Origin of the sequence: Amycolatopsis sp. NPDC101161, from assembly GCF_044768185.1 — a bacterium.
Classification (GTDB): domain Bacteria; phylum Actinomycetota; class Actinomycetes; order Mycobacteriales; family Pseudonocardiaceae; genus Amycolatopsis.
In genome coordinates, this window is the sequence record NZ_JBIWPI010000005.1 from 113,138 (window position 1) to 219,238 (window position 106,101).

A 106,101-nucleotide genomic window follows, 5' to 3' on the forward strand; every position below is an offset into this window, starting at 1 on the left:
CTCCCTGGCCTGGGACGCCTCGAAGGGCGCGCAGAGCTACGACGTCTTCGCCGGGACCAAGAAGGTCGCCACCATGAACGGCCCGAGCGCCACGGTCACCGGCCTCAAGCCGTCGACCGCGTACGACTTCACGGTGGTCGCCAACCAGCAGCGCGGCAAACCGTCCGCGCCGAGCACGAAGTACACCCTGACGACGCCGGCGGCCGACGGCCCGAAGACCTACGAAGCCGAGAACGGCAGCCCGCAGGGCGGCGCGACCGTCTACGACTGCGCGTGCAGCAACGGCAAGAAGGTCGGCTACCTCGGCGGCAGCGGCTATGTCGTCCTGCCGACGGTGACCGCGCCGAAGGCCGGCACGTACCTGCTGCAGTTGTCCTATGTGGACGGCGACTCCAGCCGGACCGGCATCGTCACGGTGAACGGGACGTCGTTCCCGCTGCCGGTCGCCGGGAGCAACGACAACGACTGGAACACGCCGCAGACCGTGACCGTTCCCGTGTACCTGCAGGCCGGGGCCAACACCATCCAGATCGGCAACCAGGCCGGGTACGTCTATGACGTCGACAAGATCACCGTCTAGGGGCCGGGACGCGCCGGTCGCGTGGCTGCTGATCGCTCCCGCGCTCGCCGGGTTCGCGGTGTTCTTCGCCTACCCGACCGTGCGCGGGCTCTACCTCAGCTTCACCGAGTTCCACGTCCTCACCGACCCGCGCTGGATCGGCCTGGGCAACTTCCACGAACTGGCCGGCGACGGCGAGTTCTGGCACTCCTTGCTCGTCACGGTCTACTTCGTCGCGCTGTCGGTCGTCCTCGGCGTGCTGGTTTCGCTGGTGACGGCGGTGATCCTGCACCGGCTCGCCGTGTCGGCCACGATCCGCGGACTGATGATCCTGCCGTTCCTCATCTCCGGCGTGGTCACCGCGCTCGTCTGGTCGTGGATGCTCGACCCGCAGCTCGGCATCGTCAACCTCCTGCTCACGAAGCTCACCGGCGAGCCGGTGCTGTTCTTCGGCTCGGGGGCCTGGGCGGTGCCGACGCTCGCGGGGCTGAACATCTGGAAGTCCATGGGCTACAACGCGGTGCTGATCTTCGCCGGCCTGCAGACCATCCCGGCCACGGTGTACGAAGCGGGCCGGATCGACGGCGCGAGCGAGCTGCAGATGTTCCGCCGGCTCACCGTGCCGCTGCTGCGGCCGATCCTGGTGATGGTCGTGGTGCTGACGGTGATCAGCTCGTTCCAGATCTTCGACATCGTGCAGGTGACCACCAAGGGCGGTCCGGCGGACGCGTCGAAGGTGCTGCAGATGTACATCTACGACAAGGCGTTCGGCCAGTTCGACTTCGGCTACGCCGCGACCATGTCGCTGGCCCTGTTCGTGCTGCTGGCCGCCGTCACCTTCGCCCAGCTGAAGCTGGCTCGCGCGGGCGAGTCCGACACCAACTAGGAGGGACCGTGCGCCGGATCTCCCCGGGCCGGGTCGTCGCCTGGGCGTACCTCGTGCTCGTCCTGGTCGTGACGATCTTCCCGTTCTACTGGATCGTGCGGACCGCGCTGTCGAACAACTACGCCCTGGCGACGGACCCGTCGTCGCCCGGCCCGGTGGGCTTCACGCTCGGCGCGTTCAAACGCGCGCTCGGCCTGGCGTCACCGGCCGAAGCCGCCGCGCAGGGCGGCTCGGCCGCGTCGATCGACCTGCTGCTCGCGCTGCGGAACTCGATCGTCTACGCCGTGCTGCTCACCGTCTGCACGGTGTTCTTCTCCGCGCTGGCCGCGTTCGCGTTCTCGCGGCTGCGGTGGACGGGCCGCAACGCCGTGTTCGCGGTGCTGCTGAGCGCGCTGATGGTGCCGCAGGTGCTGACGCTGCTGCCGAACTTCGTGCTGATCAAGGACCTGGGCCTGCTCAACAGCTTCGGCGGGATGATCCTGCCGACGGCGTTCTTCTCCGCGTTCAACATCTTCTTCCTGCGCCAGTTCATGCTCGGGCTCAGCACCGAGATCGAGGAGGCCGCGATCATCGACGGCGCCGGCCCGCTGCGCGTCTGCTTCCGGATCGTCCTGCCGATGAGCGCCGCGCCGATCGCGACCCTGGCGCTGCTGACGTTCATCACCACCTGGAACGACTACCTGTGGCCGCTGCTGGTCACGAACGACGACACCGTCCGACCGCTCACCCTGGCGCTCGCGGTGTTCAAGCAGTCCTCGCCGCAGGCGGCGCTGGACTGGGCCGGCCTGATGGCCGCCACGCTCGTCGCCGCGCTGCCGATGCTGCTGCTCTTCGTGGTGTTCGGCCGCCGGCTCGTCAATTCCATCGGCTTCACGGGGTTGAAATGACCGATCTCCTGCTCTCCTGGCCGGACCCGGCCGCGGAATGGACCGAGGCGATGCCGGTCGGCAACGGCCGGCTCGGCGCGATGGTCTTCGGCGGCGCCGGCCGCACGCGGATCCAGGTCAACGACGCCACGGTCTGGTCCGGTACCCCGGACGGCCCGGCCGCCGCGTTGGCCGGTGTCGACGCCGGACCGGCGCGGCTCGCCGAAGTGCGGGAAGCCGTGTTCGCGAAGGACTTCCGGCGGGCCGAAAGCCTGCTGATGGGCTTCGAAGGCCCGTACAGCCAGGAGTTCCTGCCGTACGTGGACCTCTGGCTGACGCTGCCCGAGGGCACCTCGCACGGCCGGACGCTGAACCTGGACAACGGCATCGCCACCGAACGGCTGACCATCGACGGCCACGACGTCGAGCGGACGACCTGGGTGAGCCGCCCGGCGCAGGTCCTCTGCGTCGCGCTGTCCGGTCCGATCGACGTGGGTGTCGACGTGTCGACACCGCTGCGGGAAGTCTCGCGTGACGGTCTCGACCTCGGCATCGAAATCCCGGTCGACGGCGCACCGCGGCACGAGCCGCAGGTCGCGGAGCCGCTGCGGTACGGGACCGCGGCCGGGTACGACCCGTTCGGTGCCGTCGCCGTTCGCGTGGCCCGGACCGACACGCAAGTCCTGATCGTCCTGGCCAGTTCGACCAGCGCGTACGACGCCTGGATCGGCGACCGCCAGCACACCCGCGACGAGCACCGGCGGCGGGCCGCCGTGCTCGCCGAGCAGGCCATCGAGACCGGCGCGGCGGAGTTGCGGCGCGCGCACGAAGCCGACCTGCGGCCGCTGCTCGCCGCGTCCTCGCTCAAGATCGGGGAACGGCGGGGCGGCACCCACGACGTCGCCGAGCTGCTGTCCGGCAAGGACGAGCAGCTCACCGCGACCGTCCTCTTCCAGTACGGCCGGTACCTCCTCGCGAGCGCGTCCCGGCCCGGCGCGCCGCCGGCCAACCTGCAGGGCATCTGGAACGACGACCTCCGGCCGGCCTGGTCGTCGAACTACACGATCAACATCAACACCCAGATGAACTACTGGGCCGCCGAGACGACCGGGCTCGGCGAGTGCCACCGCCCGCTGTTCGACCTGCTCGGCAAGCTCGCGGTCACCGGCGCCGACGTCGCCCGCGAGCTGTACGGCACCCGCGGCTGGGTCACCCACCACAACACCGACCCGTGGGGCTGGGCGCTGCCGCCCGGGATGGGCCACGGCAACCCGTCGTGGGCGCTCTGGCAGCTCGGTGGCGCCTGGCTCGTCCAGCACGCCTGGGAGCACTACGACTTCACGCGCGACCTCGGTTTCCTGGCGACGACCGCGTGGCCGCTGCTGCGCGGCTGCGCCGAGTTCTGCCTGGACTGGCTCGTCGAACGCGACGGCGTCCTCGAGACGTGCCCGTCGACGTCCCCGGAGAACCTGTTCCTCTCCGAAGCCGGGACGAAGGAGTCGCTGACGCACTCGGCGACCATGGACGTCGCCCTGATCCGCGCGGTGTTCGAGCGCAGCCTCGCCGCGATGGACGCGCTCGCCGCGCACGACCCGCTGTACGCCGAGATCGAGGCCGCGCTCCCGCGACTGCGGCCGTTGCCCGTCCTGCCCGACGGCCGGCTGGGGGAGTGGGCCGAAGACCTGCCCGAAGAGGACTCGACGCACCGGCACCTGTCCCACCTGGTCGCGCTCTACCCGCTCGGCCTGATCGACGCCGTCGCGACGCCGGACCTCGCCGAAGCCGCCCGCCGGGTCATGGACCGGCGCGGACCGGGCGCGATGGGCTGGTCGTGGGCGTGGAAGATCGCGCTGCGCGCGCGGCTCGGCGACGGCGAGACCGCGCGGAAGCTGCTGAGCGAGGCCACCCAGCCGTTCACCGGCGACCGCCACCGCGACGCACCCGTTGACGGCTCCGAGTGGGGTGGACTGCTGCCCAACCTGTTCAGCACGCACCCGCCGTTCCAGATCGACGGCAACTACGGCTTCCCCGCCGGGCTCGCCGAACTGGTGCTGCAGAGCCAAAACGACGTCGTCACGCTGCTGCCCGCCCTGCCGGCGCAGTGGCCTGCGGGTGAGGCGCGGGGACTGCGGTGCCGCGGCGGGCTCGCGGCCGACGTCGAGTGGCGCGACGGCGAACTGCGGTACGCCGTCCTGCGGCGGTTGTCGGGCGACCCGGCCGAGCCGGTGCGGGTCCGCTACCGCGGCCGCGAGACCGAGCTGCGGCTGCGGACCGGCGAATCGACCGTCCTGAAAGGACTGTGATGCTCACCGACCTCGGTCTCGACGCGCTGTGGGCGTACCGCAGCGAGTATGAAGCACCAGCGGACTTCGACGACTTCTGGGCGTCCACCTTGGACGACTCGCGCGAGTTCGACCTGGCGGTGCGGCTGACTCCGGTCGAGACGCCCCTCCAGACCCTCGATGTGTTCGACGTGACGTTCGCCGGCTTCGGCGGCCATCCGCAGCGGGCCTGGTTGCGAGTGCCCCGCGGCCAAGACGGGCCGTTGCCGGCCATCGTCCAGTTCCACGGCTACGGCGGCAGCCGGGGAAGCGCTCTCCAGGAGCTGCACTGGGCCTCGGCCGGGTACGCGCACCTGCAGGTCGACGTGCGCGGCCAGGGCGGGGTGACACCCGACCCGGTGGGCAGCGGGCCGTCCTACCCCGGCCACCTGACCCGCGGCATCGACAGCCGCGAAACCTATGTGTACCGGCGGATCTTCACCGACGCCGTCCGTGCGGTCGACGCGGCACGGGCGCTGGGGCAGGTCGACCCGGCGCGGGTGGCGGTGCTCGGCAACAGCCAGGGCGGCGGCATCGCGCTCGCCGCGGCGGGGCTCGTCCCGGACGTCGCCGCCCTGCACGCGCAAGCTCCGTTCCTCTGCGACTTCCGGCGCGCCAGCCTGGTCGGCGGAGAACGGCCCTACGTCGAGCTGTCCCGGTACCTGGCCGAGCACCGCGACGCGACCTCGCGGGTCTTCGAAGTGCTGTCCTACTTCGACGGTCTCGGGTTCGCCGCACGCGCGACGGCACCGGCCTGGTTCAGCGCCGGGCTGATGGACGGCATCGTGCCGCCGTCCACGGTCTTCGGCGCCTACCACGTCTACAAAGGACCGAAACAGGTCGGCACCTGGGAGTACAACGGCCACGAAGCCGGTGGCCCCGAAGACGTTCAGGCAGTGCTCGAAGGATTCCGGACCATCCTGCACCCACGGGAGTTGACATGAAGATGCGCGTAGCGGCCGCCGCCCTGGTGGCCACGCTCGGAGCGTTGACGGCGGCCTGCGGCGGCGGCTCGGCGAGCGGCAGCGGGACCACCGTCAACTGGTGGACCTGGGACGACAAGCAGGCCGCGGCCTACCAGACGTGCGCGTCGGCGTTCGAGAAGGCCAACCCCGGCACCACGGTGAAGATCACGCAGTACAACGTGGACGACTACTTCACCAAGCTGACCGCCGGGTTCGTCGGCGGCACCGCGCCGGACGCGTTCCAGAACAGCGTCCAGTACTTCCAGGCCTACGCGTCCCAGCACCAGCTGCTGCCGCTCGACGACCTGATCGGCCGCGACGAGTTCGACCTGAAGCGGTTCTCCGTCGGCGTCGACGCGTGGAAGTTCACCGACGGCAAGCAGTACGGCCTGCCGCTCGACTGGTCCGCGACCGGCCTGTACTACAACACCGACGCGATCACGAAGGCCGGCTACGCCCCCGCGGACCTGGCGAAACTGACCTGGAACCCCGACGACGGCGGCACGTTCGAGAAGGTCGCGGCGCACCTGTCCGTCGACAAGAACGGCGTCCGCGGCGACCAGCCCGGGTTCGACAAGGACCACGTCGCCACCTACGGCACCGGGCAGCTGGCGAGCCGCGACTTCATCGGCGAGTCCACGTGGAGCTCGTTCGCCATGACCACCGGCTGGCGGATGGCCGACAAGCAGTCGTGGCCGACGACGTTCACCTACGACGACCCGGTGTTCGCCAAGACCCTGAGCTGGGTGCGGTCGCTGGCCGACCGCGGGTTCGCGCCGAAGATCGGCACGTTCACCACCGGCGGCCAGGCGAGCATCAGCGACACCGACCTGCTCGGCTCGGGCAAGGTCGCGATGGAGACGGCGGGCTCGTGGACGGCGGGGACGTTCGCCAAGCTGCCCGGCGTGAAGGTCGGCATCGCGCCGACCGTGCTCGGGCCGACGGGCAAACGCGCGGTGCTGTCCAATTCGAACGGGAACAACGTCTGGGCCGGCACGAAGAACCCGGACCTGACGTGGAAGTGGGTGTCCTACATGGGGACGCCGGACTGCCAGTCGGCGGCGGGCGCGAGCGGCACGTTCTTCCCGTCGATCCCGGCGTCGATGGACGCCGCGGCCGCGGCCATGAAGGGCCATGGCGTCGACCTCTCGGTGTTCACGTCGATGCTCAAGGACGGCACGCTGGTGCCCGCGGTCGTCTACGGCAACGGCGCGGCGCTGCAGGACGCCGAGCGCCCGCTCTTCGAGGCGTACTTCGCCCACCAGCGCGACGGCGACGTGTTCGCGGAGATGGCGTCGAAGAGCCGATCGGTGCTGGGCAAGCAGTAGCCTGTAGGCACGACACGAGGGGAGCCAGCGTGGCCGCCGGACGAAGGCTCGAGGCCCTGCCGAGCAGGCAGGTGCTGGCCGACGGCGTCTACGAGCAGATCCGGGCGCTGATCATGAACGACGGCATCGAGCCCGGCGCGCGCGTCAACATCGACGAGATCGCGCGCGAGCTGGGCGTGTCGGGTACGCCGGTGCGCGAGGCGCTGGCGCGGCTGGAGTCCGAGGAACTGGTCAGCCGGCTGCCGCTGCGCGGGTACCGGGTGACGGAACTGCTCGACCGCAAGGAAGTCGACGACATGTACGCGCTGCGCCTGCTGCTGGAGCCGCCGTCGGCGGCCCTGGCGGCGGCCGCGATGTCGGACGCGAACGTGGCGCTGCTGGAGGCGGAGCTGGCGACGTGCCCGGCAGCGCCGGCGGAAGACGCGTACCGCGACTACAAGGCGTTGACCGCGCACGACCAGCGGCTGCACGAGCTGATCCTGCGCCTGGCCGGCAACGCGGCGGTGGAGCAGGCGTTCGCGCGGACCCACTGCCACCTGCACTTCTTCCGGCTGAACTACAACCAGCCGTTCGGCGAGCAGACGATCACCGAGCACCGGGTGATCGTGGACGCGCTGGTGGCGGGCAACGCGGCGGCGGCGCGCAAGGCGATGACCGACCACCTCGAGGTGGCGCGGGACCGCCTGCTGTCGCGCCTCTGACGCACGAAGGCCGCACCGGGCGTACCCGGTGCGGCCTGGTACTTCCGGGACATCGGGACGACGCGCATCCGAGGATGCGCCGTCCGGCTCAGCCGACGGGGTCCGCCAGCGGGATCTCACCCTCGGACAGCCACGAGCCGCGCCACGCCAGATCGTCCCTGACCAGCGGTTTTCCGCACGCGTCGCACTTCTCGCCCGGCCGGGTCAGCTCGCCGCAGGCGCAGTGGACCAGCTGCATCGGGCCGTACGCGCTCTCCGACGACGTGTGCGCGTCACCCCACGCCCCGAGCGCGTGCAGCACCGGCAGCGCGTCCGAGCCGGCCTTCGTGAGGCGGTACTCGTACCGCGTACGGCCGCCGTCGCGGTAGGGGAGCTTCGTCAGCAAGCCGCGCTCGACGAGCTTGGCCAGCCGGGTCGTCAGCACGTTGTCGGCGATGCCGAGCTGGGTGCGGAAGTCCTCGAACCGGGTGGTGCCCGCGGTGGCGTTGCGCAGGATCAGCAGCGTCCACGGCTCGGCGAGGACGTCGGCGGCGCGGGCGATCGGGCAGGAGTTGTCCTCGAAGGTGATGCGGCGGCTCATGAGTGTGATCCCTCCTACCTGGCTTGCTCCGAGCAAGTCTACGCCGTACAGTCGGCCGTAGCTAGCTTGCAACGAGCAAGCCAGGTGCGAGAGGAGCTCGTCATGGAGATCACGGGTGCGGTGGCGCTGGTCACCGGAGCCAACCGGGGGCTCGGCCGGCAGTTCGCCGCCGCTCTCCTGGCGCGCGGTGCGGCGAAGGTCTACGCCGCCGCGCGCAACCCCGAGTCCGTCGACCTGCCGGGCGTGGTGCCGCTTCGCCTCGACGTCACGGATCCCGAGTCGATCCGCGAGGCCGCCGCGCAGGCCGGCGACGTCACGCTGCTGGTCAACAACGCCGGCTCGTCCACCGGGTCGTCGCTGCTCGGCGGGTCGCTCGACGACATCAAGCTCGAGATGGACACGCACTACTTCGGCACCCTCGCCGTGACGCGCGAGTTCGCGCCGATCCTCGAGCGCAACGGCGGCGGCGCGGTCCTCAACGTGCTTTCGGTGCTGTCCTGGTTCACCTCGCCGCAGGTCGCCGCGTACTCGGCGGCGAAGGCTGCGGCCTGGTCGCTGACCAACGCGCTGCGCCTGGAGCTGGCGCCGCAGAAGACGCGGGTGACCGCGCTGCACGTCGGCTACATGGACACCGACATGGCCAAGCACGTCGACGGGCCGAAGGTCGACCCGGCGGTCGTGGCCGGGCTCGCCCTCGACGGCGTCGAGCAGGGCCGCTTCGAGGTGCTCGCCGACGACGTCAGCCGGAACGTCCGGGCCGGGCTGTCGGGCGACCTCGCGGGGCTGTACCCGGCGCTCGCGTCTTGAGTCCACTTCGGACGGTGTCGGCCGGCTGAACGGGTTCCCGCTCAACGAGAGCCCACCGGGCCGAGAGGTCCGTCTTGACCGGGCGGGTATGTCGACTTAGCGTTTTCCGTCAGTAAGGAAACTTTCCTAACTGTCGGAGGTCCTCATGCACAGACCCCGGGCGATCGCCATGGCGATCGCGGCCGTCGGCGCCCTCCTGGTGGCGCCGGCAGCCGCGAACGCCGCGACAGTCACCTACGAAGCCGAGAACGCCACTATCACCCAAGGCGCGGTCAACTCCGACCACGCCGGGTTCACCGGCACCGGGTTCGTCAACTACGACAACGTGACCGGCTCGGCCGTCCAGTGGTCGGTCTCGGTCGCCGCGGCCGGCAGCACGTCACTGGGCTTCCGGTTCGCCAACGGCACGACGACCGCCCGGCCGATGACGATCGCCGTCGACGGCGCGACCGTGGCGACGCCGTCGTTCGCCGGGACCGGCGCGTGGACGACGTGGGCGACCACATCGGTGACCGCCACGCTGACCGCGGGTACGCACACCGTCCGGGCCACGGCGACGACGGCGAACGGCGGCCCGAACGTCGACTCGCTGATCGTCGGCGACTCCGGGGGTGGCGGGGGCGCGCCGAGCGCGTCCGAGCTGCTCTCGAAGCTGACGGCGTGCAGCCAGATCTCCAACGGCAAGTACAAGACCGACTCGGAGACGAGCCGGACGATCCCGGTCTGCGGGCTCTCCGACGCCGTCTTCTGGAAGGCCGACATGGACGTCGACTGCGACGGCCAGCGGACGTCGCAGTGCAACGAGAACACCGACTGCTGCTTCCAGGCCGACACCGCGTTCCACCAGTCCGACGGGAAGCCGCTGAACGCCGCCGCGCTGCCGTACGTGGTCGTGCCGAGCCCGAGCAGCACCTGGGACTACCGGAAGTTCGGCATCGCGGGTGCCGGCGTGGTGGCGGTGATCTACAACAACCAGGTCACCTACGCCGTGGTCGGCGACACCGGGCCGACGGACATCATCGGCGAGGCGTCGTACGCGACGGCGAAGTCGCTGGGGATCAACCCCGACCCGTCGAACGGCGGAACCGATTCCGGCGTCACGTATCTGTTCTTCAAGAATTCCAAGGTGACGCCGATCGAGAGCCACGCCAACGCCGTGAGCACCGGGGAAGCGCTTGCGCGGCAGTTCGTGAACAACCACTGAGGTGGCGTTCCGGGGTCCTTTCGGGGACCCCGGAACACGGGCGTCCCCGGCCCCGGCGTATGAATGGCCGGGTGCCGGAGAGCGTCGAAGCCGGAAACGGCCGAACGAGGAACCGCTGGGGTGAGGGCGAACGGCTGCGCGGGGAAATCCTGGCGGCGGCCGCGCGGTTGCTGGCCGAGCTCGGCGGGGAAGACGGGCTGACGATCCGCGGCGTCGCGCGCGCGGTCGGCATCGCCCCGGCGAGCATCTACCAGCATTTTTCCGATCGCGCGGAATTGGTGCGCGGACTGCTCGACCACGAATACGCGAGGCTCGCGGAATCGATGCGCGCGGCCGAGGAGACGCTCGGCGAAACCGACGTGGTCGGCCGCGTCCGGGCGCAGATTCACGCGTACTGCACGTTCGCGATGGAGAACCCGGGGCATTACCGGCTGATGCTCGCGAACGGGGCGTCCCGGGCCGAGCCGGGCGGCCCGGCGGAAGGTCCGCTCCTGGACGTGATCGATCGGCTGGCGGCGGGGTTCGAGAGGTGCGTCGAGGCCGGTCACACGCTGCGGGTAACACCGGGACGGGCAGCGGCGGTGGTGTTCGTGGGCGCGCACGGGCGGGTGGCGTTGTTCCACAGCGTCCTGAACCGGACGGGGGCGGAGCTGGTGGAACCGTTCGTGGACGAGCTGGTGTCGCTGGTGTTCGCCTGATCAGCAGGGCGCCGCGGTCGGATGCGGGTCGTCCTCCGGTCCGCGGCCCAGGCTGTCGCGGGCACCACGGCCAGGGCGGCGCAGAAGCCGCCGAGCACGTCGGTCGGGTAGTGCGCTTCGAGTGCGACCTGGGCCCAGCCCATCAGGGCTCCGCCCGCCGCCGCGCATCCCAGCACGAGGCACATGGCAGGGCTCCGGACGAGGGCCAGGTGGTCGGCCAGGACGAGGCCGGCCAGCAGGCTCAGTGCGGTGGCGAACGCCGTGTGGCCACTCGGGTAGGACAGGAACTCGTCGTGGATGACACGGCCGGTCACCGGCTTCAGGACCGTCGTCGCCACCGCGGTCGCCAGGACTCCGGACGCGGTCAGCAGCGCCGTCCTGGGCCGCCGGACGCGGTACAGGCCGAAGGTGACCGCCGTGACCACGAGGGTTGAGGCCAGTGGGTCCCCGCCGACGTCGAGGATTTCGGCGAACTGCCGCCAGACCGGCGATGGGTCGGCGAGGCGAGGGGCGACGACCGCGTCGATCCCGGTGAGGCCCTTGGCGCGGAAGTTGAGGATGCCGACGGTGACCACCACCGCCGCGGCGAGGGCGCTCACCACCGACAACGGCCGGCGCCGCGAGAGCCGGGTGGTCGTCGCCTGATTGGACTGTGGCGGAAACCCCCGAAGATGCTTAGCATAGCTATGTAAATTTCCGGCAGCTTCGGGAGGTATCCGGTGGACGGCGTGCCCGCGTTTCCGATGACCCGGCGGTGTCCCTTCGATCCGCCCGCCGAGCTCGGCGAGCTGCCGCCGGTGTCGCGCGTGCGGCTGTGGAACGGCAGCACGCCGTGGCTGGTCACGCGCTACGACGATGTCCGCGCCGTGCTGCGCGACTCGCGGATCAGCGCCGACTCCGACCGGTCCGGCTACCCGCACCAGAGCGCGGCTTCGGCCGCGCGGCGGAAGCGCGCCAAGTCGTTCATCACCATGGACGGCGCCGAGCACGCGGCCCAGCGGCGCCTGCTGACCGGCGACTTCCTCGTCAAGAAGATGGAGGCGCTGCGCCCGGCGATCCAGCGCATCGTCGACGACCTCGTTGACGACCTGCTGGCCGGCCCGAAACCGGTCGACCTGGTGACGGCGTTCGCGCTGCCGGTGCCGTCGCTGGTGATCTGCGAGCTGCTCGGCGTGCCGTACGAGGACCGGGAGCTGTTCCAGGACATCACGAAGGTGATGGTGTCGACGAACGCGACACCGGCCGAGTCGGTGCAGGCGACCGAAGAACTGCTGGCGTACCTCGGCGGACTGGTGGAGCGGAAGGTCGCCGACCCGGGCGACGACGTCCTGAGCAAGCTGGCGGTGTCCCAGTACGCGACCGGGCGCATGAGCGCCGAAGAGGTCGCGTCGATGGGGCAGCTGCTGCTGGTGGCCGGCCACGAGACGACGGCGAACATGATCGCGCTCGGCACGGTGGCGCTGTTGGAGCACCCGGACCAGCTCGAACTGGTGCGCGCGGGCGACGCGGACCTGCTGCGCCGCGCGGTCGAGGAACTGTTGCGCTACTTGAACATCACGCACACCGGGCGCCGGCGGGTGGCGGTCGAGGACATCGAGCTCGGCGGCGAGGTGATCCGCGCGGGCGAGGGCGTGATCGCGGCGGGCGATGTCGCCAACCGCGACGGCGCGGTGTTCGCCGACCCGGACCGCCTGGACGTGACGCGCGAGGCCCGCCACCACGTGGCGTTCGGGTACGGGGTGCACCAGTGCCTCGGTCAGACGCTGGCGCGGGTGGAGCTGCAGGTGGTGTACGGAACCCTGTACCGGCGCATCCCGGGGCTGCGGCTCGCGGTGCCGGTGGAGGAGCTGGCCTTCAAGGACGACATGCTGGTCTACGGGGTGCACTGCCTGCCGGTCACCTGGTGATCACACCGCGCGCTGCAGGGCGTCGACGTGCCGGCCGAGGCGGGCCGACAGGAACCGGGCGCGGTCGGCGTCGTCGTCCTTGCGGGGCACCATCTCCACCAGCATGATCAGGTCGAGGTACACCCGGTACAGCCCCACCCGCGCCCACACCGGCATGCCGAACTTCACCGGCCCGCCCGCCGCTCGGTAGCCCTCGAGCAACCCCGGGTCGAGGTCGCGGAACAGTCCCAGTGAGACGAACTCCGCCGCCGGGTCGCCCCAGAACGCGCGCTCGGCGTCGATGATCCCCGACACGCGGCCGTCGTCGAGGAGGATGTTGCCGTCCCACAGGTCGAAGTGGACCAGCACCGGGGTCTCGACCAGCTCCAGCAGCGGCTCGTGCCGGCGCACCAGGTGCGCGATCTCCGCCGCCGGGCGCGGGAGGTGGACGCCGTAGCGGACGGCGTCGGCCAGGATCGCGTCCGCCATCGCCGTGAACGCCTGCGGCCACGTCGGGTGCAGGGGGTCCTGCGGGTAGCCGAAGCCGTCGCCGGTGACGGCGTGCAGCCCGGCCACGATCTCGCCCAGCTCCCGGTGCGGCCGCGGCCCGTCGGCGACCTGGGACCAGGGGACGCCCGGCAGCTCCGTCATCAGCAGGAAACCGGGCCCCGCCCCGACCACGGACGGCAGCGGGCCCGACGCCCGCCGGTAGTACTCCGCCTCCGTGGCCAGGAGGTCGTGTTCGTACGTGAGCCCGGGGCCGGACGGCGCGATCTTCAGCACCAGCCGCCGCCCGTCCGCGAGCTCCAGGCGGATCGCCGTGTTGTACGTTCCGCCGCCGATCTTCTCGGCCGTCACCACCGAAGCCGGGTCGATGCCCGATGCCGTCAGTTCCGCGCGCACCCGGCCGAGTCTGCCACTAGCCGGCCTGCTTTTCCCGCGCGTCGGCGAGGTCCTCCGCTGTCGGCGCGTCGTCCTGGGTCAGCTTGCGCCGCCAGTAGCCGGTGAACTCGATGTCCCGCTTGTCGAACCCCCGCTCGTTCACGAGGTGACGGCGCAGCGCCCGCACCATCCCCGCCTCGCCCGCGAGCCACGCGGCCGACCCCGGCGCCAGGGCAAGACCGCGCACGGCGTCGAGCAGCTTGGCCCCGTGGGGTGCGCCGTCGCGGTGCAGCCAGTGGACGGGCAGCGGTTGCTCCTCCGCCGCGTCCGCCACTTCGACGAACGCCACGGCGTTGTCCACTTCGGACAGGATGGTGGCGATGGCCGGCACCGCGGTCTCGTCCCCGGCCAGCAGCAGCGTGTCCGCTGTGGACAGTGGACGGCGGTACGCGGCGTCCGGGCCGTACCGGCCGAGGACGTCCCCGGGCGCCGCCGTGCGCGCCCAGGCCGTCGCCGGGCCGTCGGTGTGGCCGGAGTGCAGCACGAACTCGACGTCGATCGTGTCGCCGTCCCGCGAGCGCACCGTGTAGCTGCGCATCACCGGCCGCTCGGCTTCGGGGATCGCCAGGTACGCCTGGTACCAGCGCATGACGTCGTCGTCGTCCGTCGATGGCAGCCGCACCGGGCGGCCCGGCGGCGGGAACAGGAGCTTGAGCTGCTGGTCGGGCCACGCCGCCAGTTCGCGCAACCCGGCGCCGGTGAACGTGACGCGCACGGTGCGCGGCGTCGGGCGGCGCACCGCCCTCACTTCGAGCAGGCCCGTCGGGTTCACGGCTTCCCCAGGTATTCGCGCAGGTGGCGGGCCGTCAGCGTCGACGCGTGCTCGACGAGGGACGCCGGGGTCCCTTCGAAGACGATCCGGCCGCCGTCGTGGCCGGCGCCGGGGCCGAGGTCGATCAGCCAGTCGGCGTGCGCCATCACGGCCTGGTGGTGCTCGATCACGAGCACCGTGTTGCCCGCGTCGACGATCCGGTCGAGCAGCGCGAGGAGCTGGTCGACGTCGGCGAGGTGCAGCCCGGTCGTCGGCTCGTCGAGGATGTACGTCGAGCCCTTCTCGGCCATCCGGATCGCCAGCTTGAGCCGTTGCCGCTCGCCGCCGGAGAGCGTGGTCAGCGGCTGGCCGAGCGTCAGGTAGCCGAGGCCGACGTCGGCGAGGCGGTCGAGGACCGTCCGCGCGGTGCCCGTGGCGAAGAACTCGCGTGCTTCGGCGACGGACATCGCGAGGACTTCGCTGATGTTCTTGCCGCGCAGCTCGAACGTGAGCACCTTGGGCGTGAACCGCTTGCCCTCGCACTCTTCGCAGACCGACGCGACCCCGGCCATCATCGCCAGGTCCGTGTAGATGACGCCGAGCCCCTTGCAGTGCTGGCAGGCGCCTTCGGAGTTGGCGCTGAACAGGCTCGCCTTGACGCCGTTGGCCTTGGCGAACGCCGTGCGGATCGGGTCGAGCAGGCCGGTGTAGGTCGCCGGGTTGGACCGGCGAGAGCCGCGGATCGCCGACTGGTCGACCACGACGACGTCGTCGCGGTGCGCCAGGGAGCCGTGGATCAGCGACGACTTCCCGGACCCGGCCACGCCGGTGACGACGGTCAGGACGCCGAGCGGGACGTCCACGCTGACGTCCCGCAGGTTGTGCAGCTTGGCGCCGGTAATGGAGACGTGCCCGGTGGGCGTGCGGACTTCCTCCCGGAGCGTGACCCGGTGGTCGAGGTGGCGCCCGGTGAGCGTGCCGGACGCGCGCAGGCCGTCGACGCTGCCGGTGTAGCAGAGCCGGCCGCCGTCGGTGCCCGCGCCGGGGCCGAGGTCGACGACGTGGTCGGCGATCCGGATCGTCTCCGGCTTGTGCTCGACGACCAGGATCGTGTTCCCCTTGTCGCGCAAGCACAACAGCAGGTTGTTCATCCGCTCGATGTCGTGCGGGTGCAGCCCGACGGTCGGCTCGTCGAAGACGTAGGTGACGTCGGTGAGGCTCGATCCCAGGTGCCGCACCATCTTGACGCGCTGCGCCTCGCCGCCCGAGAGCGTCGCGGACTCGCGGTCCAGGGAGAGGTAGCCGAGGCCGATCTCGACCAGCGAGTCGAGGGTGTCGCGCAGGTTGCCCAGCAGCGGCCGGATCGACGGCGCGTCGAGGTTGCGGACGAACTCGGCGAGGTCGCTGATCTGCATCGCGGAGCAGTCGGCGATGTTCCTGCCGTCGATCTTGGCCGACAGCGCGGCCTGGTTCAGCCGGGCGCCGCCGCAGGCGTCGCAGGTCTTGAAGGTCGCGGCCTTCTCGATGAACGCACGCAGCTTCGGCTGCAGCGACTCGACGTCCTTGTGCAGGTAGAGCCGCCGGACCTTCACCGCCAGGCCCTCGTAGGTGACGTTGGTCTTGCCCACCTTCACCTTGCAGGAGTCCTTGTGCAGCAGGTCGTCGAGCTGCTGCGGCGTGAAGTCGCGGATCTTGGCGTCGGGGTCGTAGAAGCCGGAGGACAGGTAGGTCTGCACGTACCAGGTGTCCGGCGTGAAGCCCGGCACCTGGATCGCGCCCTCGTGGAGGGAAAGGTCGAAGTCGAGCAGGGCGTGGACGTCGAGGTCGGACACCCGGCCCAGGCCCTCGCACGCCGGGCACATGCCCTCGGGCAGGTTGAAGCTGAACGCGCCGGACGTGCCGACGTGCGGTTCGCCCAGGCGCGAGAAGGCGATCCGCAGCATGGCGTAGGCGTCGGTCGCGGTGCCGACGGTGGAGCGCGAGTTGGCGCCCATCCGCTCCTGGTCGACGACGATGGCCGCGCTGAGGTTCTCCAGCAGGTCGACGTCCGGGCGCGACAGGCTCGGCATGAACGACTGGAGGAAGGCGCTGTAGGTCTCGTTGATCAGCCGCTGGGACTCAGCCGCGATGGTGCCGAAGACCAGGGACGACTTGCCGGAGCCGGACACGCCCGTGAACACCGTGAGCCGGCGCTTCGGGATGTCCAGGTCGATGCCGGTCAGGTTGTTCTCCCGGGCCCCCCGGACCTCGATCACGTCGTGGGTGTCGGCGGCCCGCCTGGGTGAGGTCATACCGTCCTTCTTGATAGTTTAGGCTGTAAAGTGATTCTCGATCGTACAATACTTTAGGGTGTAAGGAGTCGGCAAGGTGGTCGTCTTCGCGGGTCAGGGCGACGCCCGGCGGTCCATGGAGCTGCTGTGGGGGCCGCGCGTGGTCGCGCCGCGCACGGGCCCGGGACCCAAGCCGGGCCTGTCCGTGGAAGCGATCGTCGCGGCGGCGATCGACATCGCCGACGCCGAGGGCATGGCGGCGCTGTCGATGCGTTCGGTGGGCGAGCGGCTCGGCCGGACGGCGATGGCGTTGTACACGTACGTGCCGGGCAAGACCGAGCTGGTCGACCTGATGTACGACCGGACGCTGGGGGAGCTGCCGTCGTCTTATCCGACGTCTTCGGGCTGGCGCGCGGCGGCTGTCGCCCTGGCCGGCGCCTTGTGGGACTTGCACTTGCGGCACCCGTGGCTGCTGCAGGTCTCCCCGGCGCGCCCGGTGCTCGGGCCGGGGGAGTTCCACGTCCAGGAGACGCTGCTGTCGGTGCTGGCGTCGACGGGGCTGCCGCTGACACGGGTCCGCTGGGTGGTGTCGGCGCTGTTCAACGTGGTCCGCGGCTCGGTCCAGGCGGCAGCGGAGTCCCGCCAGGCGGCGCACGAGACGGGACTGTCCGAAGAGGACTGGTGGGGCGCGCGGTCCGCGCTGCTGGGGGAGCTGGTCCCGGATTTGCCGGCGCGGTTCCCGACGGTGGCCCGGTTGGAGCCATCGGTCGAAGCCTCCGACGAGCCCTACTTGGAGCGAGAGGCGAGGCTGGCGTTCGAAGCGGGAGTGGAACTGCTGCTGGACGGCGTCGAAGCGGCGATCGTCAAGGCTTCCGGGCCTCGATGAGGAACCTCGTCGTGTGGGCGACGAACGGGCCGTCGCGCTCGATCAGCTCGTGCAGTTCCCTCAGCCGCGGCCGGTACTGCTCCACCGTGAACCCCGGGACCATCCAGATCACCTTGCGCAGGAAGTACACCACCGCGCCGATGTCGAAGAACTCGGTCCTCAGCGACTCCGAGCGCAGATCGACCACCTCCAAGCCCGCGTCGGCAGCGGCCGCCACGGCTCGGTCCGGGTGACGGCTGTTGCGGCCCTCGGATGGTTGCGGGCCCAGGAAGAACTCCACCAGCTCGAACACGCTCGCCGGGCCGACCTGCTGCGAGAAGTAGCTGCCGCCGGGGCGCAGGACGCGGGCGATCCCGGCCCAATCGGTCGTCACGGGGTGACGGCTGGAGACCAGGTCGAACACGTCGTCGCCGAAGGGGAGGCCCTCGGTGGCCACGACCACGACCCCGCGCGGACGGAGACGAGCCGAAGCGCGCGCCACGTTCGGCGGCCACGACTCGGTCGCCGCCATCAACCGTGGCAGAGCGGGACAGCCGTCGAGCACCTCGCCGCCGCCGGTCTCGATGTCCAGCGCCGCCTCGGCCTGGGCGAGCCGGGCACCCAGCAGGCGCTGGTAGCCCCAGGACGGGCGGGCTTCGGTGGCCCGGCCGTCGAGCCAGGAGAAGTCCCAGCCGTCGACCGACACCGCTTCGGCTTCGGCGACCAGCGTGTCGAACTTCGACTGCCGCACCGGCGGCGGGGGCACCGGCTTGGCCAGGGTGACGGCGTCGAACGCCACCACCACCGGGCCGCGCCGGGTCTCCACCGTGCACGTCGCCGAGTCGCGCGCCACCAGATCGCCGAGCGCGTCGGTGAACCCGCCCTCGATCCGGTAGCGGACCACGACCCGCGTGCCGAGCGGCAGGTCCCGCAGCAGCTTCACAGCCGCGCGCTCAGTTCGTCGTCGGACGGTTCGACCAGGAAGCTTCCGTCGTCCCAGACGATCGTCGGGATCCGGCGCGCGCCGTCCTGCAGTTCGCGGACCCGGGCTTCGGCCGCCGCGTCGGCCTCGACGTCCACATAGGAGTATTCGACGCCCTCGCGGTCGAGCAGCGCGCGGCTGCGCTTCACGTCCGGGCACCAGGACGCGCCGTACACCGTCAAACTCACGAAACAACCTCCGAAACAGCGTCGGGAACGGGTGACGGGTGACCCAGCTCGGTCAGCCATCCGCGGAACACCTGGTGCAGCGCTTCCGCGCCGACGACCTCGCCGAGCGGCGCCAGCTCCCGCGGGTGCACCACGAACCCCCGCTGCTGCGGCCCGCCGAGGCCGCCGTGCGAACCCACGTGCGTCTCGAACGGCGACGCCTGGTCCGAGTCCGGGTCGTAGCGGCTGTTGATCATCACGTCCGCGCAGTGCGGGAACGTGTCCACCCGCCGGATCAGGTCCGCCGCGTGCGGGCCGTACGGCAGCAGCGGGTCCTCGCCGATCACCACGCCCGTCGCCAGGCGGTGGAGGCCGTCGCGGCCCAGCACCACCGGGCCGAACTCGCGGCTGCGGACCAGCAGGAACCCGACCCCCGGGTGGTCGACCAGCGACGGCAGCAGGTCCGGGAACTCCCGCTCGATCGTCTCCAGCTCGACGCGCCCCTCGTGGTCGGTGAACGACACCATCGCGACGTGCCCGGACACGACCGCCACCACGCCCGGCGCCACGCGGGTCACCGCGCCGGGGGAGCCGGACGTCGTGCGCGGCCGGTCGTCGGCGCACTCCGCGTCCTCCACCCGGGCGCGCAGCCGGCGCGCGATCAGGCCGCCGCTCTTCGTCGCCTCCGCCAGCGCCGCGTTGATCTGCCAGCTTTCGGCCTGCCGCCTCTTACCGGCGGACGCGGATGGCGACCCGCCGCACAGCCGGCCGACGTACGCCTCGATCGTCTCGCCGAACCGCTGGGAGAACGCCTGGCCCTGCGTCTGGCCGTGGTCCGACAGCGCGACGACGTGGTAGCGGCGCGGGGCGAGCCGCGAAGCCCGGTGCAGCCGCGCGATCTGCTGGTCGATCGAGCGCAGCACCGACAGCGTGTCGAACCGCTCGATGCCGGAGTGGTGCGCGACCTCGTCGTAGCCGAGGAAGTCCGCGTACACGACCGGCCGTCCGGCCAGCATGTCGCCGAGGATGGCCGAGACGACGACGTCGCGCGCGATCACCGTCGTGCCCGGCCGGGCCAGCGGGTACCAGCCGCCGCGCGGGACCCGCGGCACCACGCCGGCCCGGCGCTGGCGCACCGACGCGTTGATCTCGCGGAAGACGTCGACGAGCGCGACGACGAACGTGCGCAGCGCGTTGACCGGGTTCGCGAAGTAGGCGTAGTAGCCCGCGCCGAGCCGGTCGCGGCGGCGGTGGCGCAGCTTCTTCGGCACCAGCACCGGGATCGAGCTCATGGTGAGGCTGACGTGACCGGCGTCGCCGGAGAAGAGGTTGCCGCGGCTGGCACCGTCGCCCGAGAGCAGGCCGCGCCCGTCGGAGTGCCGCCGTTCGATCTCGGCCGCGTCGGTCGGGTGCGCGCACGCCATCACGTGGTCACGGTCCTTTTCGTACCAGCGGAAACCGAGGATGTCGTGGTTGGAGCCGTGCAGGATGCCGCAGACGCTCGCCCCGGTCTGGGAGCTCCAGTCGGTGTGCCACGGCGTGAGCGTGTGGCTGCCTTCGGCGAGCCAGGCGGCGAACGTCGGCATGTCGCCGTCGCGGACCGCGCGCCGGACGGTGTCGTACCCGAGGCCGTCGATCTGCAGGAACACCACGCCGGGCGGCTGGTCGGCCGCGCCGGGCTCGGGGGTGTGGCGACGGCGGCGCCGGGCGGCGCGGCGGAAGAAGATCTCGTCCTCGTCGACGGCCAGCGCCGTCGAGATGAGCGCGCCGACGCCGGCCATGGCGACGGTGACGATCACGGCGGTCCGGAAGCCGACCAGCTCGACGCCGGGGATCGTCCGGAACACCGCCAGGGTGCCCGCGCCGAGCAGCAGGAACCCGAAGAGCCCGAACGTGAAGAACGCCAGCGGGTAGGCGATCCGCATGGCCAGCGGCCAGACGAACGCGACCAGCACGCCCAGCACCAGCGCGCACACCGTGGGCTGCCACCAGTGCGTCATGCGGAAGCCGGGCAGGAGGACGTCGAGCAGGCGCAGCGCCCCGGTCACCGCGGCCCACACCAGCAGGATGCGGGCGACGGCCCGGCCGCCCCGCAGCAGTCGGCCCTTCGGCGCGGTCGTCGTCACACCTTCTCCTTGGTTTTGCGGCGCCACCGGGAGACCAGGTTCAGCAGCACGGTGACCAGCAGGACGAGCACCGTCGCCAGCAGCGTCGCGACGAGCGGCGAGTCGAAGATGCCCCCGCTGAGGATGCCGAGCAAGCTGTACGCGGTCGCCCAGAGCACGCACGCGACGAGCGCGGCGGGCAGCAGCCGCCGCCACGGGTAGCCCAGCGCGGCCGCCGCGAGCAGCACCGGGATCCGGCCGGCCGGGACGAGCCGGCCGATCACCACGAGCTGCCAGCCGCGGCGGGTGAACTGGTCACGGGCCTTCTCGAGCCGTTCGGCGGGCTGGCGGCGGCTGATCCAGCGGAACGCGGCTTCGCTGCCCAGGCGCGGGATCCCGAACGTCACGACGTCGCCGACGTACGCGCCGAGCACGGCGAGCACGATGACCAGCGGCAGGGACAGGTGGTCGGTGGTGGTGGCGACGGCGGCCGCGGCGCCGACCACCGCGCCGGTGGGCACGATCGGGATGATCGAGCCGAGCAGCACGCCGCCGAACACGGCCGGGTACCCGATGGCGGCCGGGTCGGTCCAGTTCACGCCCGGTCCTCGCGCGCGGGGAGCGCGACCTCGGCGCCGGGCTCGGTGAACAGCACCTCGGTGGTTCCGCCGGCGGCTTTCACCTCGGCGGCGAACACGCGCGGCGGGTCGGCGAGCAGGCGGCGCATCCGGGCGGTCCGCTTCAGGCCGGGGACGGCGAGGGTGCCCCAGTGCACCGGCACGGCGGCGCGGGCGCGGGTGACTTCGGCGGCTTTCGCGGCGCGGGCCGGGTCCAGGTGACCCGGCCCGAGGTTCGGCCCCCAGCCCCAGACGGGCAGCAGGGCGACGTCCACCGGGCCGTAGTCCGCCATCCCGGCGAAGAGGTCGGTGTCGCCGGCGTCGTAGACCGTCGTGCCGTCGCCTTCGACGAGGTGCCCGAGCGCCGGGCTCTGCGGGCCGTGGGTCAGCCGCGGGCCCCACCGGTGTCCGGAGTGGACGGCTTCGGTGGCGGTGACCGTGAGGCCGCCCTCGGTCAGGGTCTCGCCGGGCGCGATCTCCTCGACGTTCCGGAAGCCCTTCCCGGCGAGCCAGGCCCCCGCCCCGCGCGGGACGGCGATCCGGGTGTCCCGGCCGAGCAGCTTCAGCGACGGCAGGTGCAGGTGGTCGCCGTGCAGGTGGGAGAGCAGGACGAGGTCGACGCCGGCGTAGGCGGCCGGCGGTGGTGGCGGCACGACCCGGACGAGCCCGCCGACGCGTGCGGTGAGCACGGGATCGGTCAGCACGACCCGGCCGGCGAGTTCGAGCCGGACGGTCGAATGGCCGAGGAAACGCAGGTTGAAGCCGCTCACGGTGTCGAGTATCGCCCTCGCCCCCGGCGAACGCCCGGCGGAGTGGCGCGGGCAACGCTGCCCGGTGACGCGCTACCTCCGGCGCCGCAGCCGCGCCTGCCTCCGGAGCCGCCGGCGCATGCGGCGCCACCTCGCGCGCAGGTCCGTGCGCAGCGCTTGCTCGGCCTCGCGGTGCATGCCGATCTCGTGGAGCAGCTCGGCGATCCGCACCTGCTTGTCGGTCGGCACCTCAGCGGCCCGCGGGCAGCAGGGACGAGATCCGCAGCGACGACGTCCCGAGCCCGGTCGGCCCGCTGAACCGCGGGTGGTGGCCCAGCTCGGTGCCGGTGTACCGGCCGGCGTGCTCGTGCCAGTGCGCCACGCCCGCCAGCCAGTCCCGCAGCGACGCGTCCCCCGCGTGGCGGAACTCCGCGAGCCGCGCTTCGGCCAGGTCGGCGACCACCGCGAAGGCGCGTTCCTCCGAGCAGCCGAGGAAGTTCCGCACGACGAGGACGCCGTTGTCGAGCTCGCCGTCGTGCTGGATCTCCTTGCGGTAGGAGTACAGGTCGTTGAGCAGGCCGCCGTAGTCGGCCGCGAGGTGCTTGAGCGCCGGCCGCGCCTTCGGGGCGGTCAGGGCCATCGAGAGGTCCGCGCCGAACGTCCGGCGCCGCATCTCGATGTGGTCGATGGGGTCGGGGATCCGGTTCTGGGCCAGGTTCGCCAGCCGCCACAGCCAGCTCCCGGTCATCGACTCGACGGCCTTGCGCACCGCGTCGCGGTCGTCCGTCCGCGGCCAGAGGTCGGCGAGCGCGGTTTCGACGGGGTTCAGCGGCGCCGGGCCGTCTCCCATGAACAGCTTCAGGCGCTCGCGCCACGCCTTCGCCGCGGCGAGGTCGCGCGTCGCGCCGAAGACCTCCTGGAAGTAGTCGTCGGCGTAGGTGCTCCAGGTCAGCCAGTCGCTGGTGAGGTCGAGGCGCTCGGCGGTCGCGTCCGGGTGGATGCCCGCCGCGCACAGCGGCAGGTCGGCGGCGCGCAGCTTGCGCTCGTCCCACACGACGCCGTCGAGCAGGCCCGTCGTGCGTGCCCAGTCGACGTTTCGGCGACGGCACGCGTCCAGGTGCCGGTTCAGCCGCACCGGGAACGGCGGCTCGACGGCCGGGCGCGCCACCCGCACCTCGCTGAACGGCGAGTGGCTGTAGGCCCGCAGCCGCTGCGGGGCGGTGGCGAGCACCGACGACAGGATCCGTGCGGCCGGCGGCCGGTCGTCGAGGGCGCCTTTGTTCATGTACCGGCTGGACCGCAGGTGCCACTCGTGGCCGCCGGACTGCCAGTCCTGCAGGCCCTTGACGTAGGCGAACGTCGCCGCGCGCGCCGCCGGGTCGACGCCGTGCTCGTCGAAGAGCGCGGGGACCTCGGTGAGCGCCGTGTGCTCGAACTGGTGCAGCCGTGAGGTGATGAGGTCGTTGACGGCCTCGGCCGCCTCCTGCGTGGAGAGGCCGAGGAACTTCTCGAACACGAGCACGCCGTTGGACAGCTCGCCCTCGTCCTGCACTTCGCGTTGGTAGGAGAAGAGGTCGTTGCGCAGGTGGACGCCGTCGGCGAAGCAGTCGCGCAGGACTTCCATCGGTCTCGTCGCGGCGATCGCGTCCGGGACTTCGGCGTGCACCGAGTGTTCGACGAGGTTCGCCGACCACGGCGCGCCGCCGACCTTCCGCCGCATCTCGACGTACTCGATGGGGTTGGCGAGGCGGCCTTCGTTGATGTTCGCCAGTTCCCACAACGACTCTTCGAGCAGAGCTTTCGTGCTGTCGACGAACCGGCGCCGCCACGCGGCCGAGCGGTGCGGGATCGTGCGGTCCCACAGGTCGGCGAGGCCGCGCTCGACCGGGTTCTCCGGCGTCGCGGTGATCTCGCCTTCGGCGGGCATGAAGAGGTCGATCCGGTCGAGGTAGGCGCGCGCGCTTTCGATGTCGCCGGTGCGCTTGTAGAGCTCGAGGAAGTGGTCGTCGAAGTAGAAGACCCAGACGTACCAGTCGGTGATGAGGTCGAGCTCGGCCGCGCCGGCGTCCGGGTGGGTGTAGGCGCAGAGGAGGGCGTAGTCGTGGGAGTCGAGGTCGTGCTCGGTCCAGATGACGGTGCCGTGCTGCGGGACGTCGATCATGTCCATCCCGCGCGCCCACGCCTTGCTGTGCGCGCGGGCCCGCTCCAGGTGCGGGTTCAGCCGCGCCGGGTAGGGCATGTAGAACTCGGGGAGGACGAACGGCTGCTCGGGCACCCCGTGAGGCAACCAAAACCCGCCGGGCGCGCCAAGGGGCTCCGGCGCGAAGCACACGAACGGGCCGGGCACGTCCCCCGGCCGGCCCAGTGACGTGCACGACCCGGTCGGCACGCCGCGCCCGGCCGTCGCACGATGGGGGAGTACCCCAGGCGAAGGGAGCGGTGGCATGGCCGAAGTGGTCGACAACCCCGACGAGGGCCGTTACGAGGTGTGGGTGGGAGACAAGCTCGCGGGCGCGGCGTACTACGACGAGCGCGGCGACCTGACGGTGTTCACCCACACCGAGGTCGACGACGCGTTCGCCGGGCAGGGGCTGGGGAAGGTACTGGCGGCCGGGGCGCTCGACGACGTCGTGGCGAAGGGACGGACGATCGTGCCGGTTTGCCCGTTCATCGCGGGGTATCTGCGGAAGAACCCGGGGTACGAGGACCACGTCCGGTGGCCGAAGGGCTGAGCCGGTCCGGTCCTGAATGACTCATTCAGGACCTCGGGGTGCCAGGGGATGGCATGAACGACCCGCCCGGCCAGGGCTTGGGCCGCTCGCCACCGTTGAGCGGGGCGAGGCCGATGGGCTCAGCAGGCTCCGGGCCGCGCGACAGCAGCCGGTCCATGCCCGAGCCGCGCGCCCCCGGGTCGTCATGAACGACTCGTTCATGACGTTCGGTAGCCCGAGGGCTGAGCCGGTCGGCCTACCGCCGGCCTCCTCCACGCAGCAGACCGGGCCTTTGTTACGCCGAACGCAGCAACGTCGCTGCGGCCAACCGGTCCAGAACGCGAGGTATGTCCGAATCTGCTGGTTATTAACCAACCTTCGTCGGTGTTGCGTTGGTTGCCTGGCAACGAAAGTGACCGGCGCAGGCTTCGAACCGGCTACCTGGAGGAAGTTGATGACTCCCCGGAAGACCGCCCTCAAGACCTTCGCCGTCTTGTCGGCCGCCGCGCTGACGGCGGGCGTTTGCTCGTCGGCGGCCACCGCGTCCCCGCTGGCCTTGGCCGCGATGCAGGCCCAGGCCATCACCAGTGCCACCCAGGTGGCGAACGCGCTCGGCGCCGCTTCCGGGGGTGTCTACCTCGAGAACGGCAAAGCCGTCGTCAACGTCGTCGACGACGCCGCCGTGCAGCAGGTGCGGGCCGCGGGTCTCACCGCGAAGAAGGTCAAGCACACCTTCGCCGCCCTCACCGGCGTCAAGAACCAGCTCGACGCGGTGAAGAACGTCCCGCAGACCGCGTGGGGCATCGACACCAAGACCAACCAGGTCGTCGTGAAGGTCTACGACGCCGCCAGCAAGGAGACCTCGGACAAGGTCGCCGCCGCCGCCGCGAAGTACGGCGACAGCGTCCGCGTCGAGCACCGCACCGGCAAGCTTGAACTGCACATCCAGGACGGCGACGCCATCCAGAACAGCCAGGGCCGCTGCTCGCTCGGCTTCAACGTGACGCGCGGCGGACAGCCGTTCCTGCTCACCGCGGGCCACTGCACCAACCTCGGCGGCACCTGGTCCGGCGGCGACGTCTCCGGCGCGCAGGTCGTCGAGAGCGACTGCCCCGGTGCCGACTCCGGCCTGCTGACCCGCCCGAACGGCACCGGCCCCGGCGAGATCAACACCGGCCAGGCGATCACCTCCGCGGCCGAGCCGACCGTCGGCGAGCAGATCCAGAAGCAGGGCTCGACCACCGGTGGCGGCAGCGGCGAGGTCACCTCGGTCGACGAGTCGGTCAACTTCGACGTCGGCGTGCTCAACCACGAGTTCGGGACCACTGCCCACACCGACCACGGCGACTCCGGCGGCCCGGCCTACGACGGCGAGAAGGGCCTCGGCACGCTGTCCGGCGGCGACACCGTGACCAGCTACTTCTACCCGCTCACCCTCGAGCTGCAGGCTTACGGCCTCCAGCTCGCCTGATCGACCCCCGAAGGGCCCCTTTCACCCGAGTCGAGGGCAGGTGAAAGGGGCCTTTCTCATGCTTCGAGGCGCCGCGCGCGGTAGACGGCGTCGGTGTGGTGACCCTCGCCGCGCGTCTCGCACGTCTCGACGATCCACTCCCAGGCGTCGCCCAGGTAGCTCGTGATCTCCTCCGGCTCGAAGAACAGCTCCTCCGGCGGCTTCTGGCCGTCGAACTCCCGCATGGCCTTCGGCGAATGCCCGACGACCAGCAGCGACCCGCCCGGCCGGACGGCCGCGGCCGCCGCGGCGAAGACGTCGCGGCGCAGGTCCGGCGGCAGGTGCATGTACTGCGCGGAGATCAGGTCGTAGCTCTCCTCCGGCTGCCACTCGAGGATGTTCTTGTGGAGCCAGCGGACGTCGACGCCGGCTTCCTTGCCCGCTTCTTCGGCGCGGGCGAGCGCGACGGTCGAGATGTCGGCGCCGTCGACCGTCCAGCCCTGCTTCGCGAGCCAGATCGCGTCGCCGCCTTCGCCGCAGCCGAGGTCGAGGGCGCGCCCGGGTGTCAGCCCGGCCACCTCGGAGCTGAGGTTGGGGTTGACGTTCCCGCTCCAGATCCGGTGCTCGTCGCGCTGGTACATCGCTTCCCAGAACTCCTGCTTGAGCATGTCTTCGACGATCATCGGCTGGTCGTGCGGCATGGTTCCTCCTCGGTGACGTCCCCCAGCATGCGGAGGACGTCACCGAGGAGGCAAATTGCGTTGCCGGAATGGCAACTCAGGCCGTGCCGTACACCTGCATCTCGTACAGCGAGTAGCCGTACGACGTGCCGCGCGTGACGCCGTTCATCCGCACGTAGCGGCCGCTGCCGGCCAGGCCGGTGAGGTCGTCGGTCGCGCCGTTGCCGGTCGTGGTGCTGTAGATCGTCGTCCAGGTCGTGCCGTCGGCCGACGTCTGGATGCTGTACGCCTTGCCGTACGCGGCTTCCCACGTCAGCTTGACGTGCGAGACCTGCTTGGTGGCGCCGAGGTCGACGCGCAGCCACTCGCTCGCCGTGCCTTCCTTGGACGCCCAGCGGGTGCTGGTCAGGTTGCCGTCGAAGGCCGCGCTCGCCGGGTAGGACGACGACTCCGTCGACGACGCCGTTGCCGTCTTGCCTTGGGAGAGCAGGGTTTCGGTGCCTCCACCGCCGGTCACGGTGACGCCCAGCGAAGCGGTTTTCGCGCCGCCGGTGATGGTGACCGTCGCCGAGCCGGGGGTGGCGTTCGCGGCGGCCGCGACCGTGACGGTCGAGGACCCGCCGGCCGGCACCGACGCCGGCGCGAAGGACACGGTGACACCCGCGGGCGTGCCGCTCGCGGACAGCGTGACGGCGTCCGTGGCGGTGACGGTGGCCGTCGCCGAAGCACCCGGGGCGACCGACACCGACGACGGCGTCACGCTGATGCCGGACGTGTTGCCCGCCGCGGTGAACGTCCAGCGCGCCTGGGTGCCGGAGCAGCTGCCCGCCGTGAGCGTCGTGCCCGAGGCGCGGAAGCACTTCTTGCTCGTCTGGATGTCGGAGATGGTGCCGTCGGGGTTGATCGACCACTGCTGGGCCGGGCCGCCGGTGCAGGTCTGCAGCACGATCGAACTGCCCGAGATGCCTGCGCACTTGTCGTTGATGACGAGGAAGGCGCCGTGGAAGGTGAACCGCTGGGCGTCGCTTCCGGTGCAGGCGGCCACTTTCAGCGTCGTGCCGCTGCTCGGGGCTTCGAGGCACGTGCCGGTGGAGTTGTTCTTGTACTGGCCGACCGTGGTGTTCGGCTGCGCGCCGCCCCAGCATTCACCGGTGCTGGTGTTGAAGATCGGCGTCGCGTCGTAGGGCTCGTTCGACGGCGGGTCGACGACCACCGGCTCCATGACCGGCGTGTTGTCGGCGTTGTAGTGCGTGAGCGCGTCTTCGCAGTCGATCGCGTCGAAGGCGCTGCCGCCCTTGCCGCCGAGCCAGAGGTCGATGTGACGCAGGCCGGGTCCGCCGTTCGGGCCCTTGCCGTTCCAGTCCTGCGAACACTCGTCGCAGCCGTCCTCCATGATGAAGTACTTCTTCACCCGCGGCACCCAGACCTTGGTGCCGGGCTTGAGCTCGTCGCTGCTGGTGGCGAAGGTGATCGGGTCGGCGTAGCTGCCCTTGCCGCCCGCGGTGTCGTGGATCTGCGGGTAGGAGATGTCGCCGCCGGGCGGCGTGTTGTCCCACCAGCCGTAGAAGGTCAGGAAGGTCGGCTGCGTGGTGGCCGCGCTCGCCGTGCTCGCGCCGACGAGCGCGGAGGTGAGAGCGAGGAACAGGGTCACGACGAGCACGAGCGCGCGCCGGGTCATGCTGCCTCCGGAGGGGGTGGGCGGACGATGACTGCGGCGTGCGTCCAGGTTCGCCGGGCGGCGGGCCGCCGTCAAGACCTATTCGTAAAGTTTCCTAACGAATCCGGTTTCGTGTCCCGGTCGCCGGGAAAACCACGCGCGCCGGGGATCCGCTCGGCGAAGATGACGCCATGAGCGGACAACGGGAAGTCGTGGTCACCGGGGGCGGCACGGGCATCGGGCTGGCGATCGCCGCCCGGTTCGCGGCGGCGGGCGAGCGCGTCACCATCACGGGCCGGCGCAAGGACGTACTGGAAGCGGCGGCGGAGAAGCTCGGCGCGCGGGCGGTGGCTTTCGACGCGAGCGACCCGGAGGCGGTGCAGGCCGCGCTGGCGGAGCTGCCTTCGCGGGTGGACGTCCTGGTCAACAACGCCGGCGGCAACACCGACCGCGTCCGGGAGGCGCCGGTGGGTTTGGCGGGCCTGGCGGACGCGTGGCGCGCGAACTTCGACGCCAACGTCATTTCCGCGGTATTGGTGACCACGGCGTTGAAGCCGCGCTTCGCGGACAACGTGCGGGTTGTGACGCTGGGGTCCGTCGCAGCGAAGCAGGGGTCGGGCTCGTACGGCGCGGCGAAGGCGGCGATCGAGGCGTGGAACACGGACCTGGCGCGGCAGCTGGGCGCGGCGGGGTCGGCGAACGTGGTGGCGCCGGGCGTCACCCTCGACACGGAGTTCTTCCACGGCACGGTTTCCGACGAATGGGTGGCGGCGAGGGTATCGGTGGCGTTCGACAAGCGCGCGGGGACGCCGGAGGAAGTCGCGGCCGTGGTGGGGTTCTTGGCTTCCCCGGAGGCGGGACATGTCACCGGGCAGGTGGTCCACGTGAACGGCGGGGTGTACGGGGCCCGCTAGGCCATCCGGGTCGGAAGTGGGTCGAACGTCCCACGACCGCCGCCGTTCTCTCCATGGTGGAAGTGTCCAGACCACCGGATGAGAGGTGTGATCCGCCGTGACGGCAGCATCCGCAACCCCGGCCCTCCCGACGGCACGACCGGCCGGATGCCCGTTCGACCCGCCCGAAAACTACGCCACGCTGCGGGAAACCGCGCCGACGTCGCAGGTGCGCTGCCCGGCCGGCATGGACGCCTGGCTCGTGACGCGCTACAGCGATGTCCGCGCGGTGCTCGCCGACCGCACGATGAGCTCGCGCGGCGCTTCCTCGGTGCACGTCAACCCGAACGCCGACCTCGACGAGGACGTCAGCCCCGGCTCCATCATCCAGCTGGACGGCGCCGAGCACTCGCGCATCCGGAAGATGGTGATCGCGGAGTTCACCGTGCGGCGCGTGGAAGCGATGCGCGGGTACGTCCAGGAGCTCGTCGAGAGCCACCTCGACGCCATGCTCGCCCGGCCCGGGGAAGCCGATCTGGTGCGGGACTTCGCGTTGCCGATCCCGTCGCTGGTGATCTGCGAACTGCTCGGCGTCCCGTACGCCGACCGCGAGCGGTTCCAGCGGCAGAGCGGGTTGCTCGTCAGCACCGACGCCACCCGCGAGGAAGGCCAGCAGGCCTACGACGAGCTTTCCGCGTTCCTCGTCGAGCTGTTCACCGACAAACAACGGAATCCGCGGGACGATCTGTTCAGCAGGCTGATTTCCCGCGGCGAGAAGACCGGCGACCCGCTCACCATGGAGGAACTCGTCGTGCTCGGCCTCAGCCTCCTGGTGGCCGGCCACGAGACGACGGCCAACATGATCGCGCTCAGCACGCTCGTGCTGCTCGACCACCCGGCCCAGCGCGACGTCGTGCTGTCCGCGCCGGAGCGCGCGGTCGAGGAGCTGCTGCGGTACCTGTCCGTCGTGCAGTTCGGCGTGCTGCGGTACGCGACCGCGGACGTCCAGATCGGCGACCGGGCGGTCAAGGCGGGGGAGTGGCTGGTGGCCGCGCTGAACTCGGCGAACCGCGACGAAGACCTGTTCCCCGGCGCGGACAAGCTCGACTTCCATCGCGACTCACCGCGCACGCACGTCGCGTTCGGCTTCGGGGCGCACCAGTGCATCGGCCAGCAGCTCGCGCGCGTCGAGCTGCAGGAGGCGTTGACGCGGTTGTTCCGCCGGGTGCCGGACCTGCGGCTCGCGGTGCCGCGCGAATCCCTCGCGTTCAAGCACAACACGCTGGTCTACGGGGTGCGGGAGCTGCCGGTCGCCTGGGGCTGAGAATGGCGGCATGACACCTTCACCGGCGCGGCGGCTGTGGGCGGCCGTCGAACCCCTGCACGCGGTCGTGTACTTCGCGCCGGAGACGGCGGCCGCGGCGAAGGAGGCCGGCCTGCGCGGGTACTGGATGGGGTACTTCGCGGGCCGTCTCGCGCCGCTGGGGCCGGTCGGCCCCGCGCCGGCGACGTCCGTGCTGTTCGGCTTCGCCCCGGCGATGGTCGCGCGGGCCTTGCCGGACGCGTGGTCGTTCGCCTCCCCGGACGCCGTGCTCGGCTCCCGGCTGGCCGCCGTCGAAGCCGCGCTGGGCCGGACGCTGGGGTCCGGACACGAAGAACTGACGACGCTGCTGGAGCGGGCCGCCGCCGCGTGCCGGTTCGACGGCCGCCCTCTCGCCGCGGCGTGGTCCGCGGTGCCCAGGCCGGCCGGCGTGCTGGGCCGGCTCTGGCTGGCGGCGACCGTGCTGCGCGAGCACCGCGGCGACGGCCACGTCCTGGCCGCGGTCCACGCCGGGCTGACCGGCCTGGAGACCACGCTGACCCACATCGGCGACGGCGTCGTCGGCCGCGGCGACGTCCAGCCGCACCGGGGCTGGACCGAGGACGACTGGACGGCGGCCGCCGAGCGCCTGCGGGTCCGCGGCCTGCTGGACGCGAGCGGCCGGCTGACGAACGCCGGGACGGCGGTGCGCACCCGCCTCGAAGAGGACACCGACCGCCTGGCGTCGGCTCCGGTGGACGCGCTGGGCGAGGACCTGGACCGGCTGCTGGAGCTGGCCGTCCCGCTCAGCCGGGCGGTCATCGACGCCGGCGTCGTGCCGGTCCCGAACCCGATGGGCGTCCCGCGGCCCTGACGCGTCGATTTCGCCGGGTCCCGTTCGACGCACCGGTGAACCCGGACTTCGGAGGGACACGATGACCCTGCTCAACGGCAAGAACGCGATCGTCTACGGCGGCGGTGGCCGGATCGGCTCGGCGGTGGCCACGGCCTTCGCCGAGGAAGGCGCGCGCGTGTTCCTCGCGGGCCGCACGCGCGCGCGGCTCGACGTGGTCGCCGAGCGGATCCGCGCGGCGGGCGGCCTGGCGGACGTGGCGGAGGTGGACGCCCTGGACGAGCGGGCGGTCGACGAGCACGCTGACGCCGTGGCCGCCGAGGGCGGCCTGGACATCTCGTTCAACCTGATCGCCCACGGCGACGTCCAGGGGACGCCGTTGCTCGACATGACCGTCGCCGACTACGAGCGCCCGGTCGTGACGGCGGTCCGGACCCAGTTCCTGACGGCCCGCGCGGCGGCTCGTCACATGGTCAAACAGCGCTCGGGCGTGCTGCTGTTCTTCGGCGGCGCGGGCGAACCGGTGCGCGAGTTCTCGGTGGGCGGGCTGCAGGTCGCGTTCCACGCGCTCGAGGCCATGCGCCGCCAGCTGGCCGCGGAGCTGGGCCCGCACAGCGTGCGCGCGGTGACGCTGCGGACCGGCGGCATCCCGGAGACCCTCCCGGCGGACTTCGCGGGCCGCGAGGCGATCGAGGCGAACATCGCTGGCAAGACGATGCTGGGCCGCACGGCGACGCTGGCGGACGTGGGCGCGGTGGCGGCGTTCGTGGCGTCGGACCGGGCCCGCACGATGACGGCCTCGACGGTCAACGTCAGCTGCGGTGCCCTGGTCGACTAGCTACTTGCGCGACGAGATCTGCTGCACCATCCACGCATTGCCGTCCGGGTCGGCGAAGTGGACGAAGCCCACGTTGTCGAGGTCGGCCTTGCCGTCCCACGCGCCCGTGCCGAAGACCTCGATGTCGCTCACCTCGACGCCGCGCTCGCGCAGCATCGCGTGGGCTTTCGGGAGGTCGTTGACCACGAGCTGCAGGCCCTTCAGCGAGCCGGGCGGCATCTCCGGCACCGCGCCCTTGCCGATCACCACCGAGCAGCCCGAGCCCGGCGGGGTCAGCTGGACGAACCGGGCGCCTTCGCCGACCGTCATGTCGTGGTCGACGGTGAAACCGACCTGGTCGGCGTAGAAGGCCTTCGCGCGGTCCAGATCGGAGACCGGCACCACGACCACCTCGAGCGTCCATTCCATGTGACGCACGCTACCCGGACGGCGTCTCGCGCCGCTCGACCACCAGCCGCTGGTGGCGGGCCGCGCGGACGCGGTCACCGCACGTCGTCGAGCACCAGCGGCGGCGGGCGTGCTCGCGGAAGAAGAACCGCACGCAGCCGTGCGCCTCGCACGGGCGCACCAGCGGGGCGAGGTCGCCGGTCACGACGTCGATCGCGTCGCGGGCCAGCGCGGCCAGCGCCTCGTCGACGGTGCCCGGGCGCGTGCTGCGCCATTCACGCCGGGGCCAGGCGAGCTGCGGGGCGGCGGCGTCGGCGCGGGCGGCCGCGTTCACCGTCTCGACGGCGTCGGCGGCCGGCTCGCGGTCCTCCGCCACCGCCGCCAGCAGCTCGCGCACCGCCGCCCGCAGGTCCGTGACGCGGCGGAGGTCGTCCGCGCCGAGCGGGGCGGCCAGACTCAGCCACCCGGCGGCGGCTCGCGGCTCGGCCAGGTCGTCGACCTCGCCGCCCGCGGTCAGCCGGCGGGTGTTGACCAGCGCCAGCGCGGGCGAGCGCTCCTCGCCGGGTGCCGCAGTGACCACGTTCGCCTCCTTCAGTCCGGCCTTCATGTTGACAGCCTACGCCGTCTCATGGATAAATAAGCCAATAAACATGAGACGTGAGGAGTGACCGATGGTCGCCGTGCACCACCGCTTCGCCACCGTCGCCGGGCACCGGCTGTTCTACCGGGAGGCCGGACCCGCCGGCGCGCCCACGATCGTGCTGCTCCACGGGTTCCCGACGAGCTCGCACATGTACCGGCACCTGATCCCGGCGCTGGCCGACCGCTACCACGTCGTCGCGCCCGACTACCTCGGCGCGGGCGCGTCCGACGCGCCGCCGGTGGCCGAGTTCACCTACACCTTCGACGCGCTCGCCGAACTCACGCTCGGCCTGCTCGACGAGATCGGCCTGGACCGCTTCGCGCTCTACATCCAGGACTTCGGCGCCCCGGTCGGCCTGCGCATCGCGGCCGGCAACCCGGAACGGGTGACCGCGATCGTCACGCAGAACGGCAACGCCTACGTCGACGGCCTCGGCGCCGGCCTGCCGCAGAAGCTGGCCGCCGGCACGCTGACCGAGGACGACCTGCGCGGCATGGTCAGCCTGGAGGCCACGAAGGCGCAGTACCTCGACGGCGTCCCCGACCCGGCGCTGGTCAGCCCGGACGTCTGGATCCACGACCAGGCCCTGCTCGACCGGCCGGGCGGCGCCGAGATCCAGATGGCGCTGCTCGCCGACTACCACCACAACATCGGCCTGTACCCGAAGTTCCACGAGTACTTCCGGACCAGCGGGGTGCCGCTGCTGGCCGTCTGGGGCGGCAACGACGCGATCTTCGTCGCCGACGGCGCCCGCGCCTACGCCCGCGACCTGCCCGACGCCGAGATCCACCTGCTCGACTCGGGCCACTTCGCGCTGGAGACCCACCTGGACGCCATCGCCGGGTACATCCGGGGATTCCTCGGGCGGGTGCTGCCCGTTGAGCGGGATGCCGGTTGACCGGCCGGTCGGCGCGCTCGTAAGGTTTTTTCCGACCTCCGCCGTCGTCAGCACTCATGGAGGACGGTAATGGGCAGACGGATGCGCGTGGGGGCGATCGCGCTCGCGCTGGTCGCCGCGACGATCACCCCCGCGGGAGCCGCGGATTCCCTTTTGTCACAAGGAAAGCCGGTGACGGCGTCGTCGTCGGGCGGGTGCTGCCCGGCGGCGAACGCGGTCGACGGCGACTCGGCGACCCGCTGGGCGAGCGCGGCCGGCGTCGATCCACAGTGGATCTACGTCGACCTCGGCGCGGCGGCGCACGTCAGCCGTGTCCGGTTGCAGTGGGACGCTTCCTGCGCCACCGCCTACGAGATCGACACCTCCGCCGACCACGTCACGTGGACGAAGATCTACGCGACCACCACCGGGAAGGGCGGCGTCGAAGACCTGACCTCCCTCGACGGGACCGGTCGTTATGTCCGGGTGTACGGCACGAAACGCTGCCGCACCGACGCGTCGAAGGGCTATTCGCTGCAGGAGTTCGGCGTCTACGGGTCGACCGGGGACGTCACGCCGCCGACGCAGCCCGGCACGCCGACGCTCGACGCGGTCACCGCGACCAGCGCGACCATCTCGTGGACCGCGGCGAGCGACGACAGCGGCGTCGTGGGCTACGACGTCTACCGCGACGGCCAGCTCTGCGCCAGCACGACCGGAGCCCTGACGGCTACCTGCGGCAACCTCAACCCGAAGACCACTTACGGCTTCTACGTCAACGCGCGTGACGCCGCGGGCAACGTCTCGCAGGCCAGCGGCACGCTCTCGGTGAAGACACCGCCGTCGGACGACCACAATCCGCCGTCGGTGCCGGGGAACGTGCACACCACCTCGGTCTCCAGCACGTCGATCGGTCTCGCGTGGACCGCGTCGACCGACGACGTCGGCGTCACCGGCTACCGGATCTTCGACTCCGGCACCCAGGTCGGGACGTCCGACACCGCGAGCACCACCCTCGGCGGCCTGAACCCGAACACCACGTACCACCTGCAGGTGCGGGCCGTCGACGCGAACGGCAACCTCAGCGACCCGAGCACGCCGGCCCTGGACGTCACGACCACCGGCGGCTCGGGCTGCACGCCGTCGCAAGGCGTCTGCGGGGCGACGCAGGTCGCCACCGACGACGACGTCGTGTGGGGCCTGGTGACCCTGCCCGACGGGTCGATCCTCTACAACCAGCGCGACGCGCACGACATCGTCCACCTGAACCCGAAGACGGGGGCGAAGAAGACGATCGGGACCGTGCCGAACGTCCAGAGCACCGACGGCGAAGGCGGCCTGACCGGGCTGGAGATCAACCCGGCGTCGTACGCGTCCGACCACTGGCTCTACATCATGCACACCTCGCCGAACGACAACCGGATCGTGCGGATCAAGTACGACCCGGCCGCCGACTCGCTGACCACGAGCACCGAGCAGGTCCTGCTGAGCGGCATCGCGCGCAACAAGTTCCACAACGGCGGCCGGCTGCGCTTCAGCCCGGACGGCCGCTACCTGTTCGCCGGCACGGGTGACGCGCAGAACGGCGACAACGCGTCGAACACCAGCAGCCCCAACGGAAAGGTGCTGCGGATCAACCCGGACGGCTCGATCCCGGCGGACAACCCGTTCCACAACGCGGTGTGGAGCTACGGGCACCGCAACGTCCAGGGCCTGGCGTTCGACTCGCAGGGCCGGCTGTGGGAGCAGGAGTTCGGCAACAGCATCATGGACGAGACGAACCTGATCGTGAAGGGCGGCAACTACGGCTGGCCGTCGTGTGAGGGGACGTCGGGTTCGTGCGGCACAGCGGGGTTCATCGCGCCGAAGAAGACGTACCCGGTGGCGCAGGGATCGTGCAGCGGGATCACGATCATCCACGACGCGCTGTACGTGGCGTGCCAGCGCGGCACGCGGCTCTACCGCGCGGTGATCAGCGGCAGCTCGCTGACGAACTTCCAGACGTTCTTCAACGGGACGTACGGCAGGCTCCGCACGGTGGAGCCGGCCCCGGACGGCAAGATGTGGCTGGCGACCAGCGTGGACGGCGACAAGGACAGCACGCCGCACAACAGCCACAACAAGATCCTGCTGGTGACGGTGGCCTAGCCGCCGAGGAGGCGCGAGAGCGCGTCACGCGCTCTCGCGTCCTTCTCCGCCAACGCTGTCAGCTCCTGGGCCAGCGCCGCCAGCCAGTCGTCGACCGCGGCTTCCTTCCGGCTGATCACCACGCCCCGCACCACCTGGTGGATCTCCGCCGCCACCCCGCCGTGCTTGCCGGCGCTCAGCACCAGCACCCGGTCCGGCGTCCGGACGCGTACCGCCGTCGCCTGCCCTTCGCGGCCGGCCACGCGGTCGGCGAACGTGCGGTGCCGCGACACCTCGACCATCCCCGGCGGCAGCGCGCCGCCCAGGGTCTCGGACAGGACCCGGTGGTAGGACTCGACGTCCGCGCGGTCCGTGCGCAGGGCCGCCGCCACCAGGTGGAAGTCCAGCTCGCCGCCCATCAGTCGGTCAGGGGCAGCACGAGCTGCGGCTTGGCGATGCGGTGGTCGGCGCGCAACGGCTTGACCGCCGTGCCGATCGCGAAGAACTCCGTCGTGTGGCCGCCCCAGCGGTGCGGCAGCGACAGCAGCTGCACCCCGACGATGCCCTCCGCCTCCAGCTGCTCCGCCTCGGCCTGCATCCGGGACATCGCCAGCTCGCGCGCGTCGTACAGCGCCTCGGTGTACTGCGGGATCTCGACGTTCTGGCCGATGTTGCCCATCATCTGCCGGAACCGCTGGTGCGCGATGTGGTAGACGCACGTGCCCATCACCATGCCGAGCGGCGCGTAGCCGGCCTGCACCAGCGTCCAGAAGTCCTGACCGGACAGATCACTGGTGAACGGCTTTCCCGTGTTGTTGCGCCATTCGCCGGGTTCGTCGGCCTTCACCGCGGTGCCGATCGCGATGAACTCGGCGAGGTCGCTGCCGAACTCCTTGAACTCGATCTCCAGCCTGACCGCGACGATGCCGTCGGCGCCCAGGACGTCCGCCTCGGCCTCCATCCGGGACATCGCCAGCTCGCGGGCGTGGTACATCGCCTGCGAAAGCCGGTCCAGCTCCTGGTTCTTGCTCCACCGCCCCATCTGGAACCCGACGTGGTAGATGCTCGAGCCGAGCACCAGCCCGAGCGGCCGGAACCCGGCTTCGCGCACGAGGAGGAACTCGTTCACGCTCAGGTCGGACGTGAACAGGCTGGTCTTCGAGCCCGGTCGCATCTCGGCGAGCCGGCGCATCGCATCCTCGGGGATGTGCTGCGCGGCGGGGTCCGCGGTGGTCACGAAGCCTCCTCAGGAACGGTTCAACGGCAGGATCTTGAGCGCGCTGGTCGGCGCGGCGGGGCCTTCGTGGAAGCGGGCGATCGCGGTCCCGGTGACGCTGGCGATGCCGACGACCGCGAGCTCCTGCACCGGCCACGTCCGCAGCTGCAGGCCGGAGACGATGCCGCCGTCGGCGCCGCAGTCGCGGATCGCGCGCGCGAACTCCGCCCGGGCCGCGGCCCGGACCTCGTTGACCACCTTCGTCGGGGCGTCCACTTCGGTGTTCCCGGCCCAGACGTTGGTCTGGTACTGCATGTTGTAGTCGACCACACCGCGCGCGGCGACGCCGACCGCGAGCCGCACCGGCACCCAGCCGGCCTGCATCAGCTTGCCGACGTCCTGCCCCGGCAGGTCGGTGGTGAAGAGGCGCCGCGGCCGCTGCGTGGTCTCGGCGCGGACGGCGGTGCCGAGCGCGACGAGCTCCTGCGCCACGCCGTCGAGGGAAGTGATCGTGATCCGGATGTCGAGCACGCCGTCCGCACCGAGCGCGCGCGCTTCCTCGCCGAGCCGGTCGAGCGCGGTCGCGTAGCCCTGGCGCAGCGTGTCCGCCATCTGCCGGACCTGGTCGGTGGCCCACTGGCCCAAGCCGGTCCAGCCGACCTGCTGCACGACGCAGCCCATGACCTCGCCGACGGGCGTGAAGCCGGCGACTTCGGCACCGACCGCGCCGGGCACGCTGAGCAGCGAGGTCTTGAGCCCGGACGCGGCGAAGCGGTCGACGCGCGCCCGCGCGACGGGCGGCAGGCCACGACCGTCCCAATCGGGCACTGGCTGACCTCCTTCGACCGGGCTCCACCCCATCGTGGCACGGATTCGCGCGGGCGGACGGCGGGCGCGGGGTGATCACGGGGTATGTCCGGAAGGTCCGGCCCGGCGCGGGTCCGCGGCCAGCGGCACCACCGGCCGCGAGCCGGCCGCCGGGCCGTCGCCGAAGCGGGCGATCGCCGTGCCGAACACGCTCGCCACCGCCGCCGCTCCCGTGTTGCCCAACGCCCACGCGCGCAGCGTCGTCGACGTCACCAGGCCGCCGTCCGCGCCCGACTCCCGCACGGCCGCCCCGAACTCCGCCCGCGCCGCCGCGCGGACCCGCGTCACCAGGTCCGTCGGCATCGGTGCCTCCGCGCCCGGCCGGTCCGTCATCGCCAGGTCGTACGCCGCGCCGCCGTCGATGCCGATCGCCAGCGTCACCGGGACCCAGCCCGCCAACAGCAGCTTCGCCACGTCCGGGCCGGGCAACCCGGTCGTGAACGGCCGGGCCGGGCGCTTGCCCCGGACGGCCCGGACCGCCGTGCCCAGCACGACGAACTCGCGGACCGTCGCGCGCACGCCGGTCACCGTGCAGGAGATCGCCAGCACGCCGTCCGCACCGAGCGCCGAAGCTTCCTCCCGCAGCCGGTCCATCGCCGTCGCGTAACCGCGGCGCAGGCCCGAAACCACGTCCTCGGACTGCGAGACCACGCAGCCCATCACCTCGCCGACCGGCCGCAGCCCGACCGCTTCGGCGCTCACCGCGCCCGGCACCGACAGCAGGGACGTCCGCAGCCCCGACGTCGTGTAGCGGCCGGCGCGGGGGTGCACTCAGCGCCAGCTGTCGTCGCCGAAGCCGAGCGTCACCGGGCCGCGGCGGGACGTCTCGGCGATCGTCTCGGCCGGCAGGACGTCGTCGAGGAACGCGTAGTCCGGCAGGCGGGTGCGCGCGTGCCACTCGGCGATCTCGTGCCAGCCCGGGGCGGCCAGCGCGCCGCCGAAGTGCTGGACCGACAGGCTCGCCGTGAGGCCCGCGAAGCGGAGCCGGTCGGCCAGCGGCCAGCCGGTCAGGGTCGCGGCGACGAACCCCGCGCCGAAGACGTCGCCGGCGCCGGTCGCGTCGAGGACGTTCACCGGCAGCGCCGGGATGTCCGCCGTCTCGCCCGTGGTGCCGTCGACCGCGAGGACGCCCGCCGCGCCGCGGGTGATCACCGCGACCGGGACGAGCTCGGCGAGCTTCGCCAGCGCCGCTGCGGGGGTGTCCGTTCTGGTGTAGCGCATCGCTTCGACGTCGTTGGGCAGGAACGCGTGGCAGCAGGCCAGCTGGTCGAGCAGCGTCGCCGACCACGTCTCCGACGGGTCCCAGCCGACGTCGGCGAAGACGAGGCTGCCCGCCTGGTGCGCGGTGTGGACCCACTCGGCGGTGTCGAGGCCGATGTGCGCGACGGTCGCGCGGCTCGGCGGCGGCGAGCCGGCCAGCTCGGCGACCGGGACGGGCGGCGGGTGGCCGTGGGTGATCATCGCGCGGTCGCCGGCGTAGGCCAGCGAGACGGTGACGGGGGAGTGCCACTCCGGGAACCGCCGCGACCGCGATAGGTCGATGTGCTCTTGGCGGGCCAGGACGTCCCAGCAGTAGCGGCCGTAGACGTCGGTGCCGAACGCGGCCGCCAGCGACGTCCGCAGGCCGAGGCGGCTCAGCGCGACCGCGAAGTTCGCGATGCCGCCCGGCCCGGAGCCCATGCCGCCCGTCCACACCTCCGTGCCCGGCGCCGGCGGGTGCTCGAGCCCGGTGAAGACCAGGTCGAAGAACAGCAGGCCGGACAGGAAGACATCGATGTCGGGTACGGACTCTTCCGGCACGGGCGCCTCCGGGGATCGAGGATGCGCACGAGCGTGCTTCAGATGCGCGGAATGCGCAAGACCTGCGCAAACTCGATCGGCTGGTGAGCGGGTTTGACTGCTATCGTCCCCGCATGCTGCCCCAGCGTCGCCACGAGCTGATCCTGCGGGCCCTCCGCGCGGAGGGCCCGGCGCCGGTCGGCGTGCTGGCCGAGCGGCTCGGCGTCAGCCAGGCGACCGTGCGCCGCGACCTGGTGCTGCTCGGCCGCGAAGGCCGGCTGACCCGCGTCTACGGCGGGGCGATGGCGGCCGGCGACGAGCCGTTCGCCCGGGTGGCCGCCGAGCGGGCCGACGAGAAGGACGCCGTCGCCCGGCGCGCGGCGGCCCTGGTCGCCGACGGCGACACCGTGCTCCTCGACATCGGCACCACCGCGCACCGGCTGGCGCGCCACCTGCGCGACCGGGCGCTGACGGTGATCACCAGCAGCCTCGCCGTCTACGAAGAGCTCAAGGACGCCGACGACGTCCAGCTCGTCCTGCTCGGCGGCCTGGTCCGGCGCAGCTATCACTCGATGGTGGGGTTCCTGACCGAGGACGCGCTGCGCCAGGTGCGCGCCGGCACCGTTTTCCTGGGCACCAGCGGCGTCCGCGGCGACGGGCACGTCATGGACTCGACGGTCGTCGAGGTGCCGGTCAAGCGCGCGATGGTCGCCGCGGCCGACCGCGTGGTGCTGCTCGCCGACGCCGGCAAGTTCCCCGGCACCGGGCTGGCGATGGTGTGCGGCCCGGACGCGCTCGACGTCGTCGTCACGACACCCGGGGCCGATGAACCGACCTGCGCGGTCCTGCGCGAAGCCGGCGTCGAGGTGCTGCGGTGAGGCTCACGATCCTCGGCGGCGGCGGGTTCCGCGTGCCGCTCGTGCACGGTGCGCTGCTGGCCGACGGCGGCGTCACCGAGCTGGTCCTGCACGACGTCGACGCCGGGCGGCTGGCGGCGATCGAGCGGGTCCTGGCCGAGCAGGCCGTTGGCGTGGCGAACGCGCCTCGGGTGCGTACCACCACCGACCTGGGCGCCGCACTGTCCGATGTGGACTTCGTGTTCTCGGCCATCCGCGTCGGCGGGCTGCGCGGCCGTCGGCTGGACGAACAGGTCGCGCACGCGGAAGGCGTGCTGGGGCAGGAAACCGTGGGCGCGGGAGGGATCGCGTATGGGCTGCGGACGGTCCCGGTCGCCGTCGACCTCGCCCGGACGATCGCCGAGCTGGCGCCGCGCGCGTGGGTCATCAACTTCACCAACCCCGCAGGGATGGTCACCGAAGCGATGGCCGCGCACCTCGGCGGCCGCGTGCTCGGCATCTGCGACTCGCCGGTGGGGCTGTGCCGCCGCGTCGCGCGGGCGCTGCGGATCGACCCGGCGACGGCGTGGTTCGACTACGCCGGGCTCAACCACCTGGGCTGGCTGCGCGCGGTCCGGGTCGGCGGGTCGGACGTCCTGCCGAAGCTGCTCGCCGACACCGAAGCCCTGGAGTCATTCGAGGAGGGCAAGCTCTTCGGCGCGGAGTGGCTGCGCGCGCTCGGCGCGTTGCCCAACGAGTACCTGCACTATTACTACTTCGCGCGCGAAGCCGGCAGTTCCGCGTCGCGCGGCGCGCAGCTGCTGGAGCAGCAACGCGGCTTCTACGCCGAACCTTCGCTGGAGTCGTGGGAACGCACGCGGCTGGAGCGCGAAGCGACGTACATGGCCGAGACGCGCGAAGGAGAGCGTGACGATCTCGAGGGCGGCGGCTACGAGCACGTCGCGCTGGCGTTGATGCGGGCCATCGCGCACGGCGAGCGCACGACGCTGATCCTCAACGTCCGCAACGGATCCGCGCTCCCGGACGTGCCGGCGGACGCGGTCGTCGAGGTGCCGTGCGTGGTCGACGCGAACGGCGCGCGGCCCCTGTCCGCCGGGCCGTTGCCCGGCCACGCGCTGGGTCTGGTGACGGCGGTCAAGGCCGTCGAGCGGGCGACGATCGAAGCGGCGACAACGGGTTCGCGCGCGGCGGCGCTGCGGGCGTTCGCCCTGCACCCGCTGGTCGACTCGGTCTCCGTGGCGCGGCGGCTGCTCGACGCCTACGCCGCCGCGCACCCGGAACTCGCTTACCTGGCTTAGGAAATCTCGCGCAGGAGCGGCGCCAGCCGCCGAGCCAAGCCGGCGTCGACGTGCTCGATTTCGCCGATGAACAGTTCGGTGACGGCGTGGAACGCCTGCCCGGCGTCGCTCGGCTCACGGACGAGCGTCGCTTCGAACGGCCTGGTGACGTCGGCGGGCAGCTGGTCCAGGCCGCGGCCCTCGACCGCGGGCACGCCGTGCCGCAGGCAGGCGAGCGCCAGCGTGTACTCCCGGACCCGGCTGATCATGTACTCCGCCTGCCAGCCGCGACCGCGTTCGATGCTCGACCGCGCGTGCAGGGCGTGCAGCCAGGCCAGGTCGACCAGCCGGCGCGCGTCCGGTGGCGGGGTCGCCGGGCGGTCCTGGGCCGTCCCGAACAGCAGCCGGAACTTCGGCGTGGTCGCGCCGAAGTCCGCGGCCGGCCAGAACGCGAGGTCGACCTGCAGGGTGTTCGCCAGCAGGAAGACGCGGAACACGGTCCGCTCGAAGACGACGTCCAGGTGGTGCACCGCGCCGTGCTCGCGGTACATCCGCTCGGTGAAGTCCGCGAGCACCGGCCCGGGGTCGCCGGCGACGGCGAAGGCGAGGTCGATGTCCGACCACGCGTCTTCGGCGCCGAGCGCGGCCGAGCCGGTGAGCGCGGCGCCGGTGACGCGCCCGTCCGACCGGGCCGCGTCGACCAGCGCGTCGCGCAGCAGGGTCCGGTCCGCGGGGGTGAACATGATCCCCAGGCTAGACCGCGGTGAACTCCGCTTCGGCTTCCTTGCGGTCGGTGTACAGCGACCAGGCCGTGTCCGCGATGTCGTCCGGGTTCAGCGTCCCGGGCGTGAACCCGGGGTCCTGGGACGTGAACTCCCGGTGGATGTCGCCGCGCTCGATGAGGCCGCCGATCGTCAGCGCGCCCGCGTAGACGCCGGTTTCGCGCAGGGCCGCGTGCAACGTCAGGACGTACATGCGCAGCGCCGCCGACGCCGGCGCGAGGCTGCCCAGCATCGGCATCGGGTACTTGCCGCTCAGGCCGCCCGCGAAGAGCAGCGTGCCCGAGCCGCGGTCGAGCATGCGCGGCAGGACCGCTTCGACGAGCCGGGCCGCCGGCAGCACGATCGACTCGAACGGCGCGCGCACGACGTCGGCGCTCGCTTCCGTCAGCGGGACGGGGCGGGGACCGGAAAGGTCCGCCGGGCCGAAGTACACCGTGTCGAGCTCTCCGGCGTCGGCCTCGATCCGCGCTAGAACGGCTTCCAGTTCGGCGGGGTCGGTCACGTCCGCGGTGTAGGTGTGTGTCGTGCCGCCCACGGACTCGCGGTAGCTCGCGTGCCGCGTGTCGGTGCGCGAGACGAGCGCCGTCGTGAAGCCTTCACGGCCGAAGCGGCGGGCGATGGACAGGCCGAGCCCAGGGCCGACCCCCAGGACGGCGATCACTTTGGGCAAAGATCCTCCTCGGATTAAATTGAGACTAAGCTCAACTTAGCCACAACATGAGGGCGGCGTCAACTTGTGCGGCGAATGTCGTCATGGGTTCGGACCAGTGGCCTACCGCACTGCTCCAAGCGTGTAGAACCTGTTCCAGTTTCCGGAGTGGACCGACACGATGTGCGCCATGGATGCCGAGCTGACCCGCCGCCAGATCCTGCGCGGCACCGCTTTGGGTGTGGGCCTCGCGATGGCGCCCGGGCTCGCGACCGCCGCGTCCACCGCTGAGTACGACGTCGTCGTGGTCGGCGCCGGTGCCGCCGGGATGACCGCGGCGCTGACGGCGGCCAAGCGCGGGCTCAGCGTGGTCGTGCTGGAGAAGGCGCCCACGTTCGGCGGGTCCGCGGCGCGCTCCGGCGCCGGGATCTGGATCCCGAACAACCCGGTGCTGCTCGCCGCCGGCGTGCCGGACACGCCGGCCAAAGCCGCGCAGTACCTTGCCGCCGTCGTCGGGCCGGGCGTCCCGGCCGCGCGGCAGGAAGCGTTCCTGCGCAACGGGCCCCAGATGATCGCGTTCGTCATGGCCAACAGCCCGCTGCGGTTCCGCTGGATGGAGGGCTACAGCGACTACTACCCCGAACTGCCGGGCGGGCTGCCGAACGGCCGCTCGATCGAGCCGGACCAGTTCGACGGCAACCTCCTCGGCGCCGAGCTCGCGAACCTGAACCCGCCGTACCTCGCCACCCCGGCCGGGATGGTGGTGTTCAGCGCCGACTACAAGTGGCTGAACCTGGCCGCGGTCAACGCGAAGGGCGCGGCGGTCGCCGCCGCGTGCCTCGCCCGCGGCACGGCCGCCGCGCTGGCCGGGCAGAAGCCGTTGACCATGGGGCAGTCGCTCGCCGCCGGCCTGCGGGTCGGCCTGCAGCAGGCGAACGTCCCGGTGCTGCTGAACACGCCGCTGCTCGACCTGAACGTCGAAAACGGCGCGGTGACGGGAGTTCTCACGCCGAACGGGCTGGTGCGGGCGCGGCGGGGAGTGATCGTCGGGTCCGGCGGGTTCGAGCACAACGCCGCGATGCGCGCGCAGTACCAGCGGCAGCCGATCGGCACCGCGTGGACAGTCGGCGCGAAGGAGAACACGGGTGACGGCCATCGCGCCGGGCAGCGGGCCGGCGCGGCGCTGGACCTGATGGACGACGCGTGGTGGGGCCCGGCCATCCCGATCCCCGGCGACCCGTACTTCTGCCTGGCCGAGCGGACGCTGCCCGGCGGCCTGATCGTCAACCAGGCGGGCAAGCGGTTCGTCAACGAGGCCGCGCCCTACAGCGACGTCGTGCACGTCATGTACGACAAGAACCCGGCCGAGCCGGACATCCCGGCGTGGCTCGTCGTCGACCAGAACTACCGGAACAAGTACCTGTTCCGCGACACCCTGCCGCTGCTGCCGCTGCCGGACGCGTGGTACTCGGCGGGCGCGGTGGTCAAGGCGTCGAGCATTCAGGCGCTGGGCTCGGCGATCGGCGTGCCCCCAGCGGCGTTGAAGTCCACAGTGGACAGGTTCAACACGTTCGCCTGGTCCGGGATGGACGGTGACTTCCACCGCGGCGTGAGCGCGTACGACCACTACTACACGGACCCGCTGGTGCTGCCCAACTCGTGCCTGGCGCCGCTGTGGGCACCGCCGTTCTACGCGTTCAAGATCGTGCCCGGCGACCTCGGCACGAAGGGCGGCATGCGCACCGACGCCCGCGCCCGCGTGCTCCGGCCCGACGGCTCGGTGATCCCGGGCCTGTACGCGGCGGGCAACGCGAGCGCGGCGGTGATGGGCCACAGCTACGCGGGCGCCGGCTCGACCATCGGCCCGGCGATGACGTTCGGGTTCGTCGCCGGGAACGACGTCTAGAATTCCTTTTCCACCAACGGAAGCACCTCGGTGCCGAGCAGTTCGATGGCGCGCATGACGTCCTTGTGCGGCACGCCCGACCAGTCCATCTGCAGGGCGTACCGGTCGGCGCCGGTGAGCTTCCCGACGGTGATCAGCCGGTCCGCGATCTCCCGCGGGCTGCCGACGAACAACGCCTGCGCGTTGTGGGTGTAGGAGTCGTACTCGCCGCGGGTCGGGACCGCCCAGCCGCGGGCCTTGGCGCCGTACTTCATCGTCTCGAGCCAGTACGGGTAGAAGGTTTCCTTGGCGTCCTGGGACTTTTCGGCGATGAAGCCGATGGCGCTCATGGTGACGTGCAGGTCCTGCTGGTCGCCCGCTTCCCCGGCTTGGCGGTAGAGGTCGACGAGCGGGGCGAAGCGCTCCGGCCGGCCGCCGATCACGGCGTAGACGACGGGCAGGCCCAGCAGGCCGGCGCGGATCGACGACTCGGGGTTGCCGCCGGTGCCGATCGAGATGCGCAGGTGGTCGCCGTACGGGCGGGGGAGGATCCGCGCGTTCTCCAGCGGCGGGCGGAACTTGCCGGACCAGGTGAGCGGGTCTTCGCGGTCGATGTGCAGGAGCAGGGCGAGCTTTTCCTCGAACAGCTCGTCGTAGTCGCCGAGGTCGTTGCCGAAGAGCGGGAACGACTCGGTGAACGACCCGCGCCCGGCGAGCAGCTCGGCGCGGCCGTGGCTGAGCTGGTCGAGGGTCGTGAACTGCTGGTAGACGCGGACCGGGTCCTCGGTGCTCAGCACGGTGACGGCGGAGCTGAGGGTGATCTGATTGGTGACGCTCGCCGCGGCGGCCAGGACCGTGCCGGGGTTGGAGATCGCGTACTGGTCGAGGTGGTGCTCGCCGAGGCCGTAGAAGCCGATACCGAGCTCGTCGGCGAGCTTGATCCGCTCGAGCGTGTTGGTCAGCGTCTGCGCGACGGACGGCTGCTCGCCGGTGCGGGGGTCCGGCGCGCGGTCGCCGAAGCTGTAGATGCCGAGTTTCATAGAGCGTTCAACTATCTAGGGGGTGGATTCGTTCCCGAAGCGGGCCTGGATGGCCTCGAGGTTCTGCTCCGACAGCTGCAAGGCGGCCGCGCGGAGGCTGAGCCCGTCGAGGGTGGCGCGTTCGAACATCGCCGTCACGAGGTCGCGCATCCGGGTCCGGACCGGCAGTACCCGGATCCCGCGGGCGGCGAGCAGCTCCTCGGCGTCCGCCGTCACGGGCATGTTCGCCGCCTCGACGATGAGCTTCGCGCCGATCTTGGCCTGGTTGTCGCTGTCGACGCAGTACGAGATCGCGGCCGGCACCAGGACCTCAGCGGGGACGTCGAGCCACGCCTCCGGCGGAAGGAGCTCGTCGCCCGGCCGGAGGTGGTCGCGGTCGAGGCCGCCGAACCGGTCGCGGTGGCGCAGGAGGTGTTCGACGTCGAGGCCCTCCGGTTTCACCACCACGCCGCGCACGTCCGAGACGCCGACGACCCGCAGCCCGGCCTCGGCGAGGAACCGCGCGGTCGCGCCGCCCATCGACCCGAACCCCTGGACCACCACCCGGTTCGGCCCGCCGAGCCCGAGCATCTCCAGGCCGGTGAGCGTGGCCTGGGCGACGCCGAGGCCGCCGACCAGCTCGTCGAGCCCGAGGCCGCCAACCTCGATGCGGAACGCGTCGGCCAGCCGTTCGGTCGCGGCGTCGTGGTCTTCGAGCAGCGGGTAGACCGCCTGGACCGAGCTGAGCAGGCTGATTTCGGCGATACTGTGCCGTTCGTGACTGATCCGGCCGCAGTCACGGCCGAAGGCCTTCGAGGCAACGGTCACGTGCTGCTCTGGGCGCGGCCTGCTTTAGCCGGATCAGTCACGCGGTCGATGAGCGGCCGCATGGCGTGCAGGTAGCGGGCGACGACGTCGCGGGCGCGCTCGTCGTACGGGTCGAAGTCGATGCCGCCCTTCGCGCCGCCGAGCGGGACGTACCGGCCGTCGGGGTCGTAGTTGAGGCCTTCCTTGAGCGTCATGCCCCGGGCCAGGCCGCGCACCTCGAACAGCGTGCAGCCGCGGCGCATCCGCAGGCCGCCGCTGGCGACGCCGCGGACCAGCCGGTCGATCACCAGGTATCCGCGGCACCCGGTGACGGGGTAGGTCCAGGCCACTTCGAGCAGCGCCGGCGCGGTCATCGGACCTCCGCGGTCAGGGCGAGTTCGTGGGCCAGCGCCTGCTCGACCCACCGGGCGCAGTCGTCGGCGGTGACGGTGCCCTCGCGGGCGACGAACTGCACGGCGAGCCCGTCGAGCAGGGCGGTCAGCCGCCAGGCCGCCCCGTGCGGGTCGGGGCAGCGGAACTCGCCGGCGGCGACCCCCTCGACGATCAGCGAGACGACGGCGTCGCGCCACCGCAGGTCGAGCCGCTGGACGACGTCCCGCAGTTCGGCGTCCCGCATCGCGGCGGCGCCGGCCTCGATCCAGAGGTGCCAGCCGGAGGCGGGCTTGGTCGGCCCGTAGAGGACGAGGACGGCGCGCAGCCGTTCACCGGCCGGGCCGGGACGGGCCAGCTCGTCGCGCAGGACGGCGAGGTTGCGCTCGGCGGCCTGCCGGAAGGCCTCGATGATGAGGGCTTCGAGCGTGCCGAAGTGGTAGAAGACGAGCGCGGTGCTGACGCCGAGGGCCCGGGCGACGTCGGCGGCCCGCACCCCGGCGATGCCCCGCAGCCGCACCTGATCGAGCGCGGCGAGCAGGATCTCCTCCCGCCGGACGGCGACCTCCTTGCGCTTCATGGGGCAACGGTACCGGGTGGTCAGCACCGCAGTTCGGTGACGAGCGCCCGCAGCCAGGGCCCGGCGATGGCGGGTTCGGCGGAGATCGTCCGCACGAGCCGGTCCCGCGTTTCGGCGGACCGCCCCGCGTCGACGAGGGCGAAAGCTTCGGCGAGCGCGCGCCGGGTCGCCTTGCCGTGGTCGGGCGTCCGGACGGTTTCGTCGGTCCACCGCTGCCGCGGGAAGGAGGGGGTCAGCTTCGGCTGGTGGTCACCGAAGTAGGACCAGACGTCCCGCGCGAGCGAGACGTTCCGCACGGCGGCCGCGGGCAGTTCCCGAGTCCAGTCGACGTCTTCCTGCCACCGCCAGGCATCGGGCCGGACGGGCTGCCGCAGGGTGACGCCGAGGAACCGCAGCTTGCGCCGGATGACGTGCCAGGCCTCGCGTTCGTCGTCGATCCAGTCCCGCAGCCGCAGGTAGAGCTCGGTGAAGGTATCGCCTTCGAAGACGAGATCGACGAAGACGGTCGGCCGGGTCCCGCGCGCGAGTTCGTAGGGGGTGATCCCGTTTTCGGCGAGGTTCTCCCTGAGGATCTCGACGTCTCGCCGGCTGTAGGCGAGCCGTGGTTTGAGGGAGACGGGGAGCTGGTGGACGCGGTCGCGCCAGGAGGTGCGTTCGAGGGCCCCGCCGAGGAGGTCGTGCATGCTGTCGAGCGACCGGCCGACGAAGTGGAGTTCGCCGTCACCGCAGCGGGCGAGGACTTTCGCGGTGGCTTCGGTGAGGTCGTCGAGGTACCAGAGGTGGGGTTGCGGGGCTCGGTCGAGGAGGGTGCCGACCTGGTCGGGACGCACCAGGTCCCACCGGAACGGTCGGTTCGTCATGGGGGTCAGGGTAGGTAGGGGGATTGGTTGGGGGCAAAGGGTTTTGGGGCGGGTATTCGGTTGCGGAAGGGCGGTCTTTGTGGTGGTGGACTGCTGTCGGGCAACGGCTTGGTCGCGGCGGAACGTGCTGGTGCTGGGGCCGGAAGTGTTGCTGACTGGGGGAAACTGCGCTGGCCAGGCTAGGGTGCTGCGGGCTTGGCGCGCTGGCATCGGAGCGAAGGATTGCTGTTCGAAGCGGGATCTTGCTCAGAGGCTCTCTCACACCGTCCACTGAGGATCGCGGCCCAAGTAGCGCAGCAGCTTCGCCGCCGCGTCGTCCTTCTCCGAACCCGCCAAAGCCGGCGCGTACGCGAACCCTCGCAACGGCTCTGCCAACTCCCTCGCCACCGGCAGCAACGACTCCGCCAGATACGGCGTCAGCGGGGACGGTTGACCCGTCGCCACCGCGATGTCCCACGCGTGGACCGCCGCGTCCAATGCTGCCGCTCCCACCGCCACCGAAGCCGGGAGGGCGCCCTGGGGGAGGGGCGTCGGGACTTCCGTTGCCGACCGGGGAACCGTGGCGAATGCTGCCGCCGAGGCGGCCAGCGTCGGCTCCAGGAAGGCGAGCGCGCCGTCCAGCTCTCCCGATGGCGCGAACGGGTTGAAGTTCGGGCCCGGCTCGCCCGTGATGAACGCCGCGTAGCCCTGCTGGTCGCCTCCGGCGTGGTGGATCACCTGGTTCACCGTCCACTCCGCGCACGGTGTCGGGAGGGTGCCGTCCGTTACCCCCGCCACGGCCGTGCGCAAGGCGTTGTGCGCCGCCGTCAAAAGCGGCCAGCTGTTCAGGCTCGCGAAGAACCCGCGGATGTCCGCCACCAGGACCTCCGGGGCCTCGTGCGCCGCGTAGTGGCCGGCCGCGTCTCGGGGGCCGCCGGTTCCCGACCTCGCGTCGTACGCGTTCCAGCTGACGATGTTCGCGTGGTCCCTCTCGGCGAACCGGCGGATCGACTGGAAGTCGCCCCCGAACATCGCCAGGCCCGTCGGGACCGTCGTCGGCGACGAAGGGTGCGAAGGCGTGTGCGCGTCTTCGAAGTAGAAGCGGATCGACGAGCCGCCCGTGCCCGTCAGCCAGTACAGCGCCACGTTCGCGATCACGAAGTCCGCGTCCAGGTGCTCGCCGAACAGCTGGGCGTTCCACGCCAGCAGCGCCAGCGGGGAGTCGGCCAGCGCGAACGCGAGCGTGTGCGGCTGCTGGCTGTGCAAGGTGTTGAAGGAGAACATGTTTTCGTAGAACCACTGCAGGTGCGCCAGCGCCGCCTGGTCGGCCTCGCTCAGGTCCGCCATCTCCGCCGGGTCGCCCGACGGGAACGAGAACAGCTGCGTAACGTGCACGCCGACAACCTTCTCCGGCACCAGCCGGCCGATCTCCGGCGAGATCATCGAGCCCGCGTCGTTGCCCGCCGCGCCGTACGACTCGTAGCCCAGGCGGCTCATCAGCTCGGCCCACGCCGCCGCCGTGCGGTGCGTGCCCCAGCCCGCCGCCCGCGTCGGGCCCGAGAACCCGAAGCCCGGCAGCGACGGGATCACCAGGTGGAACGCCGGTTCGTCGGCCGACTCCGGCTCGGTCAGCGGGCCGATCACGTCGAGGTACTCGACGACCGAGCCCGGCCAGCCGTGCGTCAGCACCAGCGGCCTCGCGTCCGCCCGCGACGACCGGACGTGCAGGAAGTGGATCGTCTCGCCGTCGATCTCCGTCACGAACTGCGGGTACGCGTTGAGCCGCTCCTCGAACGCCCGCCAGTCGAACTTCTCCAGCCAGTGCTCGGCCAGCGCGCGGACTCGCTCGTTCGTGACGCCGTACTCGGCGGGCAGGTCGTCCGGCCACAGCGCCCGCTGCAGACGGGCCTGCAGGTCGTCCAGGGCGGACTGGGGGACCTCGGCGCGGAACGGGCGAACGGTCATAGCGGGCTCCTCGGGTCGAATGAGCGGAACGGAATGCTTCGTTCCGAACTGTAGCAGACCGGAATGATCCGTTCCAGTGCTAATCTCCAGGGCATGCCCGAGACCGAGACCGCCCTGCCCGGCCGCCGCGGCCAGGCGGCCCGCAACAACCTCCTCATCCTCGACGCCGCCCGGTACGTCTTCCTCGCGGACCCGAAGGCGCCGATCTCGCAGGTCGCCGAGCGCGCCGGGGTCGGCATCAGCGCCCTCTACCGGCGGTACCCGAGCAAGGAGCTCCTGCTCTGCCGGCTCTGCCACGACGGCCTGCGCACCTTCATCGCCGAGGCCGAGGCCGCCGACGAGGAGCCGGATCCCTGGACGGCGCTCACCGGCTTCCTCCGCCGGGTCGTGGACGCCGACGTCCACTCGCTGACCGTCCACCTCGCCGGCACGTTCACCCCGACCGAGGAGATGGGCGCCGACGCGCGGCGGGCCAACGAGCTGTCGGCGGCCCTCTTCGCGCGGGCGCGGGCGACCGGGCGGCTCCGCGAAGACGCCGTCACCGAAGACCTCGGCATGATCCTCGAGTGCTGCGCGGCGATCCGCGTCGACGACCCGGAGCGCACCGCCCAGCTGCGCCGCCGGTACCTGGCGATGCTCATCGAAGGGCTGGAAGCCGGAAAAGACGGCGTTCTGCCCGGGCCGCCGCCGCGCCCCGGTGAGATGAACGGCCGCTGGCAACCGTCCTGACGGCCGTGCCGCGGCGCGTCCGGATGGCGGTAACGAATGCCGGGATTGTGACGACTGATCAGCGTCGGATGTCCATGAATACCACGCAGCATCAGTCAGAGCGGCATTCCCCGGACGGAACAGCGAGACCACGACTATGCACAGACCCTGGCGACGGACCACGATCCTGTCCTCGGTGGCCGCACTGGCCACGGCGTTCATCGCGCTGGCGCCCGCCGCGCAGGCGGATACGCCCACGAGTGCCGTCGATGTCAGCACCACCACGGTGGTGCCGGGACAGACCTTCACCGTCACGCAAACCATTCACAACGACCGCGATTTCACGGTGACTTTCGCGAAGGGCGCCATTTACGGCAACCCGACCGCGATCACCGACGTCGTCGACGTCGTTTCCTGCACCAACACCACCTCGGTCGGCTGTTTCCAGGCCGGCAGCAGCTACCGCGCCGCGTTCGGGGACCTCGAGGCGGGCGGCACGAGGACCACGGTGTGGACCCTGAAGGTCAAGGACACCGCGACGCCCGGGCAGTTCACGCTGCAGCACCAGTTCGTCGGCGACAACTACGCCTTCGACATCCTCGACGGCCCGGTCATCACGGTCGCCAGCCCGGTGACCCAGGCCGACATCAAGGTCGGGCTCGCCGCGACCGGCCACGGCGGCCTCAACGCGCGCATCGACTACACGGTGACCGTGACGAACATCGGCCCGTCGGCCGCGTCCGGGATCCGCGTGGTGGCAACGTATGCGTCCGGCCTGTCGTACGCGAGCGGCACCGGCTGCGCCCACGTCGGCACCACGCGGAACGTGAACTGCGACGTCGCGTCGCTGGCGTCCGGCGCCTCGGCGACGGCGAAGTTCTCGGCCAACGGCGGCCTGCTGGCGCTCGGCTCGTACACCACGACGGCGGTGCGCACGGCCAGCACGCCGGAGGATCCCACCAGCGCCAACGACAGCGCGTCGAAGACGTGCTCGGCGCTCACCGGGCTCATCGTGACCTGCTGAGGGTTCGCGAGAGGTGAACCGGGCTCGTGTCCTCCGCCAGGGACGCGGGCCCGGTTCGCGTTTTCCGCCGTTTTCAGCCGGCGACCGAGGCGTACAGCTTCGCGATGTCGTCGTCGAAGTACGCGCTGTAGGAGACGTCCGGGGTGTCGCCGCCGAGCTGGTAGCCGCCGATGACCCCGATGACCGCGCCGTCGGTGACCCACGGGCCGCCGCTGGTGCCGTCCGGGAAACCGGGGCACGCGACGCGCATTTGGTAGGTGTCCGACCGCGTGGTCGTCCCGGTGCACACCACCGGGGAATCGGTCGTGTCGGGGTACCCCGACAGGGTGATCGTGTGGACGAATCCGCGATCGGTGCCGAGGACGTTCGCGCCGGTGAGGCTTTCCAGCGACGCCGGATTGCCGGCCTGCCGAACGGTCAGGAACGCGAAATCCAGATCCGGATCGGCCGAAGACGTCCAGCCGTCCGCGACGGCGACAGAGGTGACCGTCCACATTCCCAGTGGTGCGACGCCGTCGTGATAAGCCGGGGCGAACGACATTCCGTCCTGGACGCAGTGCGCGGCCGTCAGCACCAGGTCGCCGCCGCCGGAATGCACGACGCTCGCGGTGCAGAAATGGCTCCCGTTCGCGAACAACGCGCCGACCGGGGAAACGGTTTTCGCCGGAACGGCGGGAGCGGGGGAATTCGAAGAAGTGACCGGCGCTCCGGCCGCGTACGCGTCGTCGGCGGTCGTGTTCGTACCGGCGACCAGCCCGGCGCAGAGCACCAGCACGGTCGCCGCGCCCGCGAGCGCGGGCCTGAGGAAGTTGATCGCCACGACTCCAGATCACCACACGGGAGCCGGCTTGGCAGCTCAACGAGCTGGATGCACAGCGACTTCACAGCGGCTGTGCGGGCGCTATGGTCGGGGCCATGCCGAGCTCGGTCAGGTCGCCCGACGGAACGGTCATCGGGTTCGAGACCCTCGGCGCCGGGCCGCCGATGGTCCTCGTGCACGGCACCGGCGCCGACCACACCCGCTGGACGGCGGTGCGCGAGCGGCTCGCCGAGCGCTACCGCCTCCACCTCGTCGACCGCCGGGGGCGCGGCCTGAGCCGGGACGAGGCACCCGACTACGCCATCGGGCGCGAGGGCGAGGACATCGCCGCCGTGGCCGAGGCGGCCGGGGGAGACGTCTACCTGCTGGCGCACTCCTACGGCGCCTTGTGCGCGCTGGAGGCCGTCCGGAAGACGGACGCGGTGACGCGGCTCGTGGCCTACGAGCCACCCCGGCCGCAGCTGGGCGGGCACGTCGTCGGCGCGGACGCGCGCGACCGCATGCGGGCGGCCGGGGACCCCGAGGAAATCCTGCGGATCTTCCTGCGCGAGGCGCTCCGGCTCGGCGAGGCCGACGTCGAGGCGATGCGCGGCACGCCGGTCTGGCCGGCGCGAGTGGCCGCGGCGCACACGATCCCGCGCGAGCTGGACGTCGTGGAGGCGATGGAGTTCGGCGCGGGCCTCGGCGAGATCGCGATCCCGGTCCGGCTGTTCGCCGGGACCGAGAGCCCGGAGTACCTGCGGCTCGCCGCCGACGCGGCGGCCGCGCGCATCCCGGGCGCCGACGTCGTGCCGCTGCACGGCCAGGCGCACCAGGCGATGGACTTCGACCCGGACCAGTTCGTCGCGGCGGTGTTCGCCTTCGGGGCATAAGCGGGCGCGATAGCGCTTCGAACGGACTCCCGCAGCGCCGGTCGTGGACGTCGGCGGGCTCCGCTTCCCTGGCGGCGTGGAGGTTGCTGACCGCGGCCGCCGCGCCGCTGCTGTGCGCGGGCGTCACCGTCCTGGATCTCGCGGACCTCGGCTAGCTCTTGGGCAGCAGCGTCGTCGCCGGGTCGGGGGCGGTGACCGCCTTCGGGCGCTTGTCGCGGAACAGCCAGCCGCCGATGATGCCGCCGGCGAAGCCGAACAGGTGGCCCTGCCAGCTGATGCCTTCTTCGCTCGGCAGCAGCGACGCGAACTGGTAGGCGAAGCACAACGCCATCACCAGCCCGATCACGAGGTCGATCGGGTGCCGGTCGAACAGGCCGCGCACGATGATGTAGCCGAAGTAGCCGAACACCAGGCCGCTCGCCCCGACCGTGACCGAGCCCGACGGCGAGATGAACCAGACGCCGAGCCCGCTCGCGACGATGATCAGCACGCTCACGCCGAGCCACTTCTTCACGCCGCGGTAGGCGGCGAGGAAGCCGAACACGAACAGCGGTCCCGAGTTGCCCTCGATGTGGCCCCAGCTGCCGTGCATGAACGGGGCGCTGAAGATTTCCGGTAGCGACGCCGGGTTCCGCGCCTCGATGCCGAACTCGTTGCTCAGGCTGTAGCCGGTCGGCGCGTTGATCAGCTGGACGACCCACAGGAAGGCCAGCAGGCCGACCATCACCCACAAGGCCTTCTTGGCCTCGGCGATCATCATCTCGGCTTCGCTGCGGGCCGGTCCCTCGCCGCTCGTCATGTCGTTCCCCCCGCTCGGTGTGCGCCCGAGGATAACCGGCCCGGGGCCGCGGACGCGGCGTTCCGGACCGAGCCGTGACCTGGCAGGGTTGAGGTCATGACGTCACCCCGGCCGGAGACGGTCTTCCGCGGCCGCCGCATGCCCGGCGACCGCGCGCTGGTCATGGCCATCGTCAACCGCACGCCCGACTCCTTCTACGACAAGGGCGCGACCTTCGCGAGCAACGCCGCGCGCGACGCCGTCGACCGCGCCGTCGCGGCGGGCGCCGACATCGTCGACATCGGCGGGGTGAAGGCGGGCGAGGGCCCCGAGGTCGACGTCGACGAGGAGAGCGCCCGGGTCGTGCCGTTCGTCGCCGAGGTGCGGGACCGCCACCCGGACCTGGTCATCAGCGTCGACACCTGGCGCCACGAGGTCGGCCGCCGGGTCTGCGAAGCGGGCGCCGACCTGCTCAACGACACCTGGGCCGGCGCCGACCCGAAGCTGGTCGAGGTGGCCGCCGAGTTCGGCACGGGCTACGTCTGCTCCCACGTCGGGGGCATGCCGGTGCGCACCGACCCGTACCCCGAACCGACGCCCGCCCGCCCGTTCTGGCCGCGGTACGACGACGTCGTCGCGGACGTGGTCGCCGAGCTGACCGCGGCGGCCGAGCGGACGGTCGCCGCCGGGGTCCCGCGCGGCGGCGTGCTCGTCGACCCGACGTTCGACTTCGGCAAGAGCACCCGCCACGGCCTCGAGCTGCTGCGCCACTTCGACCGCTTGGTGGCGACCGGCTGGCCGGTGCTCGTCGCGCTGTCGAACAAGGACCTGATCGGCGAGACGCTCGACGTCGAGGCCCACGACCGCCTGGCGGGCACCCTCGCGGCCACGGCGATCGCGGCGCACGCGGGCGCGGCGGTCTTCCGCGCCCACAACGTCCGGGAGACGCGGGAAGCCGTCGAGGCGGTCGCGGGCCTCACCGTCCACTAAGGACTGAGCCGCCAGAGTGACGTGACTTCGGCGGCCCGCGCCCGGTGCAGCGGGTCCGCGGGGTCGAGCGCACGCGGGTGCCGGGCCGGTGTCTCCGTGCGCCCGAGCACCCGCAGACCCGCCGCCGCGATCCAGCCCAGCAGCTCCTCGCGCGTCCGCAACCCGAGGTGCTCCGCGAGGTCCGACAGCACCAGCCACGCCTCGCCGTCCGGGGTCAGGTGCCTGCGCGCCCGGTCGAGGAAGCCGCGCAGCATCCGGCTGCCCGGGTCGTACACCGCTTGGTCGAGTGGCGTGCGCGGGCGGCCCGGCAGCCACGGCGGGTTCGCCACCACCAGCGGGGCCCGGCCCGGTGGGAACAGGTCCGTGCACACGACTTCGGTGCGTGCGCCGAAGCCGAGCCGGGCCAGGTTCTCGGTCGCGCACGCGACCGCGCGGGGATCGGCGTCCGTCGCCACGACGCGGGCGACGCCGCGGTGGGCGAGCACCGCCGCCAGCACCCCCGTGCCGGTCCCGATGTCGAAAGCCAGCGTGCGCGCGGGCAGCGGCGCCGCCGCGACCAGGTCGACGTACTCCTGGCGGATCGGCGCGAACACGCCGTGGTGCGGGTGGATCCGCGCGCCCAGGGCCGCGACCGCGATGCCCCGGCGCCGCCATTCCGCCGCGCCGATGACCCCGAGCAGCTCCCGCAGCGGCACCGCCGCGGGGACGTCGAGCGGGCCGTAGACCGCCGTGCACGCGGCGGAGACGTCCGGCGCCCGGCGCAGCGGGAGCACGTGGCCGGGGTCGAGGGGCACGTAGAGCAGCGAGAGCCGCTGCGCCCGCCGCGTGCGCCAAGCGCGGTAGCGGGCGTAGTCGTCCGGGGGTGGCGGTGGGATCCGCCGGTTCATGGCGTCGAGCAGCCGCCGGGCGGCGGGGTAGTCCCCGCGCCAGAGCAGGGCGGACGCCGTGCGCAGGGCGGCGTCGGCGGAGAGGCGGTCGTCGGCGACGACCGCCTGCCGCGAGGGAGGGGAGAAGAGCCGGCGAGGGGGTTCGCCGGGCACGACGAGACGAGCCACGGGAAACGGTTTCCGTTCATGCTGCGGGCACGGTGAAGCGCCCGCGAGACGGGCGGGGGTGCGGGAGTCCGGAGCCGGACTAGCTCAGGACCGCGGCATGAACGGGATTCGTCACCCCTCGACAGTAGCGGCCATGGCGTACAAAGGACGGAGAGGTGATGCCGGATGACGCCCTCGGTGGTGCGGCACGCGAAGCGGCGCCGGTGGGCGGTCGTCGCCGCCGTGGCCGCGGTGCTCGTGTCCGTGCCGTCCGTCGTCGCCGCGCTGGCCCCGGCCGGCGCGAGCGTCGATCCCGCCCGGCTTCGTGATCTGGTGCTGGCGTCCGCCGGAAAGCCGTACCAGGGCTACGCCGAAAGCGCCGGGTCGCTCGCCTTGCCGGAGCTGCCGAACCTCGCTCCCGTCACGGCGCTCTTCTCGATGCGGACGCCGATGCGCGCGTGGTACGCCGGGCCCGACCGCTACCGCGTCGACATCCTCGGCACCGCCGGCGAGCACGACGTCTACCGCCTGCCCGACGGCGAATACACCTGGGACTACGGCGACAACACGCTGACCGAGCTGGTCGGCGAGCCGAGCGTCCGGCTCCCGCGGGCCGGGGACCTGCTGCCACCCGAGCTCGCGCGGCGGGTCCTGAAGGCGGCGAAGGGCGACCCGGTGAGCGCGCTGCCGGGCCGCAACGTCGCCGGGGTTTCCGCGTCCGGGCTGCGGCTCGTGCCCGCCGACCCGGCCACGACGATCGGGCGCATCGACGTCTGGGCGGACCCGGCGACCGGCCTGCCCGTGCGCGTCGAAGTCACCGCCCGGGGCCAGGACGCGCCGATCCTGGTCACCGAATTCCAGCAGCTCGAACAGACGACACCGGTCGTCGAGGCGCCGAAGCCGGTGCTCGGCTCGGGGTTCACCGTGGCGAGCGCCCCGGACGTCTCGAACGCGCTCGGCGCGCTCGGCCAGGTGCCGCTGCCGGCGACGCTCGCCGGGCGCCCGGTGGTGTCGTCGGACTTCGGCGGCGTCGAGGGCGCCGCGCTTTACGGCAGCGGGCTCGCGGCCTTCGTGGTCGTCGCCGTGCCGCGCGCGGTCGGGAACGCGGCCGCCGACGCCGCCGCGAAGGCCGGCGCGGTGCAGGTCAAGCTGGCCGCCGGGACCGTGGTGCAGCTGTCGATCACGCCGTTGTCGCTGGCCATCGTCCGCGCGTCGGCCTTCCGCCGCTCCTACCTGCTGGCCGGGACGGTGACGCCGGACGTGCTGAAGACCGTCGCGGACGAGCTGTCCCGGCTGCGCCGGAGCGGCCGATGATCGTCACGCGCGCGCTGACCAAGCGGTACGGCGCCACCCTCGCGGTCGACGCCGTCGACCTGGCCGTCCGCGAAGGCGACCGCTACGGCTTCCTCGGCCCGAACGGCTCGGGCAAGACCACGCTCGTCCGGATGCTGCTCGGCCTCGTCTACGCGACCAGCGGCGAGATCGAGGTGCTCGGGAAGCCCGTCCCGAAGCGGGTCGCCGAGGTGCTGCCGGAGGTCGGCGCGCTCGTCGAGGGCCCGGCCGCGTACCCGCACCTGTCCGGCCGGCGGAACCTCGCGCTGCTCGACGCCGCCGGGCGCGGCGGCGGGCGGCGCACCCGGCGGCACCGGATCGACGAAGCCCTCGAACGGGTCGGCCTCGGCGGCGTCGACCAGCGGCCGGTGAAGGCGTACTCGCTCGGCATGCGGCAACGCCTCGGCCTCGCCGGCGCGCTGCTGCGCAAGCCCCGGCTGCTGATCCTCGACGAGCCCACCAACGGCCTCGACCCGCAGGGCATCAAGGAGATCCGCGAACTGCTCGTCGAGCTGAACGCGGGCGGCACCACGGTGTTCCTGTCCAGCCACCTGCTGGCCGAGGTCGAGCAGCTCTGCACGCGCGTCGGCGTCGTCGACCGCGGGCGGCTCGTGCTGGAAGAGGACCTGGCGACGCTGCGGGCGGCGACCGGCCGGGTGCTGGTCGGCACACCGGACGCCGCCGCGGCGGCCGCGGTCCTCGACGGCCAGCTCGAGGCCCGCGACGGCGACCGCCTGGTCATCCGGCACGGCGACCCGGCCGCGCTGAACGCGCTGCTGGTCGAAGCGGGCGTGCGCGTGACGTCGATCCACGCCGAACAGCGGACGCTCGAAGAGGTCGTCCTCGACGTGACGGGTCCGGGCTCGGACCGGTTCGGGGGCGCCGGGTGATCGGCGTCGAACTGCGCAAGCTCGCGCTGCGCCCGCGGGTGTGGGTCAGCGTGCTGCTGCTCTGCCTGCTGCCGGCGATCGTCGGCGTCTTCCTGGCGACGGCCGACTTCGCGCCGCCGCCCGGGCAGGGCGGGGCGTTCCTGTCGGCGGTGGTCAACGACGGCGCGCTGTTCCCGGCGGCCGCGCTCGCGCTCGTCCTGCCGCTGTTCCTGCCGATCGCCGTCGCGGTGGTGGCCGGCGACTCGATCGCGGGGGAGGCGTCCGGCGGCACGCTGCGGTACCTGCTGGTGCGCCCGGTCGGCCGGACGCGGCTGCTCGGCGCGAAGATGATCGCGCTGGCCGTGTACGTGACCGCGGCGATCGTGATCGTCGTGCTGACGTCGCTGGTGCTCGGCGTGATCCTGTTCGGCACCGGCGGGACGCCGGGCGTGGCCGGGCCGGGCGGGCAGCCGACCGGCGTGACGTCGTTGTCGGGGCAGTCGCTCAGCTCGTCCGGGCTCGGGTTGCGGCTGCTGGGCGCGGTTTCCTACATCGTCACGTCGATGCTGGGGTTCGCCGCGATCACGCTGTTCCTCTCGACGTTGAGCGACTCGGCGCTGGGGGCCGCGCTGGGCGGCCTGGCCGTGCTGATCACCAGCTCGGTCCTGGAGACCCTGGACGCGGCGGCGTCGGTGAAGCCGTACCTGCCGACGCACTACTGGCTGTCCTGGATCGACTTCTTCCGGGATCCCGTGCTGTGGCGCAACATCGACCACGGGCTGCTGCTGCAGGCCGGCTACATCGTCGTGTTCTTCGGGGCCGCGTGGGCGAACTTCGCGACCAAGGACGTCACGAGCTGAGGCACTCGGTGGGCGCTTCGAGCGGGCCGGTGCCGAGGGCCTGCAGGACGAGCTCGGTGACGGCGGGGTCGGTGGGCAGGTCGCCGTGGCCCGCCTGGTTGCCGGGGCAGACCTGCTGGAGGGGGACGTTGACGGCGCCGTCGAGGCGGGCGGACTCCGGGGGCGTGACGGTCTCGTCGCGTTCGGTCCACACCGACAGCCACGGCAGCGTCGCCGGGATCGGTTCCTTCGCCAGCTCCTGCATGAGCGTGCTGCCCGGGGCCAGCTGGACGCACGCGGTCGGGCACGCGCCGGGCACGAGCGCGCCGCCGGCCGCGGCGAGGCCGGTGCCGTGCATCGGCGCGCCGAGCGTGACGACGCGGCGGGCTTGGTGGTCGCCGCCGTCGCGGCTGACCCACAGCCGGGCCACGACCCCGCCGGCGGAGTAGCCGATGACGTCCACCGAAGGCGCTCCGCGCGCGTACGCGTTCTCGACGGCTTCGGCCAGGACGCCGGTCTGTTCGAGCAGGTCACCGGTGCCGTCGCCGGCCAGGGTGAGGACCTCGGTGGAGCGTCCGGTGGCCTGCCGGATGTGGGCGGCGAGCTCGTTCAGCGCGCCTTGGCCGCCGCCGTAGCCGGGGACGAGCAGCACCGGCCCGGGCTTGCCCTGGTCGGGGACGCCGGACTGCGGCGCGGCGCTGGTGCCGGTCGCGGCCAGGACGGACGCGACGAGCACGCCGGCCACCGCGACGACGACGCCGCCCATGAGCAGCCGCCGTCGCGGGCTGATTCCGCGCCACCAAGCCGTGATCCGCACCAGTCCATGATGCCCCGGCCGGCGCGGGTCAGAGGCTGGTCCAGCCGGTGGTGACCGTCGTGCCGTCCGCCGCCGTCACCCGCACCCGCGTCGCCCCGCGCGGCAGGCCGGTCGCGGTGAACCAGCCGTCCGCCGCGATCGGCCGGACGTGCCGCTCGCCCGCGGCCTCGACCACCGCGTCGCCGGTCGCGCCCGTCACCAGGCCGCGCAGCGTGACGCGGTCGTCTTCGTACTCGGCCTGCAGCTCCAGCGACACGCGCGCCGAGTCGAACGACAGCAGGCGGACGTCGCCGCCGCGGACCGCGCCCGCCGTCTCGAGGTCGGAGTCGAAGCCGAGCTCGGCCAGTTCCGCGTCGAGGTCGCGGGTGGCCAGCGCCGCCCGGGCCTGGCGCAGCACGAGGTCCGGCACCGGGTCCGCCTGCCGGGCGGCGGCGCGCAGCTCGTCGAGGAGTTCGTCGTCGTCGGTCACGTCCGGTCCTCCGTTCCGAGCCCGGCCGCGCCGGCCCGCTCCCGCAGCCGGGCCAGGCAGCGCTGCCGGGTCGGGCCGATGCTGCCGACCGGCATGTCGAGGGCGGCCGCCACGTCCGCGTACGACGGCGGGGGCGTCGCCATCAGCACCCGCAGCAGCTGCCGGCACTGCTCCGACAACGCGGCCAGCGCGCGCCACAGCGTCGCGTTGCGCTCGTCGAGGAGGAGGGCCGCGTCGACACCCGGGTGGCCGGCGGCCTCTTCGGGCCAGTCCCGGTCGTCGGACGGCCGTTCGCGGCCGGCGCGGCGCAGCTGGCGCAGGCACTCGTGCCGCGCGGTCGTCGCGAGCCAGCCGGGCAGGCGGTCCGGGTCCTTGATCTTGCCGAGGTTTTCGACGAGCTTCAGCCACGTCGTCTGGACGACGTCGGCCGCGTCGGCGTCCGAGAGCCGGTGGCCGCGCGCGATCGCCCAGAGCAGGCTCGCGTACCGGTCCACCAGGGTGTCCCAGGCCGCTTGGTCGCCGCGAGCGGCCGTTTCGAGCAGGGTCGTGGTGTCCACCGCACCTCCGATCGACCTGCTCAGCCTAGCCATCAGCCGGTACTCCATCGGGGGATTCCTTCCGGTCGTCCCCCCGTTCATCCGATCCGCGCGGGCCCGCGGAAATACACCCGTTCGCGCTGAACCGCGTCGTCGCGGCCGCCGTGTGCCGGGTGGGAGTGTGGAGACCAAGCCGGGGTGAGCTGAGATGCGGATCCGGAAGATATTGCTCGTCGTACCGTTGCTGGTGCTGGACCTCGCCGCGTGCGGGCGGCCGGTGGCCGGCGTGAAGATCGGCAAGGCGGTGCCGGTGCCCTCGAGCACCGGCGTGCCCGCCTGCACGTGGCTCGGGGACACGCCGGTGGTGCCGGAAGTGGTGCGGCTCTAGGAGATGCGGCGGACCGGTTCCCCGCCGAGCACGCAGTCCAGGTCGATCCGGCCGCCGGCGGCCGCGAGGACGGCGTCGACCGCCAGGTCCACGTCGAGCTTGCGGCCGTGCTGGTCGGCGTACGCGCGCATCAGGTTGCCGATGTGCCGTTCGGGGTTGCGCCAGTGCGGCCAGCGCAGCGACGCCTGGTTCGCCAGCCGCGTGAAGTCCGTCTGGCGCCCGGTGACCTCGAGCAGCCACTCGAGGTAGACGCGCATCGCGTGCAGCGCGCTGTGGCCCGGGGTCGCCACCGGGCCGTGGCCGGGCACGAGCGTCCGCGGGCGGAACGTGTCCTGCAGCCAGTCGAGCGCGCTGAGCCAGCCGGTGACCGAGCCGTGCACCGCCATCGGGGTGTCGCCGATGGAGACGAGGTCGCCGGTGAAGAGCGTGCCCGAGCGCGGCTCGTGCACCACGAGGTCGCCCGCGGTGTGCGCGACGCCCGGCACCGCGACGACGTCGGCGACCGCGTCGCCGAGGTCGAGCCGCTGCCAGCCGGGCACCGGCCGGACCGCGGCCGGCTCCGGTGGCTCGAGCACGCCCCACTGGGTGTAGGTGAAGACGTTGCCGTAGGTCTGCGGCCCGGCCTTGACCAGGTCGACGCTGCCGGGGGCGGCCAGTGCCGTCCCGCCGTCGCGCAGCGCGACCCCGACGCCGTTGTGGTGCTCACCGTGCGCGTGCGTGACCACGACGGTCAGCTCCTGCTCGCCCGCGTACTTGCGGACGTCGCGCACCAGCTCCAGCGTCGCCTGCTCGGTGCCGCAGGTGTCGACCAGCACGACACCCTCGCTGCCCTGGATCCAGCCGCTGTTGGAGACGAACCACTCGGCCGGGCTCTTCACGTACGCGACCACGCCCGGGCGCGCGTGCCGGAGCGGGACGATGTTCGAAGTGACGGCCGGCATGGTTCCTCCCCTGGACTGACGAAGCTGATAACGACGGGGGCGCGGGCAGGTTGCGGGGTTTTACCCCGAGATAACCCAACGCTGGTTGGCCGCCGCCGAGCAGGACCAGATCTGCAGGCGGGTGCCGTCGCCGGTGGACCCGCCGGGTGCGTCGAGGCACTTGCCCGACTGCGGGTTCAGCAGCGTGCCGTCCGACCGGGCCTGCCAGTTCTGCGCGCCGGTGGCGTTGCAGTCCCACAGCTGGACGAGCGTGCCGTCCGCGGTGCCGCTGTTGGCGACGTCGAGGCACTTGCCGAGGGCGCGGACGGTCCCGTTCTGCCGGGTCCAGCGCTGGGCGGCGGTGCTGTTGCACGTCCACAGCTGGACGGCGGTGCCGTTGGCGGTGCCGCTGTTGGACACGTCGACGCACTTGCCGCTGATCCCGGTGATGGTGCCGGCGGGGTAGGGCGTGCCACTGGCGATCAGGTACGCGCTGGTCGCGACGTTCCAGTGCGTCGCCAGGTAGCTGCCGGGGGCGGGGTTGGTGTTGAAGTAGTCGTCGCCGAGGCAGTCGAACTGGTTCTCCGGCGCGCCGGGGCAGACCTTCACGAGGGTGCCCGGCGGGTTCGGCAGGCCGCCGTCGTCGTAGCACATGATGTCTTCGTCGTCCCAGCAGTGGCCGTAGGCGGTGGAGTGCGGTGCGCTGCCCTGGACGGCGCCGAGGGTGTGCAGCAGCTCGTGCCCGGTCGCCTGCCAGGACCAGCAGCCGGTGCCGACGGTGGCGTAGTGCGGGCCGGCGTTGTAGGGGTTGCCCGAGCCGGGGCTGTCGTTGCCGCCGTTGCCGAACGCGAGACCGCAGCCGTCCTTGTCGTACCAGACGATGTACTTGCGGTCGGCGCGGTTGTAGCCCTGCGCCTTGATGGCGTTGGTGATGGTGTCGACGGTGGCCATGTCGGCTTGGGCGATGGTCACGTTGCTGACGGTCGCGCGGCAGCTGGAGTCGGTGACGTACCGGACGTGCCGCACGCCGCCGCCGAGCCGGTAGGCGGCCTCGACGAAGCCGTCGTCGATCTGGCTCGCGAAGGTCTGGAACTGGCCGACGAACTGGCTGTAGCGGTCGGCTTGGGTGTCGCCGCGGACGTAGAGGGCCTGGACGCGCTTGCCACTGGTGCCGTCGCCGTCGCAGACGGCGGACATCGGGGCGGCAGCGGCGGTCTGGTGCCGCAGGCGGCCGGGCAGCGGTTCGGTGCCATCCCCCGCGGCGGCGGCCGAGGGGAGCAGCGAGGTGGCGAGGACGAGGGCGGCGCTGAGCGCGGCGAGGCGCGGGGATCTCGCGGTCATGGGGGAGTTCCGCCTTTCCCGGTGCGGCAGGGACGAGAAGTGCGGTCTAGACCACTGAGGATGATAGGCAGGGAGTGAGCGGGCTGTCACTGACAAGAACGGACAGCCTGGAGTGAATTGTCCACGCGTCTGTCCAGTCGGTCCATTTCGGTCGACCGATTGAAAATGATCTTCGTACCGATCATCGGCGCAGGTCTTGACAGTCGATCTCGGACGCCCATACTGGTATATACCTTTATGGGAGGGTCCGGGTGAATCGAGGGGGCTTCGCGCTCGCGGGCCGACGGAAGGTCTGAGGGGTCCTTCCGTCGGCCGCGCGAAGCCGTCGTTGAAAACCACCGGTCACGGACAGCGTTGACACAACTACTGGTACGAACCAGTATGGACGCTGCGGGCCGGGAGGAGACACATGGCGGGGGCACACGTCCGGATCGACAACCGGCTGATCCACGGGCAGGTCACCGTCGCGTGGACGCGGCGGCTCGGCGTGCGCCGGCTGGTCGTCTGCAACGACGACGTCGCCGCTGACGAGCTGCAGCGGATGCTGCTCCCGCAGGCCGCCCGCGGGCTGCCCACCGACGTCTTCACCGTCGCCGAGACGCTCGAAACCACCGCCGACGCCGGCGTCATGATCCTCGCCAAGGACCCCGGAGACGCCTTCCGCCTGGTCGAAGGCGGCCTGAGACCCGAAGCCGTCAACGTCGGCAACGTCGCTCCGCGCCCCGGCACCGCCTACACCATGGTCACGCGCTCGATCGCGGTCACCGCGGACGAAGCCGACGCCTACCGCAAGCTGGCCGCGTCCGGCGTCCCGCTGGTCACGCAGCTGATGCCGCAGGACAAGCCCACCGAATTCGTCCCGTTGCTCGACCGGAAAGGGCTTTAGCCCCGCATGCTCGTCGCGCTGGCCCTGACCCTCTGGGCGATCTACTGCACCTACGACGGGCTCGGCCCGTTCCTCATCTACGCGCAGCGCCCGCTCATCGCCGGCTCGGTGGCCGGGCTGATCGTCGGGCACCCGCTGCTCGGCCTGCTGATCGGCGCGACGCTGGAGCTCGCCGCTCTCGGCGTCTACACCTACGGCGGCGCGACCATCCCGGACTACCAGACCGGCGCGATCGTCGGCACCGCGCTGGCCGCGGGCGCCGCCGGCGACACGTCCGCGCAGGTCGCCATCGGGCTCGGCGTCGGGCTGCCCGCCGCCATCCTGCTCTCCGCGCTCGACCCGGTCGGCAAGATCATCACCACCGCGCTGGTCCACCGGGCCGACGGCTACGCCGCCGACGGCAACGCCCGCGGCCTCGCGGTGATCCACTGGGTCAGCCTGGTGCCGTGGGTGGCGGTGCGTGCGATCCCGACGTTCCTCGCCGCGCTCGCCGCGTCCGGCGGCCTGGTCAAGGACATCACCGCGAGCATCCCCGCCGGGTTCGTGCAGGGCATGACGCTCGCCGGGTCGCTGCTGCCCGCCGTCGGGTTCGCGCTCCTGCTCGGCATGATGGAGCTCTCGCGGTACTGGTACCTGCTGCTGATCGGGTTCGTCGCGTTCGCCTACCTCCACGTGCCGCTGCTGGGCATCGCGCTGATCGGCGTGGCGGTGGCGATGCTGTTCGTGACGCTCAAGCGCGACGAACCGGCGATCGAGGTACCGGAGACCGCCGAAGAGTCCACTGTGGACGCCCGGCTGACCAAGCAGGACCTGCGGCGGGTGTTCCGCCGGTACTTCTGGTCGAGCCAGATCTCCTGGAACTACGAGCGGATGCAGGCGCTCGGGTTCGCGTACTCGATGGAACCGGTGCTGCGCCGGCTCTACCCGGAGAAGGCCGACTACGTCGCCGGCCTGCAGCGGCACCTCCAGTTCTTCAACACCTCCGTGCTCGTCGGCGGCCCGCTGATCCTCGGCTCCAGCGTCGCCCTCGAAGAAGCCGGTACGCCGAAGTCGGCGGCGAGCACCAAGGTCGCGCTGATGGGCCCGATGGCGGGCATCGGCGACACCGTCGTCTTCGCGCTGTACAACAGCATCGTCTTCACCATGGGCGCGTCCTGGGCGCTGCAGGGCAACTGGCTCGGCCCCGCGTTCGCCGCGGTGATGGTCCTCGTGCCGTACGCGCTGATCCGGCGCTGGCAGTTCGGGTTCGCCTACCGCGAAGGGAAACGGCTGGCCGGCCACCTCGCCGCCGGCGCGCTCGCGCGCGTCGCGCAGGGGGCCACCGTGCTCGGGTTCGTCGTGCTCGGCGGGTTCATCCCGTCGATCGTCAAGGTCGTCACCACGCTGACCTACCGCCAGACCACGACGGTCCAGGGGCAGCCCGTGACGCAGGCCGTCGCGATCCAGGACCGGCTCGACGAGCTCGTCCCGTTCCTGCTGCCGGTGCTCGTCACGGCCGGGGTGTACCTGCTCACGGCCAAGGCCCGCCTGCGGCCCGTCTGGATCATCGCCATCGTCGTCGTCGCCGGGGTCATCCTGGGGTGGCTCGGCTGGTTCGCGCCGTCGGCCCCGGCAAAGGGTTAGGAGACCGCCATGTCCGTCCCGATCGTCCTCGCCGGGCACGGGCGGCTGCCCTCCGGCGTGGGGGAAGCCGCCGAAATGATCCTGGGGCCGCAGTCGCGGCTGAAGGTGTGCGAGCTGAGCCCGCACGACAGCCCGGAGGAGTTCGGCGTCCGGCTGCTCGCGCTGCTCGGCGAGGCCACCGAGGCGCTCGTGCTCGCCGACCTGCACGGCGGCTCGCCGTTCAACGCCGTCCGCGCGCTCGCCGCCGTGCACCCGCGCATCCAGCTGGTCTCCGGGCTCAACCTGCCGATGCTGCTGGAAGTCCTGCTGCACACGACCGGCGACGTCACCGAGCTGGCCGGGGTGGCGCGCGCCGCCGGCCGCGACGGCGTCGTCGACGTCCTGGAATCGACCTGGTGACCGCCGCGCTGCTGCTCGCCGCGCAAGACGTCCGGATCACGCCGGGACCCGGGCACCCGCTCGGCGGCTACCTGGCCCGGCACGGCGTCGCCACCGGCACGCACGACGACCTCGAGGCGTCGCTGATCTGGCTGTCCACCGAGGACGACCCGGGCGTGCTGTGGGTGGCGCTCGACGCGCTCGCGGTCGACGCCGGCCTGACCCGCACCCTGGCCGACGCCGTCGCCGCGGCGGTCGGCATCGACCCCGAGCGCGTGCTGCTCTGCGCGTCGCACACGCATTCCGGACCCGAGGGCTGGACCGGCCCGCTGCACCCGGGGCTGCCGGGCCGGCGCGATCCCGGGCTGGTCGGCCGCATGGCGGAGACGGTCACCGGCGCGGCGCTGCGGTTGCGCGCGTGCCGCGGCCGCGTCCGGGCCCGCTGGCACGCGGGGTCGACCGAGGCCGTCGGCGGCAACCGCTACCGGCCGGACGGCCCGCACGACACGTCGTTCGGCGTGCTCGAACTGCGCCGCGACGACGGTTCGCCGGCGGCGCTGCTGTTCGACTACGCGAGCCACCCGACCGTGCTCGGGCCCGACAACCTCACCTGGTCGGCCGACTGGCCGGGCGCGACGCGGCGCGAGCTGGCGGCGCTGATCGGGCAGCCGGTCTCGGCGTTCCTGCAGGGCGCGGCGGGCGACGCGAGCTCCCGGTTCGTCCGGCGCGGCCGCGACCACGCCGAGGTCCGCACCCTCGGCGGCCACCTGGCGACGTCGATCGCCCGGACACTGGCGGAGGCGTCCTCCGGGGCCGAGACCGGCCCGGTCCGGATGACGCGCTCGGCGTTGCACCTGCCCTACCGGGACGTGCCGTCGCTGGAGGACAGCCTGGAGCTGCGGGAGTCGGCCGAGCGCGAGTGGCAGCGCGAACTGGCGCACCACGGCGAAGACCACCCGGCCGTCCGGATCGCGCAGACGCGCTACGAGGGCTGCGCGATGCTGGCGGCGATGGCGGCCACCGAGCGACCGACGGGCTGCGCGGAGGTCCCGGTGAGCGTTGTGTCGCTGGGCGAAATCGCCTGGCTGCACACGCCGTTCGAGCTGTTCGCGTCGCTGGGGCTGCGAATCCGGCGGGGCAGCCCGTTCCGGCACACGCGGGTGATCGGCTACTCCGACGGCTACCTGGGCTACCTGCCCGACGCGGACGGCCACCGCGACGGGATCTACGAGTCGTACGTGACGCTGTTCGAGCCCGACGCGGGGGACAAGCTGGTGGAGCACTGCCTCAAGCTGCTCCGGGCGCATCAGGAGGCGCGGCTGCGCTCCTGACCGAGCGGAAAGCCGGCCCGGAGCACGGCGACGCCCAAGAGCCCGGCGCCGGAGGATCACGTCGGTCACCACCGCGGGGCCGCCGACCGCCAGGAAGAACAGGCCGAGCAGCAATGGGAGGTGCGCACCGCGCGGCCGCCAGGCTCCCCGCCACCAGGCGACCGACCACAGGACCACGCCGAGCACAGCGAAGCCGGAAACCAGGATCGCGGTTCCCGCGGCCGGCCGTTCCTCGTGCGCGGACCAGACCACGAGCGCGGCCGACGCCACGAGGACCGCGGCCGGCACGAGTACGCGGTGCGCTGGTGCCATCGACGTCCCTCCCTTTCCCCGTGATCACGCGCGGCGGGGATGGGTTGCCCGCTCAGGCCGGGCTGCGCCGCGCCTGCGTGAAGACGGTGTAGCGGTCCGCGCGGTAGAGCGACCGGCCCGCCTCGATGACGCCGCCGCTCTGGTCGTGCAGGGTGCCCTCGATGATCAGGCACGGCTGGCTCGGCTCGATGCCGAGGAGCGCGGCGTCGCCGGTGTCCGGGAGGACCGCCGAGATCGCCGTGTCGTTCCACTCCGCGTGGACGCCCCAGCGCTCCTCGATCGTGCGGTGCAGCGACTGCGTCTCCCAGTCGAACAGCTCGATGCCGGGGAACCGGTCGACCGAGAGGTTGGTGCGCTCGACGGCGAACGGCTCGTTCTCGACGAAGCGCAGCCGCTCCAGGCGGAACACCCGCGCGCCCGGCGGGACGTTCAGGCGGCCGGCCAGCCGCCGGCCCGCGCCCTCGACCTCGGCGTGCAGCACCTTCGTCTTCGGGACGACGCCGCGGGCCTTCATGTCCTCGGTGAACGAGGTCAGCATGTCGATGTGCGCGGTCTGGCGCTCGGCGGTGAAGGTGGCGGTGCCGTGCTGGCGGTAGAGGACGCCGTCGGAGACCAGGCGGTTGATCTCCTGCCGCACGGTGCCCCGGGCGACGCCGAAGTGCTCGGCGAGGAACCGTTCGGACGGCATCAGCCGCCCGGGCCCGGCCTCGGTCGCGACGCTCTCGAGGATCTCGCGCAGCTGGTCGCCCTTGGGCCGCCCCGGCTGCAGCGCGTCCGGGAGCCGGAGATCGCTCGCGGGGACGTGTTTGGGACGGGGCATGGGTTCAGTATGTCGCGCCGCCCGCCGGTGGGTAACACCGCTCATCCGGTGGCGCGACCACGAAGGAAGGGTGGTGACGGCGTTCGGGGGCAGGCACCGCTGCCGTCGGGTCCAGCGAGCGCGCGCGATCGGGCGACCGCGGTTGGTCCGAGGCCGGCGGGCAGGTGGTGGTTCGGGTGCTCGCCGCGGCTCGACCGAGGCCTGGCGCGCGACTGCCTGCCGCGGGTCGGCCGGTGGCTTGGCCGGCGAGACCGCGACTGCTTTCCCGGCTCGGCCGGTGGCTTGGCCGGCGAGACCGCGACCGCTTTCCCCGGCTCAGCCGGTGGCTCGCCGGGCGAGGTCCGCGAGGAAGCGCTCGGCCAGTCCTTCCCCCGTCACGTGCCCGACCGACCGGTACAGCCCCCGGGCCTCGCGCGCGGTCCCCGCCGCCAGCATCGACCGGCCCGCGGCGACCTCGACCGCCGCCAGCCCGAGCAACGCCTGCGCCTCCAGCAGCCGGTAGCCGCCCGCGCGGGCCGCGTCCAACGCCGCGCGCGCGTGCTCGCCCGCCTCCGGGACCCGGCCGGCCGCCGCCAGTACCCACGCCAGCGTCGCCGAAGCCTCGGCCAGCTGGCCCCGCAGCCCCGACTCCGCCGCCAGTTCGCGGGCTTCGCTGAGCACCCGCTCCGCCAGCGTCAAGTCGCCGCTGGCTTCCGAAGCGCGGCCAAGGGCGATCAGCGCCGCCGCCTCCACCTGGCGGTCGCCGTCGCGGCGGACGCGGTCCAACGCTTCCTCCGCCGTCCGGGCCGCCGCCGCGTGATCGCCGCGCGCGCCCTGCAGCGCGCTCAACGCGTTCAACGCCGTCGCCTCGCCGAAGCTCGAGCCCAGTTCGCGGAACGCCGCCAGCGATCCCTCGGCCGCGTCGGCCGCCTCGGTGAACCGGCCCGTCTCCAGCAGCACCCACGCGAGGTCGGCGAGGTTGGCCGCTTCCCAGAACCGCAGCTCCTCCCGGCGGCACAGCGAGACCGCCTCGTACAGGCAGTCCTCGGCCTGCTCCAGCCGGCCCAGCTGGCGGTAGTGGCAGCTCAGCGAGTTCAGCGCGAGCGCCTCACCCGACCGGTTCCCCAGTTCGCGGAACAGCTGGATCGCGCGCCGGCTGTGTTCGACCGCTTCCGAAAGCCGGCCCGTCCACTCCAGCATCGACCCCAGGTTCGCGACCGCCGTCGCCTCGCATTCCCGCCAGCCGCACGCCCGGCTGGCCAGCACCGCCTTCTCCGAGTGCCGGATGCCCGCCTCGTGCTGGCCTTCGCGGAAGTACGCGCCGCCGACGGACAGGTGCACGAGCGCCTCGGCCGGCTGGGCGCCGTGGTCGCGCGCCGCGCGCAGCACGATCGGGGCCAGCTCCAGCCACTCCGCGCGGCGGCCGTGGTCGTGGAAGAAGCGCCGCAACGCGTCGGCGAGGTACCACGCCGCGGGGTACGGCCCGCGCGTCGCCGCCAGCCGCAGCGCCGCCGTCAGGTTCGTCGCCTCGACGTCCAGCCAGGCCACGGCCGCCGCCGCGTCGGCGAACGCGATCGGGCTCGGCGCGGCCGGGGCGTCGTCGCGGGGGAGCGTCACGATCCGCGCGCCCAGCAAGGCGACGGCGGCGTCCGCGGCCGCGCAGTAGCCGGTGAACAGCCGCTCCCAAGCCTTTTCGCGCGCGACGTCGTCTTCGTCGGCTCGGACGCACCGCTCGGCGTAGCGCCGGGCGAGGTCGTGGAACCGGTAGCGGCGGGGCGCGTGCGCCTCCAGGAGGTTCGCCGCGGTCAGACCGCGCAGCCGCCGGGCCGCCTCCTCGGCCGGGACGTCCAGCAGGGCCGCCGCGACGATCGCCGTGAAGTCGGCGCCGGGCACCAGCGCCAGCAGCCGGAACGCCTGCCGCAGCCCCGGCGGCAACGCCTGGTAGGACACCGAAAACGCCTTCGCGACGGCGCTTTCCTCGTCACCGTCGAAGCCGAGCTGGGCCAAGGGGTCGCCGCGCAGCTCTTCGACGAGCTCGCCGAGGCTCGCGACCCCGGTGTTCGCCGCCGCGATCCGCAGCGCGAGCGGGTGGTGCCCGCAGAGCCGGGCCAGCTCGCCGGCCGCGTCCGGCTCGGCGGCGGCGCGCTCGCCGAGCAGGGCGGTCAGCAGCGCGCGCGAGTCGTCCTCGGGCAGTTGCGCGAGGCCCAGCGCCCGGGCGCCGGTGCGCGCGACGAACTCGTCGAGCCGGTGGCGGCTGGTCACCAGCACCCGGCCCGACGACGGCAGCAGCGGCAGCACTTGGGCGGCATCACGGGCGTTGTCCAGCACGACCAGCGCCTGCCGGTCGGCGAGCAGCGAGCGGTAGAGCTTGCTCTGGTCGTCGACGCCCGGCGGCACGTCCCGGAGGTCGACGCCGAGGGTGCGCAGCAGCTGGGCGAGCGCGGCGGCGGGGGTGAGCGGCTCGTCGTCGGCGTCGAAGCCGCGCAGGTTGACGTACAGCTGGCCGTCGGGGAAGCGCGCCCGCGCGGTGTGGGCCCAGTGGACAGCAAGCGCGGTCTTGCCGACACCGGCGGTGCCCGTGATGACCCAGACGTCGCCGGGCTCGTCGAGCGCGGCCAGTTCCGGTGCCCGGCCGGTGAACCCGCGGACGTCCAGCGGCAGCTCGGCGGGCCGCGGCACAACCGGCGTCGCGGCCGGCACCGGTTCCCCTTCGCCGCGCAGGATCCGCATCCGCAGGTCCTGCAGGGCCTGGCCGGGTTCGATGCCGAGCTCGTCGACGAGCAGTTCGTGCGCCCGCGCGTAGGTTTCGAGGGCTTCCGGCGTGCGGCCGCAGCGGTGCAGCGCGAGCATCAGCGCGGCCCGCAGCCGTTCGCGGAACGGGTGTTCGTCGACGAGCCGGCGCAGCTCCCCGACGACTTCGCCGTGCCGGCCGGAAGCCAGCTCCTGCTCGTAGAGCTCCTCCAGCACGACGAGCCGGCGTTCGGCCAGCGCCGGGCCTTCGTGCGCGGCCAGCGCGTCGCTCACGCCGCCGAGGGGAGTGCCGTCCCACAGCGCGAGCGCGGCCCGCAGGTGCGTGACGGCGGCCGGGCCGGACGTCGCCCGGGCCAGGGCGACCTCGTCGTCGAACACGTCGAGGTCGCGGTCGCCGGGCGCGACCTCCAGGACGTACCCGGGCGCGCGGCGGACGATCGCGTCGCGGCCGAGGAGCTTCCGCAGCTCCGAGATGTGCACCTGCAGCCGGCCGCGGACGCTCGGCGGCGCGTTCTCGCCCCAGGTCAGGTCGATCAGCCGGTCTTCGCCGACCACGCGGTTCGGGTTCAGCAGGAGGGCGGCCAGCACGGACGTCTGCTTCTGGCCCCCGGGCCGGACGGCGCCCGCGTCGCCGAGGACCGTGACCGGTCCGAGCAGGCGGTAGCGCACGAGTAGCCCCCAGAAGGCCGACCGAAGCGGAACGGAAGTGCCGTCCTCGACCCTATCCCCGGGGTGAGGGAAAAGGAGGCCGTGGGTGGACACCGACGAGGCCGAGCGGCTGCTGTTCGTCTGCTTCCCGGACGCGGGGGAGGCAGCCGGCCGGTACCGCGCCTGGCGCGATCCGCGGATCGCCGTGCACGTCGTCGAGCTGCCCGGCCGCGGCGAGCGCCGGGCCGAGCACCCCTACCGGGACATGTGGCTGCTCGTCGAGTCGCTCGCGGCGGAGCTGGCGGGGGTGCTCGCCCGCCCGCACGTGCTGTTCGGCGCGGGTCTGGGCGCGCTGGTCGCCTACCGGCTGGCGCAGCGGCGGGTGTCCGCGGGGCTGGGGGTTCCGCGGGCACTCGTCGTGGCGCACCAGGCGCCGCCGGACCGGGCCGCGCGGGCGGTGCCGGAGCAGGCCGCCCGCGCGGACGTCAGCCTGCTGGCCAGCGACGCGCACCTGCCGGTGGCGCCGCCGCTGCCGTGCCCGATCCGCGGCTTCGGCGAGCCGCATGCGATGGCGGGCTGGGGCGAGCACACGGACGCGGGGTTCGTGCTGGCCCCGGCCCGCGAGCGGGACAGCGGCGCGCTGCTGCGCGACGCCGTCCTGCGCGCGGCCTACCTGGTTTCCGCGTTGGCCGTCCCGGGCTTGGGCGAGTCGCCGATGTAGGGACCGACGCCGATCGAGGGGCCGGTCTGCGGCGGGGTCTCGGCCGCCTGCGCGGCGGGCGCGAGGACGAGGACGGCCAGGAAGGCCGTACCGATGACGGCCTGGAGAACACGGGCTTTCATGTTTCGACTCCTCACGCTTCGGGATGCGGATCGATCTTGCCCGAGGGGACTTCCAATCCGCTTCCCCTTGCTCCTGGTGCCCGTCCGCTCACCGACCGTCCCTTGTGGAAGGAATCGCCCGGCTGGGACCATGCGTGGTCATGGGGAGTGACGACGCGAACACAATTCTGCGCATGGCGAGCCTCGCGACACCGATGGCCTTGCGGGTGGCGGTGACCTTGGGACTGCCGGACCGGCTGCGCGACACCGACGCCGCCGTCGACCGGCTGGCCGAAGACCTCGGCGTCGCGCCGGTTCCGCTCGGGCTGCTGCTGGCCCACCTCACCAGCCTCGGTTTCTTCGAGCGGACCGCCGCCGGCTACCGCACCACGGAATTCGGCGAGAACCTCTGCGGCGACAGCCTGACCACGGTCCTGCTGAACCTGGACACCGCGGGCGGGCGCGCCGAGCTGGCGTTCACCGAGCTCCTGCACAGCGTCACCACCGGGCAGGCCGGGTACGACCGCCGGTACGGGCGCGGCTTCTGGTCCGACCTCGCCGCGCACCCGCCGCTGCGGGAGTCGTTCGACCGGCAGATGGCGCACCGGCTGCGGGCCGGCGTCCCGCACCTCGCGACCGGGTACGACTGGAGCCGGTTCGCCACGATCGTCGACATCGGCGGCGGTCCGGGCACGGTGCTCGCGGGCATCCTGGCGGCCCACCCGCCGGTGCGGGGCCGGCTGGTCGACCTCGACGTCACGATGGCCGTGGCGACCTTCGCCGCGCACGAGCTGGGGGACCGGGCTTCGGCGGCGGCCGGCAGCTTCTTCGACCCGCTCCCGGCCGGAGCGGACGCCTACCTGCTGGTCGACATCCTGCACGACTGGGACGACGAGCACGCCCACCGCATCCTGGCCCGCTGCGTCGAGGCGGCCGCGCCGGACGGGCGGATCGTGGTCGTCGAGCCGGTCGGTGGCCGGCAGGCGGCGACCGACGCGGACCTGGCCATGCTCGTCATCTTCGGCGGGCGGGAACGGCGGGTCGAGGAGTTCGAGGCTCTCGCGGCGGAACACGGGCTGGTCTTGGAGTCGGTGACGGACGCGGGCGGGCGTTCGGTCTTGGAGTTCCGGTTCGGATAGGCGCCGTTGCTCAGCCGGACCCGAAGTGTGCACGCCTGGTCATCCCGTGGTCTTCCGCCGAACCGATCCTGAGCGGTAGTTCTTTCCCGACAACGCTTTTCTCCGTCGGAAAGGACCGAAATGCTCGAACGCCTCCGCACCGCGGCCGTTCTCGCCGTCGCGGTGGCCGCCCTCACCGCGGCGCCCGCCCACGCGACCGTCCAAAGTGGAAGCGGCACCATCGGCGACCCCTGGGTGCCGACCCGGGCCGCGCACATCACCTGCCAGACCGCCACCCTCTTCGGCAACTACACCCCGGGCCAAGGCCACTCCGACCCGATCGCCACGCTCGTCGAAGGCAACTACATCGGCGTCCGGTACATCACCGCCGACCACTACTCCGCCGATGTCTTCTGGCACGGCACCGGCAAGTGGGGCTTCCTCCTCCGCGACTGCTTCACCCTGAACTGAAAGGGAAACCGATGAAACGCGCCCTGCTGACCACCACCCTCGCCGCCGCCGCGGCGATCGCCTTCGCACCCGCCGCCAGTGCCGGGACCGTGCACGAGATCTGCGCCCAGGACCTCTACGTCCGCACCCAGCCCGCCGGGGTCATCATCGGCACCCTCTACCGCGGCGACCACTTCGAGCTGTCGCGGTACTCGCCCAGCGGTGACTGGGCCGAGGGCTACGCCATGGGCCACGTGAACCAGCGCGGCTGGATCCAGGCCGGCTGGTTCTGCTGACCGCTCACGGCACCTTGAGCGACAGCACGTCCGGCACCGTCACGCGCTGGCCGTAGAGGTTCGCGCTGCCGCCGATCGCCAGCACCCGGTGGGCCGGGGTGGCCGCGCAGACGACGGACGCCCGGCCGTGCGGGAGGAGGGTGCTCAGCAGCACCCATTCGCCCGTGCGGACGTCGAGGACCTCGGTCGTGCGGTCCCGCGCGGTCGGGTCCTCGATCGGCGCGGGACCGCCGCCGACCACGATGATCCGGTCCTCCACCCGGACCGCGCCGGGCGCGCCGCGGCGCTTGCGCATCGGGGCGACGGCTTCCCAGCGGTCGGTGTCCGGGTCGTACCGCTCCACGGAGTCGAGCGCGTTCTGCTGCCTGCTGGGCAGCCCGCCGAGCGCGTACAGGTGCGTGCCGGTCGCGACGAGCCGGAACCGGGCCCGCGGGGTGAGCATCGGGGCCACCGGCGCCCAGCGCCCCGCCGCCGGGTCGAAGACGAGCACGGCGTCCGTGGCGTGCTCCTCCGGATCGCTGTCGCCGACGAAGCCGCCCGCCACGTACAGCTTCCTGCCCAGCCCGGCCGCCGAAGCCGCGCCGAGCGGGACCGGCAGCGGCGGGCTCTCCCGCCACGCGTCGGCCGCCGGGTCGTAGACCGCCACCACGTCGGTCGTGCGCTCGTCCGGGCCGATCCCGCCCGCGACGTAGACGAACCCGTCCAGCACGCCGGCCGCGTGGTCGCCCCGCGGGAACGGCATCGGGCTGACGTAGTGCCACTCGCCGCTGCCCGTCAGCTTGCGGGTCTCCACCGAGCTGTAGGCGACGTTCCCGTCGGTGCCGCCGAGCACGAAGACGTCGTCCCCGACGGTCGCCACCTCGTGGGCGAACCGGGGCGAGAGCATCGGCGGCCGGTACTTCCAGGTTTCGTTCATCGTTTCCACCCCTTTTCCGCGCCCAGAGTCTCCGTGACCGACCGGTCTGTTACGACGGATTCGGTTTCCGTTATTCGCGTCGGCGCGGGTTATTCGTTTTCGGATGACTCGGCCGGGAGGAACGCCGCTGACGATCATCCGACGCAGTGGGCTGGGCCGGATGGCGGACAACGATCACGCTGTGTGCGCGTTCCTCGTTGGTTTGTTTCCGATGGTGATCATCGGTGCGGTATTTCTCGGCAACGTGTTTGCGGTCCGGGAAATCGTCATCTACAGTCCGGCGATCAACGGCTTTGACGCCGGAATCCGTGGTCCCCGTGTTTCTTTTCCGAGGAGTGGCATGCGCAAACGCGCCTCGACCCGCCGGTTCGCCGTGCTCGCGCTGGTCCTCGCACTGGTGAGCGCGTGCAGCCAGCGCACCGCGACCGGCGGCGGTGCCGTCGAAAAGGCTTCGATCCGGGTCGCGGTCTTCGCCACCGTCGACCTCGCCACGTTCTGGCTGGCGCAGGAGGGCGGCTACTTCAAGGCGGAGGGTCTCGACGTGCAGGCCGACGCCGCCGCCAGCGGGCAGGAGTCGCTCACCCGCATGACGAACGGCCAGGACGACCTCGCGCTCTCGACCTACACCCTGTTCTTCCTGGCGAAGAACAACGGGTCCGACGTGAAGCTGGTCAGCGACGCCACCTCCGCCAGCCCGCGCAGCAACGAGCTGGTCACCGTGCCCAACTCACCCGTGAAGTCCGTCAAGGACCTGAACGGCAAGCGGATCGCCATCAGCTCGAAGAACGCCGCGTCCGACGTGCTGACCCGGTCGGTCATGCGCGACCACGGCGTCGAGTTCGACAAGGTGCAGTGGGTCCCGATGCCGCTGCCGGAGATGGGGGCCGCGCTGGCGCAGGGCCGCGTCGACGCCGCCTACCAGCCGGAGCCGTTCCTCACCCAGGCCGCCAAGACGGCCGGGGCGTTCCCGGTCATCGACGCCGCGAGCGGCAGCACGCAGGCGTTCCCGCTCACCGGCTTCGGCGCCACCGGGAAGTGGGTCCAGGACCACCCGAAGACGATGCTCGCGTTCCAGCGCGCGATGCTCAACGCGACGCGGGCGGCGGTCGACCGGGGCCGGATCGAGCCGCTCGTCGTCCGCAACGCCCACGTGGACCAGGACATCGCGAGCCTGATGGTGATGCCGGCGTTCGGGTCCACCCTGGACGCCCGCCGCATCCAGCGCGTGCCGGACCTGCTGCAGCAGCTGGGCGTCGTGCAGACGAAGCTCGACGCCTCCTCGATGATCACCCCGCAGGCCAGCACGGGCTGATCCCGGCACGACACGACCCGGGGCGGGTGCGCTGAAGAGCGCACCCGCCCTTTTTCGTGCGCGCTCACGCCTTGACACGACCGGCGCCGCACTCCACCCTCTTCATACCGACCGCGCGGTACGGCTTGGTCCACATAGTGGGACATGACAGGAGAGTCGACGATGACACTTCTCGGTGAGGACCTGCTCGTGGTCGACGGGCTCACCGTCCGGTTCGGCGGTCTCACCGCGCTCCACGACGTCCGGCTGAGCGTCGACGCCGGCACGGTCGTCGGGGTCATCGGGCCCAACGGCGCCGGGAAGACCACGCTGTTCAACGTCATCTGCGGGTTCGTCCGGCCGCAGTCCGGCCGCGTGGTCTGGCGCGGGGAACCCCTCGTGCGGCACCGCCCCGAACACCTGGCGGGCCTCGGGATCGTCCGGACCCTGCAGGGCCTCGGCCTGTTCGCCGGGCTGACCGTGCTGGAGAACGTGATGGCCGGCGCGGGCCGCCACGCCCGCACCGGCGTCCTCCCCGCGCTCGTCGGCGCCGGCCGGTCGGCGCGCGACGAATCCGAGCTGGCCGCGCGGGCCCGCGCCACGCTCGGCGAACTCGGGATCGCCGACCTCGCCGACCGGTTGCCCGGGGTACTGCCCTACGGCGTGCGAAAACGCGTCGCCCTCGCCCGGGCGCTGGTGGCCGAGCCCGACCTGCTCCTGCTCGACGAACCCGCGAGCGGGCTGTCGTCGGCCGAGCTCGCCGAGCTGTCGACGCTGATCCGGTCGCTGCGGCAGCACATGGCGGTCGTGCTCGTCGAGCACCACATGGACCTCGTGATGCAGGTGTGCGACCGGGTCGTGGTGCTCAACTTCGGCGAGGTGATCGCGGCGGGCACCCCGGCCGAGATCCAGGCCGACCCCCGCGTGGCCGAGGCCTACCTCGGCGACCCCGCCGAGGAGGCCCCGGGTGCTTGAGATCGACGAGCTTTCCGTGGCCTACGGCGCCGTCCGCGCGCTCGACGGCGTCGGCATCGAGGTCGAGCGCGGCGGGATCACCGCCGTGCTCGGCGCGAACGGCGCCGGCAAGACGACGCTGCTGCGCACGATCAGCGGCCTGCAGCCCGCGCGCGGCGGCCGGATCGCGTGGGACGGCAAGGAACTGACCGGGCTCGCCCCCGACCGCATTGCGCGCGGCGGGGTCGCGCACGTGCCCGAGGGTGGCGGGGTCATCACCGAGCTGACCGTCGACGAGAACCTCCGGCTGGGCGCGCTGTGGCGGCGGGACCGCGCCGACCGCGCGGCCGCCCGCAAGGAGGTCTACGAGCTCTTCCCGCCACTGGAAGAACGTTCGGCGAAACCCGCGTCGACGCTGTCCGGCGGCGAGCGGCAGATGCTGGCCATCGGCCGCGCGCTGATGAGCCGGCCCGAGCTGCTGCTGCTCGACGAACCGTCGCTCGGCCTCGCGCCGCTGATCACCGCCCGGATCATGGGAATCCTGCGGGACCTGCGGGCCTCGACGGGGCTCACCGTCGTGCTCGTCGAGCAGAACGCGCACTCCGCGCTGTCCATCGCCGACCGCGGGTACGTCCTGGCGCTGGGCCGGGTCGTCGCCGTCGACACGGCGGCCGAGCTGCTGGCCGACGACGGCCTCCGCCACGCCTACCTCGGTTTCTGAGCAACCACCAGGGAGAGAACGGTCCGGTATGCAGGAATTCCTCGACCTGACCCTCGGCGGGATCTCCGCCGGCGCGGTCTACGCGGCGCTCGGGCTCGCGCTGGTCATCATCTACCGGGCCACCCGGGTGGTGAACTTCGCGCAGCCCGCCCTCGCCCTGATTTCGACGTACCTCGCGTACTCGGTGACGAAGGCGACGGGCAGCTACTGGCTCGGTTTCGCCGTCGCGATCGTGGCCGGGACCGCGCTGGGCGTCGCCACCGAACGGCTGCTGATCCGGCCGCTGCGGCACCGCTCCGAGCTGAGCTCGATCATCGTCACGCTCGGGCTTCTGCTGGTGCTGCAGGCGATCGCGGGCATGATCTGGTCCAACGAGCCGCTGGCGTTCCCGTACGCCTTCGACTTCCGCGGCCGGTTCTCCGCCAACGACCTCTTCGTGGTGCTGGTGGTGCTCGCCATCGCCGCGCTCGTGCTGGTCGTGTTCAAGTACACGCCGCTGGGCCTGCGGATGCGGGCGGCCGCGTTCGCCCCGGACGTCGCCCGCACGCTCGGCGTGCGGGTCGGGCTGATGCTCACCGTCGGCTGGGGGCTGGCCGCGGCGGTCGGCTCGCTGGCCGGGCTGCTCGCCACCCCGCCGTTCCTCTTCCCGAACGTCCTGGACGGCGTCTTCGTCTACGCCCTCACCGCGGCGGTGCTCGGCGGCCTCGACAACCCCTTGGGCACCATCGCCGGCGGGTTCGTGCTCGGCGTCGGACTGTCCTACGTCTCCGGCTACCTGGGACCGGAGATGGTGACGATCGCGGCGCTGGCGATCCTCGTCGTCGTGCTGATCGTGCGGCCCAGCGGGTTGTTCGGCCGGGCGAAGGTGAGGCGGGTATGACGGTGCGCACGAGTCTTCCGGAAACCCGCGTGGAGACGTCCGCGAAGAAGCGGGCGCTGCCGCCGCTGCTGCGCCACAGCCTCGCCGCGCTGGCCGCGTTCGCCGCCGTCGTCGCGCTGACCCTGGTCACCGACGAGTTCACCAACCTGCGGATCGCGACCATCGGCTACTACCTGGTCGCGGTGGCCGGGCTGACCCTGCTGACCGGCCTGACCGGCCAGGTTTCGCTGGGCCACGGCGCGTTCATGTTCATCGGCGCGTACACGGTCGCCCTGCTGGTGAAGCACGTGCCGTCGTTCCCGCTGTGGGCCGACCTGCTGCTCGCCTCGGCCGCCGGCGGGCTCGCCGGGCTGCTGGCCGGGGCCGCCGCGGCCCGGCTGCGCGGCCCGTACCTCGCCGGGGCGACGCTCGCGCTGGCCGTCGGGCTCCCCGCGTTGACCCGCCGCTTCCAGGACTTCCTCGGTGGCAGCAACGGGTTGAGCTTCACCGTCCACAGCAGACCGTCCGGCGTGGCGGTCCCGGAGCTGCGCTGGCAGACCTGGATCGTCTGGCTCAGCGTGCTCATCGCGCTGGTGCTCGTGGTGAACGTCGTGCGCGGCAAGCTCGGCCGGAACTTCCGCGCGGTGCGCGACGACGAGGTCGCCGCGTCGCTGAGCGGGATCGCCGTCGGGCGCACGAAGATCCTCGCGTTCCTCATCAGCGCGGTGTGCGGCGGGCTCGCCGGTGGCCTGCAGGCGTTCCTGCTCGGCACCGCCGCGCCCGGCTCGTTCACGCCCGCGCTGTCGCTGAGCCTGCTGGCCGCGGTCGTGCTGGGTGGGCTCGGGTCGCTGTGGGGCGCGCTGTGGGGCGCGGTCGCGCTCGTCTACTTCCAGGCCTGGTCCGAGGACCTCGCCGACGTCCTGCACCTGAACACCGACGTGGCCAACAACCTCCCGCTGGCGGTGTACGGCGTGATCCTCATCGTCGTCGTGCTCGCCTTCCCCCGCGGTATCCAGGGCGGTTTCCAGAAGCTGCGCCAACTTCTCCGTCGACCCGCCGAAAAGAAGGAGAACCATGAGAACCACTAGGTACGGCGCGGGTTTCCTCGCTCTCGCCCTGGCGCTCACCGCGTGCGGGGGTGCGGGGGAAACCGGCACCGGTGGCACCCAGGCCGCGGACTCGGCAGTCGGCGTCACGAAGGACACCGTCACCATCGGCACGCACCAGCCGCTGACCGGCCCGGCCGCGCCCGGGTACAGCAAGATCTCCGTCGGCGCCCGCGCGGTGTACCAGGCGATCAACGACGGCGGCGGGATCAACGGCCGCAAGATCGACTACAAGGTCGAGGACGACGGGTACAACCCGACGAAGACCGTCGAGGTCGTCAAGAAGCTCGTGCTGCAGGACAAGGTGTTCGCGATCGTCGGCGGCCTCGGGACGCCGACGCACTCGAAGGTCGTCGACTACCTCAACACCGAAGGCGTGCCGGACCTGCTGGTGTCGTCGGGCGCGCTCGCGTGGGACAACCCGCAGAAGGCGCCGATGACCTTCGGCTACCAGGTCGACTACACCCGCGAGGGCAAGATCCAGGGCAAGTACATCAAGGACACCTTCGCGGGCAAGAAGATCGGGTACTTCACGCAGAACGACGACGTCGGCCGCGACACCCAGGCCGGGCTCGACCAGTTCGTCAAGGACCAGACCGTCGTCCGGCAGGGCTACGACAGCGCCAACACCGACGTCACGCCGCAGCTGTCCGCGCTGAAGGCCGCGGGCGCCGAGGTCGTCGTCTGCGAGTGCATCCCGGCGTTCACCGCGCTGTCGATCCTGGCCGCGGCGAAGATCGGCTACCGGCCGCAGTTCGTCGTCAGCAGCATCGGCGCGGACCCGGCGACGCTGTCCGGGCTGCTGCAGGACTTCGCCAAGCGCGGCGGCGCCAGCGTGTCGAGCGCGCAGCTGCTGAACGGGCTGATCGGCACCGGCTACCTGCCCGACGTCGCGCAGACGTCCGACCCGTGGGTCGCCTACTTCAAGGGCATCCACGACAAGTACATCCCGAAGGAGCCGCTGACCAACACGCTGTTCTACGGGATGGTGCAGGCCTACACGTTCGCGCAGGCGCTCAAGGCCGCCGGGCCGGACCCGACGCGGCAGAAGATCGTCGACGCCATGACCTCGGGCGCCCTGAAGGGGCCGGGGCTGACGCCGTTCGGGTTCTCGAAGGACTCGCACGCCGGCTACACCGGCGCGTACGTGTTCAAGATCAACCCGGACACCACGACGACGGTGATCCAGCCACCGTCGGTCACCGACCGGGGCACCGGGGCGATCACGCCGTACACCGGTGAACGCGCCACTCCGGAGCAGGTGAACCTGCTGGGCAAGTGAGGACCGGGCCGACTCGCGGCGCCGCGCGGGCCGGCCCGCCCGCTCACATAGGGTGGCGACATGAACGTGCGGGAGAAGGTCGTGCGGGCGGCGGTGCGCCTGTTCGCCGAGAAGGGCTTCGAGGCCACGACGGTCCGCGAGATCGTCGAAGAGGCCGGCGTCACCAAAGGCGGGCTGTACCACTACTTCGAGTCCAAGGACGACCTGCTCTTCGAGATCTACACGGCGATGCTGCGGATGCAGACGCGCCGGATGGTGACGATCGCCGAGTCGGACCTGCCGCTGCCGGAGCGGCTGCACGCGATCGTCGCCGACGTCGTCGTGACGAGCATCGCCGACCTCGACGCGGCGACGGTGTTCTTCCAGTCGTTCCCGCTGCTGGAGAAGTCCAAGCAGGTCCAGGTGCGGGCCGAGCGGCGCACCTACCACGAGCGCGTGCGGGACCTGGTCGCCGAGGGGCAGCGGGCGGGGGTGTTCCGCGCCGACGTGCCCGCCGACCTGGTGATCAACTACCACTTCGGCGCCATCCACCGGCTCGGCATGTGGTACCACGCCGACGGCGAGCTGTCGGGGGAGCAGGTGGGCGAGCACTTCGCGAACCTGATGCTGCGCAGCCTCCGTCCATAGTGGACGATCTATCGTGGGGGCATGCACATCGTGGCGGTCCTCGCGCTCGACCAGGTCGTCCCGTTCGACCTGGCGACACCCATCGAGGTCTTCTCGCGGACGCTCCTGCGCGGCCGGCCGGCGTACGAGGTCCGGATCTGCGGTCCCGCGCGGGAGCTGGACGCGGGCATGTTCACGTTGCGGCCGCCGTGGGACCTGTCGGGGCTGGCTGACGCCGAGACGATCATCGTGCCGGGTCGTTCCGCGAACCCGCCGCTGCCGGCTTCGGTGATCTCGGCGTTGCGCTCGGCGGCCGCGCGGGGAGCGCGGATCGCGTCGATCTGCTCGGGAGCGTTCGTGCTGGCCGAGACGGGGTTGCTGGACGGCCTGCGCGCGACGACCCACTGGGCGGCGGCGCCCGAGCTGGCGCGGTCGTTCCCGGCGGTCGAGGTGGATCCCGACGTGCTGTACGTGGACAACGGGCAGATCCTGAGCTCGGCGGGCGCGGCGGCGGGCCTGGACCTGTGCCTGCACCTGATCCGCCGCGACCACGGCTCGGCGGTGGCGGCTTCGGCGGCGCGTCTGTCGGTGATGCCGCTGGAGCGCGAGGGCGGCCAGTCCCAGTTCATCGCGCAGGACCCGCCGCCGACGCCCCGCGGGTCGGAGCTGGAGCCGGTGCTGGCGTGGCTGGAGGAGAACTGCGCGTCGGAGCTGACACTGTCAGGGGTGGCGGCCCAGGTGGGGATGAGCACGCGCACGTTGAACCGCAGGTTCCGCGAGCAGACGGGAACGACACCGCTGCAGTGGCTGCTGAGGGTCCGCGTCCGGCGGGCGCAGCACCTGCTGGAGTCGACGGGCGAGCCGGTGGACCGCATCGCCGGGCTGGTCGGGTTCGGCTCGCCGGGCGCGTTCCGGGAGCGGTTCAAGCGGGTGGTGGGGACGAGCCCGCAGGCCTACCGGACGAGCTTCCGGGCTTCGGTGGGGTGACTACTCCGCCGCGCGGAGCAGGAGGTCGCGCATCGAGCCCATGCCGTACTTGTCCACCGTGCTGGAGAGTTCGGCGACTTCGCGCAGGAGCGGCCTGATGTCCACGTCCGCCGCGCGCGCCTGGGCGCAGAGATCGTTCAGCGTCAGGATCTCGTCGCGGGTGTCGCGGCCGTGGTCGCGGGCCGACAGGTGCAGGAGCCGGGTGCGGAAGCTCGCTCGGGGGAGGTCGGCGGCCCAGCTGAACTTCGGGTACCGGTCGAACAACGCGCGGATGGCGGTCCGGACCTCGTCGTCGCCGCGGTCGTAGTGCCGGAGCAGTGCGCGCAGCACGTCCTGCGCTTCTTCGCGCGGCTTGCCTCCGGTGGCGTCCAGCCGCGCGACCGTCTCCGCCAGCTCCTCGAGTTCCACCACGGCTCACCGTAACCGGTAGGGTCGGCCCCATGTCGAGCCCCGAAGCGTCCAGGGCGGGGCTGCCGGTCACTCCGGCAGCCCGGTAACTCCCCGCCTTCCCGGGCTCCCGGGTGACCACGAAAGCGTCCCTTGCCTTCGTGATCCCTGGAGTTTCGCTGTGTCCCTCTACTTCCTCGCCCTCGGCGTGTTCGCCGTGGGCACGTCCGAATTCATGCTCGCCGGGCTCGTCCCCGGCGTCGCCGCCGCGCTGGACGTCTCCCTCGCGCGAGCCGGGTACCTCACCTCCGCCTTCGCCGCCGGGATGGTCGTCGGCGCGCCGTTCATGGCCGCCGTCGCCCGGCGCTGGCGGCGCCGGACCGCGCTGCGAACCTTCCTCGCCCTCTTCGTCGCCGCGCACGTCGTCGGGGGCCTGACGTCGTCCTTCGGCGTCCTGCTCGGGACGCGGGTGGTCGCCGCGCTCGCCAATGCCGGGTTTCTCGCCGTCGCGCTGACCGCGGCCACCTCGCTCGTGCCGCCGGACCGCACCGGCCGCGCGCTCGCCGTCCTCCTCGGCGGGACGACCTTGGCCTGCGCCGCGGGCATCCCCGGCGGGGCGCTGCTCGGCTGGCCCACGGCCTCCTGGACCGTCGCCGCGCTGTGCCTGCCCGCCGTCGCCGCGGTGTCGCGCGTTCCCGACACCCCCGCCGGCGGGGTGGCCGACCTGCGGACCGAGTTCGCCGAACTCCGCCCGCTCGCCCCGGTGCTGCTCCGGGCGGCGCTGGTCAACGCCGCCACCTTCGGCGTCTTCACCTACTTGGCGCCGCTGAGCGAAGGTGCCGCGCCCGCGCCGGTGGTGCTGGGCCTCTTCGGTGCCGGGTGCTTCGCCGGCATCACCGCGGCGGGTCGGCTCGCGGACCGGTGGCCCGGCCGGGTCGTCGCCTTCGGCGGGGCGCTGCTGCTCGGGGGCTGGGTCGTGCTCGCCCTGGTTCCGGCGGCGCTCGTGTTCCTCGCGTTTCCGCAGGGTGCGCTGGCCTTCGCGGTCGGCGGCACGGTGATCACCCGGATCCTGCGTGAAGCCACCGGCGCCCCGACCATGGCGGGCTCCTACGCGACCGCCGCGCTCAACGTCGGCGCGACGGTGGGCCCGATCCTCGCCGGCACGCTGAACCCGTTCTGGGTCGCCGCGGTGTTCACCGCTGTCGCCGTCGGCGGACGTAGTAGGTGATCAGGCCGGCGGTCGCGGCGAGCGCGATTCCGCCGGCGATCATCCGGAGCGTGAAGTCGAGTCCCGTGACGGAACCACCGGCGTTGACGGCGGCGCTGATCACGAGGACCGCCCAGAGGACGACGGGGGCGGCGGTGCGGGTGGGTGCGTTGGTGTTCGTCATGCCACGAACACTACGAACGCGCTGTTCGACCAACGATCCCGTCGGCACCCGGATCCGGGGTAGCGCCAGCGCTACCCCGCGTCCCGGCCGAGGTAGGCGAGCACCGCCAGCACCCGGCGGTGCCCGCCGCCCTCGTCGGACGGCAGGCCGAGTTTGGCGAAGATGTTGCGGATGTGCTTGAGCACCGCGCCGTCGCTGACGACGAGCAGCTCGGCGATCGTGCCGTTGTTGTAGCCCTCGGCCATCAGCGCCAGCACCTCGCGCTCCCGCGCGGTCAACGCTTCGAGGGGGTCTTTCGCGCGACGGCGGGACATCAGCTGGCCGATGACCTCCGGGTCCATCGCCGTGCCGCCCTTCGCGACCCGCTCGAGCGCGTCCAGGAACCGTTCGACCTTGCCGACGCGCTCCTTGAGCAGGTAGCCGACCGCGCCGACGCCGTCGGCGAGCAGTTCGACCGCGTAGCTCGTCTCGACGTGCGCCGACAGCACCAGCACCGGCAGCCCGGGGTGGATCTCGCGGGCGCGCACGGCCGCGCGCAGGCCCTCGTCGCGGTGGGTCGGCGGCATCCGGACGTCCATCACGACGGCGTCCGGCCGGTCGCCTTCGACGAACTCGAGGAAGCCCTCGGCGTTGTCGAACGTGGCGGCGACCTCGATGCCCGCGGTCTTCAGCAGCAGCGCGAGCCCTTCGCGCAGCAAGGCGTCGTCCTCGGCGATCACGACCCGCATGGCAGCTCCACTCGCAGCACGGTCGGCCCACCGGGTGGGCTGGTCAGGGTGAGGGTTCCGTCGAAGGCCTCGGCGCGGCGCCGGATCCCGGCGAGCCCGCTGCCGCGCCGCTCGTCGGCGCCGCCGCGGCCGTCGTCCCGGATCTCCAGGGTCAGCAGGGAAGCCGTGCCGCCGAGCGTGATGTCCACAGTGGACGCTTCGGCGTGCTTGGTGACGTTCGCGAGCATCTCGGCGACGACGAAGTACGCCGCGGCCTCGACCGCGGCCGGGCGGCCGGTCTCGTACTCGACGGTGACGGCCGTCGGCACCGGGCAGTGCTCGGCGAGCGCGCGCACCGCCCCGGCGAGGCCGCGCTCGCTCAGCAGCGGCGGGTAGATGCTGCGCACGACGGTCCGCAGCTCGGCCAGCGCGTCGGTCGCGGTGTCCTGGGCCTTGACCAGCAGGTCGCGGGCCGTGGTGGGGTCGCGGTCGTAGAGCTGGCCGGCGATGCCGAGCTGCAGGACGACCGCGGCGATCCGGGCCTGGGTGCCGTCGTGCAGGTCACGCTCGATGCGGCGCAGCTCGGCGCCGTGCGCCTCCAGCGCGGCCGCCCGCGTCGCGGTCAGTTCGGCGACCCGGTCGGCCAGCACGACGCCCGGGGCCGGCCGGAGCAGCTTTTGCGCGGTGCGGGCCTGCCAGCGCGCGGCCCGCGGCAGCAGGAGCGTCGCCGCGGCCATGCCGACGGCGACCAGGAAGTCCAGCCCCGCGCTCGGCCACGAGTTCACCACGATGCCGAGCGAGCCCTCGATCCCGCCGGGCACCGCCGGCCAGATCAGGACCGTGACGACCTGCTGGACCGCCCCGAGCGGCAGGCCGATCGCCAGGCTGCCCAGCACCAGGCCGGTCGCCGCGTGGATCGCGAGCCATGCGAGGTCGCGGCGGGTCGCCGGGTCCTTCAGCGGGGAGCCGTCGCGGTAGGGCTCGGGGATGGCCTCGCCGAGCCGGCGCGCGGCCCGGCGCCGGTCGACCCCGACCGGCCACCGCGCCAGCTTGATCGCGGGGGCCAGCGACGGGATGCCGACGCCGAACGGGCAGAGCAACAGGACGGCGAAGAGCCCGGCGAGGGCCAGGATCGACAGCAGCGACGTGCCGGCGCCGACCACGAGGTAACGAGCCGCCGACCAGCACTCGCGCAGGCGGGTCGTCACGCCGACAGTGTCCCACCCCACCGCCGTGGTGGTGCTGGCGCTACCCCCGATCCACCTCTCCACGGGATCGATCGCCGCTGGTCGCGGACCTAGTTTTCCCGGTAGACCACGAAGGGGACCGGAAAATGACCACAGGGAACGCGCTGGAACTGGCCGGGGTGCGGAAGGTGTACGGCTCCGGCGACGGCGCCGTCACCGCGCTCGACGGCGTGACGGCGAACGTGCCGCGGGGGACGTTCACCGCGGTGATGGGCCCGTCGGGCTCGGGCAAGAGCACCTTCCTGCACTGCGCGGCCGGCCTGGACCGGCCGACGTCGGGGAAGGTGGTGCTCGGTGGCACCGAGATCGGGCGGCTGAAGGAGAACGAGCTGACGCGGCTGCGTCGCACCCGCGTCGGGTTCGTGTTCCAGGCCTACAACCTGCTGCCGTCGCTGAACGTGCTGCAGAACATCACGCTGCCGATGCGGCTGGCCGGCGCCAAGCCCGACCCGCAGTGGCTGCGCGAGATCGTCGAAGGCGTCGGCATGGCCAAGCGGCTGGAGCACCGCCCGGCGGAGCTGTCCGGCGGGCAGCAGCAGCGCGTCGCGATCGCGCGGGCGCTCATCGCCCGGCCCGACGTCGTGCTGGCCGACGAGCCGACCGGCGCGCTCGACACCCGCACCGCGCGGCAGGTGCTCGACCTGCTCCGCGCCGTCGTCGACGGGATGGGGCAGACCGTCCTGATGGTGACCCACGACCCGGTCGCGGCGTCGGCCGCGCACGGCGTGCTCTTCCTGGCCGACGGCAAGCTGGCCGGGCACCTCCCGCACCCCACCCCCGAGCGGGTGGCGGAGCGCATGACGCACCTCGGGGAGTGGTGACCGTGCTGACCCTCGCGTGGCAGACCATCCGCACCAGGCTCGGCGGGTTCACCGGCGCCTTCGTCGCGATCCTCTGCGGCACCGCGCTGGTCGCGGGTTGCGGAGTCCTCATGGAGTCCGGCCTGCGTGCCGGCGTCCCCACCCAGCGCTACGCCGCCGCGGCCGTCGTCGTCGGCGGCGCCCAGACCGTGCACCCGCCGGGCGCCGACGCGCTGACGTTCGAGCAGGTCGGCGAGCAGCCGTCGGTGCCTTCGGAACTGGCCGGGCGGATCGCTTCGGTGCCCGGCGTGCGTTCGGCGGTGGCGGAGCAGAGCTTCCCGGCGCAGGTCGTCACGGCCTCCGGGGAGGTCCTCGGCGGCCCGCAGTCGCTGGGCCACAACTGGGACGCGGCCGTGCTGGCGCCGTTCCGGCTGAGCGCGGGCCGGGCGCCCGGGGCGCCGGACGAAGTCGTGCTCGACGCCGATCTGGCGCGGCAGGCCGGTGTCGGCGTCGACGGGCAGGTGCGGATCATGACCCGGTCCGTGCCGGTCGAGTTCCGCGTGAGCGGGATCGTGGACGCGCTGTCACGGCAGTCGGCGCTGTTCTTCACGCCGGCCCGGGCCGCGGAACTGGCCGCTCGCCCCGGCCAGGCCCACGCGATCGGCGTCCTGGCCGAACCCGGTGTGGCCCCGGAAACACTCGCCCAGCGGATCGGCGCCGTCGCCGGGGACGCCGAGGTCACCACCGGCGTCGAGCGCAGCACGATCGAGTTCCTCGACGTCAGCCAGACGCGGACGCTGCTGCTCGCCATCGCCGGCTCGTTCGGCGGGTTCGCCCTGCTCGTGGCGGTGTTCGTGGTGGCCAGCACGCTCGCGTTGACGATCAACCAGCGGCGCCGGGAGTTCGCGCTGCTGCGCGCGGTCGCGGCGACACCGCGGCAGATCCGCAAGCTCATCGGCCTGGAGACGACGATCGTCGCGCTCGTCGCCGGCGTCCTCGGCGGCGCGCTGGGCCTGGCGGTCGCGTCCGGGCTGCGCGACGCGTTCGCCGCGATCGGCGTGATCCCGGCCGACTTCGGCCTGGCGATCAGCCCGCTGCCGTCGCTGGCCGCGGTGCTGCTCGGGCTGGGCGCGGCCCGGCTGGCGGCGTGGGCGGCCTCGCGGCGGCCGTCGTCGATCCGGCCGGTCGAGGCGCTCGGCGAGGCGGCGGTCGAACGTCGTCAGCTCGGCCGCGGGCGGGCGATCACCGGCTGGAGCCTGGTGCTGGCCGGGTTCGCCGGCGCGCTGGTGCCGCTGTTCCTGCGCGGCGACGTCGCGACGGCGGTGTCGTCGATGTCGACGCTGGTGATCGTCATCGGGCTGGCCGTGGTGGGGCCGCAGGTGACCGGGCTGGCGGTGCGGTTCCTGAGCCCGCTGCTGGCGCGGCTGTGGCGGATCAGCGGCTACCTGGCGGGGGCGAACGCTTCGGCGGGCACGCGGCGCCTGGCCGCGGCGGCGACGCCGTTGATGCTGGCGATCGCGTTCGCGCTGGCGATGTTCTACGGCCCGACGTCCGCGACGGCGGCCGCCGCTTCGGAGACCGCGGCGTCGACCACCGCGGACTACGTGCTGAGCGGCCCGGCGGGCGTTTCGCCGGAGGTCGCCGCAGCGGCCGCGCGGTTGCCGGGCGTGGCCACGGCGACGCCGGTGGTCCGCACGTCGGTGCTGACGGTGTCGACGGTCGGTGACAGCACGGAAGTCCAGCGCACGCCGGCGCAGGGGCTCGGTTCTTCGCAAGGGGTGTTGGAACTGGGCGTCGACTCCGGGCGGCTCGCGGATTTGACGGGCGACACGGTGGCGTTGAGCCGATCGGAGGCCGGCTGGCAGAACAAGAAGCTGGGCGACGAGGTGACGTTCTACTTCGGCGACGGCGTCCCGGCGAAGCTTCGTCTGGTGGCGACTTATACGCACGACAAGGCATTCGGCGACTTCGTGTTGCCGGTTTCGTTGGCGCGTCAGCACAATGGCGGGCGATTGGACGATTCGGTGCTGGTCCGACGTTCGCCTGACGCGGACCCCGCGTCGGTGGCCGCGGCATTGCGTTCGCTGCCGTACCCGGGCTTGACGGTGGCTACGGCTTTGTCGACCCCTTCGGGCGGCGACGGGCAGGCCCAGTTCTACCTGAACCTGGTAGCGGCGGGGGTGATCGTCGGGTACCTGGCGATTTCGGTGGCCAACACGCTGGTGCTGACGACGGCCCAGCGGTCGCGGGAGTTCGCATTGCTCCGGCTGGTGGGGACGACCCGTCGCCAGGTGACGCACATGATGCGCCTCGAGGCTTTGGTCACGGTGGGGATCGCTGTGGTGGTGGGGACTGTGGTCGCTTTGGTGCCGTTGGCGTTGCTCAATGTGGGGCTGCGGGGGAGCCCAGTGCCGTCGGGTCCGTTGAGTGTCTACTTCGGAATCATCGGCGGCGCGGCGGTACTGGGCTTCTTGGCGATGGGGCTGTCGACGTTCGTGGCGCTTCGGGCGCGGCCGATCGATGCGATCGGGTTGCGGGAGTAGGTGGTGGCGGGTGGTGCCGAGGGGGCACCACCCGCCACCGGCGGTTCAGGGCAGTTCCCGGTCCGGCGGGACAAGTTCTGCGTCTCGCCGACGTAGACCCGCGGACGGTCCTGGCCTGGTGCGCCGCGCAGGACGAGCCGGTAGATGCCGGGCGAACGAGGCAGCTGCGGAAACACGAGCCGGCCGGCGGTGTCCAGTGCCACGGCGGCCGGCACGTGCCACCGCAGGCGAACCCGGACGTCCAGCTCCACCGGGTCGAACTCGCCGGGCAGGACGGGAACCGCCCGCTCGTCGGCCGGCCGCCACCCCCGGGCCCGTTGGCGATCGAAGCTGATCGTGTCGACGTGCCAGCCTGCGCGGCGCCACGCTTCGGTTTACGTCAGGCTGCTGTCGGCCCACTACTGGTGGCGCAGTACGCCGAATCCACGGCTCGGTAGTCGCGCCGCCGGCGCCCGGTATTTCACGCGTCCGCCGGAATTCGACCTCACGGGCTGAGTGGCCACAACCCCAGCTTGGTGAGCTGCTCGCGGACGTGCCCGCGGACCGGGTCGTCGACGTCGGCGACGAGTGCGATCGTCTGGCGGGACTCGTTCCACGCCTCGACCTGCCTGCCGGTCGCAGCCAGCGACCGCACCAGCGCCACCAGCGCGCGGACGACCGGGACGTGATCCGAACGGGAGACGCCGAGCGCCTTCCGGGCGAACAGCAGGACGTCGCCGTGTTCTTCGGCGTCGCAAGCGGCCTCGCTCAGCTCGACCAGCGCGGCGAGCGTCTCCTCGTGGCCGGCCGGGTAGCGCTCGTGCAGCTCGACGGCCTCGGTCAGCTGCCGGAGGGCCTCCGTGCTCCGGCCGGCACGACGGCTCAGCAGGCCGAGCTCCAGCGCCATCGCGGCGTGGCGCCGGTGGTCACCCAGTTCGGCATAGAGCGTTTTCGCCTGGGACAGATGGGTTTCCGCTTCTTCGAGCTTTCCCCGACGCCGCAGGTGCGTGCCGAGGTCCCCGTGCGCGGCGGCGCACTGGGCGGGTTCGTTCAGGCTGTGCTGGATGTCGAGGGCCTCCCGCAGGCAGGACTCGGCGCGGTCCCGCTCCCCGGCCTCCTCCGCGTGGCGCGCGAGCAGGAGGAGGACTTCCGACCGGTCCCGGCTGTTGTGGGTGTTGCCGAAGAGCAGGTTCGCGATCTCCAGGGATTCGGCGATCTTGTCCGGGTCGTCGTGGATCCGCGCCAACGTCGCCAGTGCTTGGCCTTCGGCGTCGCGGTCCTGGACGTCCCGCGCCGCGAGCAGGACCGTCTCGACGGCTTCGCGCCAATCGCACCCGGTGCTGTCGAAGGCGAGGTGGGGCCGGAGCAGCCGGAGCAACGTCACCGCCCGCGGCAGGTTGCCGCCCGCCGCGCGGTGGATCGCGGCGCACAGGCTCGCCTCTTCCGCGGCCAGGAACGCTTCCGCGGCCTCGAAATCCGGCAGACCGGCGTGCGGCAGTTCGGCGGTTCGCCGCAGGGCCGGCGCCAGGACCTCGGCGGCGTCGGTGACCCGGGCGATGTACCAGTCGAGGAGCCGCGCCTCGGCCTCGCGGCGGTTTTCGCGCGAATCGTGGGCGCGCGCCAGCCGTTCGCCGGCCTCGCGGGTGAGGGCGTCCATCCGGTAGCGGCCGTCGTCCCGGTCGATCAGGTACAGCGACCCGAGCCTGGTCAGCGCGCCGCGGGTCGACTCCTCGTCGGTTCCGTCCAGGGCGAAGACCGCTTCCGGCGCGAGGCTGGGCGAGACGTGCAGCGCGAGCGAACGGAAGAGCCGCGCAGCCGGCGCGTCGAGGGCGTGGTACGACCACAGCACCGACGTCAGGATCGTGCCCGACGCCAGTTCGCCCGCCAGCAGGAGCTCGGCCGGGCTCGGCAGGCCGCCGGTGCCGGGCAGGAGTTCGGCGAGGGTGCGGACGGCCTGCGGGGCGCCCCCGGTCAGCGCACGGACCGCCGCCGGGTCGGGCGGCTCGGCGTCCGTGTCGCGCAGCAGGCCGCCGAGCAGCCGGGCGATTTCGGCTTCGGAGAACGGCCGCACCTCCAGCCGGAAGGCGCCGTGGTGGGTCACGAGGTCGCTGAGCCGGTGCCGGCTGGTCACGACGACCACGGAGTGCGCGCTCCCCGGCAGCAGCGGCACGACCTGGCTGGAATCGCGGGCGTTGTCGAGGAAGACCAGCACGCGGTGGTCGTCGAGCAGGGTCCGCAGCATCCGGACCCGCGCGCTCGGGCTCGCGGGGATCGCGGCCGCGGCGACGCCGAGCGCGTCGAGGAACTCGGCGAGCACGTCGGCGGGATCCCGGGGCGGTCCGGTGCCGTAGCCGCCGAGGTCGGCGTGCAGCTGCCCGTGCGGGAACCGCTCGCGGACGGCGTGCGCCCAGTGCAGGCCGAGCTCGGTCTTGCCGACCCCGGCCGGTCCGGTGAGCGCGACGATGAGAGTCGCGGGCGGCCCGCCGACCCGCGAGCGCACGTACAGGTCGTCCAGCCGGTCGACGTCGTCGGCGCGGTCGACGAACTGGCTGACGGTGGAGGGCAGCTGCGCGGGCGGCAGGGCGCGCAGGGCCGCCTGGGTCCGGTGCCGGTCCGCGGGCGCGGGTGAGTCGCGGGACTGCAGCAGCTGCTGGTGCAGGTCCTGCAGGTCCTGGCCGGGGCCGGTCCCGAACGACCGCGCGAACCGGTCGTACACCTGTTTCCAGTACGCGTCGAAGGCTTCGTAGTGGCCGAGCCCGTTCAAGGCGGTGATCCGCTGGGCGATGTACTGGGTGTCCAGCTCGTGGTCGACCATGGCTTCGTCGAGGATTCGCAGCACCCCGCGGTAGTCGCGGCGTTCGAGCTCGACGGCGCACAGCGCCTGGTAGCCGGCGACGCGTTCGTAGCGGTCGATGTCCTCCCGTTTCTGCTCCATCCAGATGGTCCCGAGATCTTCGACGACGGGCCCGCGCCAGAGGTTCATGGCTTCTTTGAGGGCAGCGGCCGCGTCGTCGAAGCGGCCGGCTTCCCTTGCTCGTTCGCCGTTCTTGAACAGCGTTTTGAAGCGCGCGTAATCGAGATCGTCGTCCTCGGGCAGGAACTGGTAGCCGGCCCGCTGAGTGACGATCTTCGCGGAAACCCCAGCGTCGCGAAGGGAAGCCCGCAGCCGGCTGACGTAGGCGTGGAGATCTTTCCGGGCGTGATCGGGAGGATCGTCCCAGAGGGCTTCGGTAACGGTCCGGACGGCGACGACTTTCCCGTGGTTGAGCATCAGCACGCCCAGAAGCGACCGTTCCTTGGCCCGCCCGAGCGCGACCTCCCGGTCGCCGAGCAGGAGTTCGACGTGCCCCAGGATCCGGAACTGCATCGCACCTTTGTGGTTGGTCGGCAGGGACTTCCTGTCCCGACGGTAACCCGGCGACGAGCGGGTTTCAGTGCAGGTCAAGGGGCTGTCAAGAATTTGTCCAGCGGTTGGTAACCGATGTGTCAACCGCCGCGGTTCACGATCACGTCATGTCGTGGACGGAAGCGTGGCGGTGGCTGTGGGGCGCGTCGCCTGTGCTCGCGGAGCCGGTGGCCGATCCGGTGCATCACACGATCTTCGTGGTCGAGATCGACGGGTTCGCGTCGGCGGGGCGGACGAACATGCACCGGTTGACACTGCGGGCCGGGCTTTACGAGGTCGTGCAAGGGGCATTGGTAGGCAGTGGCGTGTCCTGGCTCGACTGCTACCACGCCGATCACGGTGATGGGATCCTCGTACTGGTACCCGCGGACTACCCGAAGGCGGTGTTCAGCGAACTGGTCCCGGTGGCGCTGACTGCGCTGTTGGCCGAGCACAACCGGGTGCACCGGTTGCCGGAGAGGATCCGCCTGCGAGTGGCGTTGCACGCGGGCGAGGTCAGCTACGACCCGTACGGGAGGACGGGAGCGGCGATCGTGCACACGTTCCGGCTGTTGCACTCGAGCGTGGTGCGGGACGCCCTGGCGAATGCGGCTGGGGATCTCGCGGTGATCGCTTCGGGGTGGTTCTACGAGGAGATCATCCGGCACAGTCCGGTGAGTCGACCCGAGTGGTACCGGCCGGTGTTCGTGCAGGAGAAGGAGACCGCGGCGTGGGGATGGATCCGGCTGCCGGGGGAGCGCTACGGCCGCTCGGACGATCTTGCGCTGGGCTGAGGAGGTGGGACCGACTGTGGTCGGCTCCACCTCCTGATCGCGAGCGGAGCCCGCTCAGCGCGATGCTTCACTTGTTTCAACGTTCATGTTCATGCTCATGGGAGATAAGGCCGAGAAAAGCTTTCCAAGCGGGCGCGGAAAATTCAAGGCACGGTGAATCATGATGTGAGTTATCGCTGTCTCGCACCAGTGCGCGTTCAGGCTCGAAGCGCACCTCCACGCAACTCTCGAAATGGCCGGAGTGCGAGCTTTGGAACCATTCTTTGTGGTTGGCCGGCGGCTTCTCTGTCATTGATGTCTCTTTAAATCGACGATGACCGGGTATATGATTGCCCTGATCAGGGCGCGGCAAGACGTGCTGTCGCAAGTTGCGACTGTTCGCGGCGGCTGAACATGTGTTTCCGTTATCGGGCCTTGGTGGAGTATTCCTTGCTCCAAGACGCGGTGGTGGCGAGTCGTACGCCGGGATGGGGGCTCCGGCTGCACCCCCATCCTCAACTGTCCGACCTCAGGCGTCCTCCGGCGTGATCAGGCATAGAAAAAACGTCCACGCCGATGGTGAAACCTCGATGGTCGGCGAATCGCGTCGCCGGTCCTTGCTGTCGCGCACCTGAGTGCGTCCACGCGTGAAACGGGTTTCGACACAGCTTCCGCCGGCACTGGAATAGCTGCTCTTGAACCACCCGTTGCGATCGAGGGTGGCGATTGGATTGTCGTTCACTTCACTCCATGTACTTGGTGTGATGGCGGACCATCTCGAATGTTTCTTTTCGGCCGAGGGCTCGCCGGTAAGCATCCTCGAACGTCATGGTGATGTTTCGCACCTCTATGGGATCTTCGATGATTCCCCAGGATGACACGGTTTCCTGCCAGGCCAACGTCGGCAGCTGCGAGTTGTCGAAGTCGATGACGACGACGGTCGCCCCGCCGAAGAGCCCGCATGCGGTCGCCGTGAAGGGGATCACGCGAAGGTCGAGCTTTTCCGGGTACTGTTCGATCATGGTGGCGAGGTGTGCGAGCTGGTCGCGGAGCACCTTCGGGCCACCGATCTGCTGCCGCAGCGCGGCTTCGCTGATGACAGCGGTGAACCGAAACGGGTCGTCGGGATCGGTGAGCCGCTGCTGCCGCCGCTGCCTGGCCTCGACGCGCTGGTTGACCTCGACCGCCCGCATGGTCACGTCGGGCAGGATGAGCGCCCGCGTGTAGTCGGCGGTCTGCAGCAAGCCGGGAATGAGCAGGTTCTCGTAGTCCCGCAGGCCACGTGCGCCCTGTTCCAGGCCGTAGAGCCGCTGGATCTCATTGTCGAACAGCGCGGAATAGCGGGTCCACCAGCCGCGCTCCTTGGCTGCGGCGCGCAGTGTCAGCAGCTCCTGCTGCTCTTCGCTGTCGAATTCGAACAGATCGATGAGCCGCGTCAGGCTTTCCAGCGAGAGGATCTTTCGCTCGTTCTCCACGGCCGACCAGTAGTTGCGGCTGAAGCCGAGCGCCTCGGTGATCGTCCTGACCTCGATGCCCAGCTGCTCGCGCCGCCGCTTCAGGCGCAGGGCGAGCTCCCAGGAAGCGACGACCGGCGACGAAGGCGCTGACAACGTCGGGCTCCTTTGCACGTGCTGACGCAGTTGCGAGAAGACGCTCATGGTTACGGTAACCGAACAGTCTTACCGAAGCAGTAGTGGTGAAGTAACCAGTTTGCCTAACCTTGAGCATAACCATCGAAACACTGCGGCGAGTCCGGCGACGCGCTCTCGATCGGGCGATGACGGGGTCGCGGTCAAGGGGATCGACATGCCGGAGCCCGATTCGACGAGGCCACCTGCGGCCCGGCTTGGCGGGCGGGCATGGGGATGGGACCCGCCCGGGCCTGGTGGCGGCTCCGGGATCATCGGTGTCGCTCCCTTCCCGGAGACCGGGCCGGGCGAAGCCGGCCGTCGGGGCGGCGTCGGCCTGAACACCGCGCACTGCACCATCGTCGTCGTCGATGTCGAAGGCTTCGGCTTGCGGAGCCGGACCAACCCGAACAAGGTTCGCGTCCGGCGGGGCATGTACCGGGCCCTCGAACGCGCCTTCGTCGCCGCCGCAATCCCGTGGGCTGCCTGCCGTCACGCCGATCTCGGAGATGGTGTGCTCGTGCTTGCCCCCGCCCGCATCTCCAAGGTCCTCTTCGCCGACCTGCTCCTCGGCCCGCTCGCCGACGAACTGGCGGCGCACAACGGCGCGCACCCGCCGTCCGAACGGATCCGGCTCCGGCTCGCGCTGCACGCTGGGGAAGTTTCCTACGACGACTACGGCGTCACCGGCTCTTCGATCCTTCACGCCCAGCAGTTGCTCGATGCTTCCGAACTGAAGCGCTCGCTCGCGGGAACCACCGCCCTGCTCGCCGTGATCGCCTCCGACTGGCTCTTCGACGAAGTGATCCGGCACAGCGAGCGCAGCTGCGCCGACGCCTACCATCCCGTCGGCATCGCGAACGGTGGTGTCGCGTGGATCCGCCTCGTTCAGCGGCGGCGCGATCTGTCCCGCCGCCTGCGGTTCGCTTGAATCGGGAAACCCCTGCCGTACTGGCGAAACTTTCCGAAAGTCATTGTCCCACTGCCGCTCTCGATCACATGCTTTTCCCATCGCCAGGCCTCGATGAGGAGGAAGCATGCTCACCAAGAACCGCTTCAGGGTTTTCGTCGGTGGGGCCGCCCTTGCGCTGGTCGCCGCCTTGGTGCCCGGGGTGGCACGGGCCGATACCACGATCACCACCAACCAGACCGGGAACAACAACGGGTACTACTACTCGTTCTGGACCGCCGGCGGGGGCTCGGTCTCCATGACGCTCGGGTCCGGCGGGAACTACCGGACCAACTGGAGCAACGCCAACAACTTCGTCGCCGGCAAGGGGTGGAGCAACGGCAGCCGGCGGACCGTGAACTACTCCGGCAGCTTCAACCCCTCCGGGAACGGCTACCTCTCCCTCTACGGCTGGACCTCGAACCCGCTCGTCGAGTACTACATCGTCGACAACTGGGGGAGCTACCGGCCGACCGGGACCTACAAGGGCACCGTCACCAGCGACGGCGGCACCTACGACATCTACCAGACCACCCGCTACAACGCGCCTTCCGTCGAGGGGACCAAGACCTTCAACCAGTACTGGTCCGTGCGGCAGCAGAAGAAGACCGGCGGGACCATCACCACCGGGAACCACTTCGACGCCTGGGCCCGCTACGGCATGCGCATGGGCAGCTTCAACTACTACATGATCCTCGCCACCGAGGGGTACCAGAGCAGCGGCAACTCGAACATCTCGGTGGGCTGACCGATGCGCACGTTGATCCTTGCAGCTGCCCTCGCGATCACCGGCGTGGTCGGCGCCGGCCCCGCGCACGCCGCCGGCTGCAACGGCTATGTCGGACTCACCTTCGATGACGGGCCCTCGAACGCGCACACCCCCGGGCTGCTCAACGCCCTGCGGCAGAACGGCTTGCGCGCCACCATGTTCAACGAAGGTCAGTACGCCGCCGCCTATCCCGGTCAGGTTCGGGCCGAGGTGAGCGCCGGGATGTGGGTCGGGAACCACAGCTACACCCACCCGCACCTCACGCAGCAGAGTCAGTCCCAGATGGACTCGGAGGTTTCCCGCACCCAGCAAGCGATCTCGGCCGCCGGGGGTGGGACGCCGAAGCTGTTCCGGCCGCCCTACGGGGAAACCAACTCCACGCTGCAGGCGGTCGAGGCCAAGTACGGCCTGCGGCAGATCATCTGGGACGTCGACTCGCAGGACTGGAACGGCGCGAGCGTCGACGCGATCGTGCAGGCCAACGCCCGCCTCGGCAACGGCCAGGTCATCCTCATGCACGAATGGCCCGCCAACACCCTGTCCGCCATCCCGCGGATCGCGCAGACCCTGGCGAGCCGCGGGCTGTGCGCGGGCATGATCTCGCCGCAGACCGGCCGGGCCGTGGCGCCGGGCTGAGACCTGGTGGCGCGGCGGCTCCGGAACCCGCCGCGCCACCTTCCTCGGTTCACGGACCGCCCGATGAACCCGCGCCGATCAGCCAGTAGGCCTCGATCGGCGCCCCGGGTGGAGCAGGACCCCCTCGGGGTGGAGAAACCCGCCGAATCCACTGTGGACAGATAAGCGGTCGGTTAACTCGCCGTAAGGAACCTCCTTAACCCGGACATTTCACCACCCCGGCGGACGTCGGTCGGCTGTCGTTCGGACGGCGTTCACCCTGCTCGCCCGCCGCCGTAATTTGCGGTGCCTAAGTTTCTTGATCGAGCCGCAAAGCGAGAGCAAGGAACCCATGGACGCACCCCTGGCAGTGAGAGCGCGCGGGATCAGCAAGTGCTTCGGTGACGTCGTCGCGCTCGACGGCGTCGACTTCGACGTCGCTCCCGGCCACATCCACGGGCTCGTCGGCCCGAACGGCGCCGGCAAGACGACGCTGCTCGGCCTGCTGCTCAGCCTGGCCGTCGCCGACGAGGGCAGCCTCGAGATCCTCGGCGCGCCGGTCGGCAAGAACCTCGGCGGGGTCGCCGGGTTCGTCGACGGCCCTGGGCTCTACCCCGCGCTCACCGCCCGGCAGAACCTCGCCGCGCTGATGGGCCTGCACGGCCGCGACCGGAAGACGCCGAAGATCGACGACGTCCTCGGCGAGGTCGGGCTCACCGACGTCGCCGACGACCGCGTGCGCGGCTTTTCCCTCGGCATGCGCCAGCGCCTCGGCCTGGCCGCCGCCCTGCTCACCGAGCCGCGGCTGCTGGTGCTCGACGAGCCGGCCAACGGCCTCGACCCGGCCGGCAAGAAGCACGTCCACGGCGTCCTCGACCGGCTCGCCGCCGAGGGCACCACCGTCGTGCTGTCCAGCCACCGGATGGACGACCTCGAGGCGCTCTGCTCCGAAGTCACCATCCTCGCCACCGGCCGCGTCGTCTTCACCGGCCCGCTCGGCAAGCTCTCGGCCGAGAGCGGCGAACTCGACCACCGCCTGCGCACCTCCGACCCGGACAAAGCGCGCGCGGTGGTCGCCGGCGCGCCCGGGATCCGGCTGGCCGACCCCGGCGCCGACGTCTTCGTGGTGCGCGCGCAAACCCCCGCGCTCGACGAACTGGTGCTGCGGCTGGCGAAGGAGGGCATCGCGGTGCGCGAGCTCGCGCCCGTCGTGTCCCCGCTCGAAGCCGCCTTCCTCGCCCTCACCGAACAGCCGGAGGCCGGCCGATGACCGCGACCCTCACCGAAGCCGCCAGGCCCGTGCCGGTGGCCCGCGGCTACCGCTTCGAGCTCGTCAAGCTGTTCGCCGCCTGGCGCATCCGCCTGCTGGTACTGGCCTGCTGGATCGCGCCCGCGCTGTTCGTCGCCGTGGTGAGCGAGCAGAGCTCGCTGCCCGTCGACACGCTGTTCGGCCGGTGGATGAACGCGACCGGCTGGGCGGGACCGCTGGTGATGCTCGGGTTCGCGGGTACGTACGCCCTTCCGCTGCTGACGTCGGTCGTCGCCGGGGACGTCTTCGCCTCCGAAGACCGGCTCGGCACCTGGCGCCACCTGCTGGTCGCGGTCCGCTCGCCGCGGCGGATCTTCGTCGCGAAAGCGCTTGCCAGTCTGACCGTCATCCTCGTGCTCGTCGCCGGGATGGCCGTTTCCAGCGCGGTCGGCGGGGTTCTCGCCGCCGGGAGCCGGCCGCTGGTCGGTCTCGACGGCCACTCGCTGGCCCCGGGCGACGCCGCCGTGCAGGTCCTGCTCGCGTGGGTCTGCGTGCTCGCCCCGACGCTCGCCCTCGGCGCGATCGGGCTGCTCGGGTCGGTCCTCTGGGGCCGGTCGCCGATGGGCCTGCTGCTGCCCGCGGTCGTCGCGCTCGTGCTGGCGCTGGCCCAGCTGCTGCCGCTGCCGGTCGCCGTCCGGCTCGCCCTGCCCAGCTACGCCTTCATCGCGTGGAACGGCCTGTTCACCGGCCCCGCCCAGCTCGGCCCGCTGCTGATCGCGGTCAGCGTCAGCCTCGCGTGGGCCGTCGCCGCGACCGCACTGGCCTACCTGCTCTTCGTGCGCCGCGACTTCACCAACCCCGCCCACGACGGCGGGGGGCGCCGCGCGCTCACCCTCGGTGTCCTGCCGCTGGTCGCGCTGCTCGGCGTGACGGCGGGGGGCGTCGCGGTGGCCACGCCGGCCACCGGGTCCGGGATCGACCTGGACAAGGTCCAGCGGTCGGTCGCCACCGCCTTCGCCCACCTCTACCGGCTGCAGGCCGGGCAGCTCGCCCGGCCCGACGTCACCGAGGAGCAGCTGGCCGCCACGGCCGCGTGCACCAAGGGCGACGGCCGGGTCGAGCCGGAGGGCCCCGGCAACGACTGGCGGTGCGTCGTCTCCTGGCACCTGCCGGACGTCGCGGCGACGGGCACGGCGATCTACCAGCTGGACATCACCTCGGACGGGCGGTACGTCGCCGACGGCGACGGACCGAAGGAAGTGAACGGCTACTTCCAGGTGCGGACCCCGGCAGGGGACCAACCCAACCCGCTCTGGCAGTTCGACGGGAACGTCGAGCTGCTCTCCTCCACCCCGAAGGGATAACCCCGATGCAGGTAACACGCCGCAGACGGCGTGCCGGGAAGAGCCGGAGCAGCAGTCATCGGCTGCGCTACGCCACGGCCGGCTCCGTCACGTTCGCGCTCGTCGCCACCGGCACCGGTGTCGGCGTCGCGTCGACAGCGCAGTTCGGCGAAGACCAGGTCGGCCAGGTCACCCAGAACGGCCAGGTCGTCTCCGCCGACCAGTACATCAAGCCGATCGGCGACCGCCTGGTCGTCAACAACGGCAAGATCATGGCCTCCTCGGTCAGCCCGGACGGCAGCCACCTCGCCGCGCTGACCACCGACGGCGGGATCGCACTCACCGTCGTCGACCTCAAGAACTGGCAGGTGCAGCAGCTCGTCGGCAACTCCGCGACGGCTAACCTGCGCATCGCCGGCAACGACGTCGGCCAGGAAGGCCCGACGTACTCGCCGGACGGGAAGTCGTTGTGGCTGGCCCAGACCGACGGCTACACGAAGTTCACGGTGAACCCCGACGGCACCGTGGCCGCGCCGGCGTCGGTCAAGATCCCGGCCGACGGCGCCAAGCACGCGCTGGTGGCGCAGGCGGTGTTCTCGCCTGACGGGTCCACTGTGTACTCGGCGGTCAACGGCCAGAACCGCGTCGTCGCCCTCGACGCGGCGACCGGCGCGATCAAGCAGAGCTGGGCCGTCGGCAACGCGCCGCGTGACCTGGTGCGCGTCGGCAACAAGCTGTACGTCAGCAACGAAGGCGGCCACCCGGCCAAGCCCGGCGAGCCGACGCTGAACTCGTACAACACCCAGGTGCCGGCCAGCCAGTTCACCGGCGCCACCACCAGCGGCACGGTCAGCGTCATCGACCTGGCGAACGCGGCCGCGACGCCGAAGAGCATCGACGTCGGCCTGCACCCGACCGCGGTGTACACCAAGAACGGCACGGTGTTCGTCACGAACACCGCGAGCAACACCGTCTCGGTCATCGACAGCGGCCGCGACAAGGTCGTGCAGACCATCGCGACCCAGCCGTGGCCGCAGGCCTCGGTCGGGTACGAGCCGGACGGCGTCACCCTCACCGACGACGGTCACCTGCTGGTGACACTCGGCCGCGCGAACGCGGTCGCCGTCTACCGCTTCCAGCGGGCGCAGGAGCCGGTGAGCTACGTCGGCCTGCTGCCGACCGACTACTTCCCGACCGCGATCACCACGGTCGGCAAGGACGTCGTCGTCTCCAACACCCGCGGCATCGACGCCCGCCGGCCCACCACGGCCGCCGGGCACGGCACGCACGACACGACGTCGAGCGTCCAGAAGTTCCGGCTGCCGGACGACCGCGCGATCCGCGGCTACACCGGCCAGGTCTTCAAGCAGAACGGCTGGACCGACGACGCGGTGCGGCAGGCGGAGTCGAACGGCCACCGCAACCCGGTGCCCGTCCCGGCGCGGCTCGGCGACCCGTCGACCATCAAGCACGTCTTCCTGCTGGTCAAGGAGAACCGGACCTACGACCAGGTCTACGGCGACGACGCGCGCGGCAACGGCGACCCGAGCGTGACGCAGTTCGGCGAGAACGTGACGCCGAACCAGCACGCGCTGGAGAAGCAGTTCGGGCTGTACGACAACACCTACGACATCGGCACGAACTCCGCCGAAGGTCACAACTGGCTGATGCAGGCCGACAACCCGGAGTACACCGAATCCTCGGCCGGTGAGTACCTGCGCAGCTACGACACCGAGGACGACGCCCTCGGCCACCAGAGCAGCGGGTTCCTCTGGACCGGCGCGCAGGCGGCCGGGAAGTCGGTCCGCGACTTCGGCGAGTTCCAGCAGTTCCTGACCAAGCCCGCGGACGCGAGCTGGCAGAACCTGTACTGCGACGCCAAGAACATGGCCACCGGCGAGCCGACGGCCTACCCGATGGTGTCGTCGTCGCCGATCCCGTCGCTGAACAACGTTTCGGTGCCGGGCTTCCCGAAGTTCGACACGTCGGTGCCGGACGTCTACCGGTACCAGGTCTGGAAGAACGACTTCGAGAAGAACGGGCCGGCCAACCTCAACATGTTCTGGCTGTCCAGCGACCACACCGGCGGCCCGCCGAACGCGGCCGCCCAGGTCGCCGACAACGACCTCGCGGTCGGCCGGATCGTGGACGAGATCTCGCACAGCCAGTACTGGAAGGACTCGGCGATCTTCGTCGTCGAGGACGACTCCCAGGCCGGTCTGGACCACGTCGACGGGCACCGGGCGCCGGTGCAGATCATCAGCCCCTACGCCCAGCACGGCGTCGTCGACAGCCACTACTACTCGCAGATCACGATGGTTCGGACGATCGAGCAGATCCTCGGGGTCAAGCCGATGAACCAGAAGGACAGCGCGGCGACGCCGATGGCGGCGGCCTTCACCCAGAAGCCGGACTACACGCCGTTCACCGCGCTGCCGAACCGCACGTCGCTGACCGACGGGCTGAAGACCCAGCCGTCGTGCGGGCCGGACGTCCCGGCCGCGGCGAACCCGGCGGCGGCGCCCGTGCCGTCGTCGGCGGTGCCCGCGGACAAGAAGCAGGTGGCGGCGCAGTGGCAGGAGTGGACGACGCACCAGCGTCTGACCGGCCCGAGCGCGGTCGCGGACTACGCGAACCCCGCGCAGATGAACCACTTCACGTGGTACCAGACGCACGGGTGGCAGCTGCCGTACCCGGGTGAGAAGCAGGTGTTCGCGCCCGACCAGGTGCCGGGCGCCTACCTCCCGGCCGCGGAATCGGACGGCTGACCAAGAGGTGGGGGGGGGGGGGGGGGCGGGGGGGGGGGGGGGGGCCCCCCCCCCCGGGGGTGAGGGGGGGGGGGTGGGGGGGGCCCCGCCCGCCCCCCCGCCCCCGCGCGGCCCCCCC

105 protein-coding genes and 2 pseudogenes (1 of these 107 running past the window's edge) are annotated in these 106,101 nt (G+C 71.9%); 57 read left to right on the plus strand and 50 right to left on the minus strand.

Annotation, left to right across the window (positions count from 1 at the left end):
- The 7 genes in view from ACIRSS_RS34140 to ACIRSS_RS34170 are tightly spaced (at most 29 nt apart) and all read left to right on the plus strand, a layout consistent with a single transcriptional unit that may run on beyond the window.
- Window positions 1-580: the final stretch of a fibronectin type III domain-containing protein gene (locus tag ACIRSS_RS34140; RefSeq protein WP_400902228.1), read on the plus strand. It extends 1,409 nt beyond the left edge of the window; 580 of the gene's 1,989 nt are visible here — the last part of the coding sequence; its start codon lies beyond the left edge, outside the window; its stop codon occupies window positions 578-580.
- Complete coding sequence (locus ACIRSS_RS34145; protein WP_400902229.1) at window positions 555-1,445, plus strand: carbohydrate ABC transporter permease; 891 nt, start codon at window positions 555-557, stop codon at window positions 1,443-1,445. Before ACIRSS_RS34140 ends, ACIRSS_RS34145 begins: the two co-directional genes overlap by 26 nt.
- Window positions 1,446-1,453: 8 nt before the next feature.
- Window positions 1,454-2,332 carry a carbohydrate ABC transporter permease gene (locus ACIRSS_RS34150; protein ID WP_400902231.1) on the plus strand — a complete coding sequence of 293 codons (879 nt, stop codon included), beginning with the start codon at window positions 1,454-1,456 and terminating at the stop codon, window positions 2,330-2,332.
- A complete protein-coding gene (locus ACIRSS_RS34155; protein ID WP_400902234.1) occupies window positions 2,329-4,614 on the plus strand; it encodes a glycosyl hydrolase family 95 catalytic domain-containing protein in 2,286 nt (761 codons plus the stop codon). The genes ACIRSS_RS34150 and ACIRSS_RS34155 overlap by 4 nt, the downstream gene beginning before the upstream one ends.
- Entirely contained in the window at window positions 4,614-5,576 is a 963-nt protein-coding gene (locus ACIRSS_RS34160; protein WP_400902237.1) for an acetylxylan esterase, read from the plus strand. Before ACIRSS_RS34155 ends, ACIRSS_RS34160 begins: the two co-directional genes overlap by 1 nt.
- Window positions 5,573-6,925, plus strand: coding sequence for an ABC transporter substrate-binding protein (locus ACIRSS_RS34165; protein ID WP_400902240.1), 1,353 nt, complete (start codon window positions 5,573-5,575; stop codon window positions 6,923-6,925). Before ACIRSS_RS34160 ends, ACIRSS_RS34165 begins: the two co-directional genes overlap by 4 nt.
- Before the next feature lie 29 nt (window positions 6,926-6,954).
- Window positions 6,955-7,626: a GntR family transcriptional regulator gene (locus ACIRSS_RS34170; protein ID WP_400902243.1), complete on the plus strand. Its 672-nt coding sequence runs from the start codon at window positions 6,955-6,957 to the stop codon at window positions 7,624-7,626.
- 88 nt (window positions 7,627-7,714) lie between these two features.
- Here the strand turns inward: ACIRSS_RS34170 and ACIRSS_RS34175 are convergent, their stop codons facing one another.
- Complete coding sequence (locus ACIRSS_RS34175) at window positions 7,715-8,206, minus strand: winged helix-turn-helix transcriptional regulator (protein ID WP_400902245.1); 492 nt, start codon at window positions 8,204-8,206, stop codon at window positions 7,715-7,717.
- 102 nt (window positions 8,207-8,308) lie between these two features.
- On the opposite strand from ACIRSS_RS34175, the gene ACIRSS_RS34180 reads away from it, so the two are divergent.
- The 3 genes from ACIRSS_RS34180 to ACIRSS_RS34190 all read left to right on the plus strand — a co-directional run bounded on the left by ACIRSS_RS34180 (window position 8,309) and on the right by ACIRSS_RS34190 (window position 10,915).
- Window positions 8,309-9,013, plus strand: coding sequence for an SDR family oxidoreductase (locus ACIRSS_RS34180; protein ID WP_400902248.1), 705 nt, complete (start codon window positions 8,309-8,311; stop codon window positions 9,011-9,013).
- Between the two features lie 169 nt (window positions 9,014-9,182).
- Window positions 9,183-10,217 carry a glycoside hydrolase family 75 protein gene (locus tag ACIRSS_RS34185; protein WP_400903993.1) on the plus strand — a complete coding sequence of 345 codons (1,035 nt, stop codon included), beginning with the start codon at window positions 9,183-9,185 and terminating at the stop codon, window positions 10,215-10,217.
- Between the two features lie 134 nt (window positions 10,218-10,351).
- Window positions 10,352-10,915 (plus strand): TetR/AcrR family transcriptional regulator, encoded by a 564-nt coding sequence (locus tag ACIRSS_RS34190; RefSeq protein ID WP_400903995.1) that lies wholly within the window; start codon window positions 10,352-10,354, stop codon window positions 10,913-10,915.
- A 47-nt stretch (window positions 10,916-10,962) separates the two neighbouring features.
- Here the strand turns inward: ACIRSS_RS34190 and ACIRSS_RS34195 are convergent.
- Window positions 10,963-11,517 (minus strand): annotated as a pseudogene (locus ACIRSS_RS34195) (phosphatase PAP2 family protein); the annotation flags it as partial.
- 141 nt (window positions 11,518-11,658) lie between these two features.
- Here ACIRSS_RS34195 and ACIRSS_RS34200 point away from each other — a divergent pair.
- Complete coding sequence (locus ACIRSS_RS34200) at window positions 11,659-12,822, plus strand: cytochrome P450 (protein ID WP_400903996.1); 1,164 nt, start codon at window positions 11,659-11,661, stop codon at window positions 12,820-12,822.
- On the opposite strand, the gene ACIRSS_RS34205 is transcribed toward ACIRSS_RS34200, so the two are convergent.
- Genes ACIRSS_RS34205 through ACIRSS_RS34215 form a run of 3 tightly spaced genes read right to left on the minus strand, consistent with a single transcriptional unit; the run spans window position 12,823 to window position 16,785 of the window.
- Window positions 12,823-13,704 (minus strand): phosphotransferase family protein, encoded by an 882-nt coding sequence (locus tag ACIRSS_RS34205; protein WP_400902251.1) that lies wholly within the window; start codon window positions 13,702-13,704, stop codon window positions 12,823-12,825.
- 16 nt (window positions 13,705-13,720) lie between these two features.
- Window positions 13,721-14,515, minus strand: coding sequence for a siderophore-interacting protein (locus ACIRSS_RS34210; RefSeq protein WP_400902254.1), 795 nt, complete (start codon window positions 14,513-14,515; stop codon window positions 13,721-13,723).
- Complete coding sequence (locus tag ACIRSS_RS34215) at window positions 14,512-16,785, minus strand: ATP-binding cassette domain-containing protein (protein WP_400902256.1); 2,274 nt, start codon at window positions 16,783-16,785, stop codon at window positions 14,512-14,514. The genes ACIRSS_RS34210 and ACIRSS_RS34215 overlap by 4 nt, the downstream gene beginning before the upstream one ends.
- Window positions 16,786-16,861: 76 nt before the next feature.
- On the opposite strand from ACIRSS_RS34215, the gene ACIRSS_RS34220 reads away from it, so the two are divergent.
- Window positions 16,862-17,650, plus strand: a complete 789-nt coding sequence (locus ACIRSS_RS34220) for a TetR/AcrR family transcriptional regulator C-terminal domain-containing protein (RefSeq protein WP_400902258.1) — start codon at window positions 16,862-16,864, stop codon at window positions 17,648-17,650.
- Here the strand turns inward: ACIRSS_RS34220 and ACIRSS_RS34225 are convergent.
- From ACIRSS_RS34225 to ACIRSS_RS34260, 8 genes and pseudogenes are all read right to left on the minus strand, one after another.
- Window positions 17,628-18,380: a methyltransferase domain-containing protein gene (locus ACIRSS_RS34225; RefSeq protein ID WP_400903998.1), complete on the minus strand. Its 753-nt coding sequence runs from the start codon at window positions 18,378-18,380 to the stop codon at window positions 17,628-17,630. The two genes, ACIRSS_RS34220 and ACIRSS_RS34225, sit on opposite strands and share 23 nt — an antisense overlap.
- A pseudogene (locus tag ACIRSS_RS34230) lies at window positions 18,369-18,572 on the minus strand (ferrous iron transport protein A); the annotation flags it as partial. The pseudogene ACIRSS_RS34230 and the gene ACIRSS_RS34225, both read right to left, overlap by 12 nt.
- Window positions 18,569-18,799, minus strand: a complete 231-nt coding sequence (locus tag ACIRSS_RS34235; protein ID WP_155544664.1) for a glutaredoxin domain-containing protein — start codon at window positions 18,797-18,799, stop codon at window positions 18,569-18,571. The pseudogene ACIRSS_RS34230 and the gene ACIRSS_RS34235, both read right to left, overlap by 4 nt.
- Window positions 18,796-20,904, minus strand: a complete 2,109-nt coding sequence (locus ACIRSS_RS34240) for a phage holin family protein (protein ID WP_400902260.1) — start codon at window positions 20,902-20,904, stop codon at window positions 18,796-18,798. Before ACIRSS_RS34240 ends, ACIRSS_RS34235 begins: the two co-directional genes overlap by 4 nt.
- Window positions 20,901-21,482 carry a DedA family protein gene (locus ACIRSS_RS34245; RefSeq protein ID WP_400902263.1) on the minus strand — a complete coding sequence of 194 codons (582 nt, stop codon included), beginning with the start codon at window positions 21,480-21,482 and terminating at the stop codon, window positions 20,901-20,903. The genes ACIRSS_RS34240 and ACIRSS_RS34245 overlap by 4 nt, the downstream gene beginning before the upstream one ends.
- Window positions 21,479-22,270 (minus strand): MBL fold metallo-hydrolase, encoded by a 792-nt coding sequence (locus ACIRSS_RS34250; protein WP_400902266.1) that lies wholly within the window; start codon window positions 22,268-22,270, stop codon window positions 21,479-21,481. Before ACIRSS_RS34250 ends, ACIRSS_RS34245 begins: the two co-directional genes overlap by 4 nt.
- A 72-nt stretch (window positions 22,271-22,342) precedes the next feature.
- Window positions 22,343-22,498, minus strand: coding sequence for a hypothetical protein (locus ACIRSS_RS34255; RefSeq protein WP_400902269.1), 156 nt, complete (start codon window positions 22,496-22,498; stop codon window positions 22,343-22,345).
- A 1-nt stretch (window position 22,499) separates the two neighbouring features.
- The gene (locus ACIRSS_RS34260; RefSeq protein ID WP_400903999.1) at window positions 22,500-24,488 is read right to left on the minus strand and encodes a germacradienol/geosmin synthase; all 1,989 of its coding nucleotides are present in this window, start codon (window positions 24,486-24,488) and stop codon (window positions 22,500-22,502) included.
- Window positions 24,489-24,693: 205 nt separating this feature from the next.
- Between ACIRSS_RS34260 and ACIRSS_RS34265 the strand changes: the two genes are divergently transcribed.
- Together ACIRSS_RS34265 and ACIRSS_RS34270 are read left to right on the plus strand one after the other, a co-directional pair.
- Window positions 24,694-24,981 carry a GNAT family N-acetyltransferase gene (locus ACIRSS_RS34265; protein ID WP_400902272.1) on the plus strand — a complete coding sequence of 96 codons (288 nt, stop codon included), beginning with the start codon at window positions 24,694-24,696 and terminating at the stop codon, window positions 24,979-24,981.
- A 433-nt stretch (window positions 24,982-25,414) separates the two neighbouring features.
- Window positions 25,415-26,431 (plus strand): S1 family peptidase, encoded by a 1,017-nt coding sequence (locus ACIRSS_RS34270; protein ID WP_400902275.1) that lies wholly within the window; start codon window positions 25,415-25,417, stop codon window positions 26,429-26,431.
- Between the two features lie 56 nt (window positions 26,432-26,487).
- On the opposite strand, the gene ACIRSS_RS34275 is transcribed toward ACIRSS_RS34270, so the two are convergent.
- Entirely contained in the window at window positions 26,488-27,111 is a 624-nt protein-coding gene (locus tag ACIRSS_RS34275; RefSeq protein WP_400902278.1) for an SAM-dependent methyltransferase, read from the minus strand.
- 76 nt (window positions 27,112-27,187) lie between these two features.
- Window positions 27,188-28,768, minus strand: a complete 1,581-nt coding sequence (locus ACIRSS_RS34280; RefSeq protein ID WP_400902281.1) for a discoidin domain-containing protein — start codon at window positions 28,766-28,768, stop codon at window positions 27,188-27,190.
- A 170-nt stretch (window positions 28,769-28,938) separates the two neighbouring features.
- Between ACIRSS_RS34280 and ACIRSS_RS34285 the strand changes: the two genes are divergently transcribed.
- The 4 genes from ACIRSS_RS34285 to ACIRSS_RS34300 all read left to right on the plus strand — a co-directional run bounded on the left by ACIRSS_RS34285 (window position 28,939) and on the right by ACIRSS_RS34300 (window position 32,631).
- Window positions 28,939-29,661: an SDR family oxidoreductase gene (locus tag ACIRSS_RS34285; RefSeq protein WP_400902284.1), complete on the plus strand. Its 723-nt coding sequence runs from the start codon at window positions 28,939-28,941 to the stop codon at window positions 29,659-29,661.
- A 97-nt stretch (window positions 29,662-29,758) separates the two neighbouring features.
- Window positions 29,759-30,964 (plus strand): cytochrome P450, encoded by a 1,206-nt coding sequence (locus tag ACIRSS_RS34290; protein WP_400902286.1) that lies wholly within the window; start codon window positions 29,759-29,761, stop codon window positions 30,962-30,964.
- 10 nt (window positions 30,965-30,974) lie between these two features.
- Window positions 30,975-31,814 (plus strand): hypothetical protein, encoded by an 840-nt coding sequence (locus ACIRSS_RS34295; protein WP_400902289.1) that lies wholly within the window; start codon window positions 30,975-30,977, stop codon window positions 31,812-31,814.
- Between the two features lie 61 nt (window positions 31,815-31,875).
- Window positions 31,876-32,631, plus strand: coding sequence for an SDR family NAD(P)-dependent oxidoreductase (locus tag ACIRSS_RS34300; protein WP_400902291.1), 756 nt, complete (start codon window positions 31,876-31,878; stop codon window positions 32,629-32,631).
- On the opposite strand, the gene ACIRSS_RS34305 is transcribed toward ACIRSS_RS34300, so the two are convergent.
- Both ACIRSS_RS34305 and ACIRSS_RS34310 read right to left on the minus strand, forming a co-directional pair.
- Window positions 32,632-33,039, minus strand: coding sequence for a VOC family protein (locus ACIRSS_RS34305; RefSeq protein ID WP_400902294.1), 408 nt, complete (start codon window positions 33,037-33,039; stop codon window positions 32,632-32,634).
- A gap of 10 nt (window positions 33,040-33,049) precedes the next feature.
- Window positions 33,050-33,625 carry a CGNR zinc finger domain-containing protein gene (locus ACIRSS_RS34310; protein ID WP_400902297.1) on the minus strand — a complete coding sequence of 192 codons (576 nt, stop codon included), beginning with the start codon at window positions 33,623-33,625 and terminating at the stop codon, window positions 33,050-33,052.
- A 64-nt stretch (window positions 33,626-33,689) separates the two neighbouring features.
- Here ACIRSS_RS34310 and ACIRSS_RS34315 point away from each other — a divergent pair, with 64 nt between their 5' ends.
- Complete coding sequence (locus tag ACIRSS_RS34315) at window positions 33,690-34,559, plus strand: alpha/beta fold hydrolase (protein ID WP_400902300.1); 870 nt, start codon at window positions 33,690-33,692, stop codon at window positions 34,557-34,559.
- A 69-nt stretch (window positions 34,560-34,628) separates the two neighbouring features.
- Entirely contained in the window at window positions 34,629-36,686 is a 2,058-nt protein-coding gene (locus tag ACIRSS_RS34320; protein WP_400902303.1) for a PQQ-dependent sugar dehydrogenase, read from the plus strand.
- Here the strand turns inward: ACIRSS_RS34320 and ACIRSS_RS34325 are convergent.
- The 5 genes from ACIRSS_RS34325 to ACIRSS_RS34345 all read right to left on the minus strand — a co-directional run bounded on the left by ACIRSS_RS34325 (window position 36,683) and on the right by ACIRSS_RS34345 (window position 40,548).
- Complete coding sequence (locus ACIRSS_RS34325; protein ID WP_400902306.1) at window positions 36,683-37,084, minus strand: hypothetical protein; 402 nt, start codon at window positions 37,082-37,084, stop codon at window positions 36,683-36,685. The two genes, ACIRSS_RS34320 and ACIRSS_RS34325, sit on opposite strands and share 4 nt — an antisense overlap.
- Window positions 37,084-37,902: a heavy metal-binding domain-containing protein gene (locus ACIRSS_RS34330; RefSeq protein ID WP_400902309.1), complete on the minus strand. Its 819-nt coding sequence runs from the start codon at window positions 37,900-37,902 to the stop codon at window positions 37,084-37,086. Before ACIRSS_RS34330 ends, ACIRSS_RS34325 begins: the two co-directional genes overlap by 1 nt.
- Before the next feature lie 9 nt (window positions 37,903-37,911).
- Window positions 37,912-38,709, minus strand: coding sequence for a heavy metal-binding domain-containing protein (locus ACIRSS_RS34335; RefSeq protein ID WP_400902312.1), 798 nt, complete (start codon window positions 38,707-38,709; stop codon window positions 37,912-37,914).
- 75 nt (window positions 38,710-38,784) lie between these two features.
- A complete protein-coding gene (locus ACIRSS_RS34340; RefSeq protein WP_400902315.1) occupies window positions 38,785-39,519 on the minus strand; it encodes a heavy metal-binding domain-containing protein in 735 nt (244 codons plus the stop codon).
- Window positions 39,520-40,548, minus strand: coding sequence for a PfkB family carbohydrate kinase (locus tag ACIRSS_RS34345; RefSeq protein ID WP_400902318.1), 1,029 nt, complete (start codon window positions 40,546-40,548; stop codon window positions 39,520-39,522).
- 113 nt (window positions 40,549-40,661) lie between these two features.
- Here ACIRSS_RS34345 and ACIRSS_RS34350 point away from each other — a divergent pair, with 113 nt between their 5' ends.
- Entirely contained in the window at window positions 40,662-41,405 is a 744-nt protein-coding gene (locus tag ACIRSS_RS34350; protein WP_400902320.1) for a DeoR/GlpR family DNA-binding transcription regulator, read from the plus strand.
- Window positions 41,402-42,682 carry a 6-phospho-beta-glucosidase gene (locus tag ACIRSS_RS34355; protein WP_400902323.1) on the plus strand — a complete coding sequence of 427 codons (1,281 nt, stop codon included), beginning with the start codon at window positions 41,402-41,404 and terminating at the stop codon, window positions 42,680-42,682. Before ACIRSS_RS34350 ends, ACIRSS_RS34355 begins: the two co-directional genes overlap by 4 nt.
- Here the strand turns inward: ACIRSS_RS34355 and ACIRSS_RS34360 are convergent.
- Both ACIRSS_RS34360 and ACIRSS_RS34365 read right to left on the minus strand, forming a co-directional pair.
- Entirely contained in the window at window positions 42,679-43,404 is a 726-nt protein-coding gene (locus ACIRSS_RS34360) for a nucleotidyltransferase domain-containing protein (RefSeq protein WP_400902326.1), read from the minus strand. The two genes, ACIRSS_RS34355 and ACIRSS_RS34360, sit on opposite strands and share 4 nt — an antisense overlap.
- A gap of 10 nt (window positions 43,405-43,414) precedes the next feature.
- Window positions 43,415-44,104, minus strand: a complete 690-nt coding sequence (locus ACIRSS_RS34365) for an SDR family NAD(P)-dependent oxidoreductase (protein ID WP_400904001.1) — start codon at window positions 44,102-44,104, stop codon at window positions 43,415-43,417.
- 178 nt (window positions 44,105-44,282) lie between these two features.
- Between ACIRSS_RS34365 and kstD the strand changes: the two genes are divergently transcribed.
- Entirely contained in the window at window positions 44,283-45,998 is a 1,716-nt protein-coding gene (gene kstD / locus ACIRSS_RS34370) for a 3-oxosteroid 1-dehydrogenase (RefSeq protein WP_400902329.1), read from the plus strand.
- Here kstD and ACIRSS_RS34375 read toward each other — a convergent pair.
- The 6 genes from ACIRSS_RS34375 to ACIRSS_RS34400 form a co-directional block, all read right to left on the minus strand.
- The gene (locus ACIRSS_RS34375) at window positions 45,995-47,017 is read right to left on the minus strand and encodes an LLM class flavin-dependent oxidoreductase (protein WP_400902331.1); all 1,023 of its coding nucleotides are present in this window, start codon (window positions 47,015-47,017) and stop codon (window positions 45,995-45,997) included. The genes kstD and ACIRSS_RS34375 overlap by 4 nt on opposite strands.
- A 15-nt stretch (window positions 47,018-47,032) precedes the next feature.
- On the minus strand, window positions 47,033-47,824 hold the full coding sequence (locus ACIRSS_RS34380; protein WP_400902334.1) for a hypothetical protein: 792 nt from the start codon (window positions 47,822-47,824) through the stop codon (window positions 47,033-47,035).
- Window positions 47,821-48,177 carry a Glu/Leu/Phe/Val dehydrogenase dimerization domain-containing protein gene (locus ACIRSS_RS34385; RefSeq protein WP_400902336.1) on the minus strand — a complete coding sequence of 119 codons (357 nt, stop codon included), beginning with the start codon at window positions 48,175-48,177 and terminating at the stop codon, window positions 47,821-47,823. The genes ACIRSS_RS34380 and ACIRSS_RS34385 overlap by 4 nt, the downstream gene beginning before the upstream one ends.
- The gene (locus tag ACIRSS_RS34390; protein WP_400902338.1) at window positions 48,174-48,773 is read right to left on the minus strand and encodes a TetR/AcrR family transcriptional regulator; all 600 of its coding nucleotides are present in this window, start codon (window positions 48,771-48,773) and stop codon (window positions 48,174-48,176) included. The genes ACIRSS_RS34385 and ACIRSS_RS34390 overlap by 4 nt, the downstream gene beginning before the upstream one ends.
- 20 nt (window positions 48,774-48,793) lie before the next feature.
- Window positions 48,794-49,633, minus strand: coding sequence for a hypothetical protein (locus ACIRSS_RS34395; protein ID WP_400902341.1), 840 nt, complete (start codon window positions 49,631-49,633; stop codon window positions 48,794-48,796).
- 258 nt (window positions 49,634-49,891) lie between these two features.
- Window positions 49,892-51,577 carry a TIGR03086 family metal-binding protein gene (locus tag ACIRSS_RS34400; protein ID WP_400902343.1) on the minus strand — a complete coding sequence of 562 codons (1,686 nt, stop codon included), beginning with the start codon at window positions 51,575-51,577 and terminating at the stop codon, window positions 49,892-49,894.
- Window positions 51,578-51,670: 93 nt separating this feature from the next.
- Between ACIRSS_RS34400 and ACIRSS_RS34405 the strand changes: the two genes are divergently transcribed.
- Both ACIRSS_RS34405 and ACIRSS_RS34410 read left to right on the plus strand, forming a co-directional pair.
- Window positions 51,671-52,306 carry a TetR/AcrR family transcriptional regulator gene (locus ACIRSS_RS34405; RefSeq protein ID WP_400902346.1) on the plus strand — a complete coding sequence of 212 codons (636 nt, stop codon included), beginning with the start codon at window positions 51,671-51,673 and terminating at the stop codon, window positions 52,304-52,306.
- Between the two features lie 175 nt (window positions 52,307-52,481).
- Window positions 52,482-53,309 (plus strand): hypothetical protein, encoded by an 828-nt coding sequence (locus ACIRSS_RS34410; protein WP_400902348.1) that lies wholly within the window; start codon window positions 52,482-52,484, stop codon window positions 53,307-53,309.
- A 73-nt stretch (window positions 53,310-53,382) separates the two neighbouring features.
- Here the strand turns inward: ACIRSS_RS34410 and ACIRSS_RS34415 are convergent, their stop codons facing one another.
- Complete coding sequence (locus tag ACIRSS_RS34415; RefSeq protein ID WP_400902349.1) at window positions 53,383-54,129, minus strand: trypsin-like serine peptidase; 747 nt, start codon at window positions 54,127-54,129, stop codon at window positions 53,383-53,385.
- A gap of 95 nt (window positions 54,130-54,224) precedes the next feature.
- On the opposite strand from ACIRSS_RS34415, the gene ACIRSS_RS34420 reads away from it, so the two are divergent.
- Entirely contained in the window at window positions 54,225-55,001 is a 777-nt protein-coding gene (locus tag ACIRSS_RS34420; protein ID WP_400902351.1) for an alpha/beta fold hydrolase, read from the plus strand.
- Between the two features lie 151 nt (window positions 55,002-55,152).
- On the opposite strand, the gene ACIRSS_RS34425 is transcribed toward ACIRSS_RS34420, so the two are convergent.
- Window positions 55,153-55,800 carry a rhomboid family intramembrane serine protease gene (locus tag ACIRSS_RS34425; RefSeq protein ID WP_400902353.1) on the minus strand — a complete coding sequence of 216 codons (648 nt, stop codon included), beginning with the start codon at window positions 55,798-55,800 and terminating at the stop codon, window positions 55,153-55,155.
- Window positions 55,801-55,896: 96 nt separating this feature from the next.
- On the opposite strand from ACIRSS_RS34425, the gene folP reads away from it, so the two are divergent.
- Window positions 55,897-56,769 carry a dihydropteroate synthase gene (gene folP / locus ACIRSS_RS34430; protein WP_400902355.1) on the plus strand — a complete coding sequence of 291 codons (873 nt, stop codon included), beginning with the start codon at window positions 55,897-55,899 and terminating at the stop codon, window positions 56,767-56,769.
- Here the strand turns inward: folP and ACIRSS_RS34435 are convergent.
- A complete protein-coding gene (locus tag ACIRSS_RS34435; protein WP_400902358.1) occupies window positions 56,766-57,824 on the minus strand; it encodes a methyltransferase in 1,059 nt (352 codons plus the stop codon). The genes folP and ACIRSS_RS34435 overlap by 4 nt on opposite strands.
- A 165-nt stretch (window positions 57,825-57,989) precedes the next feature.
- Here ACIRSS_RS34435 and ACIRSS_RS34440 point away from each other — a divergent pair, with 165 nt between their 5' ends.
- The 3 genes from ACIRSS_RS34440 to ACIRSS_RS34450 are packed head-to-tail and all read left to right on the plus strand — an operon-like array spanning window position 57,990 to window position 60,864.
- On the plus strand, window positions 57,990-59,117 hold the full coding sequence (locus tag ACIRSS_RS34440) for a hypothetical protein (RefSeq protein WP_400902360.1): 1,128 nt from the start codon (window positions 57,990-57,992) through the stop codon (window positions 59,115-59,117).
- Window positions 59,114-60,025, plus strand: coding sequence for an ABC transporter ATP-binding protein (locus ACIRSS_RS34445; RefSeq protein WP_400902363.1), 912 nt, complete (start codon window positions 59,114-59,116; stop codon window positions 60,023-60,025). The genes ACIRSS_RS34440 and ACIRSS_RS34445 overlap by 4 nt, the downstream gene beginning before the upstream one ends.
- Window positions 60,022-60,864 (plus strand): ABC transporter permease, encoded by an 843-nt coding sequence (locus ACIRSS_RS34450; protein WP_400902364.1) that lies wholly within the window; start codon window positions 60,022-60,024, stop codon window positions 60,862-60,864. The genes ACIRSS_RS34445 and ACIRSS_RS34450 overlap by 4 nt, the downstream gene beginning before the upstream one ends.
- On the opposite strand, the gene ACIRSS_RS34455 is transcribed toward ACIRSS_RS34450, so the two are convergent.
- From ACIRSS_RS34455 to ACIRSS_RS34465, 3 genes are read right to left on the minus strand one after another with little or no spacing between them, the layout of a single operon-like run.
- Complete coding sequence (locus tag ACIRSS_RS34455; RefSeq protein ID WP_400902366.1) at window positions 60,854-61,660, minus strand: esterase/lipase family protein; 807 nt, start codon at window positions 61,658-61,660, stop codon at window positions 60,854-60,856. The genes ACIRSS_RS34450 and ACIRSS_RS34455 overlap by 11 nt on opposite strands.
- A gap of 28 nt (window positions 61,661-61,688) precedes the next feature.
- The gene (locus tag ACIRSS_RS34460; RefSeq protein WP_400902369.1) at window positions 61,689-62,129 is read right to left on the minus strand and encodes a hypothetical protein; all 441 of its coding nucleotides are present in this window, start codon (window positions 62,127-62,129) and stop codon (window positions 61,689-61,691) included.
- The gene (locus tag ACIRSS_RS34465; RefSeq protein WP_400902371.1) at window positions 62,126-62,686 is read right to left on the minus strand and encodes an RNA polymerase sigma factor; all 561 of its coding nucleotides are present in this window, start codon (window positions 62,684-62,686) and stop codon (window positions 62,126-62,128) included. The genes ACIRSS_RS34460 and ACIRSS_RS34465 overlap by 4 nt, the downstream gene beginning before the upstream one ends.
- Before the next feature lie 187 nt (window positions 62,687-62,873).
- On the opposite strand from ACIRSS_RS34465, the gene ACIRSS_RS34470 reads away from it, so the two are divergent.
- Window positions 62,874-63,053, plus strand: a complete 180-nt coding sequence (locus ACIRSS_RS34470) for a hypothetical protein (RefSeq protein ID WP_400902374.1) — start codon at window positions 62,874-62,876, stop codon at window positions 63,051-63,053.
- Here the strand turns inward: ACIRSS_RS34470 and ACIRSS_RS34475 are convergent.
- Together ACIRSS_RS34475 and ACIRSS_RS34480 are read right to left on the minus strand one after the other, a co-directional pair.
- Window positions 63,050-63,994, minus strand: coding sequence for an MBL fold metallo-hydrolase (locus tag ACIRSS_RS34475; RefSeq protein WP_400902377.1), 945 nt, complete (start codon window positions 63,992-63,994; stop codon window positions 63,050-63,052). The genes ACIRSS_RS34470 and ACIRSS_RS34475 overlap by 4 nt on opposite strands.
- 60 nt (window positions 63,995-64,054) lie before the next feature.
- The gene (locus ACIRSS_RS34480) at window positions 64,055-65,314 is read right to left on the minus strand and encodes a ricin-type beta-trefoil lectin domain protein (RefSeq protein WP_400902380.1); all 1,260 of its coding nucleotides are present in this window, start codon (window positions 65,312-65,314) and stop codon (window positions 64,055-64,057) included.
- 409 nt (window positions 65,315-65,723) lie between these two features.
- On the opposite strand from ACIRSS_RS34480, the gene ACIRSS_RS34485 reads away from it, so the two are divergent.
- From ACIRSS_RS34485 to ACIRSS_RS34500, 4 genes are read left to right on the plus strand one after another with little or no spacing between them, the layout of a single operon-like run.
- Window positions 65,724-66,200 (plus strand): PTS system mannose/fructose/N-acetylgalactosamine-transporter subunit IIB, encoded by a 477-nt coding sequence (locus tag ACIRSS_RS34485; protein WP_400902382.1) that lies wholly within the window; start codon window positions 65,724-65,726, stop codon window positions 66,198-66,200.
- 6 nt (window positions 66,201-66,206) lie between these two features.
- Window positions 66,207-67,823 (plus strand): PTS system mannose/fructose/sorbose family transporter subunit IID, encoded by a 1,617-nt coding sequence (locus ACIRSS_RS34490; RefSeq protein ID WP_400902385.1) that lies wholly within the window; start codon window positions 66,207-66,209, stop codon window positions 67,821-67,823.
- Between the two features lie 9 nt (window positions 67,824-67,832).
- A complete protein-coding gene (locus ACIRSS_RS34495; RefSeq protein WP_400902388.1) occupies window positions 67,833-68,222 on the plus strand; it encodes a PTS sugar transporter subunit IIA in 390 nt (129 codons plus the stop codon).
- Complete coding sequence (locus tag ACIRSS_RS34500) at window positions 68,219-69,532, plus strand: hypothetical protein (RefSeq protein WP_400902390.1); 1,314 nt, start codon at window positions 68,219-68,221, stop codon at window positions 69,530-69,532. Before ACIRSS_RS34495 ends, ACIRSS_RS34500 begins: the two co-directional genes overlap by 4 nt.
- A 364-nt stretch (window positions 69,533-69,896) precedes the next feature.
- Here the strand turns inward: ACIRSS_RS34500 and ACIRSS_RS34505 are convergent, their stop codons facing one another.
- Entirely contained in the window at window positions 69,897-70,664 is a 768-nt protein-coding gene (locus ACIRSS_RS34505) for a GntR family transcriptional regulator (protein ID WP_400902393.1), read from the minus strand.
- A gap of 315 nt (window positions 70,665-70,979) precedes the next feature.
- Window positions 70,980-74,063: a BTAD domain-containing putative transcriptional regulator gene (locus ACIRSS_RS34510; protein WP_400902396.1), complete on the minus strand. Its 3,084-nt coding sequence runs from the start codon at window positions 74,061-74,063 to the stop codon at window positions 70,980-70,982.
- A gap of 85 nt (window positions 74,064-74,148) precedes the next feature.
- Between ACIRSS_RS34510 and ACIRSS_RS34515 the strand changes: the two genes are divergently transcribed.
- Complete coding sequence (locus ACIRSS_RS34515; protein WP_400902399.1) at window positions 74,149-74,763, plus strand: thioesterase II family protein; 615 nt, start codon at window positions 74,149-74,151, stop codon at window positions 74,761-74,763.
- On the opposite strand, the gene ACIRSS_RS34520 is transcribed toward ACIRSS_RS34515, so the two are convergent.
- Complete coding sequence (locus ACIRSS_RS34520; RefSeq protein ID WP_400902401.1) at window positions 74,712-74,885, minus strand: hypothetical protein; 174 nt, start codon at window positions 74,883-74,885, stop codon at window positions 74,712-74,714. The genes ACIRSS_RS34515 and ACIRSS_RS34520 overlap by 52 nt on opposite strands.
- Before the next feature lie 173 nt (window positions 74,886-75,058).
- On the opposite strand from ACIRSS_RS34520, the gene ACIRSS_RS34525 reads away from it, so the two are divergent.
- From ACIRSS_RS34525 to ACIRSS_RS34535, 3 genes are all read left to right on the plus strand, one after another.
- Window positions 75,059-76,003: a methyltransferase gene (locus ACIRSS_RS34525; RefSeq protein WP_400902404.1), complete on the plus strand. Its 945-nt coding sequence runs from the start codon at window positions 75,059-75,061 to the stop codon at window positions 76,001-76,003.
- A 120-nt stretch (window positions 76,004-76,123) separates the two neighbouring features.
- Window positions 76,124-76,453: a hypothetical protein gene (locus tag ACIRSS_RS34530; RefSeq protein WP_400902406.1), complete on the plus strand. Its 330-nt coding sequence runs from the start codon at window positions 76,124-76,126 to the stop codon at window positions 76,451-76,453.
- 11 nt (window positions 76,454-76,464) lie between these two features.
- Window positions 76,465-76,728, plus strand: a complete 264-nt coding sequence (locus ACIRSS_RS34535) for a hypothetical protein (RefSeq protein WP_400902409.1) — start codon at window positions 76,465-76,467, stop codon at window positions 76,726-76,728.
- A 4-nt stretch (window positions 76,729-76,732) separates the two neighbouring features.
- On the opposite strand, the gene ACIRSS_RS34540 is transcribed toward ACIRSS_RS34535, so the two are convergent.
- On the minus strand, window positions 76,733-77,644 hold the full coding sequence (locus ACIRSS_RS34540) for a Kelch repeat-containing protein (RefSeq protein ID WP_400902412.1): 912 nt from the start codon (window positions 77,642-77,644) through the stop codon (window positions 76,733-76,735).
- Between the two features lie 340 nt (window positions 77,645-77,984).
- Between ACIRSS_RS34540 and ACIRSS_RS34545 the strand changes: the two genes are divergently transcribed.
- From ACIRSS_RS34545 to ACIRSS_RS34580, 8 genes are all read left to right on the plus strand, one after another.
- Window positions 77,985-78,956: an ABC transporter substrate-binding protein gene (locus ACIRSS_RS34545; RefSeq protein WP_400902415.1), complete on the plus strand. Its 972-nt coding sequence runs from the start codon at window positions 77,985-77,987 to the stop codon at window positions 78,954-78,956.
- Between the two features lie 162 nt (window positions 78,957-79,118).
- On the plus strand, window positions 79,119-79,910 hold the full coding sequence (locus tag ACIRSS_RS34550; RefSeq protein WP_400902418.1) for an ABC transporter ATP-binding protein: 792 nt from the start codon (window positions 79,119-79,121) through the stop codon (window positions 79,908-79,910).
- On the plus strand, window positions 79,903-80,610 hold the full coding sequence (locus ACIRSS_RS34555) for an ABC transporter ATP-binding protein (RefSeq protein ID WP_400902421.1): 708 nt from the start codon (window positions 79,903-79,905) through the stop codon (window positions 80,608-80,610). The genes ACIRSS_RS34550 and ACIRSS_RS34555 overlap by 8 nt, the downstream gene beginning before the upstream one ends.
- A 28-nt stretch (window positions 80,611-80,638) precedes the next feature.
- Entirely contained in the window at window positions 80,639-81,490 is an 852-nt protein-coding gene (locus ACIRSS_RS34560) for a branched-chain amino acid ABC transporter permease (RefSeq protein WP_400902423.1), read from the plus strand.
- Window positions 81,487-82,557 (plus strand): branched-chain amino acid ABC transporter permease, encoded by a 1,071-nt coding sequence (locus ACIRSS_RS34565; RefSeq protein ID WP_400902426.1) that lies wholly within the window; start codon window positions 81,487-81,489, stop codon window positions 82,555-82,557. Before ACIRSS_RS34560 ends, ACIRSS_RS34565 begins: the two co-directional genes overlap by 4 nt.
- The gene (locus ACIRSS_RS34570; protein WP_400902428.1) at window positions 82,544-83,857 is read left to right on the plus strand and encodes an ABC transporter substrate-binding protein; all 1,314 of its coding nucleotides are present in this window, start codon (window positions 82,544-82,546) and stop codon (window positions 83,855-83,857) included. Before ACIRSS_RS34565 ends, ACIRSS_RS34570 begins: the two co-directional genes overlap by 14 nt.
- 60 nt (window positions 83,858-83,917) lie before the next feature.
- Window positions 83,918-84,484, plus strand: a complete 567-nt coding sequence (locus tag ACIRSS_RS34575; protein WP_400902431.1) for a TetR/AcrR family transcriptional regulator — start codon at window positions 83,918-83,920, stop codon at window positions 84,482-84,484.
- Between the two features lie 21 nt (window positions 84,485-84,505).
- A complete protein-coding gene (locus ACIRSS_RS34580) occupies window positions 84,506-85,450 on the plus strand; it encodes a GlxA family transcriptional regulator (RefSeq protein WP_400902434.1) in 945 nt (314 codons plus the stop codon).
- On the opposite strand, the gene ACIRSS_RS34585 is transcribed toward ACIRSS_RS34580, so the two are convergent.
- On the minus strand, window positions 85,451-85,858 hold the full coding sequence (locus tag ACIRSS_RS34585; RefSeq protein ID WP_400902437.1) for a hypothetical protein: 408 nt from the start codon (window positions 85,856-85,858) through the stop codon (window positions 85,451-85,453). It lies immediately after the preceding gene.
- A 160-nt stretch (window positions 85,859-86,018) separates the two neighbouring features.
- Between ACIRSS_RS34585 and ACIRSS_RS34590 the strand changes: the two genes are divergently transcribed.
- Window positions 86,019-87,065, plus strand: coding sequence for an MFS transporter (locus tag ACIRSS_RS34590; protein WP_400902439.1), 1,047 nt, complete (start codon window positions 86,019-86,021; stop codon window positions 87,063-87,065).
- On the opposite strand, the gene ACIRSS_RS34595 is transcribed toward ACIRSS_RS34590, so the two are convergent.
- The 3 genes from ACIRSS_RS34595 to ACIRSS_RS34605 form a co-directional block, all read right to left on the minus strand.
- The gene (locus tag ACIRSS_RS34595) at window positions 87,031-87,228 is read right to left on the minus strand and encodes a hypothetical protein (protein WP_400902442.1); all 198 of its coding nucleotides are present in this window, start codon (window positions 87,226-87,228) and stop codon (window positions 87,031-87,033) included. The genes ACIRSS_RS34590 and ACIRSS_RS34595 overlap by 35 nt on opposite strands.
- Before the next feature lie 71 nt (window positions 87,229-87,299).
- Entirely contained in the window at window positions 87,300-87,956 is a 657-nt protein-coding gene (locus ACIRSS_RS34600; protein WP_372669369.1) for a response regulator, read from the minus strand.
- Window positions 87,944-89,143, minus strand: a complete 1,200-nt coding sequence (locus ACIRSS_RS34605) for a sensor histidine kinase (protein WP_400902444.1) — start codon at window positions 89,141-89,143, stop codon at window positions 87,944-87,946. The genes ACIRSS_RS34600 and ACIRSS_RS34605 overlap by 13 nt, the downstream gene beginning before the upstream one ends.
- 125 nt (window positions 89,144-89,268) lie before the next feature.
- Between ACIRSS_RS34605 and ACIRSS_RS34610 the strand changes: the two genes are divergently transcribed.
- Both ACIRSS_RS34610 and ACIRSS_RS34615 read left to right on the plus strand, forming a co-directional pair.
- A complete protein-coding gene (locus ACIRSS_RS34610; protein WP_400902446.1) occupies window positions 89,269-90,003 on the plus strand; it encodes an ABC transporter ATP-binding protein in 735 nt (244 codons plus the stop codon).
- 2 nt (window positions 90,004-90,005) lie between these two features.
- The gene (locus ACIRSS_RS34615; RefSeq protein ID WP_400904003.1) at window positions 90,006-92,525 is read left to right on the plus strand and encodes an ABC transporter permease; all 2,520 of its coding nucleotides are present in this window, start codon (window positions 90,006-90,008) and stop codon (window positions 92,523-92,525) included.
- A gap of 484 nt (window positions 92,526-93,009) precedes the next feature.
- Here ACIRSS_RS34615 and ACIRSS_RS34620 read toward each other — a convergent pair whose 3' ends face one another.
- On the minus strand, window positions 93,010-95,871 hold the full coding sequence (locus tag ACIRSS_RS34620; RefSeq protein ID WP_400902449.1) for a BTAD domain-containing putative transcriptional regulator: 2,862 nt from the start codon (window positions 95,869-95,871) through the stop codon (window positions 93,010-93,012).
- Window positions 95,872-96,017: 146 nt separating this feature from the next.
- Between ACIRSS_RS34620 and ACIRSS_RS34625 the strand changes: the two genes are divergently transcribed.
- Window positions 96,018-96,683 carry a hypothetical protein gene (locus ACIRSS_RS34625; RefSeq protein WP_400902451.1) on the plus strand — a complete coding sequence of 222 codons (666 nt, stop codon included), beginning with the start codon at window positions 96,018-96,020 and terminating at the stop codon, window positions 96,681-96,683.
- A gap of 76 nt (window positions 96,684-96,759) precedes the next feature.
- On the opposite strand, the gene ACIRSS_RS34630 is transcribed toward ACIRSS_RS34625, so the two are convergent.
- From ACIRSS_RS34630 to ACIRSS_RS34640, 3 genes are all read right to left on the minus strand, one after another.
- Window positions 96,760-96,975: a DUF397 domain-containing protein gene (locus ACIRSS_RS34630; RefSeq protein ID WP_400902454.1), complete on the minus strand. Its 216-nt coding sequence runs from the start codon at window positions 96,973-96,975 to the stop codon at window positions 96,760-96,762.
- Window positions 96,976-97,191: 216 nt separating this feature from the next.
- Complete coding sequence (locus ACIRSS_RS34635; protein WP_400902456.1) at window positions 97,192-97,404, minus strand: DUF397 domain-containing protein; 213 nt, start codon at window positions 97,402-97,404, stop codon at window positions 97,192-97,194.
- Window position 97,405: 1 nt separating this feature from the next.
- Window positions 97,406-98,320: a helix-turn-helix domain-containing protein gene (locus ACIRSS_RS34640; protein ID WP_400902458.1), complete on the minus strand. Its 915-nt coding sequence runs from the start codon at window positions 98,318-98,320 to the stop codon at window positions 97,406-97,408.
- 148 nt (window positions 98,321-98,468) lie between these two features.
- On the opposite strand from ACIRSS_RS34640, the gene ACIRSS_RS34645 reads away from it, so the two are divergent.
- The 6 genes from ACIRSS_RS34645 to ACIRSS_RS34670 all read left to right on the plus strand — a co-directional run bounded on the left by ACIRSS_RS34645 (window position 98,469) and on the right by ACIRSS_RS34670 (window position 105,983).
- Entirely contained in the window at window positions 98,469-99,221 is a 753-nt protein-coding gene (locus tag ACIRSS_RS34645; protein ID WP_400902461.1) for a hypothetical protein, read from the plus strand.
- A 106-nt stretch (window positions 99,222-99,327) separates the two neighbouring features.
- Window positions 99,328-99,987 (plus strand): glycoside hydrolase family 11 protein, encoded by a 660-nt coding sequence (locus ACIRSS_RS34650; RefSeq protein WP_400902464.1) that lies wholly within the window; start codon window positions 99,328-99,330, stop codon window positions 99,985-99,987.
- 3 nt (window positions 99,988-99,990) lie between these two features.
- Window positions 99,991-100,644 carry a polysaccharide deacetylase family protein gene (locus tag ACIRSS_RS34655; protein WP_400902467.1) on the plus strand — a complete coding sequence of 218 codons (654 nt, stop codon included), beginning with the start codon at window positions 99,991-99,993 and terminating at the stop codon, window positions 100,642-100,644.
- Between the two features lie 331 nt (window positions 100,645-100,975).
- The gene (locus ACIRSS_RS34660; protein ID WP_400902470.1) at window positions 100,976-101,893 is read left to right on the plus strand and encodes an ABC transporter ATP-binding protein; all 918 of its coding nucleotides are present in this window, start codon (window positions 100,976-100,978) and stop codon (window positions 101,891-101,893) included.
- Window positions 101,890-103,236, plus strand: a complete 1,347-nt coding sequence (locus ACIRSS_RS34665; protein ID WP_400902473.1) for an ABC transporter permease — start codon at window positions 101,890-101,892, stop codon at window positions 103,234-103,236. The genes ACIRSS_RS34660 and ACIRSS_RS34665 overlap by 4 nt, the downstream gene beginning before the upstream one ends.
- Before the next feature lie 5 nt (window positions 103,237-103,241).
- On the plus strand, window positions 103,242-105,983 hold the full coding sequence (locus tag ACIRSS_RS34670) for an alkaline phosphatase family protein (protein ID WP_400902476.1): 2,742 nt from the start codon (window positions 103,242-103,244) through the stop codon (window positions 105,981-105,983).
- Window positions 105,984-106,101: the final 118 nt, after the last annotated feature.

Bases quoted from the DNA above. Each gene is read 5' to 3' on its own strand.
- ACIRSS_RS34145 (WP_400902229.1), top strand. From the start codon at position 555: ATGACGTCGACAAGATCACCGTCTAGGGGCCGGGACGCGCCGGTCGCG.
- ACIRSS_RS34155 (WP_400902234.1), top strand. From the start codon at position 2,329: ATGACCGATCTCCTGCTCTCCTGGCCGGACCCGGCCGCGGAATGGACC.
- ACIRSS_RS34160 (WP_400902237.1), top strand. From the start codon at position 4,614: ATGCTCACCGACCTCGGTCTCGACGCGCTGTGGGCGTACCGCAGCGAG.
- ACIRSS_RS34165 (WP_400902240.1), top strand. From the start codon at position 5,573: ATGAAGATGCGCGTAGCGGCCGCCGCCCTGGTGGCCACGCTCGGAGCG.
- ACIRSS_RS34175 (WP_400902245.1), bottom strand. From the start codon at position 8,206: ATGAGCCGCCGCATCACCTTCGAGGACAACTCCTGCCCGATCGCCCGC.
- ACIRSS_RS34180 (WP_400902248.1), top strand. From the start codon at position 8,309: ATGGAGATCACGGGTGCGGTGGCGCTGGTCACCGGAGCCAACCGGGGG.
- ACIRSS_RS34185 (WP_400903993.1), top strand. From the start codon at position 9,183: ATGGCGATCGCGGCCGTCGGCGCCCTCCTGGTGGCGCCGGCAGCCGCG.
- ACIRSS_RS34200 (WP_400903996.1), top strand. From the start codon at position 11,659: ATGACCCGGCGGTGTCCCTTCGATCCGCCCGCCGAGCTCGGCGAGCTG.
- ACIRSS_RS34215 (WP_400902256.1), bottom strand. From the start codon at position 16,785: ATGACCTCACCCAGGCGGGCCGCCGACACCCACGACGTGATCGAGGTC.
- ACIRSS_RS34260 (WP_400903999.1), bottom strand. From the start codon at position 24,488: ATGCCCTACCCGGCGCGGCTGAACCCGCACCTGGAGCGGGCCCGCGCG.
- ACIRSS_RS34265 (WP_400902272.1), top strand. From the start codon at position 24,694: ATGGCCGAAGTGGTCGACAACCCCGACGAGGGCCGTTACGAGGTGTGG.
- ACIRSS_RS34270 (WP_400902275.1), top strand. From the start codon at position 25,415: ATGACTCCCCGGAAGACCGCCCTCAAGACCTTCGCCGTCTTGTCGGCC.
- ACIRSS_RS34275 (WP_400902278.1), bottom strand. From the start codon at position 27,111: ATGCCGCACGACCAGCCGATGATCGTCGAAGACATGCTCAAGCAGGAG.
- ACIRSS_RS34280 (WP_400902281.1), bottom strand. From the start codon at position 28,768: ATGACCCGGCGCGCGCTCGTGCTCGTCGTGACCCTGTTCCTCGCTCTC.
- ACIRSS_RS34285 (WP_400902284.1), top strand. From the start codon at position 28,939: ATGAGCGGACAACGGGAAGTCGTGGTCACCGGGGGCGGCACGGGCATC.
- ACIRSS_RS34295 (WP_400902289.1), top strand. From the start codon at position 30,975: ATGACACCTTCACCGGCGCGGCGGCTGTGGGCGGCCGTCGAACCCCTG.
- ACIRSS_RS34300 (WP_400902291.1), top strand. From the start codon at position 31,876: ATGACCCTGCTCAACGGCAAGAACGCGATCGTCTACGGCGGCGGTGGC.
- ACIRSS_RS34305 (WP_400902294.1), bottom strand. From the start codon at position 33,039: ATGGAATGGACGCTCGAGGTGGTCGTGGTGCCGGTCTCCGATCTGGAC.
- ACIRSS_RS34310 (WP_400902297.1), bottom strand. From the start codon at position 33,625: ATGAAGGCCGGACTGAAGGAGGCGAACGTGGTCACTGCGGCACCCGGC.
- ACIRSS_RS34315 (WP_400902300.1), top strand. From the start codon at position 33,690: ATGGTCGCCGTGCACCACCGCTTCGCCACCGTCGCCGGGCACCGGCTG.
- ACIRSS_RS34320 (WP_400902303.1), top strand. From the start codon at position 34,629: ATGGGCAGACGGATGCGCGTGGGGGCGATCGCGCTCGCGCTGGTCGCC.
- ACIRSS_RS34325 (WP_400902306.1), bottom strand. From the start codon at position 37,084: ATGGGCGGCGAGCTGGACTTCCACCTGGTGGCGGCGGCCCTGCGCACG.
- ACIRSS_RS34350 (WP_400902320.1), top strand. From the start codon at position 40,662: ATGCTGCCCCAGCGTCGCCACGAGCTGATCCTGCGGGCCCTCCGCGCG.
- ACIRSS_RS34360 (WP_400902326.1), bottom strand. From the start codon at position 43,404: ATGTTCACCCCCGCGGACCGGACCCTGCTGCGCGACGCGCTGGTCGAC.
- kstD (WP_400902329.1), top strand. From the start codon at position 44,283: ATGGATGCCGAGCTGACCCGCCGCCAGATCCTGCGCGGCACCGCTTTG.
- ACIRSS_RS34375 (WP_400902331.1), bottom strand. From the start codon at position 47,017: ATGAAACTCGGCATCTACAGCTTCGGCGACCGCGCGCCGGACCCCCGC.
- ACIRSS_RS34385 (WP_400902336.1), bottom strand. From the start codon at position 48,177: ATGACCGCGCCGGCGCTGCTCGAAGTGGCCTGGACCTACCCCGTCACC.
- ACIRSS_RS34390 (WP_400902338.1), bottom strand. From the start codon at position 48,773: ATGAAGCGCAAGGAGGTCGCCGTCCGGCGGGAGGAGATCCTGCTCGCC.
- ACIRSS_RS34395 (WP_400902341.1), bottom strand. From the start codon at position 49,633: ATGACGAACCGACCGTTCCGGTGGGACCTGGTGCGTCCCGACCAGGTC.
- ACIRSS_RS34400 (WP_400902343.1), bottom strand. From the start codon at position 51,577: ATGACCGTTCGCCCGTTCCGCGCCGAGGTCCCCCAGTCCGCCCTGGAC.
- ACIRSS_RS34405 (WP_400902346.1), top strand. From the start codon at position 51,671: ATGCCCGAGACCGAGACCGCCCTGCCCGGCCGCCGCGGCCAGGCGGCC.
- ACIRSS_RS34420 (WP_400902351.1), top strand. From the start codon at position 54,225: ATGCCGAGCTCGGTCAGGTCGCCCGACGGAACGGTCATCGGGTTCGAG.
- ACIRSS_RS34425 (WP_400902353.1), bottom strand. From the start codon at position 55,800: ATGACGAGCGGCGAGGGACCGGCCCGCAGCGAAGCCGAGATGATGATC.
- folP (WP_400902355.1), top strand. From the start codon at position 55,897: ATGACGTCACCCCGGCCGGAGACGGTCTTCCGCGGCCGCCGCATGCCC.
- ACIRSS_RS34440 (WP_400902360.1), top strand. From the start codon at position 57,990: ATGACGCCCTCGGTGGTGCGGCACGCGAAGCGGCGCCGGTGGGCGGTC.
- ACIRSS_RS34445 (WP_400902363.1), top strand. From the start codon at position 59,114: ATGATCGTCACGCGCGCGCTGACCAAGCGGTACGGCGCCACCCTCGCG.
- ACIRSS_RS34470 (WP_400902374.1), top strand. From the start codon at position 62,874: ATGCGGATCCGGAAGATATTGCTCGTCGTACCGTTGCTGGTGCTGGAC.
- ACIRSS_RS34475 (WP_400902377.1), bottom strand. From the start codon at position 63,994: ATGCCGGCCGTCACTTCGAACATCGTCCCGCTCCGGCACGCGCGCCCG.
- ACIRSS_RS34480 (WP_400902380.1), bottom strand. From the start codon at position 65,314: ATGACCGCGAGATCCCCGCGCCTCGCCGCGCTCAGCGCCGCCCTCGTC.
- ACIRSS_RS34485 (WP_400902382.1), top strand. From the start codon at position 65,724: ATGGCGGGGGCACACGTCCGGATCGACAACCGGCTGATCCACGGGCAG.
- ACIRSS_RS34490 (WP_400902385.1), top strand. From the start codon at position 66,207: ATGCTCGTCGCGCTGGCCCTGACCCTCTGGGCGATCTACTGCACCTAC.
- ACIRSS_RS34495 (WP_400902388.1), top strand. From the start codon at position 67,833: ATGTCCGTCCCGATCGTCCTCGCCGGGCACGGGCGGCTGCCCTCCGGC.
- ACIRSS_RS34505 (WP_400902393.1), bottom strand. From the start codon at position 70,664: ATGCCCCGTCCCAAACACGTCCCCGCGAGCGATCTCCGGCTCCCGGAC.
- ACIRSS_RS34520 (WP_400902401.1), bottom strand. From the start codon at position 74,885: ATGAAAGCCCGTGTTCTCCAGGCCGTCATCGGTACGGCCTTCCTGGCC.
- ACIRSS_RS34525 (WP_400902404.1), top strand. From the start codon at position 75,059: ATGGCGAGCCTCGCGACACCGATGGCCTTGCGGGTGGCGGTGACCTTG.
- ACIRSS_RS34530 (WP_400902406.1), top strand. From the start codon at position 76,124: ATGCTCGAACGCCTCCGCACCGCGGCCGTTCTCGCCGTCGCGGTGGCC.
- ACIRSS_RS34535 (WP_400902409.1), top strand. From the start codon at position 76,465: ATGAAACGCGCCCTGCTGACCACCACCCTCGCCGCCGCCGCGGCGATC.
- ACIRSS_RS34540 (WP_400902412.1), bottom strand. From the start codon at position 77,644: ATGAACGAAACCTGGAAGTACCGGCCGCCGATGCTCTCGCCCCGGTTC.
- ACIRSS_RS34545 (WP_400902415.1), top strand. From the start codon at position 77,985: ATGCGCAAACGCGCCTCGACCCGCCGGTTCGCCGTGCTCGCGCTGGTC.
- ACIRSS_RS34550 (WP_400902418.1), top strand. From the start codon at position 79,119: ATGACACTTCTCGGTGAGGACCTGCTCGTGGTCGACGGGCTCACCGTC.
- ACIRSS_RS34560 (WP_400902423.1), top strand. From the start codon at position 80,639: ATGCAGGAATTCCTCGACCTGACCCTCGGCGGGATCTCCGCCGGCGCG.
- ACIRSS_RS34565 (WP_400902426.1), top strand. From the start codon at position 81,487: ATGACGGTGCGCACGAGTCTTCCGGAAACCCGCGTGGAGACGTCCGCG.
- ACIRSS_RS34570 (WP_400902428.1), top strand. From the start codon at position 82,544: ATGAGAACCACTAGGTACGGCGCGGGTTTCCTCGCTCTCGCCCTGGCG.
- ACIRSS_RS34575 (WP_400902431.1), top strand. From the start codon at position 83,918: ATGAACGTGCGGGAGAAGGTCGTGCGGGCGGCGGTGCGCCTGTTCGCC.
- ACIRSS_RS34580 (WP_400902434.1), top strand. From the start codon at position 84,506: ATGCACATCGTGGCGGTCCTCGCGCTCGACCAGGTCGTCCCGTTCGAC.
- ACIRSS_RS34595 (WP_400902442.1), bottom strand. From the start codon at position 87,228: ATGACGAACACCAACGCACCCACCCGCACCGCCGCCCCCGTCGTCCTC.
- ACIRSS_RS34600 (WP_372669369.1), bottom strand. From the start codon at position 87,956: ATGCGGGTCGTGATCGCCGAGGACGACGCCTTGCTGCGCGAAGGGCTC.
- ACIRSS_RS34610 (WP_400902446.1), top strand. From the start codon at position 89,269: ATGACCACAGGGAACGCGCTGGAACTGGCCGGGGTGCGGAAGGTGTAC.
- ACIRSS_RS34620 (WP_400902449.1), bottom strand. From the start codon at position 95,871: ATGCAGTTCCGGATCCTGGGGCACGTCGAACTCCTGCTCGGCGACCGG.
- ACIRSS_RS34625 (WP_400902451.1), top strand. From the start codon at position 96,018: ATGTCGTGGACGGAAGCGTGGCGGTGGCTGTGGGGCGCGTCGCCTGTG.
- ACIRSS_RS34630 (WP_400902454.1), bottom strand. From the start codon at position 96,975: ATGACAGAGAAGCCGCCGGCCAACCACAAAGAATGGTTCCAAAGCTCG.
- ACIRSS_RS34640 (WP_400902458.1), bottom strand. From the start codon at position 98,320: ATGAGCGTCTTCTCGCAACTGCGTCAGCACGTGCAAAGGAGCCCGACG.
- ACIRSS_RS34645 (WP_400902461.1), top strand. From the start codon at position 98,469: ATGCCGGAGCCCGATTCGACGAGGCCACCTGCGGCCCGGCTTGGCGGG.
- ACIRSS_RS34650 (WP_400902464.1), top strand. From the start codon at position 99,328: ATGCTCACCAAGAACCGCTTCAGGGTTTTCGTCGGTGGGGCCGCCCTT.
- ACIRSS_RS34655 (WP_400902467.1), top strand. From the start codon at position 99,991: ATGCGCACGTTGATCCTTGCAGCTGCCCTCGCGATCACCGGCGTGGTC.
- ACIRSS_RS34660 (WP_400902470.1), top strand. From the start codon at position 100,976: ATGGACGCACCCCTGGCAGTGAGAGCGCGCGGGATCAGCAAGTGCTTC.
- ACIRSS_RS34665 (WP_400902473.1), top strand. From the start codon at position 101,890: ATGACCGCGACCCTCACCGAAGCCGCCAGGCCCGTGCCGGTGGCCCGC.
- ACIRSS_RS34670 (WP_400902476.1), top strand. From the start codon at position 103,242: ATGCAGGTAACACGCCGCAGACGGCGTGCCGGGAAGAGCCGGAGCAGC.